We start from the raw sequence: 113011 nt of genomic DNA, 5'->3' as shown, positions 1-113011 counted from the left end.
CGGTGTACGCGCTGCCCGCTGACAGCATCCGGGCTGAACTGAGTGATGTCAGCGCCACGCGGAATCACCCGTAGGCGGTCGGATCCGACATGATACTCCTGCGCCAGCCGCTGGCCGATATGTTGGCTGATGGCAATCACCCGGTCGCCAGAGGCCAGAACGGCGTTATAGCGCTTTTTGCCGGGGAAATTGTTGGCATGCACCCCATGCCATGTGGTGACAAAAGGGGTGCCGGTGCGGTTGCAGGCCAGACGTGCCACCCATGCCGGGGCGCGCGAGCGGGCATGGACGAGGGCCACATTATTCTGCCGGATAAAGCGCGCCAGCGTGCCGGCGTTGCGCAGAATGGAGAGCGGGTTTTTGCTCCCACAGCGGGGCAGGGTGTGGTGTTGCGCCCCCAGCCGTTCCAGCGAAGGGACCAGCCTGCCACCAGCGCTCATCACCAGAGCAGTGCCGCCTGCCTGCGTGATGGCATCCGCCATTTCCAGCGTGCCCCGTTCGACGCCGCCCTGTTCCAGAGCGGGAAGAATTTGCAGGATGACGGGGGAATGTGGCGGTATCGTCATATTAGGGCTGTTAGCATGGTTTTCTGGCAACAGACACTCTTCCGCGAACATCCGCACTTCTGGCCCGACTTGACCACCCGGCCCGTATCCGCGCTATGGAAAGAGAGATGACGCACTTGTCCTTCTCTGTCCGGTCCGTTCCGGCGCGCTGCGCACCATTTGCTGCGACACTCGGAGTAGGCCTGTTGCTGGCCGGTGTTCCGGCCAGCGCGGCCACCATCCGGCCCCATCCCGCAGTTGGGCAGGTGGGGACGGGAATGACCGCCGGCCATGGGGGCAAAGAGGCTCCGCAAACATGGGCTCTGGCCGAGTGCATGAGCATGGTGGAAGAAGACCCCTTCGGTGCGCGGGACTACGCACAGGACTGGATGAAGCACGGCGGAGACAGGGAAGCCCGGCATTGCCATGCTCTGGCCCTGCTGGAACTGGGCGATGAACTGGACGCGGCGCAGGAGCTGGATGATCTGGTGCGCAAAGCGCCGCCCTCCGGCCCGGAAAGTTCTGCCAGCCTGCGGGCTGTGATGGCGGAAGAAGCCGCAGAAGCCTGGCTTTCTGCCGGTAATCCGCCCGGCGCGCTGAATATCGTCGCGTATGGCCTGTCCATTCGCCCCGGGGATACGAATTTGCGGCTTGCCAAAGCGCGCGCCCTGCTTGAGCAGGGCAATACCGGGGCTGTGGTGACGGATCTGACCGCGCTGGTTGCGCGGGGCGCAGAAGCTCCCACTGAGGCGTTTGTGCTGCTGGCCTCAGCTGAGCGGCGGCTCGGGCAACTGGATAAAGCCACCCAGCATATTACGCTGGCCTTGCAGCGGATGCCGGACGATGCTGCGGCTTTGCTGGAGCGCGGGATTATTCGGGAGCAGGTAGGAGATGCCACCGGCGCACAGGCGGACTGGCAGCATGTGCTGGACCTCTCCCCTGACAGCCATGAGGCCGATCTGGCCCGGCAGGATCTGGCCGTTCTGGCTGCTGACCCGGATTCGCCGTGACGCAACCCCAGAGTTTGCGCCGTATTCTGGTCATCCGGCTCGGTGCGCTGGGGGATTTTGTGCAGAGCTTCGGGCCGTTTCAGGCTATCCGGGCAGCACACCCCACAGCACAGATAACCTTACTGACGACCTCACCCTTTGTGGAACTCGCCCGTCTTTCCCCGTGGTTTGATGCGGTTGAGGTCGATCAGCGTCCATCATGGGGCAATCTTCCGGCCTTGCTGGCGTTGCGGCAACAGCTGCGCGGTTACGACCGGATCTATGACCTTCAGACCTCCAGCCGCACGGCCCGCTATTATGTGCTGGCCGGACGCCCGAAGATGTGGTGCGGGCATGTAGGGCGCTCTCCCCTGGTGCACGCCAATCCCCGGCGGAATGACATGCATACCCGCGCCCGCCAGCGCGATCAGTTGCTGGGAGCCGGGATACCAGACGTGCCTTTGCCGGATGTCTCGTGGCTGGCAGAGCTGGGGGCGCATTTGGATGTGCCCTATGGGCTGATTGTGCCCGGAGCTTCCCCCCATCGCCCGGCCAAGCGCTGGCCTGTGCGCCGGTATGCAGAACTGGCAACCCGGTTTGAAAGCCGGGGACTGCGCCCTGTTGTTGTGGGAAGTGGGGCCGATAAACCCCTGGCGGAGGCGATCAGGCAGGTCTGCCCGCAGGCGCTGGATCTGACAGGCCAGACCACTCTGCCGGAACTGGCCGGTCTGGCGGCCCGGGCGCAGGTTGCTGTGGGGAATGATACCGGGCCGATGCATCTGGCCGCTATCATGGGCTGCCCCAGCGTGGTCTTGTTTTCTGGGGACAGTAATCCCGCCCTCACAGCCCCCCTCGAGCGCGTGCCGGGGCAGGTTTGTGTGCTTTCTGTGCGGGATCTGGCGACACTTTCCGTCAACAGGGTTGCAGCCGCGCTCTCCTGACGCCATTAAAAGCCTTTACAACCATTTGATCTCCGGAGTTCTTCCATGCCTGCCATCACCTTGCCTGACGGATCCGTTCGCAGTTTTGACGGGCCGGTCACGGGCACGGCCATTGCCGAAGCCATCGGGCCGGGGCTGGCCAAAGCGGCACTGGCCATGGAGGTCAATGGCGCGCTGCAGGATATTGGTCGCTCCGTGGCCGAGGATGCTGCCGTCCGCTTCATTACCCGGAAGGACCCGGAGTCTCTGGAGATGATCCGGCACGACGCCGCCCATGTGCTGGCCGAAGCTGTGCAGTCTCTCTTCCCCGGCACGCAGGTCACCATCGGGCCGTCCATTGAAAACGGCTTCTATTACGATTTTTACCGGAACGAGCCGTTCTCGCCGGAAGACTTCTCCGCCATTGAAGCGCGGATGAAGGAAATTGTGGCCAATGCCGAGCCGTTCGTGCGTGAAGTCTGGCCGCGGGATAAAGCCATCGCTTTCTTTGAAGAAAAAGGTGAGCGCTTCAAAGCCGAGCTGATCCGTGATCTGCCGGAAGATGAGGATATTTCCATCTACCGTCAGGGCGAATGGCTGGATCTGTGCCGTGGCCCGCATCTGCGGAACACTAAGGATGTTGGCACGGCCTTCAAACTGATGAAGGTGGCTGGCGCTTACTGGCGCGGTGACCATCGCAACCCCATGCTGACCCGTATTTACGGCACGGCCTGGCGCGACCAGAAAGAGCTGGACGCCCACCTGCATCAGCTGGAAGAAGCCGAACGCCGCGATCATCGCCGTATTGGCCGGGAAATGGACCTGTTCCATTTTCAGGAAGAAGCGGTGGGGCAGATCTTCTGGCATCATAAAGGCTGGCGTCTGTATTGCGCGCTGCAGGACTATATGCGCCGGGCGCAGACCCGTGGCGGGTATCAGGAGGTGCGCACTCCGCAGCTTCTGGACCGTGGGCTGTGGGAAGCGTCTGGCCACTGGGACAAATATCGCCACCACATGTTTGTGGCGACTGTTGAGGATGAGGATAAGACCCTCGCCCTCAAGCCCATGAACTGTCCGTGTCATGTGCAGATTTTCCGCCACGGTCTGCGGTCCTACCGTGAACTGCCGATCCGTATGGCCGAGTTCGGTGCATGCCACCGGTATGAGCCCTCTGGTGCGCTGCATGGTCTGATGCGTGTGCGCGGCTTTACGCAGGATGATGCGCATATCTTCTGTACGGAAGACCAGATTGCCGATGAGACCGTGCAGTTCGTGCGGATGCTGCATGAAGTCTACAAGGATCTGGGCTTTGAGCATGTCCGTGTGAAATTTGCAGACCGGCCGGAACAGCGGGCGGGCAGCGATGAAACATGGGACAAAGCCGAAAGCGCGCTGAAGGAAGCGTGTGAAGTGGCCGGTGTGACATATGAGTATAATCCGGGTGAGGGCGCGTTCTATGGTCCGAAGCTGGAGTTCGTGCTGCGTGATGCCATTGGGCGTGACTGGCAGTGCGGCACCCTGCAGGTTGACCTTGTGCTGCCGGAACGACTCGATGCCAGCTATATTGGCGAAGATTCTGCCCGTCATCGCCCCGTCATGCTGCACCGCGCTATTCTAGGCTCCTTTGAGCGCTTCCTTGGTATTCTGATCGAGCAGCATGCAGGCCGCTTCCCGCTCTGGCTCGCTCCGGTGCAGGTCGTGGTGGCGTCTATCGTCAGTGATGCCGGACCTTATGCGGAAGAAGTGGCTGCTGCCCTGCGTGCGGCCGGTCTGGCTGCGGAAGCCGACGTGCGGAATGACAAGATCAATTCCAAGATTCGTGAGCATAGCGTGGCCCGTGTGCCGATTATTCTGGTGGTCGGCCGCCGGGAAGCGGAAGAGCGGACCGTCGCCATGCGCCGGCTCGGTGGCAAAGATCAGGAAACCTTTGGGTTTAATGAGGTTGTGACCCGCATTGCCGAGGAAGCAACGCCGCCAGATCTGCGCAAAAAAGCGTGAGACTCGGCTCCTTGTTTTTGGCAGGGCTGGAATGAGTCTGTTTTCTGGCCGGATATGCTTGATAAACGGCTAAGAATTGCGCACATAATAACACTGTAAGCGGAGGCACCGGGAGGTGCTTCTGTTTAGTTTTTTTATCCATGACAGGAGCTGACCATAGCCAGACCCCCTATTCCCGCGCCGCCCACCCGCGAGGGACCACGTGTTAACGAAGAGATCCGCGTACCGCAGGTTCGTCTGATTGACGAAGAAGGCGAGATGGCGGGTGTCATGTCGACCCGCGATGCACTGGCTCGCGCGTATGGCGTCGGACTTGATCTTCTTGAGATTAGCCCGAACGCAGAACCGCCCGTTGCCAAGATTCTTGACTACGGCAAGTTCAAGTACGAGCAGCAGAAAAAGCGCAACGAAGCCCGGAAAAAGCAGAAGGTCATTGAGATCAAGGAAGTCAAGGTTCGTCCGAATATCGACGAAAATGACTACCAGGTTAAAATGCGTTCTGTGAAAAGCTTCCTGGGTGATGGCGACAAGGTGAAAGTCACCCTGCGTTTCCGTGGCCGTGAAATGGCGCATCAGGAACTGGGCATCAAAGTTCTGGAGCGTATCCGGACCGAGATGGATGAGCAGGCTAAAGTTGAGCAGATGCCGCGCCTTGAAAACCGGCAGATGATCATGGTGCTCGCACCCCGTTAAGCTCTGATTGGGGTTGCAGGGCATCGTCCTGCATCCTTACCAGACACAAAAAAGCGCCTGTGCGGGTTATCCTCGCACAGGCGCTTTTTTTATTGGTACGACATGCCCGCGCAGGTTCGATACCCACGCCTCAGCGTTACGGTGCCAGCAGCACCGTGGCGTTGGCAGTGGCCCGTACAGTCTGAACTTCTGCCGTGCTGGACGGTGGCGGGGCGCTGTCTGCAGGTCCACGGGCCGCCATGGCCATCATCATGACAGGGCGCGGGAATCCGCCGCTAGACATGGAGACTGATGCAAAGCGCACCACATGCAGGCCAAGAGAGGCCGCCAGCGTGTCGGCTTGTTTTTTTAGATCCTCGACAGCATTTTTCTCAGCGTCCAGCATCAGTTTCTTCTGGTTCTCCGGCGAAAGAGACCAGGAAAGATCTTCCAGCATCAGTCCTTCACCCTGAAGATCACCCGTGAGCGGCAGCAGACCGGAGCCATCGGGCGCAGTAAAGGTGAGTGCCTGCGAGGCGGTCCAGGATGCCGGGGCTTTGTCTGGCCGATTTTCTGAGACGGAATATTGCAGCACAGCGGCTTTGACCCCGGCTGTTTTGGCAGATTGCTCAACAGCATGATGCACCAGAGTATTTACGGCTTTCTGGGCAGCGGCGGCTGTTTTATCGCGGCTTTCCGCGCGGAAGCGGGCAATGAGCTGGTCAGGAGCCGCCTTGACAGAGCCGGAACCGCTGATTTCCAGACGGGTATAGCTGTCTTCCGGCTTGTTCTGAGCCAGAGCAAGCGCCGGGGTAATAGCGGTCAGAGCGAGGGCCAGAGCGCTAAGGCTGGTGAGGCGAGAGGAGAGGCGCATTTAAGGCGTTGTCCCTTTCAGGGTGATAATGGCGCGTCGCAGACGGATCAGCCCGGAACGCACCAATCCCTGCCGGCAAAGATCAGTCCCTTCTTCCTGTAGCTGTCTGACTGTATACGGCAGCGTGCCTTTATTATAAGTCTCAATGACACGAGACAGCCGGAAACAAAAGGCAACACTGTCTGATGTAATTACCACCGGTTCGGGAGATGGCATTAGAGGCATGATACGCCGTCCCTCGAGCAGAGGAGGAGGTGGTGGTGGGAGAATCGCTTGGGCTGAAAGCCGGGGGGAGATGGCTGTTGCCGCGATGCTCCCTAAGGTCAGCGTCAAAGCGAAAGGCAGGGATCGTCTCATTCTTAATAATTTTTAAGAATGCCAATGTCTTTTTCAAGGCAAAGTAAAATTTGTAATGGTTTATTTATGCTAAACGTGCAGAAATTAATGAATGCCAGCGATGGGCTGTGTGAGCGGAACAATTTCTGTATCAGGCAGCGGAACTTCAATACGAGCTATTAGCCCTGGAGAGTTAGAAGCCAGCTGCAACTGCCCATCATGAAGCTGCACAATAGCTTGTACCAAAGCCAGACCCAGGCCGGAGCCGGGAGTGTTTCTGGCCTGCTCGGCCCGAAAAAACCGTTCGGAAGCACGCGCCATATCAGCGTCGCTCATTCCAATTCCTTCATCCGCTACGCTGAGGCTGAGTTGTTTGCCAAAGCTGCCGTCCGCGCGCCGCGCTGTAGAGAGGACTTTTGCTGAGAGGGTGATTGTGCCGTTAGGAGGGGAGAATTTGATGGCGTTATCCATCAGGTTGGCGACGGCCTGCTGGAACATGGCGCGGTCCCCAAAAAAACGCAGGTGGTCTGGCAAATGCTGTACAAAAGTGAGCCCCAGCTCGTCGGCCACCGCTTCATACAGTTCGCACACATCCCGAAGAGCCGGGATCAGGTCAAACAGGACAAAGGCGGAGCGGCGGGCGCCGGATTCAATCTGGGCAATACGCAGCAGGGCCTCGCAGATGGAAGTGACATTGTCCAGATTGCCCACAGCCTGCTCAATGACGGCCCGGAGTTCATCCTCATTTTTTGCATGCAGCGCCGCATCTTCCAGTTGCGTCCGGGCGCGGGTAATGGGCGTACGCAGATCATGCGCAATAGCGTTGGACACCTGACGGACACCGTCCATCAGGCGGCTGATACGTTCCAGCATTTCGTTAATGGTGAGGGCGATTTCATCCAGCTCATCATCCGAGCCCTGTACGGGCATACGGCGTGACATGTCGCCACGAGTAATGGCCTGCGTGGTGCGGCTGATGGAGTGGATAACGTGGCGGAAGAGACGGCGGACCAGCCACCCACCACCGATTGCCAGTAAGGTAACCATGAGACATGCCCAGAGGAGCGTGTCGGTCACGATCTTGCGCAGCAGTGTGCGGCCACTGATATCCCGGCCTATCAGCAGGCGGTAGCCATCAGGAAGGGCATACGCCCGGACTTTAGCCATATCCTGCGTATAGGAGCGCTGGACAGGCATGGTGAACCAGTGATTGTTACAGGCAATCTGTTGTGGCCATTCTGCGAGATTGCCTGCAACCCATTTGTTGTCCTTGTTGACAAGCAGATACAGGGCATTGTCATCAATGTCCTGTTCCAGCCTGTCATCAATAATCATGCTCAAGCCAGTGGGGCCGCCTTCTGCCCAGATATTCATCAGAGCGCGGGAATCGGTCGTGATGGCCTGCTCAACCCGGTGTTCAAGCAGGCCGACTGTTCCCCACCAGATAAAGGAGAGAAACAGCACGGCGGAGGAGATAAAAAGCGTACCGTAAACCAGTGCAAACCGTAAGCTGACCGAACGCAGGCGTAAAAAGCCTGAGTGCGGGCGGCTGGACGCAATGGTAGCGGGCTTGCTCATTCCTGCAGCATATACCCCGCGTTCCGGATGGTGTGGACCAGCGGACGGCCAAAGGGCTTATCAATTTTCTGACGCAGGCGTGAGACGTGCACGTCAATCACGTTGGTCTGCGGGTCAAAATGATAATCCCACACGCCTTCCAGCAGCATGGTGCGGGTCACGACCTGCCCGGCATGGCGCATCAGGAATTCCAGCAGCCTGAATTCCCGTGGCTGGAGGTCAATCTTCTGGCCAGCGCGTTTGACGCCACGGGCAAGCAGATCAATTTCCAGATCCCCGACCATCAGGCGGGTCTGCGGCTGGGCCTCGTTCCGGTTGCGCCGGACGAGGGCTTCAAGACGTGCCTGAAGCTCACTGAAGGAGAAAGGCTTGGTGACGTAGTCATCCCCACCGGCTTTCAGGCCGGCAACCTTCTCGTCTACTTCCGCCAGAGCAGACAGCAGCAGGACAGGGGTTACGTTGCCCTGCCGCCGGAGCGTTTCGAGAATATGAATGCCGTCCACCCCGCCAGGAAGCATCCTGTCGAGAATGATGATGTCGAAATTCTCGTTGGTGGCGAGTGACAAACCATCCTTGCCGTTTTCAGCCTGCTCAACAAGATGCCCGGATTCGGACAGGCCTTTAGCAATGAAAGTTCTGACTGTTTGGTCGTCTTCAACAAGAAGAATGCGCATTTCGGGACCCAGACTCCGGAAGTGATTACCAAATTCTTACGGTGTTCCTACCGGTTTGTCACGACGGAGTTTTTATACGCGTTCGTCATCTGAGAGAGGTGGCGTCAATCCGTCGAAAATGGAGAGGAGGGCGGCGGTCAGAGGAGAGGCAAAAATCAGGCCAGGGAAGCCCAGAATGGCACCAAACAGGGTCTGAGAGAGCACGGTGATGGCGGGCGGCATCTGCACGGCATGGCGCTGAATGACGGGAGCCAGCACGTTCCCTTCAAAAAACTGGATGACGCTGTAAAGCACGGCCACCATGATGGTTTCCCGCGTGCCCAGAGACAAAGCCAGAAGCAGCGCAGGCACAGCACCCATGATCGCACCGATATAGGGGATGAAGTTACACAGCCCCGCCAGTACACCCAGCGCCAGAGCCAGCGGCACACCGATAAACCAGAGGCCAACGCCGGAGAGAACACCCACCACCAGCATGTCCAGAGACTGTCCGGCCACCCAGGCCCACAGGGTCTGGCTGGCGTGGAGCATCAGCGTCCGGGCTCTGGGCCGCTGAGCCACAGGCACCAGCCGGAGCGCGCCGTTGGCGTACAGGCCGGGATCCATGGCGAAATACAGCCCGGCAATCAGGATCACCACAATCGTGCCTGCCGCGCCAAAGGCGGAGCCGAGAATGCCCGTCATGGAGCCTGCAATGCGCGACCCGAGCGAAGCGAGGCTGCTGCCGTTACCACCCTGATTGCCGCCGAGGGAGGCTGGCAGATAGTTCAGGATCATCTGGCCGGTGGGGCTGGTCTGCAAGGTTGCGCGCAGAGAGGCTTCCTGCTGGCGCAGGGCGTCCTGCAGTTTGGCGGCCTCGCTGACAATTGCGGGACCACTGCCCCAGATCAGCAACGCAACCGCTGCGATCAGAGCGGCAACAACCGCTGTGAGGGACCAGCCATAGGGCAGGCGTAGGTGCTTGACCAGAATTTTGGACAGACCATGCAGCACAACCGCAAACAGGGTTGCCGCAAACAGAATGGTCAGCACGTCACCCAGCAGCCACACCATCAGCCCGATAACGGCCAGTCCCAGCGTAAGGCGCAGAATATGGGTAATGCTGCCCAGCCATCCGGCGCTGTTATCCGTATTGTCGTCGGTCAGGGGGCAGGCGGGAGGCTGGGCTGAACCCTGATCGCCCTCAGTCTGCGCGGGGGGAGTGTTACAATCAGGGGGAGAGGCAGAAGCGGACGTCATGGAAGGCAGGTCTTTCAGGATTAGGAAGGACTATGTAACGGCTGATCTGGATTTTGGTGACAGAGAACAGGGGACAGTACATATTTTTGTCTGTTCTGTAATAAAATGTTCCTATTGAGACTATTCAAAAACATTTGGACGTTAGGGAGTTAGGGTAAAGATGTCAGGCGGGAACGACGGAGGCCTTCAGGCGGCCTCAAAAGCCATTCTCGCTTTTGCGGTGGGGACATTTGCAATCGGAACGGGCGAGTTCGCAGCGATGGGGCTTTTGCCCCAGATGGCGGACAGTCTTCATGTTACCGTGCCACAGGCGGGTGGGGCGATTTCCGCTTACGCCTTGGGTGTTGTGGTTGGGGCACCTCTGGTGTCTGTGGTGGGGGCCAGCTTTTCACGCCGCTCCCTGATGGTTGTGCTGATGGCGTGGTTTGCTGTGACAAACTGCCTGAGCACCTGTGCGACGTCTCTGCACATGCTGGAGATTGCCCGTTTTATTACTGGCCTGCCGCATGGCTCCTTTATGGGGGTGTCGGCTCTGGTTGCAGCGGGACTTGTGGAGCGTGGCTATCGTGGCCGCGCTGTCGGGCGTGTTTTTGCGGGCATGACCATTGCCAATATCCTCGGCGCGCCTTTTGCCAGTTACGCGGGTACCTATTTTGGCTGGCGACTGTCTTATCTGCTTATCGGGCTGATCAGCGCCATTTGCTGCGTCATGATTCAGCTTTTTGTGCCCTATGACTCACCCAACCGCGCCCATTCAGCTCTGGGTGAGCTGGCAGCCTTTACCCGCAAGCAGGTATGGTTTGTTATTGGCACGGTGGCTGTGGGGTGTGGCGGGATGTTCTGCGTCTACACCTATTTTTCTCTGACCTTGCAGCAGGTGACGCATGTGCCGATCTGGGCCGTGCCGCTGTTCCAGTCCCTGTGGGGGATGGGCATGTTTGTTGGTGCATGGGTTGGCGGCATTGTCATGGATAAGAACCTGAAATGGGCCACCATTGGCGCGTTTATCTGGAATGCGGCGGCTCTGGGCCTGTTTGCTCTGGTGGCGTCCAATATTCCGCTGACAGCCCTTGCCGTCTTTATGCTCGGCGGTGGGATTGCGCTGTCTCCTGCCATGCAGATGCGCCTTATGGATGTGGCGGCAGACGCCCAGACACTGGCGGCCTCCATGAATCACGCGGCTTTTAATATGGCCAATGCCCTGGGGGCCTGGCTTGGCGGCCTTGTGCTGGTGGCGGGCTACGGGGACGCAGCAACCGGCTGGGCCGGAATGATCCTGTCCTGCGTCGGCCTTGTCCTGTTCCTGCTCTCTCTTTGGAGTGAGAAGCGGGACTCAGGGAAAGAAGCTGCCAGAGCGGGCTAAAGGGGCTTAGTCTTCCGCAGCGGCACTTTCGATTTCCGCTTCGGCTTCCAGCCAGCGTTCTTCCAGGTCCGCCTGTTCCTTACCAATGGCGGCGAGGCGCGTGTTCAGGCGCGTGACCTCATCGGCCTTGCCGTCTGCATAAAGAGCAGGGTCAGCCAGAGTGGTTTCAATTTTCGTGCGTTCTGTCGCCAGCTTGGCCAGTTTCGCTTCCGCATCCCGAATAATCTTGCGGAGGGGAGCCTGAGCCTTGCGGGCTTCAGCGCGTTCCCGCCGGTCATCCTTGCGGCTGGCGTGTGCGGAGGTGTCCTGCTTGGAACTGCGGTTGGACGCACGGTTTTGCTCAATCAGCCAGCGGCGATAATCCGCCATATCACCGTCAAACGGCGTCACCTTGCCGTCTGCGACAAGCCAGAGCCGATCGGCCACCATCTCCACCAGATGCGGATCATGACTGATGAGGAGCACGGCGCCTTCAAACTCTGAGAGGGCGCGAACCAGCGCATCACGCGCATCCAGATCCAGATGGTTGGTCGGTTCATCCAGAATCAGCAGTTGCGGGGCATCACGCGTGGCAAGGGCCAGCAGCAGGCGAGCCTTTTCACCCCCGGAGAGATCTTTGACCGGGGTTTCCGCCCGATCCGCATCCAGACCAAACCGCGCCAGTTGCGCCCGGACCACAGGCGGGAGGGCTTTGGGAAGCGCGCGTTCCATGTGGTCAATCGGGGTTTGGTGCAGCACCAGTTCTTCCGCCTGATGCTGGGCGAAATAGCCGATTTTCAACCGTGAGTTGCGCTCAACCGAGCCGGACATGGGTTCCAGACGTCCGGCAATCAGTTTGGCGAGGGTGGATTTCCCGTTCCCGTTTGCACCCAGCAGGGCAATCCGGTCTTCCATATCCAGCCGGAAGGACAGGTTGGAGAGAATGGGCGTGGTGCCATACCCAATGGTGACGCGATTAGCCGTGAACATGGGCGGGGCCAGCTGTTCCGGCTCCGGGAAGGCGAAGCGGGTGGGGGTGTCTTCCACCACGCTTTCAATCACCGGCAGCTTTTCCAGAGCCTTCACGCGGGCCTGCGCTTGTCGTGCCTTGGTAGCTTTGGCCCGGAAGCGGTCCACAAAGGACTGCATATGGGCGCGCTGGGCAGCGATTCGCTCGGCAGCGCGGGCCTGCTGCAACGCCTGCTCCGTGCGGATTCGGACAAAATTCTCATAGCCGCCGGGGGTCAGGCTGAGCTTGCCCTTGTCCAGATGGGCAATGGCATCGACACACGAATCCAGCAGCCCGCGATCATGGCTGACAATCAGGGCCGCACCGGAAAAACGGGTCAGCCAGCCTTCCAGCCAGAGAGTCGCTTCCAGATCCAGATGGTTGGTCGGCTCATCCAGCAGCAGCAGGTCAGGCTCTAGAAACAAGGCGGTGGCGAGAGAGACACGCATTCGCCAGCCGCCGGAAAAGTCAGACACCGGGCGGCGCTGGGCCTCCGCACTAAAGCCAAGTCCAGCCAGCACCGAGCCTGCACGGGCCGGGGCGCTATCAGCCTGAATGGCGCGCAGACGCTCATGAATTTCCGCAATGCGCACGGGATCTGTGGCGGTGTCGGCCTCGGTCAAAAGGGCGGTGCGTTCGGTATCGCCCGCCAGAACCGTGTCCAGCAGCGAGGCCCCGTCGGCCGGGGCTTCCTGCTTCACACGCGCCATGCGGGCGCGGGAGGAGAGGCGGATCTCCCCGCCATCGGGCGCAAGATCCCCCGCAATGGCGCCCAGCAGGGTGGACTTTCCGGCCCCGTTCCGCCCCACAAGCCCCACCTTGCGGCCCGGTTCTATGGAGAGGTCTGCATGGTCCAGAAGGGTACGGCCAGCAATGCGGAGTGTAAGGTCGGAAATGACAAGAAGGCTCAACGGGGGTCTCGTTCTGGCTGGAATCTTATTTTGATCTGGTGAAGTACCTACCAGCCTGCGCGAATATGCTCTAGAGGAGCAGGCTGAAAGGCCGCGTTATTGTGCGGCCCGATTATGAATGAGGAGACCGCACATGGCGACAGAACGTACTCTTTCCATCATCAAACCCGACGCCACCCGTCGTAACCTGACCGGCAAGATCAATGCCGTGTTTGAAGACGCTGGCCTGAAGATTGTGGCGCAGAAGCGCGCCCAGCTGACCCCGGCTCAGGCCGGTGCGTTTTACGCTGTGCATAAAGAACGCCCGTTCTACAACGATCTGGTGTCCTTCATGATCTCCGGCCCGGTCGTTCTGCAGGTTCTGGAAGGCGAAAACGCCGTTGCCAAGAACCGCGACGTCATGGGTGCCACGGACCCGAAGAAAGCTGAAGCACACACCATTCGTGCTCAGTTTGCTGAAAGCATTGAAGCCAACTCCGTGCACGGTTCCGACAGTGCCGAGAACGCTGCCAATGAAATCCGCTTCTTCTTCGCGGAAACCGAAATCCTTCCCTGAGAAGGTCTTTCATGTAAGGAGCGCGCTTTTTGCCTGAGGGCATGAGCGCGCTGGCATGAGACACTCTGGCCCGGACCGGAACCCACTACGCGTTACAGCGTTCTGGGAACTGGACGGGCCAGATGTGTACGGGGCGTATGAGTCCGCCCGAAAGATGACACCTGCGTAAAGCACATAAAAGTTATGAGTAGACCGGATAGCCCGAAAAGAGGGGTTAAACGGAAACTGAAATGATGAAAAAATAATTCTATAACAAAGAGTTATGGGTTATTTCCTGCCTAGAAACGTGCCTGAAGACATCTGTTCCACGCATGGGTGGTGGGTTGTCAGCACCAAGGTTGTGGACGGCTGATCCTTTATGATCCGACACTCAAAAATTCTGACAAACCGGTAGAGGCCATGCCTTTCTGTGGCCGCCCGTATAGGAAAGGAATGTCATGAAAGTCCTGGCGGTTCATCCCAGCGCCCTCATGTATACCAAGGTTTTTCTCCGGCTGGAGCCGCTCGGGCTGGAGCTGGTGGCAGGCGCTGCGCGAGATGCCGGGCATGACGTGCAGATTATTGATCTGCAGGTTGAAACCCATAAGGATTACTGGGAGCTTCTGGAAAGCTTTAAGCCTGATGTTGTCTGCTTCTCCGGCAACTATCTGGCCAATGTGCCGGAAATTATCGATCTGTGCCGCGCCACACGGGTACGCTACCCCGATATTTTCCAGTTTATTGGCGGGCATTCCGTCTCCTTTATTGCGCGGGATGTGCTGGCTCTGTCCGAAGGGGCTGTGAACTGCATTCTAAAAGGGGAGGGCGACGCTTCCATCGGCCTGCTGCTGCGCGCGCTGGAAGACGGGAAAGATCTGCTGACTGTCCCCGGTGTTGTCACCATGACGGGGGAAGGCCCGTCTCCGGTCTTTGTAGAATCGCTCAACGATATCCGCCCGGCGCGTGACCTGCTGCGGCATCGCAACAAGTATTTTATCGGCACGCTGGACCCGGCAGCTTCTATTGAGTTTGCGCGTGGTTGCCCGTGGGATTGTACCTTCTGCTCCGCATGGACGTTCTATGGTCGCTCTTACCGTACCGCCAGCCCGACCGTGATTGCGGATGAGCTGGAGGAGATCAAGGAACCCGGCATCTTCATTGTGGATGATGTGGCCTTTGTGCACGAAGAGCACGGCATGGCCATTGCCAATGAAATCAAGAAGCGCGGCATTAAGAAAGAATACTATCTGGAGACGCGGGCAGACGTGCTGCTGCGCAACAAGGAAGTGTTCAAGGTCTGGAGTGAAATTGGCCTCTCCTACATCTTCATCGGTATGGAAGCGGTGGATGAAGAAGGGCTGAAGCAGTTCCGTAAGCGTGTCTCGCTGGATAAGAACTTTGAGGCGCTGGATTACGCGCGTTCGCTGGGCCTGATTGTCGCCATTAACATTATTGCCGACCCGGACTGGGATCGCGGCCGGTTTGAGGCTGTGCGGCAGTGGTGTCTGGAAATTCCGGAAATCGTCAATATTTCCGTCACCACGCCCTATCCGGGCACGGAAATCTGGCACAAGGAAGCACGTCGCCTGACGACGCGTGATTATCGCCTGTTTGATATTCAGCATGCGGTGCTGCCCACCAAGCTGCCGTTGCCGGAATTTTATGAAGAACTGGTGAAAACCCAGCAGGTGCTCAACACCAAACATATGGGTTGGGAAGCGCTGAAAGATACGGCCGGGATTGCAGGCCGCCTGCTGCTGAAGGGGCAGACAAACTTCCTGAAAATGCTGTGGAAGTTTAATTCCGTCTTCAACCCCAAACTTCAGCTGGCCGACCATATGCGCAAGGCCCGTTATCTGATGCCCATTCAACCGGATGTGGTGGATTCCGTGGACCGGAAAGACCTGTATGTGCATGGTCCGGGCGGCCGTAAGACACGTGCGCTGGATGATGCAACAGAGCAGTTTGTTGATAAGACCCGCATGACTGAGGATGCCTGCGCCGCTGATAGCTGATAGCTGATAGCTAAAGCCTGAACCTGCTTTGTGGGTTCAGGCTTTTTTTATGGGGCGGAGGTTTGGGGCACGTCTGGCATGGCCGGCGGCGGGAAGCAGAAGGCTCCGGCTGTGTAGCTTTCAATCACCGCGCTGATGGGCGTGCCATCCTGCCGGGACAGCACGGCATGATGCCGGAACAGGACAGGCGGAAAAGTCAAAGGCTGATCTGAGCCTGTCGACAGGGGGGTCAGTTCCCACCCCAACGGCAGCGGAGACCACACGCGCTCGGCCTGCACAAGGCGGCGCGTAAAGGCCAGAGGGGCTGTGACGCGCCCAAACGGGGTCTCAGTGGTATCCAGCTCTCTATTCATCTCATCCGTCAGGCGGCTGGGCAGATACCAGTTTTCTGCATCCGAGAGCGTGAGATTTCCACACATTAGCCGGACATGTCTGTAACGCAGGGTGTCTGGCGCGGCCTCTGCAGGCAGGCGTAGGGCATCTCGCAGTGCTGCCGGGCAAGGGCGAGGAGGGGTTTTCTGGCAGATGGCACGTACTATCGGGGTGGGAGCCAGATGATGCCGCATGCTCCAGTCTTCCAACGTCCGGGTGGCGCTGGATGTGCTGAGGAGTGTGGCGTCCAGTTCGTTCAGCAGGGCTGTCAACATCAGGCGATGCACCGGCGTATCCCGCCAGCAGGGTTCAGGCTGAGGCTGCAACGCGGCAGAAAGAGAGGGCATATCCGGCATGGGATGCATCTTACTCTGCACAACGTGCTCTGCCGAGGGGGCACCCGCAAAAGACCGCTTTTGTAACTCTGTCCCCATCTGAAGAGGAATCAACACGTTTTGCCGGAGCAGGGCTTTTGGCAAGGGCAGCGGATGGTCTAGAATGCGGTTTATTCTGGCGGCAAGTAGCCAGAAATCAGATTTCAACAAGGGATAACGCGACAATGGCAACCACAGAAACAAGCTTTATGGTGGAAGGCATGACCTGTGATGGTTGCGTCTCCGCCATAAAACGGGCTCTGGCTGCTGTGGATGGGGTGCAAAGCACAGACGTCAACCTTGCCACGGGCGAGGTGAAAATTGTGTATGATCCTGCAAGAGCAGGGATTTCCTCCTTGCAGAACGCCATTCTTGGAGCGGGTTTCGACGTCGGATAAAGCAAAACCGGCTCTGTCATGCGGTCCGCACGGGGGCGATTTGCCAAGCCTTATACTAGGCGCACAACGCAAGGCATGGCAGGGTAGGCAGCCCTATCCGGCGTTTGGATGTCGGCGCAGAGTGGCGAGGAAAAGGTCAGCGTGGTTGTGAGACGGAACAAGAAGACAATCGGCTTTGGAATTATGCTCACCGGCCTTACGCTGCTGGGCGGATGTTCTTCTGAAATAGGCCGTAAGCCTTTGCTGGATACGGATGTGTCCTGCCTGAGAAATCAGATGAAAGGCCCGATGTTCCTCAGTTTCCCGCTGGCGGCCAACACATGCCAGCGTATGAGCAACCACAACTTCATTCTGGGTGAAAAAGGCGCGCACCCGCTGCCGCTGAATCTGAAAGATGCCCCGGACCTGCAAAAGCAGGCGGATGAATATGGTTATAGCTACACCAAATAAAGGCGCTCAGCTGTCCAGCTCTGTGTCCCAATACAAATAGTCACGCCAGCTTTCATGCAGGTAATTGGGCGGGAAGGCCCGGCCATTATCCTGCAACTGCCATGAGGTAGGGCGCACAGGGCGCTGCCGGGGCAGCATATTGATGCTGTGGGGCAGGTGCGGGCCTTTGCGCAGGTTACAGATCCCGCAGGCCGTTACGACATTTTCCCACGTGGTGCGACCGCCTTTGCAGCGGGGGATGACGTGGTCAAACGTCAGGTCCTGCGTGGGGTGCTTGTCCCCACAATACTGGCAGGAAAAATTGTCACGCAGGAAAACATTAAAACGGGTAAAGGCCGGTTTGCGGGCAGACGGCACATAGTCCTTCAGCGCAATCACGCTGGGGAGGCGAAAGGTCTGGTGGGGGGAATGCACTTCTGCATCATACTCACTCAGCACGGAAACCCGGTCGAGGCACACAGCTTTAATGGTATCCTGCCAGGACCATAGGGATAGTGGGAAGTAGGAGAGCGGACGAAAATCCGCATTCAACACCAGAGCAGGGAAATTTATCGTACTGCCGTCAGCCAAGACGCGCCTCCTTGGTGCAGGTGAGGGCGCAACTTCCAAAAGCTGGCGTAAAAACTCGTAACAGAACGCCGTCAGAAGTGCGTCGTCGAGATCAGTGTTGGGCTGAGTATTGCAGATAGATTGGTTTCCCGCAAGAAATGGCCTAAGTATTTAACAAAACAGTATTATTATCATTTTGTGAGAGTTTTATGCGTGCTGTTCTCCTCAGGTGTGCCTCATGACGGAATCCTCATGGGTGACCCGTTTTGCTCCCAGCCCCACCGGCTTTTTGCATCTGGGGCATGTGGCATCTGCTCTGGCAGGCTGGACCCATAAAGGGCCGAACGGCATCTGGATTGTGCGGATGGAAGATATTGACCCGCAACGCTGCCGGGAGAGTTACGCCACGGCTCTGCTGGAAGATCTGGAGTGGCTCGGCTTACGCTCTGCCCGTCCTATTTTGCGACAATCTGCCAATATGGCCGCCTATCATGCAACGCTGGAGCAGCTTGACCAGATGGGGGTGCTGTATCCGTGTTTCTGCACCCGGTCTGATATTGCACGAGAGTCTGCGGGCATGATGTCCGCCCCGCATGCCGCGCCCGATGGCAGTCTGCGCTACCCCGGCACCTGCCGCCATTTGTCGCTAGACGCACGGGCCGCCGCTCTGGCGGAGGGAAAGCCGCATGTGTTGCGGCTGGATATGGCGCGGGCGCGGGCGCTGGAGCGGGTCAGGGCGCAGGCTTCATCCAACTGGCCGCTGACTTATACAGACCTTGAGCGCGGCACTGTCTATTGCCAGCCGGAGTTGTTTGGGGATGTTGTGCTGGCCAGACGGGATGTGCCTGCCTCTTACCATCTGTGTGTCACGCATGATGATGTCGCACAGGGCGTCACGCTCGTCACACGCGGGGAGGATCTGCGCCCCGCGACGGACCTGCACCGGTTGATACAGGCCCTTATGGGCTGGCCCGCACCGGCTTATCTGTTTCATCCGTTGTTGTGTGATGCGGAGGGGCGGCGTCTTTCCAAACGGGATGGAGCCAAAGCTGTTCGTGCGATGCGGGACGCAGGGATGACACCGGAAGAGGTGCGGCAGGCTGCCGGGTATCCCGGCGTTTTTGGGTGAGCATTCTGAGATTTCCTCCAGTCATTTTTAAATGATTTTTCATAAAATTTGACGACAGACGCGGTTTCGCCGGTTCCGCCGGAGGCAGAAGCGCATTAATGTGTTGGCCCTTGCCGGTTTTTTATCTCCATCAGGCTCTGTTCCGGCAGCACAAGGCGGGGCCGATGGCATAATGTGTCAGGAAGTGTTGGGATTATGAGCATTGTTGCTGACCGTCTGAACAGGATCAGCCCGAGCCAGACGATTGTTATTTCGACCAAAGCGCGTGAGCTTAAGGCGCAGGGGCGAAATATCATTAGCCTTTCGGCTGGTGAGCCGGATTTCCGCACGCCTGACAATATTGCCCGCGCCGCCATGAAGGCGATTGAAGACGGCCAGACCCGCTACACCGATGTGGCCGGTACGCCCGCGCTGCGCAAAGCCGTGGCGGACCGCTTCCGGCTGGATAGCGGTCTGGATTACACGCCGGAAGAAATCATCGTCTCCACCGGCGGTAAGCAGGTCATTTACAATGCCATGATGGCATCGCTCAATCCGGGCGATGAAGCCATTATCCCGGCTCCGTGCTGGGTGTCTTACCCGGATATCGTGACGCTGGCCGAAGGGGTGCCGGTCATTGTGCCGTGCCGTCGGGAAAATGGATTCAAGCTGACAGCCGAAGAGCTGGAAGCCGCCATTACGCCGCGTACCAAATGGGTTTTTCTGAACTCTCCCTGTAACCCCACCGGGGTCGCGTACTCTGCGGAAGATCTACGCCCGCTGTGCGACGTGCTGCTGCGCCATCCGCATGTCTGGGTGTTTACGGACGATATTTACGCCAAACTGACCTATGACGGCTTCCGTCCGGCCACGTTTGTGGAAGTGGAGCCGCTGCTGCGTTCCCGCACCGTGACCATGAATGGTGTGTCCAAAGCCTATGCCATGACAGGCTGGCGCATTGGCTTCTCCGGTGCCCCGGTGGAACTGACCAAAGCGATGAACAAGCTTCAGGGCCAGTCTACCTCCAATACCTGCTCCATCGCACAGGCCGCGGCTGTTGAAGCGCTGACCGGCCCGCAGGACTTTATTGGCGAGATGGTCAAAACCTATCAGGCGCGGCGCGATCTGGTTGTGGACATGCTGAACGAGGCCGAAGGCCTGGAGTGTGACAAGCCGGAAGGGGCGTTTTACGTGTTCCCGTCCGTCAAAGGCTGCCTTGGGAAAACCTCCCCCGGTGGCCGCAAGCTGGAAACGGATGAGGATTTTGTCACGGCCCTGCTGGAAGAAGAAGGCGTTGCAGCCGTGCATGGCTCGGCCTTCATGTATCCGGATTACATGCGCATTTCCTACGCCACGGATACGGAAAGCCTGCGTGAAGCCTGCACCCGTATCCAGCGCTTCTGCAAAGGGTTGATTTAAGAGTATGGCCCGGTCTTTCGCCCGTCGGCTGGAGGGGCTGCCTGCTCCTGCCACTATTGAAATGGCGCGTCGTGCCCGTGCGCTGCGGGCGGAAGGCAAGCCGGTTATTTCTCTGGCGCTGGGGGAACCCGACTTCCCCACGCCCCCGGCTGTGGTGGAAGCTGCCCATGCGGCGGCTCTGGCCGGGCAGACCAAATATCCGCCGGTTGACGGCACACCAGCCCTGAAAGCCGCTATTGCCCGTAAATTCACGCGGGAAAACGGTCTGGATTACGCGCCGGATGAGATCATGGTCTCCAATGGCGGCAAGCAGGTGATTTTCAACGCCTTCATGGCGACGCTGAACCCCGGTGATGAAGTGGTTGTGCCTGCACCCTATTGGGTCAGCTATCCGCTAATTGCCCGCATGTTTGGCGGTGTGCCGGTCACGGTGCCGTGCCGTGAGGAAGATGGCTTCAAGCTGAAAGCCGAGGCTCTTGCTACGGCCCTCACGCCGAAGTCGCGCTGGCTTGTGCTGAACTTCCCCAATAATCCCACCGGGGCGGTGATGACGGCGCAGGAGCTTGAGGCGATTGCCGAAATCGTCCGTCAGCATCCTGATCTTTGGGTTTTGTCGGACGAGATTTACGAACATCTGGTGTTTGACGGTGTGCGTTCAGCCTCACTGGCTGCTGTGGCACCCGATCTGAAAGACCGCATCATCACGCTGAATGGTGTGTCCAAAGCCTATGCCATGACAGGCTGGCGCGTTGGTTTTGCCGGTGGGCCGAAAGACCTGATTGCCGCCATGCGGGGAGTGCAGGGGAATGCCACGTCCGGCATTTGCACTATTGCTCAGGCTGCTGCTGCGGCGGCGCTGGATGGTCCGGCGGATCTGGTGCAGGAAATGGCCGCAACCTATGCCCGCCGCCGGCAGATGGTGGTGGATGCGCTGCGTCGCATTCCCGGTCTGACCTGCGCTATGCCGGAAGGCGCATTTTATGCGTATCCGGGTGTGGCCGGGTGTCTGGGGCAGACCAGTGCGGGCGGTGCCCGGCTGGAAACAGATCATGATTTTGCGCTGGCGTTGCTGGAAGAGGAATATGTTGCCGCCGTGCCGGGCAGTGCGTTCGGGCAGTCGCCCTATTTGCGTCTGTCCTGTGCCACGAGTGATGCCGACCTGATGGAAGCCTGCCAGCGTCTGGAGCGTTTTGTCAGCAATCTGCGCTGAACAGGTCGCCCTTTTTCTTCAGGATGAAACCGTGCGCAGGAAGCGCACGGCTTTCTTGCCTGCGTTCAGGTAGGCGTAATTCTGGGCGCTGTTATAAATTGTAAAATCGTTCGCATTCACTAGTTGAGTCTCTGTATCGAACTCAATGGTGAGTGTGCCGTCCAGCACAAAAATCATTTCATGCCAGCCTTCCGGGTCGGGTTCCGCCACATAGCGTTCCCCCGGTGCAAGAGACCATAGCCACAGCTGCGTATCCTGCCGGGCGGGGGCCGCCCCAAGCAAGGTTGCTTTGCTGGAGGGTGTTTTGCCCCGCCACATCACTTCCTCAATGCGGCGTAATTCGCGGTCCGGATTGCTCACCAGCTTGAGAAAGGTTGTGTCCAGTGCTTCTGCCAGACGGTCCAGACTGCCCAGACTGATATTGGCGGTCCCGGCTTCCAGACTCACAATCATGCGGCGGCTGATGCCGGACGCATTGGCCAAAGCTTCCTGACTGAGGCCGGCGTCTTTGCGCAGGCGACGCAGATTTGTCCCCACATATTTCAAAACATCAGATCGTGGGGGTTGATTGTGCATTATAGTGCCCATATACGCTGCTAACTATGATCAAGACTCCACCCGCCTCTGGCTCTCACGTCAAGTTTCTGTCGAAACAGGAGATCATACTTGTCCTGATCACCATGCTGTGGGGGGCAACGTTCCTGATCATCCACCATACCATGGAACATACTGGCCCGCTGTTTTTTGTGGGCGTACGGTTTCTTACGGCTGGCCTGATGTCCCTGTTGCTGTTCCGCAAATCTCTGGCGGGGATGACGCGGTATGAGCTGAAGGCCGGGTGCATGATCGGGGTTGGCGTCTTTCTGGGCTACACGTTCCAGACGCTGGGCCTGAAAACCATTTCCAGCAGTCAGTCCGCTTTTATCACGGCTCTGTACGTGCCGATGGTGCCGTTTTTGCAGTGGGCCGTGCTCAAACGCAGGCCGCATATGATGAGCTGGGTGGGCGTTCTGATTGCTTTCGTCGGTTTGATCTGCCTGACCGGGTCGGATGCCGCCAGCGGCCTGAGCTTCAGCCCCGGTGAGATTGCGACCTTGCTCGGCGCAGTCTCCATAGCGGGTGAAATCATTCTGATCAGCCGCTACGCGCTGCGCGTGGATAGTCGCCGCGTGACCATTGTGCAGTTGCTGGTGGCTGGCATTCTGGCGCTGGCCTTCATGCCGGTAGCGGGTGAACATATCCCGGCTTTCTCATGGGTATGGGTGGCGTCCGGTGTGGGGCTGGGGGTGATGAGTGCGGTCATCCAGTTCGCCATGAACTGGGCGCAGAAAACCATTTCCGCCACGCGGGCGACGGTTATTTACGCAGGGGAGCCGGTCTGGGCCGGACTTGTGGGGCGTCTTGCCGGGGAGCGTCTGCCGCCACTGGCCATAGCGGGCGCTGGGCTGATTGTGCTCGGTGTTCTGGCGAGTGAAATCCGGCTACCGCGCCGCAAGAAAGACCCTGAACTGTCCTGACAAATCAGCCGTTCAGCACATTGCGGGTCGAACGCCGGGCAATCGCAGAGGCGGCTTCTGTATCAGGGAGCAGGCCGATCAGTTGCAATTCATCACAATACTGGGCCATCTGCTCGCGTAGTGCATGACCCGTCACCGGGCTGATGGCGGGTTGATGATGCAGCATGGCGCGCATGGCATCGGTGCTGACATCTGCGGAGTCATCTGCGACGAGTGTCGCGGCTTCATCCCGGTGCTGATTGGCCCATTTTGCGGCATCTCGCAGAGCAAGAGTCAGGGCGGTTGCAGCATCCGGGTCCGCGTCCAGCGCGGCCTTTGAGGCCCCGAGGATTAGGCTGGTGCGGTCTGCATAATGGCCTGTGTTGCTGCCAACCAGTTCAGAAAACAAGTCCGCATGGCCGTTCAGCAGTTGCCAGGCCAGCGGGTCATGCGCCACGACGGCATCAATGGTGTGGGCGCGGGCGGAGTCAACCATCTGGTCTGCTGGCATATCAGTCCAGGTAATGCCGCCCATGGCATTAATGCCCTTGCGGCGCATCATGATGGCGAAGAAAAATTTATCCGCAGCATTCTTATCCGGCATGGCCACTGTGCGACCCACAAGCTGGTCCAGCCGGGTGATGTTTGCCCCCCGTCGCACCAGCAGACGGAAGGTGCCGGGCTGAATGCCCAGTATGAGGCTGGCAGGCAGACCGCCATACAGACGAGGGAGCCAGGTTAACGCAGGCGCGACGGCATAGTCCGCTTTACCTGCTGCCAACGCATCCAGGGCTTCATTCCCGTTTTGCGGGGTGGAAACGCTTTCCACATCCAGACTGTAGCGGGCAAAAAACCCTTTCTGATACGCAACGGCCAGCACCGGGGCTGTGTCCGAGTGCGGCCAGATCAGCTTGAGTTTGCGATACTGGCCATCCGGCTGCTTGCGTGGTGGCCGATTATGCGCGTGGTGTTCAAACGCACCCACGGCTCCCGCTATGGCCAGCCCGGCAAGGCTGGTCAGAACAATTCGGCGGCGGAAGGCCGGGTCGGAGGAAGGTCCTTGTGCGCTCATGCTTCTTTCTTACCACGCGGGGTTTTCAGCGTCGTCTGCTCATAAAAACATGCAACACAAAAAAAATGAAAAAAGGGGGTTTACGGCACCCCCGGATCACGGTTATACGATGCCTCGCTGATCCCGAATAGCTCAGTTGGTAGAGCAAGCGACTGTTAATCGCTGGGTCGTAGGTTCGAGTCCTACTTCGGGAGCCAGCCTTTTTCCTAAAATTCAAAATAGATTTTCACGCTGTAAGCTGTGGCATTTTGCCATGAAGTTTGCGTTGATGGGTCTGTTGCTCTGATTCTTGCGTAACGTGTTCTGGCTGACCGTCTCAGTCACAGAGTGCTGCGCTATATGTGCTCCCCAAACAATCTGCTCAAAGCATCCGTCATGGCAAATCCGCTATGGGCGGCGCTATGTGTTTATGAGACCAGAAAGGCTGCTCTTTTCCGTTCTACCTGGAAGAAAGCAGCCTTTTTGTCAGCCTCAGCGCAGAGCGGCGATGCCGGTCAGTTCTACGCGCCAGTCCGGGTTGGCGAGTTTGGCTTCCACGGTGGCGCGGGCAGGTTTGTTGTCACGGTCCAGCCAGGCATCCCATGCCCGGTTCATGCCTGCCATATCGTTCATATCCGCCAGAAAAATCTGCACGGAGAGCAGGCGGCTTTTATCTGTGCCGGCTTTGGCCAGAAGGGCATCAACCTGCCGCAGAATGTCCGCCATCTGGCCTTCTGCATCCGCAGAGGCATCATCTGCGACCTGACCGGCCAGATGCACCAGTCCGTTGTAAATTACTGCGCCTGTCAGGCGTTCTTCGGGGTCAAGGCGTGTAATCGTCATGGGGTTTTCCCTGTGTGTGCAAAATAGTTTCAGACCACCGGCATGTTATCAATCAGCCGGACATCGCCCAGACTGGCAGCAACAAAAAGCCGTGCGCCAGCCTCGGCCTTTTCAACAGTGCCGAGTGATTTTTCAGAGCGCAGATCCAGATAGTGCACGGTAAAACCCGCGTCTTTCAGGGTCTGTGTGCAGTGTTCCAGAGCGGCGGTAACAGGCTGGCCAGCTTTCAGAGCCGCAAGGCAGTCCATCAGAGCCTTTGGCAGATGGCTGGCTTGTTCCCGCTGGGCCGGGGTGAGGCGTTTATTCCGTGAGGATAAAGCCAGATGATCCGCTTCCCGCACGGTGGGAACCGGCAGGATAGTGAGAGGCAGGTCGAGATCCGTCACCACCCGACGGATAATGCAGAGCTGCTGGAAATCTTTTTCCCCAAAAGCCGCGATATTGGCGCGGGTTTGCATAAACAGTTTGGTGACAACGGTTGCAACGCCATCAAAATGGCCGGGCCGGTCTCCGCCGCACAGCATCCGGTCTGGCCCGGACACGCTGATGCGGGTGCAAAAGCCGGGTGGATAAATCTGCGTTTCATCCGGGGCATATAGAACATCCACCACACCGGTTTCTGCCAGAAGGGCTTCGTCTGCCTCCAGACCGCGTGGGTAAAGCTGGAAATCATCCGGGTTGTTGAACTGGATCGGGTTGACGAAAATCGTCACAATCCGCCGGGTGGCTTTGCCATCCAGCGCGCGCACCAGGGTCAGATGGCCTTCGTGCAAAGACCCCATGGTGGGCACCAGCCCGATTGTTTCACCCTCATGGTGCCACTGCGTGACAATTTCGGCCAGTTCGTGTCTGGTTCTCACAAGCTTCATGACGCATCCCGGTTTGCGATAAAAGGGAAGGACAGCCGCCCGCACAGTTTGTGCACGAGAAAACCGAGCGGGCGGCTGTCCGGCCTGCGCCCGTCTTACTGTGTTTTCAGGAACGGTTCCAGCAGCACCCGGTCCGCCGCGCTCAGCCGGCTGGCGGCCGTGCTGGCCTGATGCCAGTACGGATAGAGCAGGGGCGGCAGGCTGGCCTGATTCAGGCGGTTCAACTGGTCTTCCGACAGCACCAGTTCGGCCGCTTTCAGGTTGTCTTTCAGCTGCTCTTCCGTGCGGGCGCCGATAATGACAGACGTAATGGCCGGGCGGTGCATGGTCCATGTCAGCGCGATCTGGGCGGCGGAAACGCCATGTTCTTCCCCAACAGCAATCAGCACTTCGACAATGTCGAACAGCTTTTCCTTGTCATGCACCGGGGGTTCGCCAAAATCTTCAAGCTGGCGGCCCTGTGGTGTTGGTTTGTTGCGGCGATATTTTCCAGACAGCAGGCCACCCGCCAGCGGACTCCAGACCTGTACGCCAATGCCCTGATCAACGGCGGCGGGTAACAGTTCATATTCCGCATCCCGCGCTTGCAGAGAGTAGTAAATCTGCTGGGAGACCGGGGCAATCAGCCTGTTCCGCTCGGCGACCGAAAGCGCCTTCATCAGCTGCCAGCCGGAGAAATTGGAAACGCCCGCATAGCGGATTTTGCCTGCACGGGTGAGGGTATCCAACGCTTCCAGCGTTTCATCCAGCGGGGTCAGGCCGTCCCACTCATGCAGATAATACAGGTCGATATGGTCACGGCCCAGACGCTTCAGGCTGGCTTCACACGCGGCAATCAGGTGCAGGCGGGAGGAGCCTTCCCCATTCGGGCCGTCCTGCATGCGGAAGCGGGCCTTGGTGGTCACCAGAGTTTCCTGTGCTCGGCCTTTGAGTGCTTCTCCCAGAATGGTTTCGGACTCTCCAGAGGAATACACGTCTGCTGTGTCAAACATGTTGATGCCGGCATCCAGACACAGATCAATCAGGCGGCGAGCCCCGGCTGTATCGGTATTGCCGGTCTTGGCAAAAGCGCCTTTGCCGCCGAATGTCATGGTGCCAAGGGTAAAGGCGGAAATACGCAGGCCGGACCGACCGAGCTGGCGATACTGCATCATTCTGTTCTCCGTGCGTGTGGCAGGTGGGGCGTAAGCCCTTTGAGAGCTGGCGGCACAGGGCCTTTCTTTCAAGAGTGCAGGGCTGCGTACACAGTGTTTTGACATCTCCCGGAGAGCCTGCTTAACAGGACGCGATGGTTCCCGCTTTGGGATGAAAAAGGGAAGTACGGTGAGAACTCCGCTGTTTCTTGGCCGTCGCTGCCCCCGCAACTGTATGTGACATCAGGCGTGTTCCAGCACTCTGCCGCAGAGTGCTTTGCCACTGGAGATTTTTCCGGGAAGGTATGGAACAAGCGAAAGCCGCCGGAATACCGGTGGTTTTGTGTCATCAGCCAGGAGACCTGCCATCTGATTTTCTGGAGTGTCATGTCCGGCGGGGTGTCCGGTGCGTGATGGCGCGTTGACGTGCGCGTTACCGTTTGGCTTGTCCGGTCGGCCTCAGAACTGCACCCCCATGCTGCTTTGTGCGGTGTGTTGCCTGAAGGGTGTTCATGTCGGCCGCATTTTCTGTACCTGTGGTCAAAGGATGGTGTCCCGGCCTGTTTGCGCCCATGCAGGCAGCGGACGGCTGGCTAGTGCGTGTGCGTCCGCCTCTGGGCCGGATGAGTGCAGCGCAGGCTCATCTTCTGGCAGATGTTGCGGAGCAGGACGGCAATGGGCAGATCAGCCTGACAAACCGAGGAAACGTGCAACTGCGCGGTTTTGGTCTGGAGGCTGCGCAGGCTTTTCCGCACCGTATGATCGCGGCGGGTCTGGGGCAGGCTGACCCGGAGGCCGAGCGCCGTCTGGCTCTTCAGGTTTCCCCTCTGGCGGGTATAGACTCTGTCTGTGCCGCAGAGGCGTTGCTGTGCGCTGAGACACTGCGGAGCGGTCTGATAGACCATCCGTCTCTTTCTGCTCTGCCTGATAAATTTGGTTTTTGCGTCGACGGTGGAGGGTTTTTCCCGGCAGGCTCTCTGCTCGCCGATATTATGGTACAGGCTGCCGATGGTCCGGTCTCAGCACAAGCTGGCTGGCGGGTCGTATGTGGGAACCGCTGCTCAGAGCCGCAGACCGTGCAGGATGCCGTGCAAACAGCACTTGCTCTGGCAGCAGCTTTTATAAAACGGGGTGAAACGCAGAGGCCGCTTCGAATGCCTTCTGTAGGGCAATCTCTGTTTGCTGCAATAGGACTGACGTGCGGGCCTGCCCCTGTGGTGGCAATGCAAGGCGAAAATCGGCCCGGCACGCTGGCGGGCTATCTCACAGGCTCCATTTATGCAGCGGTAGCGCCGTTAGGACGTCTGACGGCAGCAACGCTCCGTGCCTGCGCACAGGTTGCGCAGGAAGGGGATGGTATATTGCGGATGACGCCGTGGTCAGGATTGATTTTTCACGGACTGAAAAAAAATCCTGAAATTTCCGGAATGATTACGGACCCTGACGACGCACGCTTGCATGTTTACGCCTGCATTGGCGCGCCGGGATGCGCACAGGCTGCGGGTGATGTGGGGCGGGATGCATTAGCCCTCGCGCAGTTTCTCCCCGATAAAGCAGACATGCATGTATCGGGCTGTCGCAAGGGCTGTGCGCATCCGGGTGCCGCAACGGTCACACTTGTTGCCGGAGCCGGGGGCTATGGCGTGGTGCTGCATGGCGGGGCCAGTGATGAGCCGAGCCGTATTCTGCCAAAAACTGAGGATGTCAGAGCCTTTTTGCAGGCTCTGCCGAAAGGAGACGTTTAAGTATGCAGGCTTATGACTATATTCGGGATGGAGCCGCTATTTATAAACGCTCCTTTGCCACCATTCGGGCAGAAGCGGATCTGAGCGGATTTTCACCGGAGCAGGCGCAGGTTGTCGTGCGGATTATTCATGCGTGCGGCATGGTGGAAGTTGCGCAGTCTGTGGCGATGACGGCGGATTTCGTCTCTTCAGCCAGAGCATCCCTTAAAAAATCCTGTGCCATTCTCTGTGATTCCGAGATGGTTGCGCATGGCGTTACACGCGCCCGTCTGCCTGCGGACAATGCGGTAGTCTGCACTTTGCGTGATCCCCGCACACCGGAACTGTCTAAAGAGATTGGCAATACCCGCTCTGCGGCGGCGCTGGATTTGTGGGGAGAGAAACTGGCCGGGGCCGTGGTCGCGATTGGCAACGCTCCCACGGCGCTGTTCCATTTGCTGGAACTGCTTGATGCTGGCGCACCGAAGCCTGCGGTTATTATCGGGTTGCCGGTTGGCTTTGTGGGGGCAGCGGAATCCAAGGAGGCTCTTGCAAAAAGGCATGATGTGCCCTGGCTGGTTGTGCATGGGCGGCTGGGAGGTAGCGCCATGGCCGCAGCGGCTGTGAACGCGCTGGCAAGTGAGGCTGAGTGATGGCGCACGGCACATTGCATGTGGTGGGCGTTGGGCCGGGTGACCCGGACCTGATGACGTTGCGCGCAGTCAAAGTTCTGCAGGCCGCGCCGGTAGTAGCGTATTTCTGTCGGCATGACACACAGGGCCATGCCCGGCGTATTGCTCAGGCTCATATTGCCCCAACGACGCAGGAAATACGGCTGGCTTATCCGTTTACAACGGAACTTTCGGTTAAAGATCCAGCGTATCATAAGAATATGAACGCGTTTTATGATCGCTGCGCGCAGGATCTGACCGTGGTTCTGGAGCAGGGGAAGGATGTGGCTCTGCTCTGTGAAGGTGACCCCTTTCTGTATGGCTCGTCCATGTATTTGTTTGACCGCCTGCGCAGCCGCTTTGCAACGCAGGTCGTGCCGGGTATTTCCGCCATGAGCGGGTGCTGGTCACAGGCGGCGCGCCCTATGACGCATGGGGACGATGTGTTGTGCGTGCTGCCCGCGACCATGCCGGAGGAGGATCTGGCGCACTGGCTGGAAAAAGCTGATGCCGCTGTGGTGATGAAGATTGGCCGCAATATGCCAAAATTGCGTAAGGCGCTTACACAGGCCGGGCGTTTGCCAGACGCCGTTTATGTGGAGCGTGGCACACAGCCGGAGGCGCGGTGTTTGCCTCTGGCGGAGCAGGAGGGGCCTGCGCCCTATTTTTCTCTGGCGCTGGTGCCCGGCAGAAAGGGTGTGCGATGACAGGGTCTGTCACCATTATCGGGTTAGGGCCCGGTAACGTGCTCCAGCGTACGCCGCAGGCCGATCAGGCGCTCAGTCGGGCGACGGATCTGGTTGGTTATGGGCCGTATGTGCAGCGGGTTGAGGCACCGGCATCCGTTGTGCGGCACAGCTCCGATAACCGGGTCGAACTGGAGCGCGCCCGTCATGCGCTGGAAATGGCCATGCAGGGGCGGCATGTTGCTGTTGTGTCCGGTGGCGATGCAGGCGTGTTCGGTATGGCTAGCGCCGTGTTTGAGGCCGTGGACCACGGGCCGCAGGAATGGCGCGCGCTTGAGATCACGGTTATTCCCGGCGTCAGCGCAGTTCTGGCCGCAGCCGCACGGCTGGGGGCACCGTTGGGGGGTGATTTCTGCGTGATGTCTCTTTCCGATAATCTTAAGCCCTGGTCAGTTGTTTTGCGCAGGCTGGCTCTGGCCGCAGAGGCCGGGTTTGTGATTGCCCTGTATAATCCGCGCTCCAAAGCGCGCCCGACCCAGTTGGGCGAGGCTCTGGACCATTTGCGCGGATGCCTGCCCGGATCAATCCCCGTAGCGTTCGCACGGGCTATTGGGCGGGAAGATGAAGCTGTACGTCTCTCCACTTTGGCGCAAGCGGATGCCACATGGGCGGATATGAGCACGCTGGTGCTGATTGGCTGTGTGGCTAGTCATCTGATCCCCCGACCGGACGGAAGTGTGTGGTTTTATACGTCGCGCAAGGTGGAAGCAGTCTGATGCGTTTGCAGCCACACCATAGCCTCTTCAGGCGTGTCTACGCGCGGGCAGGCGGGGTGTGGCGGGCGCTCGACCATAATCACCGGGCAATGCAGGGAGCGGGCCGCTTCCAGTTTTGGAAAGGTCGCGTTTCCACCAGAATTTTTAGTGACCAGAATATCAATATGATGCGCCTGCATCACGGCCAGTTCTGCCGCGTAATCAAACGGTCCACGCGCGGACAGGCATGTGGTGTGCGGGGGCAGGCTTGCCGGGTCTGGGGCATCAATGGAGCGCAGCAGATAGGTGTGTTGCGGGGCAGCGCAAAATGGCGCGACCTCCTTACGTCCGGTTGTCAGAAAAACCCGCAAGGGGCGCTGTCCAAAACCCGCAGGGTCAGCCAGAAGGCTGGCAGCGGCGGTCAGGTTGGGCACGCTGTACCAATGGTCTTGCGGCGTAGGCAACCACGCCGGGCGTTCCAGCCGCAGCACCGGGAGCGCCAGTTCCGCGCACGCTGCGGCCACATGTTGGCTCATAGTGGCTGCAAAGGGGTGCGTGGCGTCAATCACCGCCTGAATGGCATGCTGATTCAGCCAGTCTTTCAGCCCCTCTACGCCTCCAAACCCGTCAATCCTGACAGCGATATTGGGAAGATGCGGATTTTTAGTCACGCCAGCCAGCGAGAGGGTGGGGGTAAAAGCAGGGTGATGTTCCAGCAGACGGCATACGCGGGAGGCTTCCGTCGTGCCGCCCAGAATCAACACAGGCACGGGGGCAGAGGCGGCAGAAAAGGGCATGGCGTGCTGTATCCTGAAGAACTGTATGCGTCTTTCCATAACGATCGGGACGGAGGTTCCGCAAGTCGGGTGTTCGGAAAGGTGCGGAACGTAATGCGCACCAGCGCGGAACCGGGGAGAGAGATGTGATGTCTGATGTCTGGCTGACGCTGATCGGTATTGGGGAGGATGGTCTGGACGGCCTGAGTCCTGCTGCCCGCACACTGCTCTCTCATGCGTCGTATGTTGTGGGAGGCGCGCGGCACCTGGAACTGGCGGCAAAGGGTATTCACGGAGAAACGGCGGTCTGGCCGTCACCTTTTCAAAAAGGAGTTGACGCTATTCTGGCGCGGCGGGGTACGCCCGTTGTGGTTCTGGCGTCGGGTGATCCGTTTTTCTACGGCGTTGGGGCAACGCTTGCCAAGCATGTGCAGTCCGAGGAGATGTTGTGCCTGCCAGCGCCTTCTTCCATATCTCTGGCCTGCGCGCGTCTTGGTTGGGCCTTGCAGGACTGTCGGGTGGTGTCTTTGTGTGGGCGCAATATGCACCGCATGAAGCCCTTTTTGCAGCCCGGTGCGCGTTTGATGGTGCTGTGTGCGGATGAGCAGTCTCCGGCTCAGCTTGCGGAATGGCTGACGGAGTCAGGCTTTGGCCGCACGCGTTGCCATGCGCTTGAAGCGCTCGGTGGACCAAAGGAACGCCGTTATGATTTTGCGGCGCGGGAGGGTGTGCCCGTCTCTCCCGGCAGGCTGACTATTCTGGCGCTGGAGATTGTACCGGACAGCCGGACGTTTAGCCTTTCTCTGACTTCGGGCCTGCCGGATTCCTGCTTCGAGCATGACGGGCAGATGACGAAACGCGAAATTCGTGCGGTGACGCTTTCGTCTCTTGCCCCGCGTGCCGGGGAATTGCTGTGGGATGTGGGGGGCGGCTCTGGCTCTGTAGGGATTGAGTGGATGCTGGCAGACCCGTCCTGCCGCACCATCACGCTTGAACCCGTGCCGGAACGGGCTGCACGGATTGCCCGGAATGCCCTGCATCTGGGTGTGCCTGATTTGCAGGTTGTGGAAGCGCGTGCGCCACAGGGGTTTGAAAATCTGGAACGCCCGGATGCTATTTTCATTGGTGGGGGCGGGAGTCGGACTGGTGTTCTGGAAGGCGCATGGGAGACGCTCAAACCCGGCGGTCGACTTGTGGTCAATGCCGTGGTGATGGAAACAGAAGCACGGCTGATGCAGGCGGTGCAGGAATGGGGCGGTACCCTTACTCGTCTGGCGGTCTCTCGCATGGAAGGGGTCGGGCAGATGCACGGTTTTCGTCCGGCTATGAGTGTGACGCAGTGGGTTGCGTGGAAATCGGAAGATCATTCATGAGCGTGGCCGGGATGGGATGGAGCAACTCGGCCAGCGCGACCGAGGCAGCGACTTTTGTGCGGCAGGTGGTGCAAGAGAATAAGGCCACTGCTTTGACATATCTGGCAGTTCCGGGCTTTCGGCACGGTGAAGCGTTACCGGAGGAAGTGGCCTCGCTGCTTGGCGTCCCTCTGTTCTGGGTTTCGGATGACGCATTGCGGGGCGTGCAGAATATTTGCCAAACAGTTTCAGAAAGAGCTTTGCAGGAAACAGGTTTTGCCTCTGTGGCAGAAGGCTGCGCACTGGCTGGAGCTGGGCCGGGTGCGTGGTTGCGCGTGCTGCGGCAAGCGCATGCGGGCATAACCTGTGCGGTGGCGGAAGGAGAGGAAACGAAATGACGGTTTATTTTATTGGGGCCGGCCCCGGGGCTGCGGATTTGCTAACGCTCCGGGGGCGCGATCTGCTGGAGCGTTGCCCGGTGTGCCTGTATGCAGGCTCCATTGTGCCACCGGATATGCTGAAATTTTGCGCCGAGGTCACGCGGCTGGTGGATACGGCCCCACTCTCTCTGGATGAGATTGAAGCGGAATATGCCAAAGCTCATGCGGAAGGGCACGATGTAGCCCGCATGCATTCAGGCGATTTGTCCATTTACAGTGCCGTTGCGGAACAGACGCGTCGGCTGGACCGGCTGGGGATTCCGTGGAGCATGGTGCCGGGTGTACCCGCCTTTGCGGCTGCGGCCTCTGTTCTGGGGCGGGAATTGACCATGCCGGGTGTGGCTCAGAGTGTTGTGCTGACGCGTATGACGGGCCGGGCATCCGCCATGCCGGAGCGTGAAACACTGGCGGCGTTTGCGGCCACAGGTGCGACGCTGGCTATTCATCTGGCCATTCATGCGCTGGGAAAGATCGTGCAGGAACTGACGCCTTTTTACGGGGCAGATTGCCCTGTCGCCATTGTGGCGCGGGCGACATGGCCAGACCAACTCGTGTTGCGCGGCACACTGAGCACGATTGAAGCAGAACTGGCGCAAAACCCGGTGGAACGCACAGCTCTCGTGCTGGTGGGACCTGCTCTGGCGGAAAAAGACTTTCGGGAAAGCGCTTTGTATAACCCGGATTATCGGCGGCGCTTCCGGAGCTAAATCAGGTTTGGGGCAGGGAAGGGCCGGCCTGTCCAACACATTGGCCTGAACGGTCAAACACCATCACGTCCACCGCGCAGGGGGCTGGGGCAAGGGTCTCCAGAACCGTGTGCTGGGCTGACTGTGCGATGAGCGTGCCAAGCGGGATGTGTGCAGAGGAGGCTAAGAGAAAAGCCTCGGCCACAGTGGGGCTGGCCGCAATGGCGTCTGTTATGGGTGCAGGGGCGCCCCCTGTTGCGGCAAGCTGTGCCAGTGCGCCCATGTCGGCCTGTCCGCGTTTGGAGTGCAGGTCCAGCTTGCTCTGACCAAGTTTGGTCATTTTGGCAATGCCACCCGCAATGGTCAGGCGTGGTACGGGGTGGCGGCGCAGGTATTTCAACATACCGCCGACAAAATCACCCATTTCAATCAGCGCTGTATCAGGCAAGCCATAGAATTTCTGAACGGCTTTTTCTGAAACATTGCCGGTAGAGCCTGCAATATGCGTCAGGCCTTCTGCGCGGGCGACATCAATGCCGCGATGAATACTGTCGATCCACGCAGCGCAGGAAAACGGCACGACAATGCCGGTTGTGCCCAGAACAGAAAGGCCGCCGGTAATGCCGAGGCGGCGGTTGAGGGTGCGCTCTGCCAGTCTGGCCCCATCCTCAATGGAAAGCGTGACCTCTGCGTCAGGAAGGGTGCCGCCGTTGGCTTCGGTCAGGGCTGTGCGGATCATGGCGCGCGGGGTGGGATTAATGGCTGGCTCACCGGGGGGAATGGGCAGGCCGGGGCGTGTGACCATGCCAACACCCGGGCCAGCCCGAAACTGCACGCCGGAACCCGCAGGCAGGCGGCGAACCGTGGCGCGGATAACGGCCCCGTGGGTGATGTCCGGGTCATCACCCGCATCTTTCACCACCTCGGCAAAGGGATGCCCGTTGTCCAGACCAGTTCGGCAAATGGCAAAGGTGGGGCGTTGGCCGCCGGGGAGCGTAATGGTCACACTGGCCGGAGGCTCGTGCCCCAGGAGCGTCAGCCATGCGGCTTTTGCGGCGGCTGTTGCGCAGCTTCCGGTGGTCCAGCCCCGGCGTAGCTCTGTTCCCGTATGTTCCATAGGGCGGTTGTAAAGCATCCGGGCGTGGGGCGGTATCCAGATAAGCATTTGTAAGGTGACGCAGGCCCCGGAGGGTGTGATAGAACGGGGTATGTCTTACGCCGATTTCGTTCATCTCCGTGTCCATTCCGCTTACTCCCTGAGCCAGGGGGCCATTCGTGTGCCGGAGATGGTTTCTCTGACCAAAGAGATGCGGATGCCCGCCGTCGCTATCACGGATTCGGGCAATCTCTTCGGGGCACTGGAGTTCTCGCAGTACACCAGCAAGAGCGGCATTCAGCCAATTATTGGCTGTCAGCTGGGCCTGCCGTCACGCAACGACAAGCCAGGTTCTCCGTCTGAGCCGATTGTCATGCTCGCGCAGAACGAGGTGGGGCTGGCCAACCTGCAATATCTGTCCTCCACAGGCTTTAGAGAGTCCGACCCGGCTGATCCGGTTATCAGCATGGAAGTGATGTGTGAGCGCTCGGAGGGGCTGCTGCTGCTAACAGGTGGCACACGTGGCCCGGTTTTCCAGATGCTGGCCGATGGACAGAAGGACGAAGCCGAACGCTGGCTGGCGCAGGCGAAGGAAGCCTTTGGTGACCGCCTGATTGTCGAGCTGCATCGCCACAATCTGGCGGTGGAAAAAGCGGTGGAGCCGGGTGTGCTGGCGCTGGCGGATGAGTTCGGACTGCCGCTGGTGGCGACCAATGAATGTTTTTTCCCGCGCCCGGAAATGTACGAGGCGCATGACGCGCTGATCTGTATCGCGCAGGGTCGGACCATGGCGGAGCGGGACCGCTGGCGTGTGACGCCGGAGCATTGGTTCAAACCGCCGGAAATGATGCGCGCTCTGTTTGCCGATCTGCCTGACGCCTGTGACAATACGCTGGAAATCGCCCGGCGCTGCGCGATTAAAGTTGAAACCCGCAAGCCGCTGCTGCCAGTTTGCCCAAAAGTGCGAGAAGGGGCAACGGAAGACGAAACGCTGCGCGCTATGGCATGGGAAGGGCTGGAAAAGCGCCTTTCCGGCATGACCATGGATGAGGAAACCCGGCAGAAATATAAAGACCGGCTGACGTTTGAGCTGGATATTATCTCCCGCATGGGGTTCCCCGGTTACTTCATGATCGTTGCGGACTTCATCCAGTGGGGGAAGGCGCATGATATTCCGGTGGGGCCGGGGCGTGGGTCGGGCGCAGGCTCTCTGGCGGCATGGGCGCTGACCATTACTGATATCGACCCGATCCCTTTCAACCTGCTGTTCGAACGGTTTCTAAACCCCGAACGTGTTTCCATGCCTGACTTTGATATCGATTTCTGTCAGGACCGGCGAGATGAGGTGATTGCCTATGTGCGCCGGGAATACGGGCCAGATCGTGTGGCGCAGATTATCACTTTCGGTAAGTTGCAGGCGCGTGCTGCGGTGCGTGACGTGGGGCGTGTGCTGGGTCTGCCGTACGGCATGGTTAACCGGGTCGCGGAGCTCATTCCAAACAACCCGGCTAAACCGACCACACTGAAGGAAGCTATTGCCGGAGAGCCGAAACTTCAGGAAATGCGCGACAATGATGAAGCGTTGCGCCGCCTGCTGGAAATTGGCCAGCAGATTGAAGGGCTGTTCCGCCATGCCAGTACCCACGCCGCCGGTGTGGTGATTGGCGACAGGCCTCTGGTAGAGCTGGTGCCGCTCTACCGAGACCCGAAAAGCGACATGCTCGTCACGCAGTACAACATGAAGTTTGTTGAGCAGGCGGGGCTGGTCAAGTTCGACTTTCTGGGGCTGACAACGCTGACCATTTTGCAAAGGGGCGTTGGCTTCCTCAAGAAAATGGGGATTGAGGTTGATCTCAGCCGTATTCCGCTGAACGACCCGGCCACCTACGACATGCTCAGTAACGGCGATACGGCGGGTGTCTTCCAGTTTGAAGGCGCCGGGATGCGTGATGTTCTCAAACAGATGCGTCCCACCCGTCTGGAAGATCTGATTGCGGCTGTGGCGCTGTATCGTCCCGGCCCGATGGCAAACATTCCTGATTATTGCCGCAGAAAGCACGGGGAAGCGTGGGAGCCGCCGCACGAGGAAATCCGCGATATTCTTGAAGAGACCTATGGCATCATGGTCTATCAGGAACAGGTGATGCAGATTGCCCAGAAAATGGCGGGCTACAGCCTCGGCGGTGCTGACTTGCTGCGGCGTGCCATGGGTAAGAAAATCCGTGCGGAAATGGATACCCAGCGCGAGATTTTCACGGAAGGGGCCGTCAAGCGCGGGATTGACCGGGATAAAGCCGTTGAGGTGTTTGACCTCATGGCGAAATTTGCCGACTACGGCTTCAATAAATCCCATGCCGCAGCTTACGCATTAGTTTCGTATCAGACAGCGTGGATGAAGGCTAATCATCCGGTGGCGTTCCTTGCTGGTTGTATGTCTCTGGCGCGGGAGCGGACGGAAAAGCTGGCGGCTCTGCGGCAGGAAGCCGAGCGGATGGGTATTAAGGTTCTGCCGCCGGATGTGAATAAATCCGAAGCGGACTTCTCGGTCGAGACGTTGCCGGATGGCACCCACGGGATTCGTTATGCGTTGGCAGCCGTCAAAAAGGTTGGGTTCAGCGCGATGGAAGCCCTTGTGGCAACGCGTGGGAACAAACCGTTCAAGGATCTGGCAGATTTTGCCATGCGGATTGACCCCAAGCAGATCAATCGCATGCAAATGGAAAATCTGGCAAAAGCCGGGGCGTTTGAATGTCTGGATAAAAACCGGGCGCTGGCGTTTAACTCGGCTGATACTATTCTGCGACGGGCGCAAAGTCAGGCGCAGGAGGCGGCTTCTGGCCAGATTGGCCTGTTTGGCGGCGGTGGCCATGTTGAGCCGCTACGTCTTGCAAAATGTCAGGACTGGCCGGAGTTCGAGCGTCTGGCCATGGAAGCCGAAGCGATTGGCTTCCATATGACGGCCCATCCGCTGGATTCCTACGGCACTGTGCTGCGTCGGCTGGATGTGACGCGCTGTTCTGGTCTGCTCTCAGCGGCGGAAGCCGGGGTAGGCCGTGTGCGCATTGCGGGCTGTGTGGTGGACCGTAAGGAACGCCCGACCCGCACCGGCAACAAGATGGCATGGGTCCGGCTTTCAGACTCCTCCGGTGGCTGTGAAGTGACCGTATTTTCTGAAGTTCTGACCCGTGTGCGCGAAAGCCTTACGGCTGGCACTGCTGTTTTGGTAACGGCGGACCTGAAGCTGGAAGGCGAGGCAATGCGCATTACAGCGACGGATATTGTGGAGCTTGAGCAGGCCGCAGCGCAGGCAAAAAGTGAGTTGCGGATATGGGTGGAGCAGGAAGGTGCCTTGCCGCGCCTGAATGAAATCCTGACCGAGCAGAAAGGTGGTTCCAGCCGGATTGTCCTGCTGCCGGGCGTTGCAGAAACCTGTGATGTGGAAATCCGTTTGCGCGGTGGGTATCGGGTTACACCGCTTCTGGGGCAAAGGCTCAAAATGCTGGAAGGTATTTCCCGCGTAGAACAGGTCTGAGGTTGCAAAACATATGGTCACGGCACGGGTCTGGGTAAAGGAACTGGCCTGGCGTGAGCCAGAGGCTGTGTTTGCAGCATGGGGAGATGCGCCGTGGTGTGCGTTTCTGGATAGTGGCGGACCGGTAGAAGGCCGCAGTCGCTGGCAGATTTTTTGCCGAACGCCGCGTCAGAGTCTTGTGGTGCAGGATAGGCAAATTTTTCAGAATGCCGAACCGCCTGTTCCCTTTACGCCAGATGCGTTGTTTGCCCGGCTACGGCAGGCCATGCCGTCTGCTGTGGTTCGTGCAGATGAGCCGGAGGAGATGCCGGAACTGCCATTTTACGGTGGATGGATCGGGTTTGCAGGATACGGTCTTGGGCAGCAGCTGGAACATATTTCGCCCCGTCACTCTGCGCAGGATGAGCCGGACTGGGCTTCCGGTTTTTACGATCATGCCTTTGTGTGGGATCGTCTTTCAAAACGTGCGTTTATTACGGGCGTTGTGTCGGAGGGGGATCAGGATACCGCTGGGGACCAGCAGGTTACGGCGCATGTCGCGGCATGGGAGGCTGTGCCTGAAGGCTCGGTTGATTTGCCAGATGTGCCTCGGGTGCAGTTTCGTCTCGATCAGTCCCGCGCATCGTATTGCGAGGCCATAGAGCGCGCTAAAGCATATATCGCCGCCGGGGATATTTTTCAGGTGAATATCACGGGGCGCTATTTTTCTGCGTTCCCAAAAGAATTTTCAAATACGGCGTTGTATCTGGCTCTGCGTCAGAAGGCTCCGGCCCCCTTTGGCGCGTATTTGTCCTGCGGGGCGGGATACGCGTTACATTCCACGTCACCGGAGCGGTTTTTGCAGTGTGACGCGCAGGGCGTTGTGACATCCCGGCCCATCAAGGGTACAGCCCCGCGCGGGCAGACGCCGGAAGAGGATGACGTTTTTGCGGCTAGTTTGAGCGCAGATGACAAGGAACGGGCTGAAAACCTGATGATTGTGGACCTCATGCGGCATGATATCGGCCGTGTGGCGCGGGTTGGGAGCATGAGCGTGCCGGAATTTCTCAGGGTGGAACGCTTTGCCCATGTGCATCATCTGGTGTCTGAAGTGCGGGGAGAACTGGAGGCCGGGCGGGATGTGTTTGACCTGCTGCGTGCTACCCTGCCACCCGGCTCTGTGACGGGCGCCCCCAAGCATCGGGCTATGGAAATTATTGAAGAACTGGAAGCCTCTCCGCGTGGGGCTTATTGCGGGAGCGTGCTCTGTGTCGGGGTAGATGGTCGTTTGGAAAGTTCCGTGATTATTCGAACCCTTGTCCGGAGAACGGACTCTCTGACACTGGCCGCAGGTGGGGGGATTACCATTCTCTCTGACGCTCAAAAGGAATATGAAGAAATGCGCCTGAAAGTGGCTCCTTTCCGGGCACTTTTTGGAGATGAGGCATGAGTCTGGTCTGGCTGAATGGGCATCTGTGTGAGGCTGCACAGGCGCATGTTAGTCTGACGGATCGGGGGCTGACGCTGGGGGATGGCCTGTTTGAAACGCTCCGTGTGCAAAATGGACGTGTGCGCCATCTGGATTTGCATATGCAGCGTTTGCAGCATGGGGGAGCGGTGCTTGGGTTGGCAGTTCCTGATGCGGCGACAGTGGCGCAGGCCGCGCAGGCGCTTTTGCAGGCAACGGATGTGCAAAACGGCTCTGCCCGTCTGACAGTCACACGGGGTGTGGCTCCGAGAGGGCTTTTGCCGCTACAGCAGGGAGAGCCTACCGTTTTTATGACGGCTACGGCAGGGCAGGCAACGGTGTCATCGGTCTCCCTCATGACAAGCCAAACCATTCGGCGTGATGAGTTATCCCCCTTAAATCGTCTGAAAAGCCTGAATTACCTGCCTAATATTCTGGCCCGGCAGGAGGCCATGCGGGCTGGGTGTGATGAAGCCTTGTTGCTGAACGTGAGGGGGAGGGTGGCAGAAACCCCCATCAGCACGGTGGTGATTCAGGAGGGGGGCGAGTTTTTTACGCCTTCGGTGGGGGAGGGGGCATTGCCCGGAGTTGCGCGGGCCGTGCTGTTGCAAGCGGGGCTGTTGCGGGAAGAGTCTCTCTCTCTGGCGCGACTGAAGGCCGCAGAGGGACTTTACCTGATTAACAGTCTGAGTGTGCGACAGGTGAAGGCGTTTGATGGTGCATCGGTCAGACAGTCCGCGGCCGGTCTGAGCAGGCTATGTGCTGCGCTGGACATACCGCTGCCCGCATGTGGGGGAGCGTGAGGCCGCCTTTCCGTTCTGGCAGGTGTGCTCTGTAAATAAGGAAAGGCAACCTTTCCGGAAAGGCCTCGTTAGAGGCATGAGTGCGTATCTACATCTTGAACGGGAGGATATCCCATGTCTTCAAAACTGTATTCCATGACTCTGGCTGTTTCCATGCTGATGGCCCCGACGCTTGCGTTGGCGCAGACAACGCAGAGTGATTCGGTTCCCGGCGCGCCGACCGCAAATTCTGCGGCGTCTCAGGTTGGTAAGGTGCCGCCTGCGGCCAAGGACGAGAACGGCAATCGGGTCGAGCCGTCTCATAAACTCTGGAACAACCCGCGCACCGAGGCCGAACAGCCCGGGACGCAGCCGCCGTCCAATGGTGGCAATGGTCAGGACTCGACGACGAACCGCGGCACCACAACTCCGGGCCCAAAAACCGAAAAGCCTGATCAGCCGACCAAGCCCCGTAAGCACTACCCCCTGCCGCATTCGCCTAAATAAAAAATGTTCTGGAGCCCTTTGTTTCTCAGTGGAGCAGAGGGCTCTTCCTTTATAATACGCTAATCCCTTGCTAATCTGGCATGCAGAGGTGGGGCTTGTCTGATCCTGGGGGAAAGACCAATCCTAGACGGCATGACCCGGTGAGGTGGTGCCGTTTTTTTGCGCATTCGCCTCTGGTAATGTGAGAGGTGACCCATGCAGGAAGAAGCAGTCAAAGAAAAACCGGCTGAACAGGTCTCTGCCCCGGAGTATGATCTGCGGCAGATCGATTGTGATCCGAATTTCTGGTATCCCATTGCGTGGTCGCACAAGGTGCGCCCGGGGAAGACTTTTCCTGCCCGGTATGCAGGGCACCCCATTGCCTTGATTCGTCCGGAAAATGGTCCGGTTTATGCGTTGGAAGACCGCTGTGCCCATCGGCAGGTGCCCCTGAGCAAGGGGAAGGTCGAAGGTGACTGCATCAAATGCTGCTATCATGGCTGGGCGTTTGACCGTGCGGGCCAGTGCGTCACGGTGCCTTACCTGAATAAGGAAGGGGTGGGACGGCCTGTTAAGTCTTATCCCTGTCGGGAAAAAAGCGGTCTGATTTTTGTGTTCCCCGGAGATCCTGCTCTGGCGGACAGCGTGCCGATGCCCGACATCGCGCAGGTTGAAAACCCGGAATTCAAGACCCGCCGCTTTCACCCGCGTCTGAAATGCCATTATACCTTCATGCACGAGAACCTGATGGACATGAACCATCAGTTCCTGCACCGGCGGCAGATGGGCTCCATCACGGCCCGCTTCATGGGGCAGGACAAGGGCGAGAACTTTCAGGAAGCCCGGTACAGCTTTGCCCGTAAGGGTGGCAACCAGCCGCTGGCTGAAGCGCTGATTTTCGGCAAGCATCGTGAGATTGAAGGGCAGGAACAGCCGGTGGAGGAAATTGTCTCCATCCGCACCACCTACCCGTACCAGACTCTGCAAATTCATGACAAAGATGGTGATCTGGTGATGGACCTGTGGGTGGCCTATGTGCCGCTGGGGTCTGACCAGCTGGGCACCCAGACGTTTGGTCTGCTCTCCGTCAAGAAGCCCAAATGGGGCTTTCTGCTGGATATGGCCTGGCCGGTTCTGGGGATCTTCACGCACCGTATCTTTGAAGAAGACCGGGAAATTGTGGAACTGGAACAGAAGGCCTGGCGTGAGCTTGGGGGTGACCACAATATTGAAGTCTTCCCTATTGTGAAGGCTCTGCGGGCCCTCCTGGCCCGCAAAGGTGTGCCCAACGCAAACGCCAAACCCATTAAAGAGGGCTGATAACCCGCATTTTTGCCTTGCAAGGGCCAGCGAAAACCGCCATATCGGCATCGCTTGGCCCAGGCCGGGACTACGCACGCGAAGCCATACACCTTCTGGTGCCCTGAACAGTAAAGGGGCCGTGCTTCGCGGAGGATTAACCAGATAAGGTAGGAATACGCCCCATGGCGATGCCAGATTTCACACTCCGCCAGCTGCTTGAAGCTGGTGTTCACTTCGGTCACCACACCCGCCGCTGGAACCCGCGGATGGAGCCATACCTCTTCGGTGTGCGTAACCAGGTCCACATTATCGACCTTCAGCAGACTGTTGGCCTGCTTGACCGCGCCCTGCAGGCAATCCGCAACACTGTTGCCGGTGGTGGCCGCGTTCTGTTTGTTGGCACCAAGCGCGCCGCAGCAGAACCGATTGCTGAAGCTGCAAAGCGCTGCGGTCAGTATTACGTCAACCACCGCTGGCTGGGTGGCATGCTGACGAACTGGAAGACCATTACGGGTTCCATCAAGCGTCTGCGCCAGATTGAAGAAACGCTGGACGGCGGCACGTCCGGTCTGACCAAGAAAGAAATTCTTGAACTGACCCGCGCCCGTGACAAGCTCGAACGCTCCCTCGGCGGGATCAAGGAAATGGGCGGTCTGCCCGACATCCTGTTCATCATCGACACCAACAAGGAAAAGCTGGCTGTTGAAGAAGCCAACAAGCTGGGCATTCCGGTTGTGGCGATTCTGGACAGCAACTCTGACCCCAAGGGCGTGACCTTCCCGGTTCCGGGTAACGATGACGCCATCCGCGCCATCTCCCTGTATTGCGATCTGGTCTCCTCTTCCGTTCTGGACGGGATCTCCGCTGAACTGGGCGCTTCTGGCCAGGATTTCGGTGCGGCTGAAGAACTGCCGGTTGACCCGGCTCTGGAAGCAGAAGTTCCGGCTGCAGCGCCTGAAGCTGCTGCTGTTCCGGCACCTGCTGCAAACTAAAGTTTTGCTGGCCGGCCCGAGCATGATCTGCCGGGCCGGTTTTTCAGATACGATAGATGCCTGCACATAGGCATGACAGCCCTGTGCGCGCCCTCAGGGGCGCGTTCCGGTTTTTAAGGAGATGAACTATGGCGGCCATTACCGCTGCACTGGTCAAAGAACTGCGCGAAAAAACGGGCGCAGGCATGATGGACTGCAAAAAGGCTCTGAACGAGTCCAACGGTGAAATTGAAGGTGCCGTTGACTGGCTGCGCACCAAGGGCCTTGCGGCTGCTGCCAAGAAGTCCGGCCGTACCGCTGCTGAAGGTCTGGTTGCTGTTGCATCCGAAGACAAAAAAGCAGCCATGGTTGAAGTGAACGCCGAGACGGACTTTGTGGCCCGTAACGAAGCGTTCCAGAGCTTTGTTGAATCTGTTGCTCAGGTTGCTCTTAAGGTCGGTGACGATCTGGAAGCTATCAAGGCAGCAACGCTGGCCAGCGGCCGCACCGTTGCTGACGAACTGACGCACCTGATCGCCACCATTGGTGAGAACATGTCCCTGCGTCGTGCTCGCGTGTTCACGGTGCCGTCTGGCGTTGTGGCAACGTATGTGCACGGTGCCCTGCGCCCGGGCGTTGGCAAGATTGGTGTTCTGGCTGCTCTGGAAGCTCCGTCTGCTTCTGACGCCATTACCCAGCTCGGCCGTCAGATTGGCATGCATGTTGCTGCAACGCGTCCGTCCGCTCTGGACGTGACCAGCCTTGATCAGGCTGAAGTTGAGCGTGAACGCGCTGTGCTGATCGACCAGGCGAAAGACTCCGGCAAGCCGGAAGCCATCATCGAAAAGATGGTCGAAGGTCGTATCCGCAAGTTCTATGAAGAAGTTGTTCTTCTGGAGCAGGTGTGGGTGCATGACGGTGAAAGCCGCGTGAAGAAAGTTCTGGAGAAAGCTGGCGTGAAGCTGGTTGGCTTTGACCGCTTCCAGCTGGGCGAAGGCATTGAAAAAGAAGCCGACGACTTTGCTGCTGAAGTGGCCAAGGTTTCCGGCGTCTAAGTCAGGCGTTTCTGCACGATGATGCAACAGGGCGGGACTTCCTTCGACAGGGAGGCTCCCGCCCTTGTGCTTTCTGCGGCCTTGCTGGGCGAAAATAACGCCCGTGTGCATGTGCTGACAGAAGAAAACGGGCTGGTGCGCGGTGTGGTTTATGGGGCCAGATCCCGTGCAGGCAGCGCGTTATGGCAGCCGGGAAATCTGGTTAAAACCCGTTTTCAGGCTCGCTCTGCCGGCGGCATCGTCCGGCTTTCGGGTGAATTACTGTATGGCTGCGGCTTCCGGTTGCTGGATGCGCCGCTCACGCTGGCCATGGTCCAGTCCGTCTGTGTGCTGGCCGATGCGGCTTTACCGGAAGGTGAGCCGTGCCCGATACTGTTTGCCAAAACGGTAAAACTTCTCAGTTTTCTGGGGTTTGACCCCGCCGTGTCCGAGCGGGAAGGGCTGCCGGATGTGGTGCGCTGGGAATGCGCTTTGCTGACGGAACTTGGCTTTGGTCTCGATTTTTCCGCTTGCGCAGTGACAGGCGCCACAACGGGCCTCGCCTATGTATCCCCCAAAACAGGAAAAGCGGTGTCTGAAGACGGTGCCGGGGAATGGAAAGACAGGCTTTTGCCGCTTCCGTCCTTCCTGCTGTCTGAGGAGGAAACCGGCACACCGGAGGACTGGCTGTCCGGGTTGCGGCTGACAGGTCATTTTCTGGCGCGGGACGCCTTCGGACAGCGGCATCGCCCCCTGCCCGCAGCGCGGGAGCGGCTGGTGGATCGTGTGGCGCGCCTTGCCGGACAGCCGAATGAGACGCCTGAAGAAGAAGGAGACTAGAACAAAACGCGCCACAGCGTTATGTCTCAGGCTGTATGAGAGCCGGCATTGGGTCTGGGGAGCAGGAAATGAGCGAGACATTTGAAGGCCATATTGAGGATACCAAACTGGCGGATGCGCTTAGTGAACGGTATCTGGCCTATGCGCTGTCCACCATCATGTCGCGCTCGCTGCCTGATGTGCGGGATGGCCTCAAGCCAGTGCATCGCAGGCTTGTTTACGCCATGCACCAGCTCAAGCTGGACCCGTCCTCCGGCTTCAAGAAATGCGCCCGTGTGGTTGGTGACGTTATTGGTAAATTCCATCCGCATGGGGATGCCTCGGTCTATGAGGCCCTTGTGCGTCTGGCGCAGGAATTTGCCGCTCGCTACCCGCTGGTGGAAGGGCAGGGGAACTTCGGTTCTATTGACGGCGATAACGCCGCCGCCATGCGATACACGGAAGCGCGGCTGACCGAAGTCGCCAAGGCTCTGCTGGACGGTATTGAAGATGATGCCGTCGATTTCCGCCCGACCTATGATGGTGAAGAGCAGGAACCGGTTGTGTTGCCAGCAGCTTTCCCGAACCTGCTGGCCAATGGTGCGGCCGGGATTGCTGTGGGGATGGCCACCAGCATTCCGCCGCATAATGCTGCCGAAGTCTGTGCGGCTGCTGCACTGCTGGCCCGTAAGCCAGACAGTACCACGGCTGAACTGCTGGCGTTGATGCCGGGGCCGGACTTCCCGACTGGTGGCCTGATTGTTGAAGATTCGGACGCCATTCTGAAAGCCTATGAGACAGGGCGTGGTGGCTTCCGCATGCGGGCGCGGTGGGAAGTCGAACAGGGGCGTTTTGGCACCTGGCAGATTATTGTCACCGAAATTCCGTATCAGGTGCAGAAATCTCGTCTGATTGAGCAGATTGCCGATCTTCTGGAGCAGAAGAAGCTGCCGCTTCTGGGCGACATTCGGGATGAAAGCACGGATGAAATCCGGCTGGTTCTGGAGCCAAAAACACGCGGCATTGAGCCAGAAGTGCTGATGGAAACCCTCTTCCGGGCGACCACGCTGGAAAGCCGCTTCCCGCTGAACATGAACGTGCTGAGCGCGGACCGCGCACCGGGTGTTATGGGCCTGAAGGACGTTCTGCGTGCCTGGCTGGACCATCGCCATGTGGTGCTGGAGCGTCGGAGCCGCCACCGTCTGGACGCTGTCCTGCGTCGGCTGGAAATTCTGGCAGGTTTCCTGGCAGTTTATCTGAATCTGGATGAGGTCATTCGCATTATTCGTGAAGAAGATGATGCGAAGGCCAGCCTGATTGCCACGTTCTCACTGACCGATCTGCAGGCCGAGTCTGTGCTCAATATGCGGCTGCGGAGCCTGCGCCGGCTGGAAGAGCTGGAAATCCGCAAGGAGCATGACGCGCTTTCAGCCGAGAAGGCCGAACTGGAAACGCTGCTGGGTGACGAGAAGAAGCGCTGGTCCCGTATCGGGCGCGAACTTGAGGGCATGGTCAAGAAATTCGGGCAAGGTCAGCTGGGCAAACGGCGCAGCACGCTCCAGTCCGCTCCGGCTCCCATTGATATCTCCGTAGTGGAAACGGTGGAGCGTGAGCCTCTGACCCTCATCCTGTCTCAGAAAGGCTGGGTGCGGGCTGTGAAAGGCCATGCTGTTGATCTGGAGAACCAGAAGTTCAAGGAAGGCGACGGGTTGCGCCTTGCGGTGCCTTGCCAGAGCACAGATAAATTGTGCTTCTTCGGCACAGATGGGCGCGCCTTTACCGTGAAAGGTGCGGACCTGCCGCGAGGGCGTGGCGATGGCCAGCCAGTGCGTTTGCTGTTTGATCTCTCGAACGATGAAGACGTGATTACCGTGTTCCCGGTGCAGGCCGGTGCGCGTCGCCTTGTCGCCTCCAGCGCCGGGCGCGGCATGCTGGTGGACGAAGAGAGCATGGTGGCGGAAAAGCGTTCAGGCCGTCAGGTACTTAACCTGAAGGGCGAGGAAAGCGCACAACTCTGCGTGCCTGCAGAAGGTGATCAGGTTGCTGTGCTGGGCAGTAACCGTCGCTTCCTGATTTTCCCGCTGGAGCAACTGCCGGTCATGGGGCGTGGTCTGGGTGTTGGCTTGCAGAAATATGCCAAAGCCAGTGAGTCCCTGAAGAATGCAGTTGTCTTTAAAGCTGAGGATGGCCTGCTATGGCCCGGCAACGTGCGCCTGCGTCCGTTTGCTGACCTTCAGACCTGGGTGGGGAAACGCGCCGCTGTGGGTAAGGAAGCCCCCTCCTGGGCGCTCAAGAAAGCCTGAACAGGAGTATTACGCCTCAGCATCCAGCGTGTGCCAGACGCCGTGGGTCAGGATTTCGGCAGGCTGGAAGCGGGATTTGTAGGACATCTTCCGGCTTTTCTGAATCCAGTAACCCAGATACAGGTAAGGCAGGCCAAGGCGTGCGGTTTCCTCAATAAGGAACAGCACGGCCAGACTACCGAGTGAACGACGGGGCAGGTCCGGGTTATAGAAGCTGTAGACAGCCGACAGCCCATCTTCCAGCCGGTCAATCAGGCTGACAATCATCAGTTCACCCGCTTCTGTTCGAAATTCAAACAGCATGGTTTCCACGGGTGTGTCTTCCACCATGCTGCGATAGTCTTCTCCCGTCATGGTGGCCATGTCACCGTCCGTATGGCGTGCTATCTGATAGCGGCGGAAGAGGGCGTATTGTTCCGGCGTGGTGATGGGCGGGATGCGCATGGCGTGCAGATCGGCATTGTGGCGCAGGGTGCGCCGCTGCGTGCGGTCTGGTTCAAAGCGATGCACGGGAATGCGGATAGGCGTGCAGGCCGAACAGGTGGCGCACACAGGCGCATAAGCCAGCGTATGGCTGCGCCGGAAGCCAGCGCGGGAGAGGCGGTTATGCAGGGCGTCCGCATTGGGGACGGCGAGATCCGCAATCACCTTCCGCTCCATCTGTCCCGGTAGATAAGGGCAGGGCTGGGGCGCTGTGGTGTAGAAAAACTGCGATTGCCGCAGTGTAGAAACCATACGTCATGTCCGGAAAAGGAGTGGCAGGCTGGTAAAACAAACAGCCTGCCAGACTGTAACAGGAACGCCGCCCGTAACGCACTGGCTTTCCGGCCAAAACAGGTTTCACAGAAAGGCGATGCGGGCGGAAGCCGAAGCGCGGGGCTTCGGCTGCTGTTCAGACGCCGTATGTCTGTTTGATGCGCTCTGCGGCTTCAATCGCAAAGTACGTCAGCACGCCATGAGCACCAGCGCGGCGGAAGGCCAGCAGGCTTTCCATTACGGCGCGCTCATGGTCCAGCCAGCCATTCTGGATGGCGGCCATCAGCATCGCATATTCACCGGAGACCTGATAAGCGAAGGTCGGCACGGCAAACGTGTCCCGCACGCGGCGGATGATGTCCAGATACGGCAGGCCCGGCTTGACCATGACCATGTCCGCGCCCTCGGCAATATCCATCTCCACTTCACGCAGAGCTTCATCGCTGTTGGCGGGGTCCATCTGGTAGGTCTTCTTGTCGCCTTTCAGGAGCCCCCCGGAGCCCAGAGCATCACGGAACGGACCGTAGAAGGCGCTGGCATATTTGGCGGCATAGGACATGATGCGGGTATCAACAAACCCGTTCTTGTCCAGTTCCGTGCGGAAGCTGCCAATGCGTCCGTCCATCATGTCGGACGGAGCAAGGATATCCACCCCGGCAGCAGCCTGATTAACAGCCTGCTGAGCGAGAATGGTGACGGACTCATCATTCACCACATAGCCATTCCGGATAATGCCGTCATGACCATGGCTGGTGTAGGGGTCCAGCGCCACGTCGCCAATCAGACCCACATTGGGGAATTCTTTTTTCAGAAGGCGCGCGGCCCGGCACATCAGGTTGTCCGGGTTCAGGGCTTCGGAGCCTGTTTCATTCCGGGCTTCAGGCGGTGTGATGGGGAACAGGGCCAGTGCAGGAATACCCAGTTTGGCGGCAGGTTCAACATGGGTGGCCAGCCGGTCCAGCGTGACGCGTTGCACGCCGGGCATGGAGGCCACATCTGTCACGGAGTTGGTACCCTCCATGAAGAAAATCGGCCAGATCAGATTATTGATGCCCAGAGAGGATTCAGCGACCAGTCTGCGCGTGAAATCATCAAACCGGTTACGGCGAGGGCGGGCCTGAGGGAAGCGACCAGCCAGCATGGGCGGGATCTCCATTGCGTGTCGGGCGGGCCTGATGGGCCGGGCAATGCGAGGCCAGATCAGGCAGAAACCCGACGGGGGTGAACAGCGGGAAGCGAGTATGCGCCGCTTCCCGCGTTATGCAACCCCATGCGCGCGGGAGTCAGGACCGCGCAAGAACGCTGCGATAGCGCCCGTAACCCAGATAGATGGCCATGCCGATGGCCAGCCACACGACCAGCCGGATCCATGTCAGCTTGTCCAGTGAGATCATGACGGCGGAGCAGCTGAGAATGCCCAGCACAGGGATGAGATCCCCGCCCGGTACGCGGAAGGCGCGGGGAGCATCCGGAGATTTGCGGCGCAGCACCATCACGCCCGCACAGACCAGCACAAAGGCCAGCAGAGTGCCGATGGACGTCATATGCCCAAGGTCGGAAATGGGCAGAAAGGCGCTGAGCAGGCAGGTGATGATCATGAAGAAGATGTTGGACAGCCAAGGCGTCTGGAACTTCGGATGCGTGCGGCTGAACATGGGCGGCAGCAGGCCGTCTCGTGACATCGCAAAAAACACCCGGCTCTGGCCCAGCAGCATGCCCATGAGCACAGAGGTAAAGCCGCAGATAATGCCGATTTTTACTGCCAGTTGCAGCCAGTGGTAGGGCGTGCGGTTAATGGCGGTGGCAACCGGGGCGGCATCACCCAGCATGTCCTTGTAATTGACCAGACCGGTCATGACGAAGGAGAACGCGATATAGGCCAGCGAGCAGACCAGCAGGCTGCCCAGAATGCCGATGGGCATATCCCGCGCCGGATTCTTGGTTTCCTGCGCTGTGGTGGAAACCGCATCAAACCCGACATAGGCGAAGAAGATTGTGCCCGCGGCCCGCATGATGCCGGACCAGCCATAATGGCCGAACGTGCCGTCATTCGGCGGGATGAAGGGGTGGTAGTTGGCCGGATGGATGTAGGAAATGCCAAACCCGATAAAGGCAGCAATCACCAGCAGCTTGATGACGACGATGACGGCATTGACCTTGGCAGACTGGGAGATGCCGCGGATGAGGATCATGGAGACCAGCCCGATGATGAAGACGGCGGGCAAGTTCATCAGCCCGACTGTCAGGCTGCCGTCTGGCATCTGCACGGTCTCAAAAGGGGAGGCTGTCAGGCGTGGAGGGAGCACAAGGCCCCACGAATCCAGCAACGAGACCACATAGCGTGACCAGCTGACCGCTACCGTAGCGGCACCCACTGCGTATTCCAGAACCAGATCCCAGCCGATAATCCACGCCATCAGCTCACCCAGCGTGACGTAGGCGTAGGTGTAGGCGCTGCCGGCAATGGGGATCATGCTGGCGAGTTCACTGTAGCACAGCCCTGCGAATCCGCAGGCTATGGCCGCAATCAGGAATGAGAGGATAACGGCCGGTCCGGCATTTTCAGACGCGGCAATGCCTGTCAGAGAGAAAAGGCCAGCGCCAATGGTAGCCCCCACGCCAAGGGCAACAAGGCTGCCCGGACCAAGAACACGCTTGAGGCCTTGCGAGGATTCCAGCTTATCCAAAGGCATGCAGCGCGTAATGAATGACGCTGCGGAAGATGCAGGCCTTTGCGTCATAGACTTTTCTCTCCTGTCTCGACCGTGAAGAAAACGACGTATAGAGCAATTGGTGGTCTTCGTCCCATAGAGAGGCTAGAGTATCTCTCTTAGCAAGATGTGTTTTAAACGTAACGAACGGCCTGGCACTTACAGGACAGTGCACAGACCGGTTGAACGAGATGAAATGAGGAGCTCCTGATGAGCCAGACGGATCTGGATCGTTTTTTTCATGCGCCGGTTACAAAGACGGATCCGGATGTTGCAGCAGCGCTCGCCAGTGAGCTGAAGCGGCAGCAGGACGGCATTGAACTGATTGCCAGCGAAAACATGGTGTCTGAAGCCGTGTTGCAGGCTCAGGGCAGCGTAATGACCAACAAATATGCGGAGGGCTATCCCGGCCGCCGTTATTATGGCGGGTGCTCTGAGGTCGATAAGATCGAAGTTCTGGCCATTGAGCGCGTTAAAACCCTGTTTGGCGCAGGCTTTGCCAACGTGCAGCCGCACTCCGGTGCCAATGCCAATCAGGCCGCCTTCATGGCGCTGTCCAAACCGGGCGACACCATTCTGGGCATGAGCCTGGCAGCTGGTGGCCATCTGACGCACGGTGCTGCCCCGAACTATTCCGGCAAGTGGTTCAACGCTGTCCAGTATGGCGTGCGCAAAGATGACGGCCTGCTGGACTACGAGGAAATGGAGCGTCTGGCGCGCGAGACCAAACCGACCCTGATCGTGGCTGGTGGGTCTGCGTATCCGCGCATCATCGACTTTGCCCGCTTCCGTCGTATTGCGGATGAAGTTGGCGCGTTCCTGATGGTCGATATGGCGCATTTTGCTGGTCTGGTGGCCGCTGGCCTGTATCCGAACCCGCTTGAGCATGCGCATGTGGTGACCTCCACCACGCATAAAACTCTGCGTGGCCCGCGTGGTGGTCTGATCCTGACCAACGATGAAGCGCTGGCCAAGAAGATCAATTCCGCTGTCTTCCCGGGTCTGCAGGGTGGCCCGCTGATGCATGTGATCGCCGGTAAGGCCGTGGCCTTTGGTGAAGCGCTTGAGCCGGAATTCAAGGAATACCAGAAAGCCGTCCAGAAGAACGCCAATGTTCTGGCCGAAGTTCTGGTGGAACGCGGGTTTGATATTGTGACGGGTGGAACGGATTCGCACCTGTTGCTGGTTGATCTGCGGCCCAAGAAAGTGACCGGTAAAGCTGCAGAGCACGCTCTGGAACGCGCAGGCATTACCGCCAACAAGAACGCCATCCCGTTTGACCCGGAAAAACCTGCCATCACCTCCGGTGTGCGTCTGGGCAGCCCGGCAGCAACGGCCCGTGGCTTCCGTGAAGCGGAATTCCGCCAGATTGGCGAGATGATTGACGAAGTGCTGACCGCTCTCGCCGCTTCCGGCGGGGAAGGTGATGCCGCAGTTGAAAACGCCGTGCATGAGCGCGTGCGTGAACTCTGCGCCCGCTTCCCGATCTATAACCGCTAAACTCTGGAATTCTGAGGCGGGGGTTTCGGCCCCGGCCTCAGGGTTCTTCAGGTATAGCGGGCCAGCCGCACTGCGGTATGCCCGCGCATCGGCCTGAGGTTGGGCATGACCAGCAGGCAGTTATCATAAGGGGTTCTGATTTCTTCAGACCCGTCAAATGCCAGTAAAGTTCCTGCTTTTTTAATAATGTCGCCACTGCGAAACGTTTTGACAAACACAAAACGGGGCGTGAGAGCCTGTACGTTATCTGTCACCGTGACATGCCGCACCTTCTGGCGGCTAGCCGTGCTGTTGGTGCTGCCACTTGGCGAGACGGTGCCCATCTGTTCCAGAAAAGTTTGACAGACGCTCAAGGCTAGCGTGGCGGCTGCGGGTTGCCAGTGCTGGCCAGCTTCCAGCAGGCAGGCTTTGGCGGTTGTGCGGTTGGAGGCAAAGCGCACGTAATCAATCAGCCGGGGACCATCCTCATGCCCGCTATCCTGCACCACCAGCGGCGGAGGGGTTTGAAAAGCCGAAAGTGCTGAGGCCAGCACGCGGCTTTTTTCTGTCATGTTGCTCAAAAAAAGTGGGTCAGCTGGCCACAGCATGGAATGCAGATCCAGCAGCGCATCAACCGTGTTGAGGATTGGCACTACGGCGCGCACACGGTCCATTTCATGCGATGTATGTGCCGAGGCAATGAGGTCTGGCTGCCAAAGCCGGTTCATGTCCTCATCAATAAAGCGGGACAGGGTAGGACGACACGGGTCAAACCGCGCATAGGCGTCCAGATTCAGAAAAATCAGAGTGAGTCGGCCCCGTTCCGGACGAACAGCGTGAGTAAGTAAATGGTCTAGAGCATATGCCCCGGCATATTCATTGCCGTGCATGAGCGCTGTTATCGCGACGTGCGGGCCGGGATGTGTGGCTTCAAAATGATAGGCGCCGGGAATACCGCAATTCCCGTCCTGCCACGGGCTGAGGTCCGGCGGCGGGAGGGTGATATCAAAGTGCGGCAGGGGAAGCTGCGGCGGGGGGAGTGTTTCTGAGAGGGTACGAAGACGGATGCGTCCCTGTTGCGTGCTCTGGCGGCGGGACGCACAACTCATGACGAAACCCAGCCTGTTATGCAGCCGAAAATCAGGAGGGCGTTTTCGCCAGATGAGGGGGTAAGACACAGCATGGCGGAGGAAGTATTATCCCCCTTGGCTCATGCTGCAATCCCATCTGTCTCAGGACTCGTCGGCAAGGGTCACAATGTTGGTATGTGCGCGGCTGGTATCATTGCGCAAACCGTCCCGCAGGCCAGCGAGCATCAGGGAGCGGATACGTGGAGTTGTCCGGTTTTTCCAGTAAAGCTTCAGCGTGCTGAGCAGCAGCAGCGGGGTAAACGGCAGGAAGAGCCATCCGGCAATTTTCTTGTAAAAAAGAATTCGGTTTCTGACGATGTAGTAGATTTTCCACCGGTTGCGCGCAAAGCTGACCGTGGTCTTGCAGTCATGAGAAAACCGGATGGCCGGTATAAACAAAATTTTCAGGCCGAGACTGCGTAACTTCCATGCGTAGAGAATATCATCCGCATAGATGAACAGGTCTTTCTGCGGCAATCCCAGCGGGCCACGCACCAGAGCGGCACGCACAAAAAAGCCCACAAAGGATGCATAATCGACTGGCAAAGGTTTGGTCTGCTGGTAGGCGGCTGGATCTATGGCAAAGGTACGTCTGCGGCTTTTCAGAAGGCTGCAAAATTTCCCAATACTGGCAAACGGGTTCAGACCGGGGCGATTCATGTCGCACACAGTCCCGTTGGGGAAATAGACCGCAGCCGCTACTCCCCCCACACTGGGGGGCAAGGGCAGGGACTGAAAGATTCTGAGTGCGTCAGGCTGCGGCCAGGCGTCATCATCAAAACAGACAAGCCAGTCACAGTCTGTCTGGCGGGCGGCATAGTCCATGCCGCGTGCAAATCCGCCTGCACCACCGCTGTTTACGGTTTCATGCACGCAATGCAGGCGCGGGTCCGTCTGGGTTTCCAGCCAGTCCCGCGTGCCATCCTGACTGGCGTTATTGACCACCACCACGGCTGAAAAATTCTGTGCGAGCGTGTGCTCCAGAACTGTTTTCAGTATGGGCAGCCGGTTGCAGGTGACAATGACGGCTGTCACCTTGCATAAATTTTGTCCGGCTGATGGCGCAGGTTGATGAGGCATATCGGGCCTTACAACGCTTGCTTGATGCGTGACGCAACCCCGGACAAAGGTCTGCGCAGGGGGCGCGGCAGGAGATGCCAGCCGCGCGTTAGCACCCGGCGCAACAGGCTGTGCCGGAAGGGAGCCGGTTCATCCCCGGGGGCCGTGCCGCCATGGAAAATGGCTTCATACCAGAAGGTTTTCCGCAGGAAGAACCAGTAGAAGAAGCTCAGCGGCGCGTTGCGGTTGTTCCAGGGTTTGGCTTCATACCCGGCATAATGCACAATTTTCGGGTCTTTGAGGTCTTCCAGAACCTTGGCGCGCCAGTCGGCATTCAGATGCGGGAAGATCTCGCGGATGCTGTTTACACAGTTCCATGACGTATCCAGCATTTTAACTTTGCCGATCAGATATTTGTTCAGAATATCCTGATCAAGGAACCAGTAGCGCCGGTTGCTCAGATCCCTGATGGCGGCATTGGAAATATTGGCGGCCCGGAAGGCATCAAGATCAAACAGGATGACACCGGCCTGAAAATAGGCATCGCCCCGGCCCTGCAGCCCCAGATATTCGCTCAGATAGCGGCTGGCGGGGAGTGCGCCGGTTTCTTCCATGGAGCGGATACCTGCATTCACGAAATTCTTCATGATCAGGTCCGGTGTTGCCGCAATCACTGCCCCATTCAGCGGTGTGTCCCACAGGCGGCACAGGTCGGCCAGAACAATGGTGTCGCAATCAATATAGAGGGCGCGCGGATGGTGCTGGAGAAGCTGCCCCAGCGAGAGCCGGTAAAACGTGGCCGGCGAGAAATGCATATGCGTGCTGATGCCGCGATACATATGCTGGCAATCCAGAAAGGTCAGGCTGCCTTTGCTGGCGGGCAGGTCGATATGGAACTGCCGTTTGAGAAGATTGCGCTTAAGGGGCGGAATACCCCCATCCAGCACAACCAGTTCCAGAAAATGGTCCCGGTTGAAGGAGGCCTTGATGGATTCCAGCAACGCGGCCAGATGCGGAACAAAATTTTCATCCGCAGCGGTGACAATGGTAACGGCGTTTGCCGCCGGGGCCGGCGGGCTTTTGGGGAGGATGACCTCCTTGCCGGTTTTTGTGTTTTCAAAGAAGCAGCGTGCGCGTTCAATCACGCCCTCTTTGGGCACATGCGGGGAGGCCATGAACACATTGAACAGCCGCTCGCCCAGATAGCCATAAATCCGGCGCGCCTGTGCGGAGTAATTGGTCAGGTCGGCCCTATTTTCCACTTCTGAGAGAATGGCGAACAGCCACGTACAATAGGTGTCAAACAGGTCCCGCCGGAAGACAAAGACATTGGTGAAGTAGCCCTCATCCGCCGCCATGACCGTATCAAACGCGGGGAGATCATCCGGGTACAGGTCGGCAATCACGGCGCGGGTCAGGGCCAGATCATGCGCGAAGTGGTAATCGGCTTCCACATAATGCTGGTAGAACGACGTAAAGCCGACATTCCGCACGGACCACTTCTCCGGGAGAATGGCGCAGGCGTTGGGCGTGTTTTCAATCGTCTTGCGGACGGTGGCGGCGTTCAGGCCCATCTGCTTCAGCGTCTGAGGCGTCATGTCCTGCAGGGTAATGCAGCCAAACTGGTCGGTCTTGAGGCCTGTGCACGCAAAATCCAGAAACCGCCGATAATGCATAAAGCCGATCCATGCGGCATCCGGGTCATTCTTCCACGCCCAGTACAGGGCTGTCAGTTCACAATATTCCCGGTTTTTGCTGGAAATCGTGTCACCCGTATCGTCCCCGCGGATGGGCAGGTGCGTGTTGGCCAGCGCCCGGCCCACCTGAATAGGGCGAAACACCTCATCTTCAAAAGTAATGCCCGCAGCATGATGGCAGACATAAATATGAACCGGGCCTAGGCCAGTCTGACGTGTGCTCATCGGGCGCTCTTCGTGCAAATCATGAGATTATGGTCCACTGTTTTGGGCCTGCGTTCAAGTGCCGGATGTGCGACGAGGAGCGGGTTTTCCGCCGCGTGGCGTTCCGGATGCCTGTTTAGGTTCCGCAGCGTCCGGCAGAGCCTGTTCCTGCGAGAGAATACGCAGGCGGACGGATGCGCCCAGTTCAATCTGACGCAGCTTTTTACGCTCGGCTGCCGCGCACAGCGTCAGAGCCGAACCGGTCTGGCCGCCACGGCCTGTGCGGCCGATACGGTGCAGGTAGGCCTCCGGCTGATCTGGTGGATCATAATTCACCACGTTTTTCACGGAGGGCAGGTCCAGCCCGCGGGCGGCAATGTCGGTCGCTACCAGCACCAGAATTTTGCCGGCTGCAAAGCTGGCCACTGTTGCGTTGCGCTGAGCCTGAGAGAGATCGGCATGCAGCGGGGCAGCCTGAACGCGCGCTTTTTTGAGCGTTGCGGCCAACTGATCCGCTTCGGCTTTGGTTTTGACGAAAACAATTGCCCGGTTGGTGCGGTCCCGCATGAAGAACTGCCGCAGGAAACCGGTTTTTTGTGCAGGCTCTATAAAGAGTGCGCCCTGACGAATGGGACCGCGCTTTTCTGCCGCACGGGTAATGTGGATTTCTTCTGGCCGCCGCAGCAGTTGCTGCACAGTCTGTTTGAGGGCTGCTGGCAACGTTGCGGAGAAAAACAGCGTCTGCCGGACAGGCGGCAGCTGGCTGACAATCGCCGCACTTTCTTCAAAAAACTCGGGGGAGAACAGGCGGTCGCCTTCATCCATCACCACGCGGGTACAGGAGGCGAGCATAATTTCCCCGCCATCGGCAAAATCCAGCAGGCGGCCGGGGGTGGCAATTAGTACACGCGGGCCGTCATGCAGCAGGCGCTCGGCCTGATGCGCTCTGTCTGCGCCACCATAAAGCGGCACGACGGCAACGGTGCCTGCTTTCTGGCGGGAATTGTCGGCTTTTTGACCCAGACAGGTGCGGAACACACGGGCTGTCTGCAAGGCCAGCTCTCGCGTGGGCACCAGTACCAGCACATCTTGCGCGCGTTTGCTTTCCAGAAGCTGTTGCAGCATCGGCAGGGCATAGGCGGCGGTCTTGCCCGTGCCCGTTGGGGCAATGGCCAGAATATCTTTCTGCGCAAGGGCTGCGGGAATGGCGGCTTGCTGGATAGGCGTGGGCTCTTCCATGCCTGCTTGTGCGGCCCATGTGCACAAAGACGGCAGAAGGCCCATTGCCTCAAAGCTGTTGGACATGCTGTGTGGTATCCGTCCTGACCGGGTTTGAAACGAAAAAAAGCAGGGGAGCCTGATGGCTGAAGACGTATATGCCGGAAAGGTGCCGGGTTCAAACCCTGTCTCCGCTCTGGTGGTGGGGGAAGATTTTGCCGGGATGCGCTCTCAGGCTCTGGGGCTGGCAAGCCGGGCCGGGTGGGAAAGCTGCTTTCAGGCTGTCAGCCCCGGTCGTCTGGCACGTCTGATGCTCGCCGGTCCGCCAGTCCTGGCGCGTCCTTTTCTTCGCACAGCCTCCGGCGCGTCGTTTGGAGCTATACCGGGACTGGCGCAGGCGAATGTGGTGATCAGCATTGGCGGCAAAGGCGGCGCGATTGGTGCAGCTTTGCGTGCGCCGGGCTGCCCTGTGGTGCAGGTGCAAAATCCGCGCCAGTCTCTGGAGCGGTTTGATCTGATTGTGGCGTGTGAGCATGACGAAATTTCCGGCCCCAATGTGCTGCTGGGCCGCACGGCTCTGCATGGCCTGACACCGGAGGTACTGGCACAGGCGCGGCAAGAGTGGATGCCGCGTTTTGCTGGTCTCCCGCGCCCACTGATTGCCGGGCTGGTGGGTGGCTCCAACGGGCGGTTTAAGTTTGGCGTGCCGGAAGCTCATAAGCTGGGGGCACTGCTGGCGCAGGCTGTAAGGCAGCAGGGCGGAAGCCTGATTGTCACGCCCTCCCGCCGGACGGACCCGGACGCCTTGCGGGTGTTGACGGACCTGGTGGAAGGCGCAGGGGGCACGGTCTGGAATGGCGAGGGAGACAATCCTTATAGGGGGCTGGTGGCCTGTGCGGACAGCCTTGTGGTGACCATGGATAGTGTCTCCATGGTGTCCGAAGCTGTGGCCGGGCCGGCCAGCGTGTTTGTGTTCCCTCTGCCGGGCCGCTCCCGGCGGATTACCCGCTTCCTGCAAGGACTGGAAGCAGCGGGGCGCATCCGGATGCTGGATGATGATGTATCCGCGCAAGGTCTGGTACCATGGGTTGTCACCCCGCTGGATGATACGCCGGAACTGGTGGCGGAAATGCATCGGCGACTGGGTTTCTAGGGGCAGCGTTTCCCAGATCGGTCAGTGACTTCCCGACGGCAGGCGCTTAAGAGAAACACACAAAGCAGAACCAAAAGGAAAAGCCATGAACAAGCAGCAACCGGGTGGCGTGGTGTTCAGAACCCTTGTGCAGATTAATGCCGGGCGGTCTTTTCTGGCCAATCTGGGCGGGTTTGCCTGCGTCGTCCTGATGCTGGGGCTGGCCAATATTTTCTGCCGCAGCATTTTGCATACGGATTTGCTGTTTGAACTGCGGCTGCTGATTGTAGCGGTTGCTCTGTATTTCTTTGTGCCGCCGCTCGCACTCTGGCTGTGGACAGGCCGCACGTCAGACAAACAGTAACACGCTAAGCCACGCGTCCGGGCCCGTCAGGGGTAGGAGAGGCGCAGGATCCGTGCTTTAGGACACTCCATAACAACGAGGTTGATGATGGATAGTGACGTTAAGTGCCCCAAATGCGGTTCCGCCTATGCGTATCAGGATGGCGCATTGTGGATCTGCCCGGAATGCGGGCATGAATGGAGCCAGCAGGATCAGGCCGCCGAGGCTGATGGCGCAGAAGGCACAGCGGAAATCCGCGATGCCAACGGCAATGTGCTGGCGGATGGGGATACTGTGACCGTGATCAAGGATCTGAAGGTCAAAGGATCTTCTCTGGTGGTCAAAGGCGGCACGAAGGTTAAAGGCATCCGTCTGGCAGATGGCGGAGACGGGCATGACATTGCCTGCAAGATCCCCGGCATCGGGGCCATGAACCTGAAATCTGAGTTCGTGAAGAAATCCTGACACTGAGGCAGGGAAACCTGCCTGTTGCGTCGAGATGAAAGAAGCGGCCCGAATGCCAGCACAGAATTTTCTGGCTGAGTGTTCAGGGCCGTTTTTTTAGACCCAGATTGTGCCGAGCAGAATAAGTGTCCCGACAATCAGGGCGGCCACATGGCGCATGACATGCTCGGGAGAGTCTGGCGGCAGGATTAGATAATACTGAAAGCAGTAGATTAGCAGGCCACAGCCGACGATCACCAAAATGGTGCGGGCAATGGGGAAGGAAGAAAAATCACGCGGGTCAAGCTGCATGGTGTGGTTTCCTCCCTCCGGGCCTAAGTCTTCGTCTTATGTGCCTGAAAAAGCCGAGACAGGGTAGCCTTGTACGAACAGGGCTGTCCTGAGTGATGTCTGGTTGATCTGTGCAGCCACAGCTTTGCGCACAACCGGCTTGGCATGGAAGGCCAGCCCCCGACCGGCCTTTTTCAGCATAGGCAGATCATTCGCCCCATCCCCAATCGCCAGTGTTTCCACGAGCGGGATGGCATGCTCAGCGGCCAGACGTTCCAGTAGAGCCAGCTTGGTATCCGGCCCGAGAACCGGGTGTCCGGTTTCACCCGTCAGAAGACCCTGAGCCTCATCCACAATCAGCGTATTGGCGTGGTCTTCATCAAAGCCGCACAGACCTGCCACGCGGGACGTGAAGAAGGTGAAGCCGCCGGACACAAGGGCTGTATGCGCCCCGTGCGCGTGCATGGTCTGCACCATTTCTTTAGCACCCTCGTTCAGCGTGACATCTTTCCACGCCTTTTCCAGCAGGGCCGATGGAAAGCCTTTCAGCAAGGCCACGCGTTCGCGCAGGGCTGTGGCAAAATCCAGCTCACCATTCATGGAGCGGGTGGTAATGGCGGCAATTTTCTCACCAATGCCCGCGTGGGCAGCCAGATCATCCAGCGTTTCATTCGCCACGATCGTGCTGTCCATGTCCGACACCAGCAGGCGTTTGCGTCGGCTGGCCTGATGTGTCAGGACCGCATCAATCGCCCGGCCTTCCAGTGCAGCATGCAGGGCAGGCAGGCGCTCTGCTGCTGTGGTGGGGCAGGGGATATCAACCGCTTCTTCGGGTGAGAGAACGGTTATGTCCCGTGCGCCATCCAGCGCATCCCGCGCGAGGGCGATGGTGGCGTTATCAAGGGTGGTGGCGTCGCGTTGTGCGACAAGTGTCAGAACAAAGCTCATCATTTCAGATCGGTGTGTGACAGGAATGCCCGCATGAAGCAAGCGGAAGACCAGACAACCCAACCCCCGGCCCTGATCATTGCCGGACCGACCTGTTCGGGTAAATCTGCTCTCGCACTTGCGGTGGCGAAGGAACTCGGCGGCACCATTATCAATGCGGATTCCATGCAGGTGTACAAAGACCTGCATGTGCTCACGGCCCGCCCGAGCGCGGCGGATGAGCAGGCAGTGCCGCATCGCCTCTATGGTGTTCTCCCCGCAGCGGAAAAAGGCAGCGTGGCCTGGTGGCGCACGCAGGCGCTTGCCGCCATGGAAGAGGCATGGGCTGCGGGTCGCCTGCCTATTCTGTGCGGTGGCACGGGGATGTATATGCGCGCTTTGACTGATGGGCTGGCGGAAATCCCCGATTGTGGGGAAGCCGCCCGGACGGAAGCCCGCGCATTAGTCGCGGAAGAAGGTGCGCCTGCTCTGCATGCCCGGCTGGCGGAGGTGGACCCGCAGATGGCAGCCCGCTTGCAGCCGGTTGATTCGCAGCGTGTCTCCCGTGCGTGGGAGGTCTGGCGGGGGACGGGTCGGAGTCTGGCATGGTGGCAGGCTCAGCCGGGGCTGCCACCTGCGCCGTGTCGGTTTATTGCCCTGCGTCTGTTGCCGCCCCGGCCAGACCTGCGTGCGAGAATCGCTCTGCGGTTTGAAGCCATGATGCAGCATGGCGCGGTGGAAGAAGTGCGTTCTTTGTTATTACAAAAACTGGACCCAGCCCTGCCAGTCATGCGGGCGCATGGCGTGCCGGAACTTGCGGCCATGTTGCGCGGAGAGATGTCGGAAGAGGAGGCGATCCGCCTCGCGACCCTTGCAACTGGCCGTTATACGCGGCGTCAGGCGACGTGGTTTGCGCATCATGCCCTGACGCAATCTGGTTTCACATACGATCTTGATATGTGTATGCCGGATTTTGAGAAATTTTCGGAAAGAAAACGGCACGAAATTATTTCTTTTATTCTTTCCGGGATTGACGGTTGCCAACAGGTTCCCTAAAGATGCGGCCCAGCCCCTCCATGGGAGAACAGGATAAGATGACACCGCAAACCGCCTCTTCAGCACCCGATGCACAGAAACCGCAGACCCTTCCGGGCGCGGAAGTGCTTATGCGCGCGCTAGATGAGCAGGGTGTGGAAGTTATTTTCGGCTATCCCGGCGGCGCAGTGCTGCCGATTTATGACGCCCTGTTCAAACAGAACCGTATTCGCCACGTGCTGGTGCGGCATGAGCAGGCCGCCGTGCATGCAGCGGAAGCCTATGCCCGCTCTACCGGCAAGGTGGGCGTTGTGCTGGTGACCAGTGGCCCCGGTGCCACCAATGCGGTGACCGGCCTGCTGGACGCCCTGATGGACTCCATTCCGCTGGTTTGCCTCTCCGGGCAGGTGCCCTCTTCCCTGATCGGCAATGATGCGTTTCAGGAAGCCGACACTACGGGCATTACCCGCCCGGTGACGAAATACAATTATCTGGTGCGCCGACCGGAAGATCTGGCTCCTGCGGTGCATGAAGCGTTTACGATTGCCCGCTCTGGCCGCCCCGGCCCCGTGCTGATTGATTTGCCCAAGAACATTACGGTGGGTGATGCCCCGTATGTTGAAGCCAGCCAGACGCCAATGCGCGTTGCCAAAGGCACGGCTGAGCCGGACCGTGACGCCGTGAAACGTGCCGTAGCTGCTATGAAAAAGGCGCGTCGTCCGCTGTTTTATACAGGTGGTGGCGTGATCAACGCTGGCCCGAAGGCCTGTGAAAACCTGCGTAAGCTGGTGAAGCTGACGGGTTTCCCCATCACCTCCACGCTGATGGGTTTTGGGGCCTATCCGGGGAGCGATAAGCAGTATCTGGGCATGCTGGGCATGCACGGCATGTATGAGGCCAATCTGGCTACTCATGGTTGTGACGTGCTGATTGCTCTGGGCAGCCGGTTTGATGACCGCGTGACGGGCCGGGTGGATGCGTTCTCCCCGGATTCCTTCAAGATCCATGCTGATATTGATGCGTCCCAGATCAACAAGATCATTCCTGTCGATCAGCCGATTGTGGGCGATGCCGGGCGGATTATCGAAATGATGATCGAAGAGTGGGAAAAAGAACCCGTTTACGCCCATCAGGCCGATCTCGCCGCATGGTGGGAGCAGATTGAAGCATGGCGTGCGCTGGACTGCCTGCGGTTCTCGCAGGATCAGGCCCCGGATGCTGTCATCAAGCCGCAGCAGGCCATCCAGCGGATTTATGAACTGGCGCGTGAGACGGGCCGGGACACATATGTCTCCACCGAAGTTGGCCAGCATCAGATGTGGGCGGCCCAGTTCTTCCGGTTTGATGACCCGAACCGCTGGCTGACGTCCGGTGGTCTCGGCACCATGGGCTACGGCCTGCCCGCAGCTGTTGGCGCGCAGATTGCACACCCGGAGGCGCTGGTGCTGGATATTGCCGGTGAGGCGTCCACCCTGATGAATATTCAGGAACTGGGGACCATCGCGCAGTATCGCCTGCCGGTTAAGCTGTTCATTATCAACAACCACTATATGGGCATGGTGCGCCAGTGGCAGGAACTGCTGCACGGGTCTCGCTATTCCGAAAGCTATAGTGATGCCCTGCCAGATTTTGTGAAGCTGGCAGAAAGCTTCCATGCCAAAGGCCTGCGGGCCACGCGGATGGAAGAGCTGGATGACACCATTCGTGCTGCTCTGGAGCATGATGGTCCGGTGGTTGTGGATCTGTGCGTGACGGAAGGGGAAAACTGCTTCCCCATGATCCCGTCCGGTGCGGCGCATAATGAGATGATCCTTGGTCCGGACCAGGAAGAACGCGGGGCGAAGGTCACGCGTGAGGGCATGATGCTCGTCTGATTGCCTCTCTTTCCTTCTTCGCCGTGTGAAACGCACGGCTTGTTCTGGCGTGTTTTCAGGAAATTTTTCAATGCAGCAGGAAGCTCCCGGCTCTGCGGTCATCTCTCTTCTGGTCGATAATGAAAGCGGGGCACTCGCCCGTATTGTCGGCCTGTTCTCCGGCCGTGGTTACAATATCCGCAGCCTGACGGTGGCTCCGGTGGACGAGCATGGTAAGCAGTCCCGTGTGAACATTGTGACCACCGGCACCCCGGCCGATATCCGGCAGATCAAGGCGCAGGTGGAACGGCTGGTGCCGGTCTCCCGCGTGGCGGATCTGACGGCAGATGGCCCGCATGTTGCGCGTGAGATGGCGATGATCAAAGTCGTCTCCTCTGGCGAACCCCGTACCGAGGCGCTGCGCATTGCGCAGGCGTTCCGGGCGCGGGCGGTGGATACAACGGCCTCGTCCTTCGTGTTCGAGCTGACGGGGTCTACCGATAAACTTGACAGTTTCATCGAGCTGATGCGTCCGCTTGGGCTAGTTGAGGTCTCCCGTACCGGAGTCGCCGCAATCTGCCGCGGCCCCCAGACGATTCAGTCCCTCTGAAGGTGAAAGAGCAGAGCGTCCGCGCTCTGACAGAATAAGGAAGAAACGATATGACAATGCGTGTGTATTACGACCGCGATTCTGATGTGAATCTGATTAAATCCAAAAAAGTTGCTGTTATCGGTTACGGCAGTCAGGGCCACGCCCACGCCAACAACATGAAAGACAGCGGCGTTAAGGATATCGTGATCGGCCTGCGTGAAGGCTCTTCCGCGATTGAAAAGGCACAGCAGGCTGGCTTTACGGTCATGACGCCGGACAAAGCCGCCGCATGGGCTGACGTTGTGATGGTGCTGACGCCGGATGAAGGGCAGGGCGCTCTTTATAAGGAGTCTCTGGAAAAGAACCTGAAGCAGGGTGCCGCTCTGGCATTTGCTCATGGTCTGGCCATCCACTTCCGTATCATTGAAGCCCGCCCGGATCTGGACGTGTTCCTGATCGCTCCGAAAGGCCCCGGCCACACGGTGCGTTCTGAATACCAGCGTGGCGGTGGCGTGCCCTGCCTCGTGGCAATTGCTCAGGACAAGTCCGGTTCTGCTCTGGATATCGCTCTGTCCTACGCTTCTGCTATTGGCGGTGGCCGTGCAGGCGTGATCGAAACCAGCTTCAAGGAAGAAGTTGAAACCGATCTGTTTGGTGAGCAGGCTGTTCTGTGTGGTGGTCTGGTCGAGCTGATCCGTGCTGGCTTTGAAACGCTGGTTGAAGGCGGTTACGCCCCGGAAATGGCTTACTTCGAATGCCTGCACGAAACGAAGCTGATTGTGGACCTGATTTATGAAGGCGGTATCGCCAACATGAACTACTCCATCTCCAACACGGCTGAGTATGGTGAATATGTGTCCGGCCCGCGCGTGATTACGCCGGAAACCAAGAAGGCCATGAAAGGCATCCTGACGGACATCCAGAACGGCACGTTCGTCCGGAACTTCATTCTGGAAAACCAGTCCGGCAACATTGGCTTCAAGGCAACGCGTGCGCGTAACGATGCCCACCAGATTGAAGCTGTTGGTGCAAAACTGCGTGGCATGATGCCGTGGATTGCAAAATCCCGTCTGGTTGACAAAACCAAGAACTAAGAAGACAGCCAGCTTTTGGTTTGCTTCAAAAAAAGGGCCTGTCGGTTAATCCGGCAGGCCCTTTTTCTATGCCTTAAGGCAGGCTGGGGCTGGTTTCCCCCAGAAAGATACTGGCTTCATCCGGGCGCCATTCCCCGGTGTTTTCATCGCGCCCTTGTAGCACAAGGCGCGGGGTTGCAGTGCCGCGCTGTTTAACGGCTTCTTGCAGGAAGGGCTGCATGTCCGCCGTCTGTTTGCGATTGATCAGGCAACACAGCCGCGTTTCTGGAAAGGCTGAGAGCAGGTGGCCTGAACTGTCTTCCCCTGCAAAAATAATCAGCGGCGGCTGTTTGCGGTGGGCCAGATGGGTGCGAAGGATTGTGGTTTTGCCAACCCCGAATGGGAACGGGTAATTCGCTTCCTCAGTCGCGCCATACAGCTTTTTATGCTGGGTGAGGCGCGCGCCAAAAATATGCTCGCGGCGTAAATTGTAGCCATATTCAGCTGACGTTGCGAAAATGGCGACGCTTTCTTCCAATGAAGATGTGCAGATAATCGGGTCGATGCCCTGTTCCTGCAAAATCTGGAACAGGTCCGCCATTTCCGGTGTCAGGCGGAGGGCCTGCGTGATGGTCACGCTGAGCGGGCCGGTTCTGCCGGGGCGAGTGGCCGGGCTTTTCCACGTGACGCGCTCAATGGACTGGCCAAGCGCGCTCTCATTCGCGGCGCGGGTAAGGGCGACAACATCCTGCACGGTCTGGCCTGCCAGCAGGCGGATCAGCCCGCGCTGGGCCACTTCCTCTCCATGTGTGGCGCGCAGGGCCTGATGATACAGCGCCATTCTCGCCCGGAAGGCCTGCAGGGCTGGATCATCCGCCAGTTCTTCACGCGGCAGCGGGTGCGGCATATGGCCGTAATGCGCGGCAAGGGCACGGTAGTCTTCCAAAATGTCCTGTATCAGCTCGGAAAAAATAACGGGCTGACCAGCGAGATTTTTAAACGGAGCAGGGAGAGGATGGTCTGAGCCGCCTACATGCAGAAGGTGCCGGAACTGCTCGGCAGGCAGCAGAAAGCTGAAATGCTCCAGCATGAAGTGGAACAGGGTTTCCTGCACGTTGCCGACAATGGCGGTCTCGTCCCAGTCAAACGCCGCATAGGGGCGCGGGTTGGCATCATACCCTTCGGAATAGTGGCCGTGTGCGTCCATCACACTTTGCAGGGCAGCCCGTGTGGCGGGAGCCCACTTCAGGACCTCCAGCGTAGGGGGCGGCACATCAGAAGTCATGATGGGCGTGGACGCCTGAGCAAGGCGTGGGGCGGCCAGCAGGCTGGTCAGGCCAAGACCAAAAGAGCGGCGGGAGAGAGGCGGCAACATAGGGTTTCCGGACTGTCGAACACTGATTTGATCAAAACTGATGAAAGAGTGCCTGATGTTCCAGAGGCTGTCACGGCCCGAAAGCTGGAAAGTGTTTAATCTGGAAAGTGCGAGGGAGCTGGCGGCCAGGAGCTGGGCATACGCTTCGTGTCAGGCGGGAGCACGCCGTATTCCAGCTGTGCCGTGTGGGAGCCAGAAAGGCAGCCGTTAGAGGCGAGGCATGAGGGGGGCGGAAGAACACAGCATTACGCCAGCGTCTTGCAGCCTGACGAGAATTGGCGTGAGGTCTGAAGCAATGCCCCGGCAGGCGTCTGTAATGACCACAGTCTGAAAGCCTGCTGTGCGGGCATCAAGCGCGGAAGCCTGCACGCAGTAATCAAGCGCCAGTCCGCACACAAAAACCCGGGCAATGCCGTGATGCTGTAACAGGGTGGCTAGTGATGTTCCCTGCGCGTCTCTCCCGCCAAACGCGGAGTAACTGTCCTGATCGGCTTGCGTGCCTTTGAAAACAGCCAGTGTGTTGGCGGGGAAGGTCAGGTCGGCTGCCAGTGCGGCACCCTGCGTGTGTGCGATGCAATGGGGCGGCCATTTGCCAGCCGGGGTCGCTGTTTTAAAAGAGATGTGCTGCGCCGGGTGCCAGTCCTGCGAGGTGACAATCAGGCCAAAAGGGAGCCGGAGCAGCTTTCGGATAACGGGCAGAATGGCATCGCCTTCAGGCACGGCGAGCGCGCCGCCGGGCAGAAAATCATTCTGCACATCAATAATCAGCAGCGCATCCGACGGGCTGGGTATCAGGCTCGTCGAATCGGGTGCGGATGTATGCAGAAGAGGGTGGGAGCCTGATGTCATGGGACACATCCTCTTCTGCAGGAGCCTTGGTAGGCTTCAGGCGTTTCCGGGAACCAGACGGGAGAGCGCGCGGGCGCGGCCAATCAGAGGCAGCAGATCGCTGAGTTCCGGGCCATGTTCCTCACCCGTCAGAGCCAGACGAAGCGGGCGGAACAGAGCTTTGCCGGAACGGCCTGTCTGCTCACGCAGAGCGGTCGTCCAGGCTTTCCATGTTGTGGTGTCCCACGGTTCCGCAGGCAGCAGGTCAGCTGCCTGCTTCAGGAAGTCCTGTTCGTCTTCCTGCACGGGCGGGATCAGCGTGCCATCGGTCACGGTGTGCCACAGGCGCGCTTCGGACAGCAGATCGAGATTGCCCCGTATGGCCAGCCAGAAGGCTTCGGTCGCACCTTCCGGCAGACGGTCCTTCACGGCGTCAAACGGAAGCTGGCCCAGCAGCTTGTGGTTCAGCCCCAGCATCTGGTGCGTGTCAAAGCGCGCAGCAGAGCGGGAGATGTGAGAAATATCGTACACCGCAGCCTGCTCGGCAAACGGCAGCAGAACCGGATCATCCGAGCTGCCGAGGCGGGCCAGATAAGAAATCAGCGCTTCGGCTTCAATGCCATCCTGCCGGAGGGTGCGCAGAGAGAGCGCATCAAAGCGTTTGGAGAGCTTGCCGCCGTTTTCATCCAGCAGCAGCGGCAGATGGGCAAAGCGGAAATGGTCGGGGCGGGCACCGAGGGCTTCTGCAATATCAAGCTGCACGCCGGTGTTGGTCACATGGTCTTCACCACGGATAATGTGCGTGACGTCTGTTTCCAGATCATCCACCACAGAGGCCAGCGTGTAGAGCACGGTGCCATCGGTGCGGACCAGAACCGGGTCGGACACGGATGGCAGTTTGACCTGACAGTCACCCATCACCAGATCGCGCCAGCGGACAACCGTATCGGACAGTTTGAAGCGCCAGTAAGGCACCTTGCCGTTGGCTTCTGCGGAGGCACGCTGCTCTGGCGTCAGCTTGAGCATGGCGCGGTCATAGACGGGGGCGCGGCGTTGGCGGATCTGCGTTTCCCGCTTGGCGGCGAGTTCATATTCGCTTTCAAAGCAGGGATAGAGGCGGCCAGAGGCCTTCAGCTTCTTGATAGCCTGCGCGTAGCGGTCCAGCCGCTCGGTCTGGCGGAAGGTTTCATCCCACGTAATGCCCATCCACGTCAGATCCGTGCGGATGGCCTCAACGTGGCTCTCGCGGGACCGCTCGGTGTCCGTATCATCAATACGGAGCTGAAAGCTGCCGCCGTGGCGGCGGGCAAACAGAGCATTAGCAAGAGCAAGACGGGCATTGCCGACATGCAGCATGCCGGTGGGGCTGGGCGCAAAACGAAGCTTCATGGGGTCTCTATGCCGTGGGCAGAGGCGAAATACCAGCCTCCGCCAGAGTGTAGAATGGGTTTAGTGGAAAGAAGGCTCTTCCGGCTCGCCGGGCAGGTCCTCGTCGGCGTCTTCATCTTCCACCAGACGGCGGGGGTCCAGAGCGCGCCAGTCGCGTTCCATGGGTGTGGCGCGGGTGGCGGCAAAGTCATCCAGTTCGTTGGCGGAAGACCAGCCACTGTCTCCGGCATCAATCACAAGGGCGTCTTCCCCAAAGCTCATCCAGGCTGTCAGCACATCCTTGGCGGAGGAACCGGGCATACGGCACCGCTCCACGCTGTCCCGCACATAGGTGCGGGCAAAGGCGTTAGCGTGGGCCAGATCATGAAAGCCGCCGACTTCTTCAGAAATATTATCTTCCGCACCGCCGGACAGATCCAGAATGCGCACGCGCCACGTTTTGTCCTCGGGGGAGGGGGTGTCCGTCATGCCTCTTTGCCTTTCTGTGTCTTCTGTGCGGACGGGAGCAGAAACTCACGCCCGATTTTTACGCGTTCCACGCCGTTATAGGAGACAATATCGGCTGTGGCGTAGGTTTCGTTCCATCGGTCAGGGATGAAAGATCCGGTGCCGACAATATCAATGGGTGCCCGCGCATCCGCCATACAGGCGCATTTGGTCACGCCAAAGCCAGAAGACGCGATGATCTTCACCTGCGGGAAGCCCGCCTCATCCAGCGCATCCCGCATCCGCCAGACGGCAGCAGCGGAGACGCCGGTGCCAATCAGATAACGGAGTTCGGAATCTGAGCGGTAGCGGCGCAACGACTCCGGTGCGTGCCGGTCCAGCACGGCGTACGAGAGTTGCGGGTTTAGTCCTTCCAGAAAGCGGCCGCCGTGGGTGTCCAGCCGCATGGCCAGACGCCCTTCTGCCGCAAGGTGCGGGAAGCGACGGCAGACGGCCAGTGCATCCGTAATTTCCTGCCCGAAATAGTCCACCAGCACGACCAGCGTCGCGTCGGGATACATCTCGTGGAACATTTCCGCTGCACGAACAGTCGAGCCTGCATAGCCAATCAGGGCGTGAGGCATGGTGCCTGCGCCGTCTCTGGTGCCGAAAAAGGGGGCTACGGCGTCATTCGCGGTACCAACAAAGCCCGTCGCGCCGTCGCGCTGTGCGGCACGGCCACCAACGGAAGCGGCATAAGCCATGAGTTCCTGCATCTCGAACCCGGCACAGTGGCGGGCATCCATGGCCAGAAATCTGGTCTGGGGTAAGGAAATAGCAATCTGATAAGCCCGATGGGCTGCAACGCACGGGCTGCCGAGTTTTTGCAGCAGCAGCGTTTCGAGGTCTGCCAGATGGGTGAAGGAGCCGGTGATATAGACCAGCGGTTCCCCCGCGCCAACCCAGTCACCTTCCGGGTGGACCAGATCAACCGAATAGGGGCTGTTGCGTTCCGCCATGACGTTTTTCAGCCATTCCAGCATCAGCCCCGGTGCGGAAATGACCGGACGGCGGATGAAGAAAGCATACGTCACCTGACAATCGCCAAAATGGGAGACAATTTCCCGCGTGCGATTGAAGTAGGAATCCGTCCGCGCATGAATGGTCGCGTCGGGCAGCGGGGCCGATGTGTAAGCCGTTGTCAGGCCGGGCGCATCCGTGCCCTGGGGGGAATGCGTCATACTCTCAGCGCTCCGTTCCGGTTTTTGGTGCACGGATGATGGTCTGTCCGAGGGGCGCGGTAAAGACACCCCCCGGTTCTGTGATCACAGACCAGTCAGTCAGATTTTAGCGTTTGCCTGTCAACTCTTCCGCCAGCAGGAAAGCGATTTCCAGAGACTGTTCCGCATTCAGGCGCGGGTCACAGAAGGTCTCGTAGCGGCTGCCCAGGTCATCTTCCGTCAGGCAGTTTGCACCACCCACGCATTCCGTCACGTTCTGGCCCGTCATTTCCAGATGCACGCCACCGGCATGCACGCCTTCAGCCTTGCTGACATCAAAGAAGCCTTTGATTTCCTTCATGATGGCATCAAAAGAGCGCGTCTTCACCTTGTGGGAGGTGGAGATGGTGTTGCCGTGCATCGGGTCTGTCAGCCAGGTCACGGTGCGGCCCGTGCCTTTCACAGCGCGCATCATCTGCGGCAGGTGGTTGCCCAGCTTTTCAGCGCCCATGCGGGAGATCAGAGTAATGCGCCCGGCTTCATCCTGCGGGTTCAGGATTTCCAGAAGCTGTTCCAGATCGTCAATGGTGGTGGTGGGGCCAACCTTGATGCCGATGGGGTTGCGCACGCCACGCAGGAATTCCACATGCGCGCCGTCCGGCTGGCGGGTGCGGTCACCAATCCACACAAAATGTGCGGAGCAGTCATACCATTCGCCAGATGTGGAATCGATGCGGGTGAGCGCCTGCTCATATGGCAGCAGCAGGGCTTCATGCGAGGTGTAGAATTCCGTCTCATCCACCTGCGGGGCGGAGGCTGCGTCAATCCCGCAGGCCTGCATGAAGGAGAGGGTTTCGCCAATCCGTTCGGCCATCACGCGGTAGCGGTCTGCCAGCGGAGAGCGTTCCACAAAGCCCAGATTCCAACGATGCACTTCATGCAGGTTGGCATAGCCCCCACGAGAGAAGGCGCGCAGCAGGTTCTGGATGCCGGTGGACTGGAAGTACCCGGTTTCCATACGCAGCGGGTCCGGGATGCGGGCTTCAGCCGTGAATTCCGGCCCGTTGATGATGTCGCCACGGTAGGACGGGAGCGTCACATCACCCTGCTTTTCCGTGTCGGAGGAGCGCGGCTTGGCAAACTGGCCAGCCATACGGCCCAGCTTGATGACCGGCACTTTGGCACCAAAGGTCAGCACAACCGCCATCTGCAGCAGAACGCGGAAGGTGTCGCGCACCACATCGGCTTTGAACTCACCAAAGCTTTCCGCACAGGCACCGCCCTGCAAAACAAAGGCTTCACCCTTGGCGGCTTTTGCAAGCTGCGCACGCAGGCGACGTACTTCACCAGCAAATACCAGCGGCGGGTAGGAACTCAGGCGGCCTTCGACCGTCTTGACGGCGTCCTGATCCGGATAGGTGGGCATCTGCCGGACTGGAAACGACCGCCAGCTATCCGGCATCCAGGCTTTAGACGTCGGGTGGGGCTGGTTGAGCGAGGCACTCATGGGTCGATCCTGTCTGTTCATACTGGAGATAAAAAAGGGAAGGCCTGATGGAAAAAGGAAGGGCCTTACACGTTCAGTAAGCGTGAAGGGGTGCCTTTATGTCTAAAACCGCCGCAATACGCAAATTTTCTTAAGGGAAAATGGGATCGTTCTTTAATGACTGCAATACGTATTGCGTATGGGGAATGGCGCCCGTGTGGCTGGCGTATGGCTGTTTCGGGAGTGAACCGGAACGGCAGACTTCCAATGTTTCCAGCATGATAGCTCTGGTCTGGCAGGCGGTGGGCCGCAGAACAGGATGTGATGAAAGCTGATTGGATTTTTTCGCGGGTTGGTGCGATACTGAGAACTTGTCGCCCGCGCCAGTGTCTCTGAGTGCAGGTTATGGTTCATTTCTTTCGCGGGGTGACGCGCAATGGCGCAGCTGCGTAAACCATCTTTACTTCTGCTCACCGGGCTTTGCCTTGGTTTCAGTCTGGCGACGGGCCTGTCCGCTGCTCATGCTGACCCGGCACTGACGCCTGATGACAACATTTCCTTCGGGGATGATGCGTCTTCTCAGTCCGGCAAGAAATCTGCCGAAAAAAAGACTGTGCATGGTCACCGTAGCCTGCCGCCGGGCTATCAGGATGCGCCGTCCATGGAATTCAATCACGGCGCTGACCCTGACCATCTGGCAAAAGTGCATCGTGATGCCGTGACGGGTTCTGACCTGTCCCGCTATGGCTCTGCGTATGAAAGCAGTGGCCCTTATGGCTCTGGCCAGCTCGGGGATTCCACCGGGAACGGCTGGGTTACGCCCCGCTAATCCGGTTACGGCGTGAAGCCTGCCTGCATAGAAGTGCGGGCGAGGCTTCTAGTCCTCCTCCACGACGGCCACTGTGGTCTGGCCACTGGTTAAATCCTGAATGCGATGTGTGATCATCTCCTGCTGTTCCGCAGGCAGGGTGAGCACAATCTGTGCACCCGTGCTGTCAAATTCAGGGGGTGCGCTCTCTGTTCCCGTCCAGTCCTGCATGCGGGCCTGCATGAGGGACAGAAGCGAAAACGGGCAATGAAAACTGAGCCGGATACGCTCAATCAGCTCTTCTTTCGGGGCTTCCCGCAAACATTCGGCTGCTGTGCCGCCATAGGCGCGCACAAGGCCGCCCGCGCCAAGCTTGACCCCGCCAAACCAGCGCGTGACGACGATGGCGACAAGATCCAGCTTTTGCGCCGTAATCATCTGTAAAATAGGACGCCCCGCCGTGCCGGAGGGCTCACCGGCATCATGGCAGCGGCAATGCGGCCCAACCTGCCAGGCCCAGCAATGGTGAGTGGCGTCCGGTTCTGCTGCGATAATGGCTGAAATAAACGCGTTTGCATCTTCAATAGTGTGCACAGGTGCAGCATTGGCCACAAACCGGCTTTTTTTGATCTCCCGTTCCAAGGTGTACGGGCCGGTGAGTGTTTCCGTCATGGCGCGCATGATAAAGGGCCAGCCAGAGGGCCGACAAGGCCCGTGCAGGCGAAAAATCAGGCATTTAAAGGGCATATGTCGCGTCGTGCATGCTGTGCATGAACGATAGGTGCTGGCAGGCGTTGTTTGTTCTCCCTTAGCCTCCCATCTTGGTAGGGACTGCTTCAGGCCGGGTCTGCACCGGATGGGGAAGAATGGAATATGCCAGACCTGCCAGAGCAGGACTGAAACGGAGACATATCTGTATGAACGAGTCCGTGATGCGCGTGATCAACGCCATGAGCCGCTCTGAGTTTGTTGCGACATTCGGGTCTGTTTTCAAAGACGCCCCCTGGGCAGCGGAAGAAGCCTATGAATGCCGGCCGTTTTCAGACTATTCGGGCCTGAAAAGCACGATGATGGCTATGGTGCGTGGCGCACCGGAAGAAGCACGCCTGCGGGTTCTGCGGTCTTATCCGGGGCTGGACAGTGTGGTGGCGGTGGCCTCTCCGCGTGAGCAGATTATCTCCGGCACAACCGCGCCTGCGGGGCTGGATCAATTGTCGCCTGAAGAATTTGCGCAGTTCCGTTCCCTGAACAAGTCGTATCATGAACGGTTTGATATGCCCTTCATTCTCTATGCCGAGGGCAACACGGCGGAGGGTGTGATGAAGCTGCTGGAACAGCGCCTGCGGCATGAGCCGGAAGTGGAAGAGGCTATTGCGTTCCGGGAAGTCGGGCGCTTTGCAGATCCTGAGCTTGAAGCCATTTTCCAGAAGCTGGCAGCAAAAGAGAGCGACTGATCTGCGGAATCGCCTCCGGGCGGTTATGTGCTATGGCGCTCCTGCATTGCGCACTGGCTTAAAACCGGGCAAAGATCGGCAGGTTTGAGGCAGTTTGGACGCGGGAGGTCAACGCGCTATGGCACAGTGGTTCCGTAAAGGGTGTGTTCTGTTTGCTGGTCTGTGGACTGTTGCTTTGCCAGTGCTGACAGTCTCTCCCGCTCTGGCGGATGATGACGATGACGGCGGTGAAGAAGGCCATAAAGGCCCGGATATGCACCATCTGGCCGCCAAGCCGCCGCTACCACGTGCGCATAAGGATTTCAGCAAGTTCCGTTACCGCCCGGCAGGGGACAAGGTGCAGGAACAGGCTGACGCTAACCGCCTGCTGTTCTGGACTCAGGACGGCAAGCCTGATGGCTATGCCGAACGCCGGGGCAGCAGCATTATTTATTACAATGCACAGGGGCAGGCCATTCGCGTGCAGCGACTGGAAGCGTCCGAACTGGAAGACTGAACAGCTTATTGAGGCGTCGTCAGATCCAGAATGGAGGCTGACGTCTCCTCAATAGAGCGTCGGGTCACGTCAATAACCGGCCAGTTATGGTGCCGGCACAGGCGGCGGGCCCAGCGCAGTTCTTCCTGCACTTTTTCCAGATCGATATACGCGTAGTCCGCTGAGGGCTCGATGTGGCGGCTGTTCGGCATCATCTGGGAAAGACGGGTCCGGCGGATTTCGATCAGCGTTTCCGGGTCGATCGTCAGACCAATGACCGGACATTTCAGCTTGAACAGAGCTGGCGGTGGCTCAATGCCCATGACCAGGGGGATATTGGCGGCTTTGATGCCGCGGTTGGCCAGATAGAAACAGGTTGGCGTTTTGGAAACACGCGAGACCCCAACCAGCACCAGATCAGCGTCGTTCAGGTCATCTGTTTCCTGCCCGTCATCATGGGCCAGCACATAATGCATGGCCTCAATCCGCTGATAATAATTCTCGTCCATAATATACTGGCCGCCGGGATGCCGGGTGGCGGTCTCGCCCGTTTCTTCAGTCAGGAACGTCACGGCATTATCCAGTACGTCCAGCAGGCGCACCTGAAGACTGGCGCAACCGGCTTCCATATCGTCCTGCAAGGCCGGGTCCGTCAGGGAAGACATGACCGGTCCACGGTCCAGCGCGATATGGCGCAGAACGCGGCGGAGCTGGAGGCGCGAGCGGATCAGGTTCCAGTGGCGCAGCCGGACATCGGTGTTGGGAAACTGGGCAATACAGGCCCGTGCGACAGCATCCAGCGTCTGGCCAGTGGCTTCAGAAACAAGATGAAGGGTTATGGTATTTTGCTGCATGTCTGGTCACACAAGGCCGTGGCTGCCCCCTGTGAAGGAGGCAGCCACGCTTTTGTTGTTCAGGCTTTGACAGCTTTACGCGCAGCCAGAGCGGCCTGTGCGCTCGCCAGCCGCGCGACGGGTACTCGGAAGGGAGAGCAGGAGACGTAGTCCAGCCCAACGGATTCAAAGAACGAGATGGAGAGCGGGTCACCACCATGTTCCCCGCAGATGCCCAGCTTGATATCCGGCTTGGTGGCACGGCCTTTTTCAACGCCCATGCGCACCAGAGCGCCAACGCCTTCCTGATCAATGGAGATGAAGGGGTCCTGCGGGAGCAGCCCTTTTTCCACATATTCAGGCAGGAAGGACCCGGCATCATCACGGGAGAGGCCGAGTGTCGTCTGCGTCAGATCATTGGTGCCGAAGGAGAAGAAGTCGGCGCTTTCCGCAATCTTGTCTGCCGTGATGGCTGCACGCGGCAGCTCGATCATGGTGCCAATGTGATAGTCGAGCGTTGCGTTCTGTTCTTTCAGAACGGACGCAATCACGGCTTCGCTAGCTTTACGGACCAGATCCAGCTCGGCTTTGGTGCCAACAAGCGGGATCATGATTTCCGGGATCACTGCCTTGCCGGTTTCCTTGGAGACGGCCAGAGCGGCTTCCGTAATGGCCCGCACCTGCATGGCGTAGATTTCCGGGTAGCTGATGCCCAGACGGCAGCCACGATGCCCCAGCATCGGGTTGGATTCGGAAAGCGCTGAGCGACGCGCGCGCAGAGCTTCCACATCCTGACCCAGAGCCTTCGCAACGTCTTTCAGTTCCGCTTCTCCATGCGGCAGGAACTCATGCAGCGGCGGGTCCAGCAGACGGATGGTGACGGGCAGCCCGGCCATGATACGGAACAGAGCGGCAAAGTCGTCCCGCTGGAACGGCAGTAGCGCACCGATCGCTTTGGCGCGGGCGTCTTTTTCTTCCGTCATGATCATCTGGCGGACATGACCGATACGGTCCGGGCCGAAGAACATGTGCTCCGTGCGGCACAGGCCAATGCCTTCCGCACCAAAGCGGCGGGCCGTTTCGGCATCTTCCGGCGTTTCCGCATTGGCGCGCTCGCCCAGACGACGCACGGAGTCAGCCCAGCCCATCAGGGTGGAGAAGTCACCAGAGAGCGTGGGCGGAATGGTCGGCACGCGGCCCAGATAGACGGCACCCGTGCCGCCATCCAGCGTCAGCCAGTCACCCGCTTTAAGCGTGTGGCCGTTTACGGTCAGGGTCTGTGCTTTGTAATCTACCATGATGCTGCCAGCACCCGCGACGCAAACACGACCCATGCCACGCGCCACAACGGCAGCGTGAGAGGTCATGCCGCCACGGGTGGTCAGCACACCGCGGGCGGCGTGCATGCCGTGTACGTCTTCCGGCGACGTTTCGATACGGACCAGAATGACGTCCTCGCCCTTGCTGGCGCGGTCTTCCACATCTTCTGCGGAGAACGCGATCACGCCTGTGGCTGCACCGGGGGAGGCCGGCAGGCCACGAGCAAGCTGCTTGCGCTCAGCCTTGGGGTCCAGAACCGGATGCAGGAGCTGGTCCAGAGACGCAGGCGGCACGCGGGAGATTGCGTCTTCCTTGGTAATCAGGCCTTCCTGCGCCATGTCGATGGCAATGCGCAGCGCTGCGGCGGCCGTGCGCTTCCCGGAGCGGGTCTGCAACAGGTAGAGCGTATTGCTCTGCACGGTGAACTCGATGTCCTGCATGTCTTTGTAGTGGCGTTCCAGCAGGTCACGCACCTTCAGCATTTCCTGATAGGCTTCCGGCAGAGCCTTTTCCATCGGGTTCTGGTCAGGCGTTGCGCGTTCAGCCGCCATGGGCTGCGGGGTGCGGATACCGGCCACCACGTCTTCGCCCTGCGCGTTGATCAGATATTCGCCGTAGAACACGTTTTCACCCGTGGACGGATCACGCGTGAAGCAGACGCCGGTGGCGCAGTCTTCACCCATATTGCCGAACACCATGGACTGCACGTTAACAGCCGTGCCCCAGCTGGCCGGAATATCGTGCAGCTTGCGGTAGGTGTTGGCGCGCGGGTTCATCCAGGAGCCAAACACGGCGCCAATCGCGCCCCAGAGCTGGTCCTGCGGGTCTTCGGGGAAGGGTGTGCCGGTTTCATTCAGCACGATGTCCTTATAGCCCTTGAGGACCATCTGCCATTCTTCGGCTGTCAGCTGGGTGTCATCATGCTTGCCGAGTTCACGCTTGGTCTGTTCAAGCAGATCTTCAAAGCGATGATGAGAGACACCGAGCACGACTGAGCCGTACATCTGGATAAAGCGGCGGTAGCTGTCCCACGCGAAGCGGGAATCGCCGGAAGAGCGTGCGAGCCCTTCAACCGTCTGGTCGTTCAGGCCGAGGTTCAGCACCGTGTCCATCATGCCGGGCATGGAAACACGGGCGCCCGAGCGCACGGACACCAGCAGCGGTGCGTCCGCATCACCAAAGCGCAGGCCCATCGCCTTTTCCACGCGGGCCATGGCGTCATCCAGCTGCGCCTTCAGGTCATCCGGATACTTACGGCCATTTTCATAAAAGGCGGAGCAGACTTCAGTGGTGATGGTAAATCCGGGCGGCACCGGCAGGCCGATGTTGGACATTTCGGCAAGGTTCGCGCCTTTACCGCCGAGGAGATTGCGCATTCCGGCGTTGCCGTCGTTCTGGCCTGCGCCGAAACTGTAGATCCACTTGGTCATGTTGCCGTTCACTTTGTTGTTGCGAACGCAGAAGCCTTATTTACCCCGTACGAGAGGGGGAGGGGGAACTAACGGGAAAACAGGCAGGTCTGCGGTCGAAATTTTATTTTTATTTTGGACGACGAATTCCACCCCTTCGCTACCTGCTAGCATGGCGCAGATTTTTTGTCCGGGCAACGACTCTTTTTGGCATGTCAGGCAGAAAAATCAGTCTGCTCACCTGCACAAAAGGCGTTCCAGCCCGGCTCATCCAAAGTGGCAATTTTAAGCTCTTCTGCCTTCTTGGCTTTTGACCCGGCTTTTTCTCCCAAAATGACCAGATCTGTCTTTTTGGAAACGGAATCAGAGACTTTTGCCCCCATCCGTTCGGCCATGGCACGGGCTTCCTGCCGGGTGAGGGTGTGCAGGGTGCCGGTAAACACCACGGTTTTACCAGCCAGTGCCCCACCTGAGACGGCCTCTTCCTCCGTAATGGTCAGAGAGGCGCGCAGGTCGGCCAAAGTTGCGAGATTGTGATCTTCCTGCATGAAGGCGACCAGATCATCCGCAATCACGCTACCGATGCCGGTAATGGACCCCAGCTCCAGCCGCTCATCCGAGCCGATGATGGCGGCCTTGCGGAGTTGCTCCATCAAGTTCTCATAAGATCCGTAATGCCGGGCCAGCAGGCGGGCATTACTTTCCCCCACGCGGCGGATGCCCAGCGCATAGATAAAGCGGGACAGAGGAATGGTGCGCCGGGCCTCAATGGCCTGCATGAGGTTGCGGACAGACTGCTCTCCCCAGCCATCCCGCTTCATGATCTCATCGGCATGCTCATGCAGGCGGAAGATGTCGCCCGGCGTATGCAGGAACCCGGTATCGTAAAATTCCCGGATGCTGCGGTCGCCAAGGCCATCAATGTCAAACGCAGTGCGGGAGACGAAGTGGATCAGCCGTTCAACAATCTGGGCCGGGCAGGTCAGGCCACCGGTACAGCGTCGCACGGCTTCGCCTTCCGGTCTGACTGCCAGTGCGCCGCAGGCCGGGCAGTGGTCGGGGAAATGGAACGGTTCCTGCCGGGGCGGCGCATCCGGGGCAGGCGGCACGACACACAGGATTTGCGGGATGACATCCCCCGCCCGCTGAATCTGCACTCTGTCACCGGGCCGCACATCCTTGCGGGCAATTTCATCTTCATTATGCAAGGTGGCACGGGTGACGAGCACGCCGCCCACATTGACCGGTTCCAGATGGGCCACCGGCGTCAACGCGCCCGTGCGGCCAACCTGAATTTCAATGGCTTTCATGGTTGTGACAGCCTGTTCCGCCGGAAACTTCCATGCCACGGCCCAGCGTGGTGCGCGACCGGCAAAGCCCAGCCGTTCCTGTAAGGTGAGATTGTCAATTTTGTAGACAACGCCATCAATATCATAGGCCAGCGCTGCACGTTCCTGACTGACCGTGTCAAAAAATGCTTCCGCGCCGCTGGCAGCTTCCAGACGTCGGGAGAGCGGATTGACCGGGAACCCCCACGCTTTCAGCTGCTCCAGATAGTCCCAGTGGCTCAGGGTGACTTTTTCCGAGCAGAACCCCATGGCGTATGCAAACAGCGAAAGGGGTCGCCGTGCCGTGACGCGCGCATCCAGCTGGCGCAGAGACCCTGCGGCCGCGTTGCGCGGGTTGGCAAATGGTTTGCGGCCCAGTTCTTCCTGCGCGGCATTGAGTGCGAGAAAATGCTCTTTTGAGAGAAAGACTTCGCCTCGAATTTCGATCAGTTCCGGCGCAGGACCGTGCAGACGTTCCGGCAGATCTTTCAGGGTGCGGAGATTGGCGGTGACGTCCTCGCCCTCAGTTCCATCACCGCGCGTGGTGCCGCGTACAAACTTACCGTTTTCATAGGTCAGGCTGATAGAGAGCCCGTCAATTTTGGGCTCTGCCACAAAAGCCAGTTTTCCTGCGTCTTCTTCACTCAGCCCCAGAAAGCGGGTGGCGCGGCTGATAAAGGCTTCAAATTCGTCCTGATCAAACACGTTATCCAGCGAGAGCATGGGCACTAGATGGCGGTGCTTGCCAAACGCGCTGTCTGGCGTTGCCCCCACGGTGCGGGCTGCACTGTTTTCCGGTTCAGCCTCGGGGTGCAGGGACAGCAGGGCATCGTAACGCTTGCGGAGGGCATCATACTCCGCATCACTCACCTCGGGCGCGTCTTCCGCATAATAGGCGGTATTGTAACGGCCAATGAGATCCGCAAGCCGGGTCAGTTCGGCTTTGGCTTGTGTGGCGTCGAGGGAGGTGAGGTCCGGGAAGTCAGTCATTCTCATGTTTCAGCAGGCTGGCGGCAGCGGCGCGGGCGGCATCGGTAATCACATCCCCGGCCAGCATACGGGCAATTTCTTCCTGTCGTTCTGCGTGGCTGAGGGGGGCTGCGTGAGTGGCAGTCTGCCCGTCACGCACAATTTTGCCAATGCGTAAGTGCGCATCGGCACTGGCGGCAACCTGCGGGCTGTGGGTCACGGCCAGAACCTGCACGGTGCGCGCTAGCCGGTGTAGGCGTTCGCCAATGGCGGCGGCGGTCGCGCCCCCAACACCCGCATCAATTTCATCAAACACCAGAGTGCCGATGCCGGACTGGCCTGCCAGCACCAGTTTGAGCGCCAGCATCAGGCGGGACAATTCACCGCCTGATGCCACTTTGGCCAGCGGGCCGGGTGGCTGACCGGGGTTGGCGGCAATCAGGAACATCACCTGTTCCATACCCTGCCGGCTCCAGTTTTCCGGCGTGAGCGGCTGGATCTGGGCGAAGAACCGCGCTTTATCCAGCTTGATGGGTTTGAGTTCTTTGGTGACCGCCTGTTCCATCTTGCGGGCAGCTTTTTCACGCGCAGCAGAAAGGCGGGTTGCGGCCTCTTCATACTGAGCGCGGGCTTCTTTAACGGCCTGTTCCAGCGCGTCCAGCTGGGTGGCTCCGGTTTCCAGTGCGGTCAGGCGGGCTGAGAGGTCGGCCAGAAAGGTGGGGAGATCATCCACCGTCACGTCATGTTTGCGGGCAGCGGCGCGCAGGGCAAACAGACGCTCTTCAATTTCTTCCAGCAGGCGCGGATTGGCTTCAGAATCGTCTGCCAGACGGGAAAGAAGATTTTCTGCCTCAGCCAGTGCGTTTTCCGCACTTTCCAGCGCGTTCAGCGCCTCATTCGTGCGGGTTTCCAGAGGATCGATTGCGTTTTTTTCTGCCGTGGGGGCAGGGAGTAAGCGTTGCAGTGCGCGGCTTGCTCCACGGAGGGCCGCAGCCGGGCCGCTGTTGCGTCTGTCACGTGGCGTGAGTTCTGAAAGAGCGGCGGCAATAGCTTCGCCTCGCCGTTCTGACTGTTGCAGGCTGTGGCGCTGCACGGCCAGTTGCTCTTCTTCCCCCGTTTGCGGGTTGAGAGTGCTGAGTTCTTCTACCGTATGGCGCAGCCACTCTTCTTCCCGCGCGGCGTCATGCAGGCTTTTGCGCGCAGCCTCCAGATCCCGGCTCAGGGTCTGCCAGGTGTCAAACGCGCGGGCTACATCTTTCAGCAGGCTGCTGGACACACCATAGGCATCCAGCAGGCTGCGATGGGTGCTGGAATCGGCCAGCCCCATCTGCTCATGCTGGCCCTGAATTTCCACCAGAGAGACCGCCACTCGGCGCATGAGCGTAATGCCAACCGGCTGGTCATTAATCCAGGCGCGGGACCGGCCTTCTTTAGAGACAATCCGGCGCAGCATCAGCGGTTCGCCCGCTTCGGCCGGAATGCCCTGTTCTTTCAGCAGCTCGTAGGCTGTATGAGTTTGCGGGATGTCAAAACTGGCCGTTACACGGGCTTCCTGTGCCCCGGCACGGACGAGCCCGGCATTGGCGCGCTCACCCAGAGCCAGCCCGAGACTGTCCAGCAGGATGGATTTACCCGCCCCGGTTTCACCAGTCAGAGCCGTAAAACCGGCGTGCAGGGAAAGATCCAGTGCTTCAATCAGCACGACGTCCCTGATGGAAAGGTTTGTCAGCATGATGATGTCCGGTCTGAAAGACTGTTCACTATACGTTCTTGCGGCTTATAGCCTTCATCCGCCGCTTTGTCTGCCTATAAAAACAACAAACCCACGCGGAGGCTGTGGCTCCGGCGTGGGTCTGGTTTTTGTCTCATTCCGCTCTGCTTAACGCAGGACCGGCGCCTGATCGACTTGCGGTTCAATACGCTGTTTCTTAACAGGCTGAACCGGTGCGGCCTTGATATCCATGGCCGCAGGAGCCGGTGCAGTTCCGGCTGCCGTGGGCGGCTGCGTTGTTTCAGCAGGCGGCTTGGGCTGCGCGTTAATCACTTTACCCGGGATGGGGAAGTTGCTGCTGAGCAGCTTGTAACGCTTCAGGTTGCTATAGGCGTACCGATACCATTTGCTGCCCGGATAGTTGTAACCCAGCACGATGCCGGACTTACGGGCCTGATCTGTCAGGCCGAGGTCCAGATAGACTTCGACCATGCGTTCAAGCGCTTCCGGCACATGGTTGGTTGTCTGGAAATCCTGAATCACGCGCTGGTAGCGGTTGATCGCGGCTTCGTAATTGCGTTCCTGCTGGTAGTAACGGCCAACCAGCATTTCCTTACCGGCCAGATGGTCACGGCACAGGTCAATTTTCAGCTGAGCATCACGGGCATATTGAGACTGTGGGAAGCGGGTGATGACCTCTTCCAGCGCATCCATGGCTTCCACAGTGCCTTGCTGGTCACGCTTGACGTCTGCAATCTGTTCATAAAAGCACAGAGCGCGCAGGTAATAGGCATAGGCTGCGTCGGCACTGGTGGGGTGCAGGCCAATAAAGCGGTTCAGCTGCTGCACGGCTTCAGGGTATTTCCCTTTAAGGTAGTAGGAATACCCTTCCATCAGCTGGGCATTCGCAATGTAGCCGGAATAGGGGTAATTCTGCTGCAACACCTCAAACTCGGCAGAGGCCAGCGTGTAGCGCTGGGTCCGCAGAGCATCAATCCCGTTATTATACAGGGTTTCCGGTGATGCCAGTTTAGGAGCCGGAGCGGGTTTCCCTCCGCCAAACAGGCTGCACCCGGACAAGCCCAAAAGCAGACCAGCCGAAGCCAGGCGGCGTATGCGGCAGCGAACGGAAAGAGAATTAATGAGGCTCACAGACATTCCGGCTCTTCAAATTGAACGTGTCTTATAGCACGCATGGCGCTCAAGAAAAGAGAATGAAGACGCTCTTTGTATTTTGGGGAAATGCATCTTACGCCGCAGCGAGAGAAAAGCTCGCATGGGCAGGCACATAGCGCCAGGCAGCCGGGTCTGCAAACAGGGCGCGCAGCACCTTGTTGTTCAGACAATGGCCTGAGCGGTGGCCGGTAAAACGGGCGCGCAGAGGAGCACCAGCCAGATACAGATCCCCCACCGCATCCATCACTTTATGGCGGATAAACTCATCCGGGCAGCGCAGGCCGGAGGGGTTCAGAATTTCGGGGCCATCCACAACAATAGCGTTATCCAGCGAACCACCACGGGCCAGACCGGCTTTATGCAGGGCTTCAATTTCCTGCCGCAGCGTGAAGGTGCGGTTGCGCGCCAGATCCTGCCGGAAGGTGGCGGGAGTCAACTCGGTGGAGAAGGTCTGCTTGCCGATAGCTTCCGCCGGGAAATCGATGCTCAGGTCCAGATGCAGGTTCTGGACAGGGGCCGGGCTGAGCTCAACAAACGCATCACCCTGTTCAACCCGCACGGGGCGCAACACATCAATCCGGTGCCGCACCGCTTCCTGCGCCACGCGGCCAGCGCAGTCCATCAGAAAGACAAAATCCGCAGCAGAACCATCAAATACCGGAATTTCCGGCCCATCGACCAGCACCAGAACATTATCAATCCCGCAGCCATTCAGGGCGGCCATCAGATGTTCGATGGTGGCAATCCGGTTGGCCGGGTTGGTCACATCCCCCAGAACCGTGCTGAGGCGCGTGTCGACCACATAATCGAATCGTGCAGGCAGAAGAGCTGCGTTCAGATCCGAGCGTTTGAACACAACGCCATGTCCAGCAGGGGCAGGCTGAAGGGTGAGCGTAATACGCGCCCCTGTGTGCAAACCCGTGCCCACGCAGGAAATGGCGTGATGCAGGGTGTGCTGGACCGCAGGCAGATGTTTTGCAGAGGGCTGGGCAGGGCCAGAAACGGGCTCCAGCGTGGCGGAGCGGTTCGTGGGTTCCATAAGCAGACTGTCCATGGCTCTGGCTTCTTTCCGGCGCGGTTTAAAAGACGTGCAGGTTAACGCTAAAGCCCGCCTGCTGTTCTGGCGAGTCAATCATTATTGCCGTCTATTACATAAAAAAACCGCGCTGCCCGGGACGAGCAGCGCGGCAGAAAACTGCGCTTTTTTACTGGCGGCGCAGGAAGGTCGGGATTTCAAGCCCAGCATCATCTGTATCAGCCGGGCGCACGCTTGCACCCTGCTGACCAGCCGGGCTGACCATCGGACGCTGCGGTTCAATAGCCGGTTCGCTCCGCTGTTCTTCAGCACCGCCAGCGCGACGGAAAGCGCCGGTTACGCGGCCAAACAGGCTGCGTGAGGACGGCTGGCTGGATTCCGGCAGATACGGAGAGCGCGGGGCTTCCGTAAACAGGCCGGCCCGCGGGGAGGCTGCCGGACGCTGCGGCTGAGCCTGCGCCGGAGCCTGTGCTGCCGGAGCCGTGTTGATCTGGCCGGGCACGCTGTGTGCGGGCGGCGGCGAGACATGCTGCCCACCCTGCTGCGGCTGATAAGACTGCGGAGCAGGCGCTGCGGCAGGACGGGGCTGCTGCATGCCGGCATCCATACGCGGCGCGGCAGGCTGCTGCATGGTGGAGGTGGGCTGTGCCGGATTGGCCATGACGGACGGACCCGTGCCAGTTGCCAGTGTCTGCTGTTCAGCCTGTGCTTCACCATCCACCGCGACCAGATGCGGGCGGTCATTTGCCTGCGTGCCGATGTCAATCCCCGTTGCCACAACGGACACGCGGATCTTGCCGTTCATGTTCTCATCAATAATGGAGCCGAAGATCATGTTCGCGTCTTCCGCCACTTCACGGCGGATACGGTTACAGGCTTCGTCCACTTCAAAGAACGTCATGTCTTCACCGCCGGTCACGTTGACCAGCAGGCCCTGCGCGCCGGACATGCAGGTGTCTTCCAGCAGCGGGTTGGCAATGGCGGCCTCGGCGGCTTCAACAGCGCGGTTTTCACCTTCGCCTTCGCCCGTGCCCATCATGGCCTTGCCCATTTCCGCCATAACGCTGCGGATATCGGCAAAGTCGAGGTTGATGTAACCGGGGGCCATCATCAGATCGGTCACGCCACGCACGCCCATGTAGAGCACATGGTCAGCCATCTTGTAGGCTTCACGCAGAGTTGTACGCTCGCTGGCCACGCGGAACAGGTTCTGGTTAGGAATCACAATCAGCGTGTCAACGTACTGCTGCAGTTCCTTGATGCCTTCTTCCGCAATGCGGGCGCGGCGTTTGCCTTCGTAATCAAACGGCTTGCTGACAACGCCAACCGTCAGAATATTCCGCTCACGCGCCATGCGGGCAATAACGGGTGCTGCCCCGGTGCCGGTGCCGCCGCCCATGCCGGTGGTGATGAACACCATGTGGCAGCCATCCAGATACCGGGCCAGCTCGTCTGCTGCTTCTTCCGCTGCACCACGGCCAACTTCCGGTTTTGCGCCAGCACCCAGACCGTGGGTAAGGTGCGGGCCAAGCTGCACGCGGCGGTCTGCACGGCTCTTGGCAAGGCTCTGTGCATCCGTGTTGGCAACAACAAATTCCACACCCTGAAGGCTGGACGCAATCATGTTGTCAACTGCGTTCGTGCCGCCGCCCCCAACACCGAAAACCGTAATTCTCGGTGAAAAATCAGCATGTGTCTGAGGTGGAACGGTCAGGTTCAGTGTCATGTGGCTCTCCCGGGCAGCTGCGGCAAACTAACGAAGTCTTCAGATGGATGCTAGAGCGAAGTTATCAATATTTCTCTAAGTATATCAAACTCTGTCACGAATAAAAGCGACGAGTCTTTGTAACATGCCTGAGGGCGGTGCTTCGCGGAACTCGACATCGCCGAAGGGGCGCTCTGCACTGGCTGCCCAGGAGAGCAGGCCAGCCGCTGTAGCAAACCCCGCGGCGGCAGCCGTGTTTTCCGGAAGACCCAGAATATGCTTGGGTCGTCCAAGCCGCACGGACCGTGTAAAGGCCGGCCCGCCATTGCGTCCTTTGGATGCCGAGGCCCCCAGAATACGTTCTGCCAGCGGACGCATGCCGTCCAGCAAAGAGGCACCGCCTGTCAGCACAATGCGGCCACTGGCGGCATTGCCCAGCCCCGCACCATCCAGTTTTTCACGCACCAGCTCCAGCGTTTCTTCCATGCGGGGGCGGATGATACGGCCAAGTTGTGCGCGGGAAATCTGTTCAAAATGAGGAACGTCATTGCCCAGAAGCTCAACGGTCAGAATTTCATCTTCGACATCCGAAGACAGATCGGCACTGCCGTAAACTGTCTTGAGCCGTTCTGCATTTTCTAAAGATGTGCTCAGGCCCCGCGCAATATCACGCGTGACATGCAGGCCGCCGACGCTGATCTGAGCAGTATGGAGAATCTGTCCTTCTCCAAACACGGCGAGTGACGTTGTGCCGCCACCCATCTCCACAACTGTAGTACCCAACTCCCGCTCATCCGCATCCAGCACGGACAGGCCAGAGGCGAGGGGAGAAGACACCAGCGCTTCCATCTTGAGTTCGGCTCGGCTCAGGACGGTTTCAAGATTAAGCAACGCGGTAGAGGCGGCATCAATAATATGCAGCCGCGCTTTCAGGGTGTCACACAGATGGCCGCGCGGGTCGGCCACGCCTTCCGTATCATCCACAGTGAAATCAATCGGGAGGGTGTGCACCACATCCCGCCCTTCTACTGTGGCCTGAACACGGCCTTCCGTGACGACGCGGCGAATATCAGCTTCCGTCACCACACGCCCGCCAACCGGCCAGCGCACGTTGAACAACCGGCTGGCTGGATGCCCGCAGGAGAGGTTGACCACCACCCGGTCAATCGTCCGTTCGGCCATCAGTTCCGCCTGCCCGACGGTGGCGCGAATGGCGGCTTCTGCTGCCTGCAGGTCTGTAATGGCGCCGTTCCGCACGCCGGCGGAGCGCCGCCAGCCGCAGCCGATGACTTTCAGACTGCCGTTCGGCTCTCCCTTGCCAATCAGGCAGGTGATTTTGGTGGAGCCAATATCCAGCACGGCGGAATAACCATTCCGCCAGGTGCGTGGACGCTTGTTGGTTTCGGAAGGGGGCAGCGGCAGAATGGTGTCATCCCCGCTCATCCGCAGGCTGGAGGAGGCGGATGTCGTGCTGGCCTTCTTGCGCAGGCGGGACTGCGCAGCGGAATTGAGCGAGAAGGACGGGCGCGTGCGGTTCGTCATGCAGGACTTCCCTGCCGGCCAGCGGGGGACGTGCTGCCGGGCTGTGATGGAGGCGGTGCGGCATCTGTGCCGGAGGGGGCCGGAGCGGGCTGCGGGGGGCGCTCCCGAATGGTCAGACGGTCGGGCAGACGCATATCAATCAGCACCACAGGCCGGTCCAGCAGATGCGTGGAGGCATCCAGCTTGGCCAGCCGGTGAATGGCCGGAACTTCCTCGCCTTCTGGCAGAAAGACCGTCGCACCATCCCGCAAGGTCAGGTTCCAGCGGCGGTCGCTGACCCGTACGGCAGCCGTGACATGCTCGCGCACGGAGGGTTCCTGCGTCAGCGCATCAATCAGGGCAGAGGCGGCGTCATTCGCGCCATCACCGACTACCAGAGGTAGCTTGGTAAAGGCTTCGGCATCCTTGCCGGTCATGCCCTGATCCGGCACGCGTTTGCCCTGCCGGTCGATGAGTTCAAAGTGCCCCTGATGCTGCCAGACGGCAAAGGGCGGACGCTCTGTAATAGTGACGTCAATTTCGCCCGAAAGATGCCGCTCAACAGTGACATGATCCACAAAGGGCAGGGCGTTCAGGCGGTCCCGTGCGTCGGAGACGCTGAAATTCAGCACCGGCTCGCCGACGGATACGCCAAGTGCTTTGTGAATGGCGGAATCGCTGGTGAGCTGCGCGCCCTGCACCTGAATTTTGGTGATGCGCAGTGGGGCAGCGCTCAGAACCTTCTCCCGCAGCGGGGCCAGACGTTCCTGCGCGCCGGGTTGCTGGAGATACAGGTAGCCTCCTCCCCCCAGCGCCGCCAGAAACAGCACGCCAAGCAAGGGGCGGATCAGCCGCTTCTGCCGTCGGGCAAACAGCCCGAAGCGTGACGGACGATCAGAAGGGGAAGAGGGGATTCTCATTGTGGACAGGCTGCCTGCTCAACCAGCCAGCCGCACAGTTCCGGATAGCTGATGCCGCAATAGGCGGCCTGTTCCGGCAGCAAAGAGGTGGCCGTCATCCCCGGCTGGGTGTTGACTTCCAGCAGCACAAGCCGGGCCGGACCGGGGCCGGTATCATCCAGCCGGAAATCCGAGCGGGAGGCACCGGAGCAGCCAAGCGCCTGATGCGCTGCAACGGCAATTGCGCAGGCCTGTTTGCTCACGGCGTCATCAATGGCCGCAGGCAGAACATGGCTGGAGCCGCCGCTGGTGTATTTGGCGTCATAATCATAGAAATCATGGCCGCCGCCGGGCGCGGGGGTGATGTCTGTCACAGTCAGGGCGCGGTCCCCCAGCACACCAATCGTAATTTCCTTGCCGGGAATAAAGGCTTCCACCAGCGCATGCGGGCCATAGCGCCAGTTTTCGACAATTTCCTGCCGCGTATTGGAGCCGGACCGGACAATAGAAACCCCGACGGAAGAACCTTCGCTCACCGGTTTGACCACATACGGTGTGGGCAGGGGGTCAGCTTTAGCCAGATCCTCAATGGCAACCAGCTTGCCTTCGGCCACCGGCAGCCCGGCGGAAAGGAAGACAGCGCGGGCTGCGGCCTTGTCCATGGCTGTGGCGGAAGCGCGCACGCCGGAGTGGGTGTAAGGCACGCCAATCCAGTTCAGCACACCCTGAATACAGCCATCTTCGCCATACCGTCCGTGCAGGGCGTTGAAGACCACATCGGGCTTCTGTTCGGTCAGTGTGGTGACGAGTGCCGCCAGATCGGCCCCGGGGTCCAGCGTGCTGACGGTATGGCCAAGGCTGCGCAGCGCTTCGACGACACCTTTGCCGGAGGCGAGGCTAACCTCACGTTCAGAAGAAATCCCGCCCATCAGAACGGTAATCCGTTTGCTGTTGCTCATGCGGAGGATCCTTCTGCCTTGCCGATGCGTTTGATTTCCCAATGCAGCTGAACGCCAGACTGCTGCGCGACGCGATGCCGCACCTCATCGCCCAGACCTTCAAGGTCGGCGGCGGTGGCCTGACCGAGATTGATCAGGAAGTTGCAGTGCTTCTCGCTCACCTGCGCATCCCCGCGCTTCAGACCACGGCAGCCAGCGGCATCAATCAGTTTCCAGGCCTTATGGAGGGAAATATCCGGGTCCGGGTTGCGGAAGGTGGACCCGCCGGTTCTGGCCCGCACTGGCTGGGAGAGTTCACGCGCTGCGCGGATTTCCGCAATGCGGGCGGAAATATCCGCCTGTTTGTCCGGCGTGCCACGCAGGCGGGCGCGGATAACCAGAGCCCCTTCCGGCAGGCCGGAGCGCCGATAACCAAACTTCAGTGCGCCAGCATCCAGCCGTATCAGACTGCCATCGCGCGTGATGATTTCTGCCCAGTCCAGCACGGTGGCGATGTCGGACCCATAGGCCCCGGCGTTCATCCGCACGGCCCCGCCGATGGAGCCGGGAATTCCCGCCAGAAATTCCAGACCGGCCAGACCGGCCTGTGCGGCATACTCGGCCACGGTGGCATCCAGACAGGCGCTGCCGACCACCAGTCCGTCCTCTTCCACCGTGATGTCGGAGAACCCACGTGCCAGACGGATGACAATGCCATCCAGCCCGCCATCGCGGATAATCACGTTAGAGCAGGCGCCCAGTGCGGTGACGGGGAGTTCGGGAGAGAGGCGCTGCATGACTGACGCAAGATCTTCCGCATCCGCAGGCTGATACAGCCATTCCGCTGCCCCGCCCACGCGGAACCATGTGCGCGGGCCAAGCGGGGCCTGCGGGATCAGGCGGCCACGGGTTTGGGCAAATGCCTGCTGCACCAGATCCGTCATGGAGGCGGAAGACAGGCTCATGCTGCGCGCCCGCCATCGGCTGCGTGCAGCGCCTTAAGCTGTTCCGGCAGAGCCTGCGCCCAGTTGGTAATGGTGCCTGCACCCAGACAGACAACATAATCACCCGGTTTGGCGATGGCGTTGATCATTTCCGCCAGATGGTCGGGGCTGGAGAGCGGCACCACGGAGCGGTGGCCGCGTTCACGCAGGCCTTCAATCAGCTTGTCGCGGCTCATTTCCGGGTCCGGCTGTTCGCCTGCGGCATAGACGTCGGAAACAATGACGGTATCGGCATCGTTCATGCAGGTGCAGAAATCAGGGAACAGCATTTTCAGGCGCGAATAACGGTGCGGCTGCATGACCGCAATTACGTTATTGGCTCCGGCCTGTCGCGCAGCTTTCAGCACGGCAGCAATTTCTACGGGGTGATGGCCGTAATCATCAATCACCGTCACGCCGTTGCATTCACCGGTGCGGGTAAAGCGGCGCTTCACCCCCCGGAAGGCGGCCAGACCGGAGCGGATGACATCATCGCTGATATCCATCTCGGTCGCCACGGCAATGGCAGCCAGCGCGTTCTGCACGTTATGGGAACCCAGCATGGGCAGACGGAACGGTCCGGCCTTGCGGGTGCGGCGGGTGGAACGGTCGGTCAGGGTGACTTCAAACGTCGCCCCCATCTTGTCGGTAATCAGCTTTTCAGCGCGTACGTCAGCCTGCGGGGAGAACCCGTAGGTGACAATCCGGTGGTCGGACATGCGGGGGATCATCTGCTGCACGGCGGGGTGGTCAATGCACAGTACGGCAAAGCCATAGAACGGCACGTTGGAGACAAACTGGTCATACGCTGCTTCCATGGCCTCGGCGGAACCCCAGTGGTCCAGATGTTCCGGGTCCATGTTGGTCACAACGGAAATCACGGAGGGCAGACGCAGGAAGGAGCCATCGCTCTCATCTGCTTCTGCGACCATCCAGTCGCCTTTGCCCATGCGGGTGTTGGTGCCGTAGGCCTCAATAATGCCGCCGTTAATCACGGTGGGGTCCAGCCGCGCGGCTTCCAGCACAGCCGCAATCAGGCTGGTGGTGGTGGTTTTGCCGTGCGTGCCGCCAACCGCGACGGACCAGCGCAGGCGCATCAATTCGGCCAGCATTTCCGCACGCCGCACCACCGGGATCAGACGGCTACGGGCGGCGACCACTTCCGGGTTGTCCCGGCTGACAGCCGTGGAGATGACGACAACCTGAGCTTCCCCCAGATTTTCCGCAGCGTGACCAATGCTGATGGGAATACCCGCAGCGCGCAGCCGTTTGACATTGGCGTTTTCAGCAATGTCCGACCCCTGCACGGAATAGCCCAGCATGGACAGCACCTCGGCAATGCCGGACATGCCGATGCCACCAATCCCGACAAAATGAATGGTTCCGATGGAAAGGGGCAGGGCTCTCATGCGCTGAACTCCGTCTGGCTGGGAGGTGTCGGATAGGCGGGCGAGGGGGAAAGGTGCAAGCATTCTTCTACAACATCGGCCAGGCGGGTGGCGGCATCCGGGCGGGCGAGTGAGGCTGCGGCGGCCGCTGCGCGCGCCAGCTCTTCCGGGGCCGTAAGGAGGTCATTCAGGCGGTCAGCCAGTGTGGCGGCGGTAAAGTCCGGCTGGCGGATCATCCAGCCGGCGCCCGCTGTGGTGATGGCGCGGGCGTTTTCGGTCTGCTCATCGCTCGCGGCAATGGGCAGGGGAACCAGAATGGAGGGACGGCCAGCGGTGGTAATCTCCGCAACGGAGGAGCCACCAGCCCGGCCAATCACCAGATGCGCGCTCTGCAACAGGGCAGGCACATCATTCAGGAACGGTTCCACGCGGGCAGTAATGCCCATATCGGCATAGGCCTTGCGCGTGGCTTCCACATCATCTTTCCGAGCCTGCTGCGTAACGTGCAGGCGGGCACGCAGCTCTTCGGGCAGCTTGCCAAGGGCGGAGGGCACCACTTTTGCAAACACGCTGGCACCCAGCGAGCCACCCCAGACCAGCAGGTTGATGGTCTGATCGGGCATGGTCCAGCCTTTACCCGCCAGTGCGGCAATAGTCGGGCGGACCGGCATGCCGGTAAAGGCCGTGCGCGCACCAATTGGCAGTTTGGCGACGGAGGGAAAAGACGTGGCAATGACATCCGCAAAGCGGGACAACACAGCGTTGGCCTTGCCCAGAACGGCATTGCCTTCATGAATAATCAGGGCCGGATGTTTACGGCCCAGCAGGCGCGCGCCAAGCAGGGGCGGCACGGAGGGATAACCGCCAAACCCGACTACGGCGTCTGGCTGGACGCTGCGCAGAATGGAGCGGGCCTTCCATGCGCTGCTCAGCAGGGTGAGGCCTGCCTTGAAAGCACGCATCGGGCCACGGCCAGCGACACCCGCACCCGGCAGCACATATTGCGGCCCGCGTGAGAAGACGCCTGCCGTGCGCGCACCGGCGCGGGCATCGGTCATCAAAACCAGCCGGTGGCCACGTTCAGCCAGAGCATCGGCCAGAGCTTCAGCCGGAAAGAAATGTCCGCCGGTGCCGCCTGCGGCAATGACGATAGTGCGTTGGGTCATACGGGCCGCCATTGTCTGAAAGTGGTCATGAAGCCTCCGCTGCGTGGCAACCGTTCACCCGGCTGATGCCGTGTGAGAGCCAGCACCATGCCCACGGCCAATGCCACGGACATAGCGGAAGAGCCGCCATAGGAAATGAAAGGCAGCGTCATGCCCTTGGTGGGGATGAGATGCAAGGAGGACGCCATATTTACAAAGGCCTGCAAGCCAAAGCCCGTCACCAGTCCGGTGGTGGAAATGACGATGAACGGGTCATCTTCCCGAATCAGCCGAAGCAGGGTGCGCACCACAATCACGCCGAACACGCAGATGATGAGCATGCAGACAATCAGACCATATTCTTCCCCGGCCACAGCAAACACAAAGTCCGCATGGGCATCGGGCAGCAGATCCTTCACGCGGCCTTCACCGGGGCCACGGCCCGTCAGGCCGCCATTGCCGAAGGCGCGGAGTGCTGTATCAATCTGGTAATGGTCGCCCACGTTGGGATGCAGGAAGCGCTCCACGCGGGAGCGCACATGCGGGAACAGGAAGAAGGCGGCAATGCCTGCGCCAATCATGACGCCAACGCCCAACCCCACCAGAATCAGGTTCAGCCCGTCCACAAAAAGCTGGGTCATGAACACTGTGGTGATGACTGTGAGCATCCCGATATCGGGCTGGGATTTCAGCAGCATCAGAATGACGCCAAATAGCGCGAAGGCCAGCAGCATACCCGGAAAATAGCGGGAAACGCGGCGCTGCGTGAGCAGCCAGCCGGTCACCACGGCAAAGCAGGGCTTGAGGAATTCCGAGGGCTGGAGCGACATGAGCGGCAGGGCAATCCACCGCCGCGCGCCTTTGATTTCAATCCCATGCACCAGCGTGAGGGCCGTTGCCCCCAGCATCAGCGCGCCCCCCACAAGGGAAAGCCTGAGCACTGTCTTGCGGGAGAGCATGGAGACACTCACCACAATCAGACCCGCGATTGTAAGGAACATCACCTGTTTGAAAATGAACATGTTGCGGGATGCGCCAATACGCACCGCAACCGCCGGGCTTGCGGCCAGCATCAGGATATAGCCAAAGCCGATCAGGATGAACGCGCAGATAAGCGTCGTCCGGTCCACATTGCGCCACCAGCGCCCAAACCGGGAGTCATCAATGCGGGAGCCTGCCATCAGTCGGCCTTTCCTGTTTGCGGCTGTTCCGTCACCGCGCGGGCCAGTTCCAGAAAGCGCAGCCCACGGGCTTCAAACCCGGAAAACTGGTCAAAACTGGCGCAGGCGGGGGACAGCAGCACGACGGGCGTACCCGTGCTCCGTGCTGCGTCATAGGCTGCGGGTACAGCGTTTTCCAGCGTGCCGGAAAGTGTGAACGCCACGCCGTGCGCTGCCAGCGTTTCCGCCAGTTGTGCGGCATCCCGCCCGATGAGGAACGCATGGACAATGCGTGGGAAATAGGGCGTGAGCGAGGCAATGCCACCCTCTTTGGCCATTCCGCCAGCAATCCAGATCAGCCGATCATAACAGCCCAGGGCACGCGCGGAGGCATCGGCATTGGTGGCTTTACTGTCATCAATAAAGGCCACGCCGTCCTGCTCTGCCACGAGTTTCTGGCGGTGCGGCAGGCCGGGGAAGGAGAGAACAGCCGCAGCGAGTGCGGCGTCCGCCACGCCCAGAAAGCGCGCCATGGCACAGGCGGTGGCAGCGTTTTCCGCGTTATGGCTGCCAGGCAGAGAGGGGCCAAGGTGCGCAAGGCACGCGCCTGCCTGCCAGATGGCGTTGGCCTGCCCATAGACATCACAGTCCGGGTTAGCGCCGGAAATAGTCACGCACTGCGCGGGGCCAGCCTGAAGGGTTTTGGCAATGTCACGGCAGTAGTCATCATCCACGCCAATCACTGCCAGATCCTGCGCGGTCTGGTGGGTAAAGACGCGGGTTTTGGCGCTGGCATAGCCTTCCATGCCTGCGTGGCGGTCCAGATGGTCCGGGGTGAGGTTCAGCAGGCAGGCCACGTCAAAATGCAGCGTGTCCAGCCGTTCCAGCATGTAGGAGGACATTTCCAGCACATACACACCATTATCCGGCAGGAGAGGGAGTGCTAACGCGGCGGGGCCAAGGTTCCCGCCAGCGGCAACCGGCACACCGGCTTCAGCCAGAATATGGGCCAGAAGCGTGGTGGTAGTCGATTTGCCATTGGTGCCGGTAATGCCCGCAAACCGCGCCTTGCTGCCTGCCTTGCGGACCGCGCGGTAAAGCAGTTCCGCATCGGACAGGATCGGCACGCCAGCCTCCTGCGCCATGATGGCGACGGGATGCGGTTTGGGTAGCATATGCGGAATACCGGGGGAGAGGACGAGACCATCGGCGCCAGTCAGGCTCTTGATCGGCGCGCAGGTAATCCGGGCGGCAGCGTTTTGCGGGAGGGCTGTTACAGCTTTGGCGAGCGCTGCACGGGCAGCCTCGCCATCATCCCACGCCTGAACTGTAGCCCCGCTTTGTGCGAGGGCACACACGGCGGGCAGACCGTTCCGGCCCAGCCCCAGCACAGCAAAATGCTGGCCGGTAAAAAGAGTGGCGGGAAAATTGCTCATCTCAATTTCAGCGTGGCCAGACCACACATCCCCAGAATGACGGAAACAATCCAGAACCGGATGACAATTTTAGGCTCGGCCCAGCCCTTCTTTTCAAAATGATGATGGATCGGGGCCATCAGGAACACACGCCGCCCGGTGCGCTTGTACCAGAACACCTGAATAACGACGGAGAGCGTTTCCACCACAAACAGGCCGCCAACAATGCACAGGACCAGCTCGTGCTTGATGGCCACAGCCAGAGCACCCAGCGCACCACCCAGAGAAAGAGAGCCGGTATCGCCCATGAAGACGGAAGCCGGAGGGGCGTTAAACCACAGGAAGCCGAGGCCAGCCCCCACGAGTGCAGCGCAGAAAACCGCCAGTTCCCCGGTCCCCGGCACAGCATGGACCTGCAGATAATCCGCAAACACATGGTTGCCGACAATGTAGGACAGGATGGCAAACACCAGAGCGGCAATGACCACGGGCACAATGGCCAGACCATCCAGCCCGTCCGTAAAGTTTACGGCGTTGCCGAAGCCGGTAATGGTGATCATGGCGAAGATGGGGTAGGCAAACCCCAGCGGCAGCAGCAGGTCTTTCACAAAGGGGAAGGCGAGCTGGTTGGTCAGGTCATCCGGCATCAGGCTTTGCAGGAACCAGCCGCACAGCAGCGACGCCGAAAACTCACACCCCAGCCGCATCCGTTTGGAGACGCCATCTGTATTGCGGCGGGCCAGCTTGCGATAATCATCCGCAAAGCCCACAGCGCCAAACGCCAGTGTGGTGAGCATGACGGCCCACACAAAGCCGTTTTCAAGGTCACCCCACAGCAGGGTTGAGCCGAACAGGGCAATCAGGATCAGCACACCGCCCATGGTGGGGGTGCCGGTTTTTTCCAGCAGGTGCCGCTCCGGGCCGAGGGCGCGGATCGGCTGACCGCCGCGCTGAATACGCCGCAGCATGGCAATCAGCGGGCGGCCCAGCATCAGGCTGATGGCCAGTGCTGTAAAGCAGGCTGCTCCGGCCCGGAACGTGATGTAGCGGAGCAGATTGAGCAGCGGAATATGCGCGTCTGTCAGCGGGTGAGAGACCAGAAAATACAACATCAGGCAGGCTCCACGGCGCTCAGGCTGTTCAGAGCCGTAATCACATCCCGCATGCGGCTCCCCAGACTGCCTTTCACCAGAACGGCGTCCCCCTTGCGCAGAGCCGCGCAAACCAGAGGAGCCAGAGTGGCGGCGTCTTGCGCCCAGGCACCCTGCGCCGTTTTGGGCAGGGCATCAAAAAGGGATTTCATGTGGGGTCCGCAACAGAAAACAAGGTCGGCACAGTCGGCGGTGGGTTGAGCCAGCGCCTGATGCTCGGAGAGGGAAAAATCGCCCAGTTCACGCATATCGCCCAGAACGGCAATGCGGCGTGTGGCCGGGAGATGACGAAGCACATCCAGCGCCGCACGGATGGAGGCGGAGGAGGCATTATAGCTTTCATCCAGCAGGGTCACGTCCCCGCCGGCAATCTGCGCTAGCGCACCGCGCCCTTTGCCGGGGCGGAAACTGGTGAGAGCCTGAGCCGCTTTGCTCAGATCCCCACCCAGAGCCGCACACACGGCCAGCGCCGTCAGCGCGTTGCGGGCCAGATGCGTGCCCGGTGCGTGGAGCGTAACCGGCACAGAGCGGCTGCCGGCATGGGCGGTAAACTGGCTACCGCCTTCCAAGGCCTTCAGGCCGGACAGATGCACAAAGCTGTCGCGCTTCAGGCCGGTATGCCACAGGGTGGTATTGGCCTGCCGGGCCGCTGCGGCAAAAAAGGATTGGCCCAGAGCATCATCTGGCACAATGGCCACGCCGCCGGTTGGCAGGGCGGTAATCAGCTCCGCCTTTTCCTGCGCTATGGCGTCCACGCTGCCCATATAGCCCAGATGGGCAGAGCCAATGGTGGTGATGACGGCAATATCCGGGCGCACCATGCTGGCCAGCGGCAGGATTTCCCCCGGATGGTTCATGCCAATTTCACTGATGCAAAACGCTGCATTACGCGGCATCCGCGCCAGTGTGAGTGGAACACCCCAGTGGTTATTGTAGGAGGCTTCTGCCGCATGGGTAGGGCCGAGGGCTCCGAGGCACAGCCGCAGCATTTCCTTGGTGGTGGTTTTGCCAACACTGCCGGTAACTGCCACCATCTTGCCGGTAAAGCGCGCCCGTGCGGCACGGGCCAGAGCCTGAAGGCCAGCCATGGTGTCCGTCACCACGAGCAGGCGTGGGTCCGTGCATCCGGCGGTGTCATGCACCAGCACCGCGGCTGCCCCTTTATCCAGAGCGATGGCGATATGCGCATGCCCGTCGCTGTTGTCGCCTTTCAGAGCGACAAACAGATCACCGGGAGCCAGCGTCCGGGTGTCAATGGAAATGCCAGTCACAACCGGCGTGCAAGGGCCTGCAAACCTGCCACCGGTGGCAGCTTCCAGTTCGTCACGTGTCCAGAGAGCCGTCATGCCGGGTTTGCCTGTTTTGAGGTGTCGCTGGTCTGAACACCGGCCAGTTCGCGCAGCACGGCGGCATCATCAAACGGATGGACTTCCGTGCCAATAATCTGCCCTTGCTCATGCCCTTTGCCAGCCACAACCAGCACATCATCCGGGCCGAGCATGGTCAGAGCCTCAGCAATGGCCTGTCTGCGTCCGCCAATTTCCAGTGCGTCCGGCGCGCCGGTGCGGACTTCCGCGCGGATGGCGGCGGCGTTTTCCGTGCGGGGATTATCATCCGTAATAATGGCGATATCTGCCCCGCGTGCGGCTTCCTGCGCCATGAGCGGGCGTTTGCCCCGGTCACGGTCACCGCCCGCGCCAAACACCACAATCAATTTGCCCCGAGCGTGCGGCCGCAGAGAGACCAGCAGGCGTGCAAGGGCATCCGGCGTGTGGGCATAATCCACATAGGCACTGGCCCCATTTGGCAAAACCACTGCGCGCTCCATACGTCCACGCACACCCTGCAACTGCGGCAGCAGAGCGATAATGGCGGGCAGAGAGGCTTCATCCGGCGCAGCAAGAGCAGCGGCCAGCAAGGCATTGTCAGTCTGGAAACGTCCCGGCAGGCCAAGCGTAACAATTTGCCGCTGGCCGCAAACGTCCAGTTCCAGCTCCTGCCCGGAGGGTAAAGGTGTGTGGCGCAGCAGGCGCAGCGTGGTGCCGTTCTCGCCGGTTAGCCGCAGAGTAAGCTTGCGCCTCGTGGCAATTGCGCGAAGCTCTGCCAGCGTCTGGGTATCCATGTCCGCATTGGCAACAGCCAGACCACCTTCGGGCAGCACCGTCTCAAACAGTTTCAGCTTGGCTTCGCGGTAGGCGTCCACTGTGCCGTGATAGTCCAAATGGTCGCGCGTCAGATTAGTAAACCCGGCAGCGGACAGATGCAGGCCGTCCAGCCGCCCCTGTTCCAGCCCGTGGGAGGAGGCTTCCAGCGCCACATGCTTAACCCCGGCCTGCGCAAGGGCTGCCAGACCGTTGGCCAGCGCCACCGGGTCCGGCGTGGTGAGCGACGGCATGGTAATGCCCAGACCGTTCACACCGGTCAGACCGAGTGTGCCCACGCCAGCAGCTTTTAGCCCCTGCAAGGCCCAAATCTGGCGGAGGAAATCCGTGGTGCTGGTTTTACCGTTGGTGCCGGTAATGGCCACGAGGCACTCCGGCTGACGCCCAGCTAGTGCTGTGGCCAGAACAGCCAGAACATGGCGCGGGTTGTCTGCCAGCACCAGCGGACAGGGTGCCGTATCCGCTGGCCACACCGTACCGGTTGGTGCCAGTACAGCAGCAGCCCCATTCTGCACAGCAGCCGAGATAAAAGCCCGCCCATCGACCTTAACGCCGGGCAGGGCGGCAAACAGGGTGCCGGGTTTGACGGCACGGCTGTCCGGCGTGATGGCGGTAATGACCGGATCATGCTGCGTTCCGGTCGCCGTAAGGCTCATCGTCTTGAGAAGGGTGGAAAGGCGTGTGGTCATTCGTCCATCACCTCCTGAGCCTGTTTTTTCAGAGCAGCTTTCTGGGCTGCGCGTTCTTTTTGTTCCGCAGCCTTGGCAGCGCGGTGTTCAGCTTCGGCTTTGCGCGGGTCTCCGGGGTCATTACCCGGGCCAAGTGGGCGCACGCCACGCGGCACCGCCGGGTGCATAGGCAGCGCCATGCTGGCGTCAATCTGGGCTGCGTGTGCCGTATCGGGGAAGATTTGCAGCATTGGCCCAATGCGCGAGACAATTTTGGAAACGGTCGGGGCCGCGTTCCAGCCAGCCGTGGTCCAGCCATGGGTCTGCGGTGTAGGCTTGGGGCTGTCCAGCATGACATATACGGCGTAGCGCGGCGCGTTCATCGGGAAAATACCGGTAAAGGCCGAGATGTTGACGTGTTTCAGGTAGCCGCCATGCGGACCGATTTTTTCTGCCGTGCCGGTTTTCCCACCGACAAAATAGCCGGGTGATTCTGCCGTACGGCCCGTGCCGCCGGTGACGTCCAGACGCAGCAGGCGGCGCAGGAGAGCAGAATTCTTTTCAGAAATAACCCGCTGGCCCTGCGGCACAGCCAGACCGTCACTCCCGACGGTGGTTTGATCCATGCCGGTGTCAGCTTCCGCCTGTTCCAGTGCGGCGTTCTGTACCCCCTGAGAAAGCGCAGCTTCCTGCGTGGGGGCAGGACCTTCTTCCTTTTCCAAGAGGGTAGGGGTGACAAGAATGCCGCCATTCACCGTGGCCGCCGTGCCGCGCACAATGGCCAGCGGTGGTTCGGCCATACCGTGCCCGAACCCGACCGTCATGGTGGTGGAAATGCCCCACTGATGCGGCACCAGCGGACGGGCGGCTTCTGGTAGTTCAATCGGCACGGGGGCAAAAAAGCCCATATCGCGGAACCATTGCGCCTGCCGCGTGCCACCTACATCCAGCGCGATATGAGCGGCTGCCGGGTTGGAGGAAAACGCCATCACTTCCGGCAGGGTCATCCACGGTGCGAAATGGTCGTTCTTCATATCCGAAATGGTGAAGCGACCAATATGGATCGGCGTGGAGGAAAAACGATCCCAGATGTGAATGGTGCCGGTCTCCAGCCCCATGGCAGCCGTTTGCAGCTTGAAGGTTGAGCCAGGTTCATACAGGCCGGTGACGGCGCGGTTAAAACGGGCATCATTCGTGGCGTGCGAAAACTCGTTCACGTCATAATCAGGCAGGCTGACCATGGCGATGATTTCACCCGTGCGCACATCCATCACAATGGCGCAGGCCCCAATGGCCTGGAAGGTGCTCATGGCATTGGCGAGTTCATCCCGCACCACGGACTGAACGCGTACGTCCAGTGAAAGCCGCAGTGGGCGATGGTCGCTCATCAGGCGCTTGTCAAAATAACGCTCAACGCCGGCAACGCCGTGGTCATCAATATCCACGGTGCCCATAATCTGCGCGGCCATGTGGCCCAGCGGATAGTGGCGGCGTTCACCGGCCTCAAAATAGATCCCCGGAATGCCCATGCTGTTAATGGCCAGTTCCTGCTGGGGCGTAATATTACGGGCGATATACACAAACTGTTTGGGCAGGGAGAGCCTGCGGGTTGTCTCTTCCTCGTCCAGATCTTTCAGGACGGTTTTCAGTTTTTTGGTGACGTCCTGCGGATCAATCAGTTCCTGCGGGTTGGCGTACACCTGCGCAACCGGCAAAGACAGCGCGAGCGTCTGACCATTGCGGTCCACAATGGATGCCCGATGCACCTGCGGGAGAGAGAAGTCTCCGGCCAGACTGCCTTTCGGGTCGATTTTGGGAATTTCCGGAACCTGAGAGGCAATTTGCCGCTTTTCCGGTGCCATGGGGTGCAGAACTGTCGCGATGGACAGTTTGACGGCAACAACAGCAAAAAGCAGGCAAAATCCGCCTGCAACCCCCAGCAATCTGACATGCATCTGGTCCCGATGGGCACGCGCACGAAGATCCTCACCCGTAACACGCACAGTGCGCGTCACGGGGGGTGGGGTATCATAATCGTGCGGCGGAACGGCCATATCGGGTTGAAGTCACCTTATCGTCTGGAAAATTAGTTGGTCATCGGGACCGGGGCTGGCAACGCATCACTGCTGTGGCTCAGCAAAGAGCCACTGCTGTAAGAGGACGTTGCCCGTGCTTCAACATAGCCTGCGGAGGGCGTTGCAGCCCGATGCTGCCGGGTTGCATGCCAGCTTGCCACCGTGACAGGCAGCGGATGCCGGACCTGAGAATCGCTGTCGCTGTCCGTCACGCTGGGTTTGGGGGTGACAGCCGCAACGCGGGTTGGGACCGGAGCAGTCTGCGCGTGGCGTACAGGCTGCGGTGCATCTGCGGCACTGGCGACAGTGACAGGCGTGCGGGTTACAGGCGGGTTGACGCGAGCGGCATCCGCCAGCTGCGTTGCAGCGCGGCGCGGAGCCACAGGCCGGGCTGCCGGAGCGGGCGCGGTGAGCTGTGCCGTGCGGACCGCAGCATCGTCCGCATCATCCAGAGCCGGACGCGGTGCGCGGTCATGATGCGCAACAGGACGGATAACCGGAGCCGTGCGTGCCGGTGTTTCTTCTGCAACGGTCATAGCAGCGCGAGGTGTCTGAGCTTCGTCGCCTTCCACACTACGGTCATGATGCGGAGCAGGGCGTGCCAGCTTGGCATCGGCAACTGCGACAACAGCCGGATGCGCTGCCGCCACAGGCGCGGTCGGCTGAGCAGAGGCCAGTGTTGCGGCTGTCATGCCAGCGCGCGGATCTTCAGCCGGGATCTTGACTGTCGGTGCGGGCAGGCGGGCAGAAAGATCCGCCATACGAACAAACTGTGCGGGGTCCATGGTGTGGAGGCCCACCAGATGATGTTCCGCCAGACGGGTTAGCCGTTCCGGCTGGTTTTCCAGGGCCCATTCCGTACGCAGCATGGCTGTCTGGGAGCGCACACGCTCTGTATCAGACACGATTTTGGAAATCTGCTGATCCAGAAGCGTGGTCTGATGCTTCTTCGTATAAAGGAAAAATCCCGAGGCAATGGCCAGGACAGCGCAGCAGCAGGTAAAGGGCCGGGGGATCATGGGATCAATCCTTTGCCGAAGGAGGAAACATCGGTCGAGCGTTTTTCCACAGCGCGGAGGCGGGCACTGCGGGCACGCGGGTTGGCGGCGCATTCAGCGTCACCTGGACGGAGGGGCCTCCCGGTGAGCGCGATAAAGGCGGCTTCATCCCCCTTCGTCAATGCTGCACGCGGGTCATAGCGTGAAAAACTTGTGGTTTTGCCAGTTGCAGCACCCATCACCCGTTTGGCGATGCGGTCTTCCAGAGAATGGAAGGAGACCACAACCAGACGGCCACCGGGGGCCAGCAGATCAAGCGCCTGCGTCAGGCCGCGCTCAATCTCGCCAAGCTCGTCATTAACGGCAATGCGCAGGCCCTGAAAGGAACGGGTTGCGGCATCAATGCCTGAACGGTCAGACGGCACCACGCGGCGGATCAGCCCGGCCAGTTGCGCGGTTGTTTCAAACGGCGTTTCCACACGGTCGGCCACAATGGCGCGGGCCACGCGGCGGGCGTGGCGCTCTTCACCATAAAAGTGGAAAATGTCAGCCAGTTCGCTTTCCGGCGCCTTATTCACGATATCCGCAGCAGAGGGGCCACTTTTTGCCATGCGCATATCCAGCGGCCCATCCATGCGGAAGGAAAAACCACGCTCGGCTTCATCCAGCTGGAAGGAGGACACGCCCAGATCCAGCACAATGCCGTCAAAAGCCGGGGCATCGGCTGCTTCTGTCAGGTCCGTCATGCTGCCAAACCCACCATGCAGCATATGCAGGCGGGACTGGCCTTCTGCGTTGGTAAAGCTGGCGGCCATGGCCTGTCCGCGTGCAATGGCGTCCGGGTCCCGGTCGATAGCCCATACGGCACAGTCAGCACTTTTCAGAATGGCGGATGTATAACCGCCGCCGCCAAAGGTGCAGTCGAGAATGGCATCGCCATCAGCAGGTTTCAGGCTTTCCAGCACTTCGGCCAGCATCACGGGCACATGGCCCGGAGCAGGTGCGCCGGAGGTCGGATGCAGAGAGGAGGAGGTGGTCAGGGCATTCATGCAGACCCTCCTTCCTGTCCATCACGCGCAGCGGGGATGCTGATGCGGCGGGACCGCTGACGGGCTTCGGCGCGGCGCTGGCGGGCGGCCTCGGGTTCCCATATCTGAAAGGTGCGGCCTACGCCCATAAAGGCAACGGTCGTGCTTTCCGTAATGCCTGCATGCTCACGCAAAAAATCGGGAATAATGATGCGACCTTCACGGTCCGGATCAAGCGGGTAGGCATCCGCGTACAGGGCGGCGGCAAGGTCATCATGCTCATCAGAAAACATATCCAGACGGTCCAGCGGCTGGGTCAGGCGTGAGAAGGCTCCGGCAGGCCACGCTTCAATGCAGGGCATTGTATGGGATGGTCGCAGGATCACCAGTGAATCGCCTTCCGTATGCTGCGCCTTCAGAACAGTGCGGAAACCGGCAGGAATCGAAACGCGACCTTTCGCGTCAAACCGATTCTCATGCGTGCCGAGAAACACACTCACGTAAGACGATGTCCTTCTGATTCAGGCCTTTCCGTTCGCAGAACAGCGGGGAACGAAGCCGCCTCCACCACTTTCATGGTGTAATGTGGGATAGCATGGGATTTTATGGGACGCAAATTAAAAAGGCAGAAAAAACAGCAGAAAACCGCCATTTATGAAGTAGTTGCGCAGAACTGTTTGATGCCGTGAAAGCAATGGTAAAATAGAGACCAACAAAACTTTGCCACGTCATGTTCTTCAAATGTTCTGCATATATGCGCAGATATCGGCAGAACACCGTGCCCGGCGTAATGAAATGAGGCAGAAACAGAAAATGCCAGACGGTCTGTAAGCCGGGTTCTGTCCAGCTCCGAAGAGCCTGGACGGTCATTCGTCTGGGACATGCCTCGCGACATGCCTCACGCAACCAACCCGAGCAGCGGGGCGGGAGAACCCCTGAAACCCTTGCAGGTTTCCGCCGCTCCTATTCGGTCTTGCTCCCGGTGGGGTTTACCCTGCCTCCTCTGTTGCCAGAGGAGCGGTGCGCTCTTACCGCACCGTTTCACCCTTACCTCCAGCTCTGGCCCATGGTTTCCCACGGATCATCGCCCGGAAGGCGGTTTGTTTTCTGTGGCACTTTCCCTAAGGTCACCCTCGCCAGCTGTTAGCTGGCACCGTTCTCCCGTGGAGCCCGGACTTTCCTCCCTCCTGCACATCATGCAGAACAGCGACCGTCCGACCGTCTGGCGGCGCCACCCTGCGTCGGGCGGCACAGCAGGTCAAGGGGCAAGCATGACGGAATCGTCTCGGCATGGCGCAAGAATGCAGTATGCTGGTGTCATGAGAGTTTCTGCAGAGCCTGAGACCGCTCAGGGTATTCCCGCTCGTCCCAATTTCTACTCCCGCATTCTGTTGGGGTGGATCCGCTGGCAGGGGGCGCGTAGCAAAGCCGGACCGTCCCAAAAATTTCAGCCCGTGGCAAAGACTCTCCGGGATGAAGGCGCAGAGCGGGCAGAATTTCTGGCCGTGCTCCGCAAGGCGATGGATACGCCGTCTTTCCCAACCCGTCTTTCTGCGCTGGGGATCAGGAAAGTTCTGACCATTTCCGTGCCCGGTGCAACTGGCCCCATGCAGGCTCGGCTTTATCTGCCTTATGGGCGGGTGAGGGGCGCTGTGCTGTATCTGCACGGTGGCGGGTTTGTGCATTGCGGGCTGAATTCGCATCACGGCATGTGCTGTCGTCTCGCACGGGTGTCCGGTGCGGCGGTGCTGTTGCCGGATTATCGGCTGGCCCCGGAACATCCTTATCCCGCTGCGGCGGATGACAGTCAGGCGGCCCTGCGCTGGCTGGCTGGTGTGTCCGCCCGCTTCTGGGGCGGCAAGGTTGCTGTGGCGGGGGATAGTGCCGGGGGGAATCTGGCTGCCGTTCTGGCGCAGGATGGCGCGGCGGGGAAAGGGCCAGTCCCGGCGTTACAACTGCTGTATTATCCATCCTTGTATGGCGCGCAGGTTTTTCCGTCGCATGATCTGTATGCAGAGGGGTATTTCCTCTCTCGTGCGTCCATGCAGTGGTACGGGGATCAGTATATCGCGCGGGAGGAAGACTGGGTTGCCCCGCGCTTTGTGCCCGGCCTCAATCCCAATCTGTCCGGCCTGACACCTGCCGTGATTGTCACGGCGGAATGTGACCCGATGCGGGATGAAGGCGTGGCCTACGCGCAGGCGCTACGGCAGGCGGGCGTGCCAGTGCAGTATAAATGCTATCGCGGTGCGGTGCACGGCTTCCTGAATTTTTATGCCCTCATGCCCCAGGGCAAGGCCGCGCTCCGGTTTGGTGGGCGCGCCTTGCGGAAAGCCTTTGCCTCAGAAGGCCCTTAGGGCATCGGGTGGAACTGCGTGGGGGAGCCCTGATCTGACATGATGACGTGGTTCATCCGGTCAATGCGCATGGTGAACAGCTTTGGCAGTTCGCCTTTGGGGCCGGGGCAGGAGCCTGATGTTTTCTGCATCACGTCAATGCGGGAGCCCGTTGGCGGGTCATTCCCATTCACCACAAACAGCAGGCAATCCGGCTTGATGTTCGTCATGCCGTTATGTGTCACCACTACGCGCAGGTGGCGCACTAGAGCGGTATCATCAAACCAGCTTTCCGGCCGGAAGGTGTAGCGATCCGTCAGGGTGTCGATAACCCCCGTCTTAGCCAGCACAATCATCAGCACCGAAATAGGCACGACCAGTGCCAGACGGCGCAGAACATGCTGGCGCAACGTCCGTTTGCGGAAGGGGCCGCGCTGGGACAAGGGGGAGGGTTTGGAAGAGTTTGAGTTCATGTCAGCATATCTTCGTGCCAGAGGGCACCGTCACGCGCCAGCAGGGCGCGGGTTGAAGCAGGGCCCCAGCTGCCGGCAGGGTAGGGTTCCAGCGGCGAGAGAGCATGGCGCCAGGAGTCCAGAATCGGTTCAATCCAGCGCCAGGAGGCTTCCACTTCATCCCGGCGGATGAACAGAGCCGGATTGCCGCGTACGGCATCCAGAAGCAGGCGCTCGTAGGAATCGTGATATTCGATGGTGAACTGGTTTTCATACGACATATCAAGAACCCCATTCCGCACCCGGAAACCGCCTGCACTGGGGTCCTTGGTGGCCAGAACCAGTGAGAGCCCTTCGTCCGGTGCAATGCGAATCACCAGCCGCCCCGGTGAGGGCGTGTTGGTGAAAATGGGCCACATCTGCGGACGGAATTGCAGCACGATTTCCGTCGTCTTGGCGGCAAGCCGTTTGCCCGTGCGCAGATAGAACGGGGTGTTACCCCAGCGCGCGGAGCGGATTTTTGTGCGGATGGCCACAAAGGTTTCTGTATTACTGGCGCGGTCCTGCCCCAGATCCTCGGCGTAGCTCGGCACGTCCTGCCCATCGATACGGCCAGCAGTGTACTGCCCGCGGATGACGTTGTGGCGGACCATATCGGGCGTCATCGGGCGAAGGGCGTTCAGAACCTTGAGCTTTTCGTTCCGCAGGTCATCCGCCTGGAGCGAGGCCGGGGCATCCATTGCCACCATGCACAGCACCTGCAGCAGATGGTTCTGCACCATGTCACGCAGCGCCCCGGATTCGTCATAATAGGGGCCGCGCTTGCCGACGCCGACTGTCTCAGCCGCCGTAATCTGCACATGGGCAATCGCATCGGAAGACCAGAGCTTTTCCAGCGCCGGGTTGGCAAACCGCAGGGCCAGAATGTTCTGAACCCCTTCCTTCCCCAGATAATGGTCAATGCGGTAGATCGACTCTTCCGGGAAGAAGCGGCCAACACCGTCATTGATTTCCGCTGCTGTTTCCATGCTGACGCCAATGGGCTTTTCCAGCACCACGCGCGTAACGGGCGTAATCAGGGAATGATCCGCAAGGGCGGCGCAGAGTGGAGCATACAAGGCAGGGCTGGTGGCCAGATAGAAGACTCGCGTGCGTTGCGGGTCATTCAGATGTTCTTCCAGCCCGCTCCAGTCGCTGCCTTCTTTGGTGGCATCCAGAGCAACATACTGCACCAGGGCAAGAAATTTGTTCAGCGTGTCCGCATCCCGTGCAGCAGCCGGGGCAAATTCGCTGAGGGCCTTGCGCACCTGTTCGCGGTACTGATCCGGGGAATGGGCGGAGCGTGCCACACAGATGATGCGGGCATCTTCCTGAAAATCCTGCGCATGGAACCGCCGCAAAAATGCAGGCAGCAGCTTGCGCATTGTCAGATCGCCCGTGGCGCCGAAAATAATGAAATCGAAAGGGTCAATCCGATTAATATGCGCCATGGCCATAGTACTCCCGCAAGATCGTGGGTGCCCTTGAAAAGCCCCAAACAAAGACTTTCTTCCCCCTGAGTGTGCTTTGAGAACGGGGCAGTCGGGAAAGCGTTGTGGCAGAGGGTTTGTCCATAAGGCTTCTGGCTGTCAAGGTAATTGACCGCGCGGGCGGCTCGCGATAAGCCCGCGCCTTTGGTGTTCGGGCGTGGCGGGCGAAAGGCCTGCCGCAGTCAGGCCCTGAACACGGTCTGTAAACGGGGGAACTGGAGCATGGATACCGAAGGATTTTCCGGTGGTGACGATGCCGCTGTGGGTGGCATTGCCGCCGATCGGCTGAGAAGCATCATCGAGCGGGTCGAGCGTCTGGAAGAAGAACGCAAAGCACTTGCCGGCGATATCAAGGATATCTTTACCGAAGCCAAGTCCGCCGGGTTTGATGTCAAAGTCATTCGGCAGATCATCCGTCTGCGCAAGCAGGAGCCGAGTGAAGTGGAAGAGCAGGAAACCCTGCTTGATATCTATCGTCGCGCCCTTGGAATGTAATGAAGACCGTGCCGGGCAGCGGGTTACCGCAAGGGAGGCCGCTGGCACGGCATGGAATCCTGACATGTGGGGTCTGTAGGAAATGATGTCTGTGGTGTTTCCAGACTGGATGCCGCTCTGGGCGCAGCTGTTGGTGATAGCGGTTGTTATCGTCTTCGGGCTGGCGTTTCTGATGATGCCTTTTGCTGTCTTTGGCGTAAAAGGCCGTCTGGCGGAGCTGGAGCTGCAAATTCAGGAAATGCAGGCCGAGGTGCGGGCTCTGGCCATGCGTCTGGCGGCAGGGCAGGGGCAGGCTACGCGTCCGGTAGGGGATGAGGCGCTGAGTCGTCCGTCCGTGCCGGACGGTGTGCAGGTGGAAGAAATTCGTCCGCCGGAGCCAACCCGACCCTCTCCCATTCTGTCAGCCCCTGTGCTGACGCCTCTGCGCACCCCCAAGGTTTCCGATGCGTATGAACCGCGCCGGGAGGCTCCACCGGCCCCTAATCTGGAGCCGGAGCCGCGGGATGGTGCGACCCGCCGTGTCATGCCCTGGCATGAGCCGCAGAAAGATGCGTCCGGGCGCAAAGAGCCGCTGGCGGATGCCATGCGCCGTTACCGTGCGCCAGATGCCGACCAGCCGCCTTATCGTCCTGATTTTTTACGGAACGCCGAGCAGCCCGCAGAACCGCGAGTTAATCGGTCTTATGATGAAGACACAGGACGGGCTGAGCCTGTGCTGAACTGGCCGTCCCGCAAGCCTGCTGATTTCTAACAACCGGAGGGGATGTCCGCTCCCTCAGGCCATCACGAGGTCATCGCGATGGATGATCTCGTCTCGTCCCTGCCAGCCCAGAATATCGTGAAGTTCTGTGGAGCGATGTCCGGCAATCTGGCGGGCATCATCGGCATCATAAGCGGACAGGCCACGCGCCAGAACGCGGCCGCCATTATCCACCACCACAACCAGATCGCCCTGCGTAAATTCCCCTTTGACGCCCAGCACACCGGCGGGCAGTAGGGAGCCACCATGACGCAGGGCGTCGGCTGCCCCGTCATCAATCATGATTTCACCCGCAGGGGTCAGGCTTCCGGCAATCCACTGTTTGCGGGCTGTCTGCGCGCAGGCTTGCGGCAGGAACCATGAGCAGCGCGCGCCGTCTAGCAGGGCGCGCAGCGGGTGGTTCTGTTTGCCAAGTGCGATGGCCATAGCGCAGCCGGAGCGCGTGGCGATGCCCGCAGCCAGAAGTTTGGTGCGCATGCCGCCGGAAGAATAGCCGGGAGGCGGTTCGCCCCCCATGGCTTCAATTTCCGGGGTTAGAGTCTCAATCACCGGCAGGTGCTGAGCATCCGGATTTGTGCGTGGGTCTGCGGTGTAGAGCCCGTCAATATCGGAAAGCAGAACGAGCTGATCCGCATCCGTCATCTGGGCAACACGCGCGGCGAGGCGGTCATTATCCCCAAAGCGGATTTCGGCTGTGGCGATGGTGTCGTTCTCGTTAATGACCGGCACACAGCCCAGCCCCAACAGGGTATCCAGCGTGGCACGGGCGTTCAGGTAACGCTGGCGGTCTTCGGTATCTTCTGGTGTCAGCAACAGCTGAGCGGCCGTGAGGCCCTGTTCGGAAAGAGCATTGCTCCATGCCTGAGCCAGACGGATCTGGCCTACGGCAGCAGCAGCCTGTTTCTCCGGTAGGCGAAGTACGCCGTTTGTTAGCCCCAGCGTATGGCGGGCCAGTGCAATGGCCCCTGATGAGACCACGGTCACGTCCGTGCCCTGCCGCCGCAGCTGGGCGATGTCTTCCGCCACACTGGCCAGCCAGGCCTGTCGTGGGGCAGCTTTATCCGGGTCCACCACCAGCGCGCTGCCGATCTTGATAACAAGCCGACGGGCGGAAGAAAGGGAGGGGCTGGTGGGGCGTCCGGTCATGGAAAACAATCCATTCTATGTCGTGGCCCCCGGAGGGGCTTGCAGGCTTAAGCGGGGTTTTCTTCATCCTTACGGATGGCTGTGACCTGTGTCTGAATGGCCCGGAGCAGTTCCGGAACACCCTGCCGCGTGGCAGCGGAAATCAGCATGACCGGAGCGCCGCTGGCTTTTTCCAGCGCCCGTTTGCGGGCAGAGGCTTCCCGTGGGGTCATGGCGTCATTCTTGTTCAGGGCAATAATTTCCGGCTTATCGGCCAGTCCACCGCCGTAGGCATCCAGCTCGTGCCGAATGGTGCGCCAGGCATCCACAACATCACCTGCTGCGCCATCAATCAGATGCAGCAGAATGGCGCAGCGTTCCACGTGACCCAGAAAGCGGTCACCCAGACCAGTGCCTTCATGCGCACCTTCAATCAGCCCCGGAATATCCGCCACCACAAATTCTTCTGTCATGGACAGGCGCACAACGCCCAGCTGGGGGTGCAGGGTGGTGAAGGGATAATCGGCAATTTTAGGCCGTGCTGCGGATACAACTGAAAGGAACGTGGACTTCCCGGCATTGGGCAGGCCGACCAGGCCGACATCGGCAATCAGCTTCAGGCGCAGCCAGACCCAGCGTTCTTCACCCGGCCAGCCCTTATCAGACCGGCGCGGTGCGCGGTTGGTGCTGCTTTTGTAATTCGCGTTCCCATAGCCGCCATCGCCGCCCCGGCAGAGGGTGATGGTCTTTCCCGCTTCATCCAGATCAGCCAGCAGGGTTTCCCGGTCATCATCAAAAATCTGCGTGCCGATAGGCACTTTGATGACCACGTTCTGCGCAGCAGCGCCCGTACGGTCAGACCCGGCCCCGTTGCCACCCTTACGGGCGCGGAAATGCTGGGTGTACCGGAAGTCGATCAGGGTGTTGAGGTTGGGGACGGCTTCAAAAATAATATCGCCACCACGGCCGCCATTGCCCCCGTCCGGACCGCCGAATTCAATATATTTTTCCCGGCGGAAGGCGGTGACACCATCTCCGCCATCGCCGGAGCGGACGTAGATTTTTGCCTGATCAAGAAACTTCATGGGATACTTTCAACGCCTGAACATGAAAAAGGGCCGATCCTGTGAGGACCGGCCCCTTGCCATTCCGGCCACGGGAAAAACGCGTGGTGGAGCTTGCCGAATACTTATTCAGCAGCTGCCGGCAGCGCGTCCACGGAAACGTGCACGCGGCCTTCGGCGCGACGCTCAAAGCGCACGCTGCCGTCAACCAGAGCGAAGATGGTGTGGTCACGACCAACACCAACGTTAGCGCCCGGCTTCATCTTCGTGCCGCGCTGGCGGATGATGATGTTGCCAGCGATAACCTGTTCGCCACCAAATTTTTTGACGCCAAGACGGCGTCCAGCGCTGTCGCGCCCGTTACGGGATGAACCGCCTGCTTTTTTTTGTGCCATGACCTAAGTCCTCCTTGGTCTTACCAGCCGAACCCTATGGGGCTCAGGCGGCGTTAATCTCTTGGATGCGCAGAACGGTAACCGGCTGGCGGTGGCCATTCTTGCGGCGGCTGTTCTGCCGGCGGCGCTTCTTGAAGATGATGACCTTCTTGAGGCGGTCCTGAGCGATGACGGTTGCCGTCACCTTTGCGCCAGCAACGGTGGGGGCGCCAATGGTGGTGGTGCCTTCGCCACCTACAGCAAGAACTTCATCAAAGGTGATGGTAGCGCCAGCTTCGGTTTCCAGCTTTTCAACCTTGAGCACCATGTTGGGCTCAACCCGATACTGCTTGCCGCCGGTGCGGATAACTGCGAACATAAAACCTGTCTCTCTTTCCGATCTCTTGACCTTCCGCGGCACAGGCGCAGGCGAAGGGTCTGGTCGCTTTTTGTTCCTTGGCCGCATTGGCGGCATGGCTCCATCTGTGTGGAGTGGTGCGGCTTTTTACGGGGAGTCTCCCCCGCTCGTCAACAAGAACTTGCTAAAGCCGGGGATCTCTGCTTGCGCACCATAAAAACCCTGCTTATAAGCCGCCCAACGGAGAGGTGCCGGAGCGGTCGAACGGGGCGGTCTCGAAAACCGTTGTGCGAGCAATCGTACCGAGGGTTCGAATCCCTCTCT

General features: G+C 59.5%; 102 protein-coding genes, 1 tRNA gene, 1 other RNA gene and 1 riboswitch (1 of these 105 cut by a window edge). Of the genes, 44 read left to right on the top strand and 60 right to left on the bottom strand.

From position 1 onward, the window contains the following. Positions 1-566: the beginning of a glycosyltransferase family 4 protein gene (locus tag AD928_RS12710; RefSeq protein ID WP_062250978.1), read on the bottom strand. 646 nt of this gene lie to the left of the window's left edge; the window shows 566 of its 1212 coding nt (coding positions 1-566); the start codon lies at positions 564-566; the stop codon falls past the left edge of the window. A 107-nt stretch (positions 567-673) separates the two neighbouring features. Here AD928_RS12710 and AD928_RS12705 point away from each other — a divergent pair, with 107 nt between their 5' ends. From AD928_RS12705 to infC, 4 genes are all read left to right on the top strand, one after another. Then, positions 674-1555, top strand: coding sequence for a tetratricopeptide repeat protein (locus AD928_RS12705; RefSeq protein WP_231874747.1), 882 nt, complete (start codon positions 674-676; stop codon positions 1553-1555). Between the two features lie 14 nt (positions 1556-1569). Continuing rightward, positions 1570-2475: a glycosyltransferase family 9 protein gene (locus AD928_RS12700; protein ID WP_062250976.1), complete on the top strand. Its 906-nt coding sequence runs from the start codon at positions 1570-1572 to the stop codon at positions 2473-2475. 45 nt (positions 2476-2520) lie between these two features. Further along, positions 2521-4452 carry a threonine--tRNA ligase gene (thrS, locus tag AD928_RS12695; protein ID WP_062250940.1) on the top strand — a complete coding sequence of 644 codons (1932 nt, stop codon included), beginning with the start codon at positions 2521-2523 and terminating at the stop codon, positions 4450-4452. Between the two features lie 171 nt (positions 4453-4623). Then, entirely contained in the window at positions 4624-5145 is a 522-nt protein-coding gene (gene infC / locus AD928_RS12690; protein ID WP_043553587.1) for a translation initiation factor IF-3, read from the top strand. A gap of 136 nt (positions 5146-5281) precedes the next feature. Here infC and AD928_RS12685 read toward each other — a convergent pair whose 3' ends face one another. The 4 genes from AD928_RS12685 to AD928_RS12665 all read right to left on the bottom strand — a co-directional run bounded on the left by AD928_RS12685 (position 5282) and on the right by AD928_RS12665 (position 9825). Further along, positions 5282-5998, bottom strand: coding sequence for an SIMPL domain-containing protein (locus AD928_RS12685; protein ID WP_062250939.1), 717 nt, complete (start codon positions 5996-5998; stop codon positions 5282-5284). Between the two features lie 441 nt (positions 5999-6439). Beyond that, positions 6440-7912 (bottom strand): HAMP domain-containing sensor histidine kinase, encoded by a 1473-nt coding sequence (locus AD928_RS12675; protein ID WP_062250937.1) that lies wholly within the window; start codon positions 7910-7912, stop codon positions 6440-6442. Further along, entirely contained in the window at positions 7909-8586 is a 678-nt protein-coding gene (locus AD928_RS12670; protein ID WP_062250936.1) for a response regulator transcription factor, read from the bottom strand. The genes AD928_RS12675 and AD928_RS12670 overlap by 4 nt, the downstream gene beginning before the upstream one ends. A 72-nt stretch (positions 8587-8658) precedes the next feature. Further along, positions 8659-9825, bottom strand: coding sequence for an AI-2E family transporter (locus tag AD928_RS12665; RefSeq protein ID WP_082779340.1), 1167 nt, complete (start codon positions 9823-9825; stop codon positions 8659-8661). A 160-nt stretch (positions 9826-9985) separates the two neighbouring features. On the opposite strand from AD928_RS12665, the gene AD928_RS12660 reads away from it, so the two are divergent. Next, positions 9986-11188 (top strand): MFS transporter, encoded by a 1203-nt coding sequence (locus tag AD928_RS12660; protein ID WP_062250935.1) that lies wholly within the window; start codon positions 9986-9988, stop codon positions 11186-11188. A gap of 6 nt (positions 11189-11194) precedes the next feature. Here the strand turns inward: AD928_RS12660 and AD928_RS12655 are convergent, their stop codons facing one another. Then, positions 11195-13087, bottom strand: coding sequence for an ABC-F family ATP-binding cassette domain-containing protein (locus AD928_RS12655; RefSeq protein WP_062250934.1), 1893 nt, complete (start codon positions 13085-13087; stop codon positions 11195-11197). A 133-nt stretch (positions 13088-13220) separates the two neighbouring features. Between AD928_RS12655 and ndk the strand changes: the two genes are divergently transcribed. Together ndk and hpnR are read left to right on the top strand one after the other, a co-directional pair. After that, complete coding sequence (gene ndk, locus AD928_RS12650; RefSeq protein ID WP_048842124.1) at positions 13221-13643, top strand: nucleoside-diphosphate kinase; 423 nt, start codon at positions 13221-13223, stop codon at positions 13641-13643. Between the two features lie 437 nt (positions 13644-14080). Further along, positions 14081-15637 carry a hopanoid C-3 methylase HpnR gene (gene hpnR, locus AD928_RS12645; protein WP_062141462.1) on the top strand — a complete coding sequence of 519 codons (1557 nt, stop codon included), beginning with the start codon at positions 14081-14083 and terminating at the stop codon, positions 15635-15637. Between the two features lie 47 nt (positions 15638-15684). On the opposite strand, the gene AD928_RS12640 is transcribed toward hpnR, so the two are convergent. Then, positions 15685-16365, bottom strand: a complete 681-nt coding sequence (locus AD928_RS12640; protein WP_062250933.1) for a hypothetical protein — start codon at positions 16363-16365, stop codon at positions 15685-15687. A gap of 203 nt (positions 16366-16568) precedes the next feature. Between AD928_RS12640 and AD928_RS12635 the strand changes: the two genes are divergently transcribed. Together AD928_RS12635 and AD928_RS12630 are read left to right on the top strand one after the other, a co-directional pair. Next, a complete protein-coding gene (locus AD928_RS12635; protein ID WP_062141467.1) occupies positions 16569-16781 on the top strand; it encodes a heavy-metal-associated domain-containing protein in 213 nt (70 codons plus the stop codon). Positions 16782-16964: 183 nt separating this feature from the next. Then, positions 16965-17231, top strand: a complete 267-nt coding sequence (locus AD928_RS12630) for a hypothetical protein (protein ID WP_062141565.1) — start codon at positions 16965-16967, stop codon at positions 17229-17231. A gap of 6 nt (positions 17232-17237) precedes the next feature. On the opposite strand, the gene AD928_RS12625 is transcribed toward AD928_RS12630, so the two are convergent. Continuing rightward, positions 17238-17801, bottom strand: coding sequence for an HNH endonuclease (locus AD928_RS12625; RefSeq protein WP_043553596.1), 564 nt, complete (start codon positions 17799-17801; stop codon positions 17238-17240). 217 nt (positions 17802-18018) lie between these two features. On the opposite strand from AD928_RS12625, the gene gluQRS reads away from it, so the two are divergent. The 3 genes from gluQRS (at position 18019) to AD928_RS12610 (ending at position 21517) form a co-directional block, all read left to right on the top strand. Continuing rightward, a complete protein-coding gene (gluQRS, locus tag AD928_RS12620; RefSeq protein ID WP_062250932.1) occupies positions 18019-18909 on the top strand; it encodes a tRNA glutamyl-Q(34) synthetase GluQRS in 891 nt (296 codons plus the stop codon). A 195-nt stretch (positions 18910-19104) separates the two neighbouring features. Further along, complete coding sequence (locus AD928_RS12615; protein WP_062250931.1) at positions 19105-20307, top strand: pyridoxal phosphate-dependent aminotransferase; 1203 nt, start codon at positions 19105-19107, stop codon at positions 20305-20307. A 4-nt stretch (positions 20308-20311) separates the two neighbouring features. Next, positions 20312-21517: a pyridoxal phosphate-dependent aminotransferase gene (locus AD928_RS12610; RefSeq protein WP_062250930.1), complete on the top strand. Its 1206-nt coding sequence runs from the start codon at positions 20312-20314 to the stop codon at positions 21515-21517. A gap of 18 nt (positions 21518-21535) precedes the next feature. Here AD928_RS12610 and AD928_RS12605 read toward each other — a convergent pair whose 3' ends face one another. Then, positions 21536-22093: a helix-turn-helix domain-containing protein gene (locus AD928_RS12605; RefSeq protein ID WP_209436698.1), complete on the bottom strand. Its 558-nt coding sequence runs from the start codon at positions 22091-22093 to the stop codon at positions 21536-21538. A gap of 26 nt (positions 22094-22119) precedes the next feature. Between AD928_RS12605 and AD928_RS12600 the strand changes: the two genes are divergently transcribed. Next, positions 22120-23034: a DMT family transporter gene (locus AD928_RS12600; protein WP_062250928.1), complete on the top strand. Its 915-nt coding sequence runs from the start codon at positions 22120-22122 to the stop codon at positions 23032-23034. Between the two features lie 4 nt (positions 23035-23038). On the opposite strand, the gene AD928_RS12595 is transcribed toward AD928_RS12600, so the two are convergent. Then, positions 23039-24085 (bottom strand): ABC transporter substrate-binding protein, encoded by a 1047-nt coding sequence (locus AD928_RS12595; protein ID WP_062250927.1) that lies wholly within the window; start codon positions 24083-24085, stop codon positions 23039-23041. A 121-nt stretch (positions 24086-24206) separates the two neighbouring features. Between AD928_RS12595 and AD928_RS12590 the strand changes: the two genes are divergently transcribed. Beyond that, a tRNA-Asn gene (locus AD928_RS12590) sits at positions 24207-24282 on the top strand. A 274-nt stretch (positions 24283-24556) separates the two neighbouring features. On the opposite strand, the gene AD928_RS12585 is transcribed toward AD928_RS12590, so the two are convergent. The 3 genes from AD928_RS12585 to AD928_RS12575 form a co-directional block, all read right to left on the bottom strand. Further along, positions 24557-24907 (bottom strand): RidA family protein, encoded by a 351-nt coding sequence (locus AD928_RS12585; protein ID WP_061501652.1) that lies wholly within the window; start codon positions 24905-24907, stop codon positions 24557-24559. A 29-nt stretch (positions 24908-24936) separates the two neighbouring features. Then, complete coding sequence (panC, locus tag AD928_RS12580) at positions 24937-25776, bottom strand: pantoate--beta-alanine ligase (RefSeq protein ID WP_062250926.1); 840 nt, start codon at positions 25774-25776, stop codon at positions 24937-24939. 95 nt (positions 25777-25871) lie between these two features. Then, positions 25872-26927: an aldo/keto reductase gene (locus tag AD928_RS12575; protein ID WP_062250925.1), complete on the bottom strand. Its 1056-nt coding sequence runs from the start codon at positions 26925-26927 to the stop codon at positions 25872-25874. Positions 26928-27048: 121 nt separating this feature from the next. Next, positions 27049-27293: riboswitch (cobalamin riboswitch) on the top strand. 128 nt (positions 27294-27421) lie between these two features. Between AD928_RS12575 and cobG the strand changes: the two genes are divergently transcribed. Genes cobG through cobJ form a run of 4 tightly spaced genes read left to right on the top strand, consistent with a single transcriptional unit; the run spans position 27422 to position 30766 of the window. Beyond that, positions 27422-28654 (top strand): precorrin-3B synthase, encoded by a 1233-nt coding sequence (gene cobG / locus AD928_RS12570; protein ID WP_062250924.1) that lies wholly within the window; start codon positions 27422-27424, stop codon positions 28652-28654. A gap of 2 nt (positions 28655-28656) precedes the next feature. Continuing rightward, a complete protein-coding gene (locus AD928_RS12565; protein ID WP_062250923.1) occupies positions 28657-29286 on the top strand; it encodes a precorrin-8X methylmutase in 630 nt (209 codons plus the stop codon). Continuing rightward, positions 29286-30011 carry a precorrin-2 C(20)-methyltransferase gene (locus AD928_RS12560; RefSeq protein ID WP_062250922.1) on the top strand — a complete coding sequence of 242 codons (726 nt, stop codon included), beginning with the start codon at positions 29286-29288 and terminating at the stop codon, positions 30009-30011. The genes AD928_RS12565 and AD928_RS12560 overlap by 1 nt, the downstream gene beginning before the upstream one ends. Next, the gene (gene cobJ / locus AD928_RS12555; protein ID WP_062250921.1) at positions 30008-30766 is read left to right on the top strand and encodes a precorrin-3B C(17)-methyltransferase; all 759 of its coding nucleotides are present in this window, start codon (positions 30008-30010) and stop codon (positions 30764-30766) included. Before AD928_RS12560 ends, cobJ begins: the two co-directional genes overlap by 4 nt. On the opposite strand, the gene AD928_RS12550 is transcribed toward cobJ, so the two are convergent. After that, on the bottom strand, positions 30736-31542 hold the full coding sequence (locus AD928_RS12550; RefSeq protein WP_062250920.1) for a cobalt-precorrin-6A reductase: 807 nt from the start codon (positions 31540-31542) through the stop codon (positions 30736-30738). The genes cobJ and AD928_RS12550 overlap by 31 nt on opposite strands. Before the next feature lie 128 nt (positions 31543-31670). On the opposite strand from AD928_RS12550, the gene AD928_RS12545 reads away from it, so the two are divergent. From AD928_RS12545 to cobM, 3 genes are read left to right on the top strand one after another with little or no spacing between them, the layout of a single operon-like run. Further along, the gene (locus AD928_RS12545; RefSeq protein ID WP_062250919.1) at positions 31671-32894 is read left to right on the top strand and encodes a bifunctional cobalt-precorrin-7 (C(5))-methyltransferase/cobalt-precorrin-6B (C(15))-methyltransferase; all 1224 of its coding nucleotides are present in this window, start codon (positions 31671-31673) and stop codon (positions 32892-32894) included. Then, the gene (locus AD928_RS12540) at positions 32891-33271 is read left to right on the top strand and encodes a cobalamin biosynthesis protein (RefSeq protein WP_062250918.1); all 381 of its coding nucleotides are present in this window, start codon (positions 32891-32893) and stop codon (positions 33269-33271) included. The genes AD928_RS12545 and AD928_RS12540 overlap by 4 nt, the downstream gene beginning before the upstream one ends. Next, positions 33268-34020 (top strand): precorrin-4 C(11)-methyltransferase, encoded by a 753-nt coding sequence (cobM, locus tag AD928_RS12535; protein ID WP_062250917.1) that lies wholly within the window; start codon positions 33268-33270, stop codon positions 34018-34020. The genes AD928_RS12540 and cobM overlap by 4 nt, the downstream gene beginning before the upstream one ends. 1 nt (position 34021) lies before the next feature. On the opposite strand, the gene AD928_RS12530 is transcribed toward cobM, so the two are convergent. Continuing rightward, entirely contained in the window at positions 34022-35116 is a 1095-nt protein-coding gene (locus tag AD928_RS12530) for a cobalt-precorrin-5B (C(1))-methyltransferase (RefSeq protein ID WP_062250974.1), read from the bottom strand. Between the two features lie 91 nt (positions 35117-35207). Between AD928_RS12530 and dnaE the strand changes: the two genes are divergently transcribed. From dnaE to parC, 9 genes are all read left to right on the top strand, one after another. Continuing rightward, complete coding sequence (gene dnaE / locus AD928_RS12525; protein WP_062141498.1) at positions 35208-38627, top strand: DNA polymerase III subunit alpha; 3420 nt, start codon at positions 35208-35210, stop codon at positions 38625-38627. A gap of 13 nt (positions 38628-38640) precedes the next feature. After that, on the top strand, positions 38641-40056 hold the full coding sequence (gene pabB / locus AD928_RS12520; RefSeq protein WP_062250916.1) for an aminodeoxychorismate synthase component I: 1416 nt from the start codon (positions 38641-38643) through the stop codon (positions 40054-40056). Continuing rightward, positions 40053-40877 carry an aminotransferase class IV gene (locus AD928_RS12515; RefSeq protein WP_062250915.1) on the top strand — a complete coding sequence of 275 codons (825 nt, stop codon included), beginning with the start codon at positions 40053-40055 and terminating at the stop codon, positions 40875-40877. The genes pabB and AD928_RS12515 overlap by 4 nt, the downstream gene beginning before the upstream one ends. A gap of 114 nt (positions 40878-40991) precedes the next feature. After that, the gene (locus AD928_RS12510; protein WP_062141502.1) at positions 40992-41363 is read left to right on the top strand and encodes a hypothetical protein; all 372 of its coding nucleotides are present in this window, start codon (positions 40992-40994) and stop codon (positions 41361-41363) included. A gap of 195 nt (positions 41364-41558) precedes the next feature. Beyond that, positions 41559-42662: an aromatic ring-hydroxylating oxygenase subunit alpha gene (locus AD928_RS12505; RefSeq protein WP_062141504.1), complete on the top strand. Its 1104-nt coding sequence runs from the start codon at positions 41559-41561 to the stop codon at positions 42660-42662. A 164-nt stretch (positions 42663-42826) separates the two neighbouring features. Then, complete coding sequence (rpsB, locus tag AD928_RS12500; RefSeq protein ID WP_062250914.1) at positions 42827-43636, top strand: 30S ribosomal protein S2; 810 nt, start codon at positions 42827-42829, stop codon at positions 43634-43636. 128 nt (positions 43637-43764) lie between these two features. Continuing rightward, complete coding sequence (tsf, locus tag AD928_RS12495) at positions 43765-44670, top strand: translation elongation factor Ts (protein ID WP_062141506.1); 906 nt, start codon at positions 43765-43767, stop codon at positions 44668-44670. A gap of 18 nt (positions 44671-44688) precedes the next feature. Continuing rightward, positions 44689-45489, top strand: coding sequence for a DNA repair protein RecO (gene recO / locus AD928_RS12490; protein ID WP_062250913.1), 801 nt, complete (start codon positions 44689-44691; stop codon positions 45487-45489). 68 nt (positions 45490-45557) lie between these two features. Then, on the top strand, positions 45558-47771 hold the full coding sequence (gene parC / locus AD928_RS12485) for a DNA topoisomerase IV subunit A (protein WP_062250973.1): 2214 nt from the start codon (positions 45558-45560) through the stop codon (positions 47769-47771). Positions 47772-47780: 9 nt separating this feature from the next. Here the strand turns inward: parC and AD928_RS12480 are convergent, their stop codons facing one another. The 3 genes from AD928_RS12480 to AD928_RS12470 form a co-directional block, all read right to left on the bottom strand. Beyond that, positions 47781-48506: an arginyltransferase gene (locus AD928_RS12480; protein ID WP_062250912.1), complete on the bottom strand. Its 726-nt coding sequence runs from the start codon at positions 48504-48506 to the stop codon at positions 47781-47783. Positions 48507-48663: 157 nt separating this feature from the next. Next, a complete protein-coding gene (hemB, locus tag AD928_RS12475; RefSeq protein ID WP_062250972.1) occupies positions 48664-49668 on the bottom strand; it encodes a porphobilinogen synthase in 1005 nt (334 codons plus the stop codon). Positions 49669-49810: 142 nt separating this feature from the next. Beyond that, positions 49811-51268: an amino acid permease gene (locus AD928_RS12470; protein ID WP_062141512.1), complete on the bottom strand. Its 1458-nt coding sequence runs from the start codon at positions 51266-51268 to the stop codon at positions 49811-49813. A 180-nt stretch (positions 51269-51448) separates the two neighbouring features. Between AD928_RS12470 and glyA the strand changes: the two genes are divergently transcribed. Then, positions 51449-52738 (top strand): serine hydroxymethyltransferase, encoded by a 1290-nt coding sequence (gene glyA, locus AD928_RS12465; RefSeq protein ID WP_062250911.1) that lies wholly within the window; start codon positions 51449-51451, stop codon positions 52736-52738. Positions 52739-52785: 47 nt separating this feature from the next. Here glyA and AD928_RS12460 read toward each other — a convergent pair whose 3' ends face one another. The 4 genes from AD928_RS12460 to AD928_RS12445 all read right to left on the bottom strand — a co-directional run bounded on the left by AD928_RS12460 (position 52786) and on the right by AD928_RS12445 (position 58112). After that, a complete protein-coding gene (locus AD928_RS12460) occupies positions 52786-53826 on the bottom strand; it encodes a M14 family metallopeptidase (protein ID WP_062250910.1) in 1041 nt (346 codons plus the stop codon). 123 nt (positions 53827-53949) lie between these two features. Beyond that, on the bottom strand, positions 53950-54882 hold the full coding sequence (locus AD928_RS12455) for a glycosyltransferase (protein ID WP_062250909.1): 933 nt from the start codon (positions 54880-54882) through the stop codon (positions 53950-53952). Positions 54883-54935: 53 nt separating this feature from the next. After that, the gene (locus AD928_RS12450; protein WP_062250908.1) at positions 54936-56828 is read right to left on the bottom strand and encodes a DUF4422 domain-containing protein; all 1893 of its coding nucleotides are present in this window, start codon (positions 56826-56828) and stop codon (positions 54936-54938) included. A gap of 54 nt (positions 56829-56882) precedes the next feature. Continuing rightward, on the bottom strand, positions 56883-58112 hold the full coding sequence (locus tag AD928_RS12445) for a DEAD/DEAH box helicase (RefSeq protein WP_062250907.1): 1230 nt from the start codon (positions 58110-58112) through the stop codon (positions 56883-56885). A 55-nt stretch (positions 58113-58167) separates the two neighbouring features. Here AD928_RS12445 and AD928_RS12440 point away from each other — a divergent pair, with 55 nt between their 5' ends. The 3 genes from AD928_RS12440 (at position 58168) to AD928_RS12430 (ending at position 59965) form a co-directional block, all read left to right on the top strand. Next, a complete protein-coding gene (locus tag AD928_RS12440) occupies positions 58168-59178 on the top strand; it encodes a mitochondrial fission ELM1 family protein (RefSeq protein ID WP_062250906.1) in 1011 nt (336 codons plus the stop codon). Between the two features lie 85 nt (positions 59179-59263). After that, positions 59264-59521: a hypothetical protein gene (locus AD928_RS12435; protein ID WP_043553626.1), complete on the top strand. Its 258-nt coding sequence runs from the start codon at positions 59264-59266 to the stop codon at positions 59519-59521. 87 nt (positions 59522-59608) lie between these two features. Continuing rightward, the gene (locus AD928_RS12430) at positions 59609-59965 is read left to right on the top strand and encodes a zinc ribbon domain-containing protein YjdM (protein WP_062141576.1); all 357 of its coding nucleotides are present in this window, start codon (positions 59609-59611) and stop codon (positions 59963-59965) included. A 96-nt stretch (positions 59966-60061) separates the two neighbouring features. Here the strand turns inward: AD928_RS12430 and AD928_RS12425 are convergent, their stop codons facing one another. Further along, positions 60062-60256 carry a hypothetical protein gene (locus AD928_RS12425; RefSeq protein ID WP_062141525.1) on the bottom strand — a complete coding sequence of 65 codons (195 nt, stop codon included), beginning with the start codon at positions 60254-60256 and terminating at the stop codon, positions 60062-60064. A 36-nt stretch (positions 60257-60292) separates the two neighbouring features. Next, positions 60293-61186, bottom strand: coding sequence for a phosphoserine phosphatase SerB (gene serB, locus AD928_RS12420; protein ID WP_062250905.1), 894 nt, complete (start codon positions 61184-61186; stop codon positions 60293-60295). A 30-nt stretch (positions 61187-61216) separates the two neighbouring features. On the opposite strand from serB, the gene miaA reads away from it, so the two are divergent. From miaA to ilvC, 4 genes are all read left to right on the top strand, one after another. Continuing rightward, positions 61217-62218, top strand: a complete 1002-nt coding sequence (miaA, locus tag AD928_RS12415) for a tRNA (adenosine(37)-N6)-dimethylallyltransferase MiaA (RefSeq protein WP_062250904.1) — start codon at positions 61217-61219, stop codon at positions 62216-62218. A 38-nt stretch (positions 62219-62256) separates the two neighbouring features. Beyond that, positions 62257-64071, top strand: a complete 1815-nt coding sequence (gene ilvB / locus AD928_RS12410; protein ID WP_233420068.1) for a biosynthetic-type acetolactate synthase large subunit — start codon at positions 62257-62259, stop codon at positions 64069-64071. Positions 64072-64141: 70 nt separating this feature from the next. After that, a complete protein-coding gene (gene ilvN, locus AD928_RS12405; protein ID WP_062141530.1) occupies positions 64142-64660 on the top strand; it encodes an acetolactate synthase small subunit in 519 nt (172 codons plus the stop codon). Between the two features lie 56 nt (positions 64661-64716). Beyond that, positions 64717-65736, top strand: a complete 1020-nt coding sequence (ilvC, locus tag AD928_RS12400; protein WP_062141580.1) for a ketol-acid reductoisomerase — start codon at positions 64717-64719, stop codon at positions 65734-65736. A gap of 73 nt (positions 65737-65809) precedes the next feature. Here the strand turns inward: ilvC and AD928_RS12395 are convergent, their stop codons facing one another. The 6 genes from AD928_RS12395 to AD928_RS12370 all read right to left on the bottom strand — a co-directional run bounded on the left by AD928_RS12395 (position 65810) and on the right by AD928_RS12370 (position 72460). After that, positions 65810-67090 carry a hypothetical protein gene (locus tag AD928_RS12395; RefSeq protein WP_062250902.1) on the bottom strand — a complete coding sequence of 427 codons (1281 nt, stop codon included), beginning with the start codon at positions 67088-67090 and terminating at the stop codon, positions 65810-65812. A gap of 207 nt (positions 67091-67297) precedes the next feature. After that, positions 67298-67939: a nicotinamidase gene (locus tag AD928_RS12390; protein ID WP_062250901.1), complete on the bottom strand. Its 642-nt coding sequence runs from the start codon at positions 67937-67939 to the stop codon at positions 67298-67300. A gap of 36 nt (positions 67940-67975) precedes the next feature. Further along, on the bottom strand, positions 67976-69307 hold the full coding sequence (gltX, locus tag AD928_RS12385) for a glutamate--tRNA ligase (protein ID WP_043553638.1): 1332 nt from the start codon (positions 69305-69307) through the stop codon (positions 67976-67978). A gap of 60 nt (positions 69308-69367) precedes the next feature. Further along, positions 69368-69775 (bottom strand): hypothetical protein, encoded by a 408-nt coding sequence (locus AD928_RS12380; protein ID WP_061502067.1) that lies wholly within the window; start codon positions 69773-69775, stop codon positions 69368-69370. Continuing rightward, a complete protein-coding gene (locus tag AD928_RS12375; RefSeq protein ID WP_082779365.1) occupies positions 69772-70974 on the bottom strand; it encodes a nicotinate phosphoribosyltransferase in 1203 nt (400 codons plus the stop codon). The genes AD928_RS12380 and AD928_RS12375 overlap by 4 nt, the downstream gene beginning before the upstream one ends. Positions 70975-71080: 106 nt before the next feature. Beyond that, positions 71081-72460, bottom strand: a complete 1380-nt coding sequence (locus AD928_RS12370; protein WP_062250900.1) for a class II 3-deoxy-7-phosphoheptulonate synthase — start codon at positions 72458-72460, stop codon at positions 71081-71083. A gap of 415 nt (positions 72461-72875) precedes the next feature. Here AD928_RS12370 and AD928_RS12365 point away from each other — a divergent pair, with 415 nt between their 5' ends. Continuing rightward, a complete protein-coding gene (locus tag AD928_RS12365; RefSeq protein ID WP_043553642.1) occupies positions 72876-73268 on the top strand; it encodes a hypothetical protein in 393 nt (130 codons plus the stop codon). Between the two features lie 48 nt (positions 73269-73316). On the opposite strand, the gene AD928_RS12360 is transcribed toward AD928_RS12365, so the two are convergent. Next, positions 73317-73919: an IMPACT family protein gene (locus AD928_RS12360; RefSeq protein WP_082779368.1), complete on the bottom strand. Its 603-nt coding sequence runs from the start codon at positions 73917-73919 to the stop codon at positions 73317-73319. Between the two features lie 245 nt (positions 73920-74164). Here AD928_RS12360 and uraD point away from each other — a divergent pair, with 245 nt between their 5' ends. Both uraD and AD928_RS12350 read left to right on the top strand, forming a co-directional pair. Continuing rightward, positions 74165-74701, top strand: coding sequence for a 2-oxo-4-hydroxy-4-carboxy-5-ureidoimidazoline decarboxylase (uraD, locus tag AD928_RS12355; protein WP_062250899.1), 537 nt, complete (start codon positions 74165-74167; stop codon positions 74699-74701). Positions 74702-74819: 118 nt separating this feature from the next. Further along, positions 74820-75197, top strand: a complete 378-nt coding sequence (locus AD928_RS12350; RefSeq protein WP_156470197.1) for a hypothetical protein — start codon at positions 74820-74822, stop codon at positions 75195-75197. A gap of 5 nt (positions 75198-75202) precedes the next feature. Here AD928_RS12350 and AD928_RS12345 read toward each other — a convergent pair whose 3' ends face one another. The 23 genes from AD928_RS12345 to rnpB form a co-directional block, all read right to left on the bottom strand. After that, complete coding sequence (locus tag AD928_RS12345; RefSeq protein WP_062250898.1) at positions 75203-76030, bottom strand: pyruvate, water dikinase regulatory protein; 828 nt, start codon at positions 76028-76030, stop codon at positions 75203-75205. 59 nt (positions 76031-76089) lie between these two features. Then, complete coding sequence (gene ppdK, locus AD928_RS12340) at positions 76090-78759, bottom strand: pyruvate, phosphate dikinase (RefSeq protein WP_062250897.1); 2670 nt, start codon at positions 78757-78759, stop codon at positions 76090-76092. Between the two features lie 194 nt (positions 78760-78953). Then, complete coding sequence (gene ligA / locus AD928_RS12335; protein WP_156470196.1) at positions 78954-81056, bottom strand: NAD-dependent DNA ligase LigA; 2103 nt, start codon at positions 81054-81056, stop codon at positions 78954-78956. Then, a complete protein-coding gene (recN, locus tag AD928_RS12330) occupies positions 81049-82767 on the bottom strand; it encodes a DNA repair protein RecN (protein WP_062250895.1) in 1719 nt (572 codons plus the stop codon). The genes ligA and recN overlap by 8 nt, the downstream gene beginning before the upstream one ends. A 147-nt stretch (positions 82768-82914) precedes the next feature. Next, positions 82915-83904 carry an outer membrane protein assembly factor BamD gene (locus AD928_RS12325; protein ID WP_043553647.1) on the bottom strand — a complete coding sequence of 330 codons (990 nt, stop codon included), beginning with the start codon at positions 83902-83904 and terminating at the stop codon, positions 82915-82917. 91 nt (positions 83905-83995) lie between these two features. Next, complete coding sequence (gene lpxC, locus AD928_RS12320; RefSeq protein ID WP_062141666.1) at positions 83996-84976, bottom strand: UDP-3-O-acyl-N-acetylglucosamine deacetylase; 981 nt, start codon at positions 84974-84976, stop codon at positions 83996-83998. Between the two features lie 151 nt (positions 84977-85127). Then, positions 85128-86684 carry a cell division protein FtsZ gene (gene ftsZ / locus AD928_RS12315; protein WP_062141667.1) on the bottom strand — a complete coding sequence of 519 codons (1557 nt, stop codon included), beginning with the start codon at positions 86682-86684 and terminating at the stop codon, positions 85128-85130. 84 nt (positions 86685-86768) lie between these two features. Beyond that, positions 86769-88205, bottom strand: a complete 1437-nt coding sequence (gene ftsA / locus AD928_RS12310) for a cell division protein FtsA (RefSeq protein WP_062250894.1) — start codon at positions 88203-88205, stop codon at positions 86769-86771. After that, a complete protein-coding gene (locus tag AD928_RS12305; RefSeq protein WP_062250892.1) occupies positions 88202-89104 on the bottom strand; it encodes a cell division protein FtsQ/DivIB in 903 nt (300 codons plus the stop codon). Before AD928_RS12305 ends, ftsA begins: the two co-directional genes overlap by 4 nt. Next, positions 89101-90042 (bottom strand): D-alanine--D-alanine ligase, encoded by a 942-nt coding sequence (locus tag AD928_RS12300; protein ID WP_062141670.1) that lies wholly within the window; start codon positions 90040-90042, stop codon positions 89101-89103. Before AD928_RS12300 ends, AD928_RS12305 begins: the two co-directional genes overlap by 4 nt. Continuing rightward, positions 90039-90986 (bottom strand): UDP-N-acetylmuramate dehydrogenase, encoded by a 948-nt coding sequence (gene murB, locus AD928_RS12295; protein WP_062250891.1) that lies wholly within the window; start codon positions 90984-90986, stop codon positions 90039-90041. Before murB ends, AD928_RS12300 begins: the two co-directional genes overlap by 4 nt. Continuing rightward, positions 90983-92413 (bottom strand): UDP-N-acetylmuramate--L-alanine ligase, encoded by a 1431-nt coding sequence (murC, locus tag AD928_RS12290; protein ID WP_062250889.1) that lies wholly within the window; start codon positions 92411-92413, stop codon positions 90983-90985. The genes murB and murC overlap by 4 nt, the downstream gene beginning before the upstream one ends. Continuing rightward, entirely contained in the window at positions 92410-93558 is a 1149-nt protein-coding gene (gene murG / locus AD928_RS12285; protein ID WP_062250969.1) for an undecaprenyldiphospho-muramoylpentapeptide beta-N-acetylglucosaminyltransferase, read from the bottom strand. The genes murC and murG overlap by 4 nt, the downstream gene beginning before the upstream one ends. Continuing rightward, complete coding sequence (locus AD928_RS12280; protein WP_062250887.1) at positions 93555-94718, bottom strand: FtsW/RodA/SpoVE family cell cycle protein; 1164 nt, start codon at positions 94716-94718, stop codon at positions 93555-93557. The genes murG and AD928_RS12280 overlap by 4 nt, the downstream gene beginning before the upstream one ends. Then, positions 94718-96133, bottom strand: a complete 1416-nt coding sequence (gene murD, locus AD928_RS12275) for a UDP-N-acetylmuramoyl-L-alanine--D-glutamate ligase (protein WP_062250885.1) — start codon at positions 96131-96133, stop codon at positions 94718-94720. The genes AD928_RS12280 and murD overlap by 1 nt, the downstream gene beginning before the upstream one ends. Continuing rightward, on the bottom strand, positions 96130-97224 hold the full coding sequence (gene mraY / locus AD928_RS12270; RefSeq protein WP_062141675.1) for a phospho-N-acetylmuramoyl-pentapeptide-transferase: 1095 nt from the start codon (positions 97222-97224) through the stop codon (positions 96130-96132). Before mraY ends, murD begins: the two co-directional genes overlap by 4 nt. Continuing rightward, positions 97224-98609 (bottom strand): UDP-N-acetylmuramoyl-tripeptide--D-alanyl-D-alanine ligase, encoded by a 1386-nt coding sequence (locus tag AD928_RS12265; RefSeq protein ID WP_062250882.1) that lies wholly within the window; start codon positions 98607-98609, stop codon positions 97224-97226. The genes mraY and AD928_RS12265 overlap by 1 nt, the downstream gene beginning before the upstream one ends. After that, positions 98606-100114: a UDP-N-acetylmuramoyl-L-alanyl-D-glutamate--2,6-diaminopimelate ligase gene (locus AD928_RS12260; protein WP_062250880.1), complete on the bottom strand. Its 1509-nt coding sequence runs from the start codon at positions 100112-100114 to the stop codon at positions 98606-98608. The genes AD928_RS12265 and AD928_RS12260 overlap by 4 nt, the downstream gene beginning before the upstream one ends. Then, positions 100111-102147 carry a peptidoglycan D,D-transpeptidase FtsI family protein gene (locus AD928_RS12255; protein WP_062250879.1) on the bottom strand — a complete coding sequence of 679 codons (2037 nt, stop codon included), beginning with the start codon at positions 102145-102147 and terminating at the stop codon, positions 100111-100113. Before AD928_RS12255 ends, AD928_RS12260 begins: the two co-directional genes overlap by 4 nt. A gap of 32 nt (positions 102148-102179) precedes the next feature. Beyond that, positions 102180-103187, bottom strand: coding sequence for a cell division protein FtsL (ftsL, locus tag AD928_RS12250; protein WP_062250877.1), 1008 nt, complete (start codon positions 103185-103187; stop codon positions 102180-102182). Then, on the bottom strand, positions 103184-104215 hold the full coding sequence (gene rsmH, locus AD928_RS12245; protein ID WP_062141680.1) for a 16S rRNA (cytosine(1402)-N(4))-methyltransferase RsmH: 1032 nt from the start codon (positions 104213-104215) through the stop codon (positions 103184-103186). The genes ftsL and rsmH overlap by 4 nt, the downstream gene beginning before the upstream one ends. Beyond that, positions 104212-104694, bottom strand: coding sequence for a division/cell wall cluster transcriptional repressor MraZ (gene mraZ / locus AD928_RS12240; RefSeq protein ID WP_062141681.1), 483 nt, complete (start codon positions 104692-104694; stop codon positions 104212-104214). Before mraZ ends, rsmH begins: the two co-directional genes overlap by 4 nt. Before the next feature lie 312 nt (positions 104695-105006). Next, positions 105007-105420: RNase P RNA component class A (gene rnpB, locus AD928_RS12235), an RNA gene on the bottom strand. A gap of 93 nt (positions 105421-105513) precedes the next feature. Here rnpB and AD928_RS12230 point away from each other — a divergent pair. After that, positions 105514-106551, top strand: coding sequence for an alpha/beta hydrolase (locus AD928_RS12230; RefSeq protein WP_167347372.1), 1038 nt, complete (start codon positions 105514-105516; stop codon positions 106549-106551). Here the strand turns inward: AD928_RS12230 and AD928_RS12225 are convergent. Both AD928_RS12225 and zwf read right to left on the bottom strand, forming a co-directional pair. Continuing rightward, on the bottom strand, positions 106548-107003 hold the full coding sequence (locus tag AD928_RS12225; protein WP_062250874.1) for a hypothetical protein: 456 nt from the start codon (positions 107001-107003) through the stop codon (positions 106548-106550). The genes AD928_RS12230 and AD928_RS12225 overlap by 4 nt on opposite strands. Continuing rightward, positions 107000-108472, bottom strand: a complete 1473-nt coding sequence (zwf, locus tag AD928_RS12220; protein ID WP_062250968.1) for a glucose-6-phosphate dehydrogenase — start codon at positions 108470-108472, stop codon at positions 107000-107002. The genes AD928_RS12225 and zwf overlap by 4 nt, the downstream gene beginning before the upstream one ends. 261 nt (positions 108473-108733) lie before the next feature. Between zwf and AD928_RS12215 the strand changes: the two genes are divergently transcribed. Next, the gene (locus AD928_RS12215) at positions 108734-109006 is read left to right on the top strand and encodes a DUF2312 domain-containing protein (RefSeq protein WP_025825221.1); all 273 of its coding nucleotides are present in this window, start codon (positions 108734-108736) and stop codon (positions 109004-109006) included. Positions 109007-109091: 85 nt separating this feature from the next. Continuing rightward, positions 109092-109757: a hypothetical protein gene (locus AD928_RS12210; protein ID WP_233420072.1), complete on the top strand. Its 666-nt coding sequence runs from the start codon at positions 109092-109094 to the stop codon at positions 109755-109757. Positions 109758-109781: 24 nt separating this feature from the next. On the opposite strand, the gene proB is transcribed toward AD928_RS12210, so the two are convergent. From proB to rplU, 4 genes are all read right to left on the bottom strand, one after another. Next, positions 109782-110912 carry a glutamate 5-kinase gene (gene proB, locus AD928_RS12205; RefSeq protein WP_062250871.1) on the bottom strand — a complete coding sequence of 377 codons (1131 nt, stop codon included), beginning with the start codon at positions 110910-110912 and terminating at the stop codon, positions 109782-109784. A gap of 47 nt (positions 110913-110959) precedes the next feature. Further along, positions 110960-111976, bottom strand: coding sequence for a GTPase ObgE (gene obgE / locus AD928_RS12200; RefSeq protein WP_062250870.1), 1017 nt, complete (start codon positions 111974-111976; stop codon positions 110960-110962). A gap of 104 nt (positions 111977-112080) precedes the next feature. Continuing rightward, positions 112081-112350 (bottom strand): 50S ribosomal protein L27, encoded by a 270-nt coding sequence (gene rpmA, locus AD928_RS12195; RefSeq protein WP_043553668.1) that lies wholly within the window; start codon positions 112348-112350, stop codon positions 112081-112083. Positions 112351-112393: 43 nt separating this feature from the next. Then, positions 112394-112708, bottom strand: a complete 315-nt coding sequence (gene rplU, locus AD928_RS12190) for a 50S ribosomal protein L21 (RefSeq protein ID WP_006559166.1) — start codon at positions 112706-112708, stop codon at positions 112394-112396. Between the last annotated feature and the right edge of the window lie 303 nt (positions 112709-113011).

It is taken from the genome of Acetobacter cerevisiae, assembly GCF_001580535.1.
Classification (GTDB): domain Bacteria; phylum Pseudomonadota; class Alphaproteobacteria; order Acetobacterales; family Acetobacteraceae; genus Acetobacter; species Acetobacter cerevisiae.
Note: the sequence above shows the minus strand (reverse complement) of the source record. Positions and strands in the feature narration are given on the sequence as shown.

Excerpts from the sequence above, each read along its gene's own strand:
- AD928_RS12705 (WP_231874747.1), top strand. The coding sequence starts at position 674 with ATGACGCACTTGTCCTTCTCTGTCCGGTCCGTTCCGGCGCGCTGCGCA.
- thrS (WP_062250940.1), top strand. The coding sequence starts at position 2,521 with ATGCCTGCCATCACCTTGCCTGACGGATCCGTTCGCAGTTTTGACGGG.
- AD928_RS12685 (WP_062250939.1), bottom strand. The coding sequence starts at position 5,998 with ATGCGCCTCTCCTCTCGCCTCACCAGCCTTAGCGCTCTGGCCCTCGCT.
- AD928_RS12675 (WP_062250937.1), bottom strand. The coding sequence starts at position 7,912 with ATGAGCAAGCCCGCTACCATTGCGTCCAGCCGCCCGCACTCAGGCTTT.
- AD928_RS12670 (WP_062250936.1), bottom strand. The coding sequence starts at position 8,586 with ATGCGCATTCTTCTTGTTGAAGACGACCAAACAGTCAGAACTTTCATT.
- AD928_RS12665 (WP_082779340.1), bottom strand. The coding sequence starts at position 9,825 with ATGACGTCCGCTTCTGCCTCTCCCCCTGATTGTAACACTCCCCCCGCG.
- AD928_RS12660 (WP_062250935.1), top strand. The coding sequence starts at position 9,986 with ATGTCAGGCGGGAACGACGGAGGCCTTCAGGCGGCCTCAAAAGCCATT.
- ndk (WP_048842124.1), top strand. The coding sequence starts at position 13,221 with ATGGCGACAGAACGTACTCTTTCCATCATCAAACCCGACGCCACCCGT.
- hpnR (WP_062141462.1), top strand. The coding sequence starts at position 14,081 with ATGAAAGTCCTGGCGGTTCATCCCAGCGCCCTCATGTATACCAAGGTT.
- AD928_RS12640 (WP_062250933.1), bottom strand. The coding sequence starts at position 16,365 with ATGCCGGATATGCCCTCTCTTTCTGCCGCGTTGCAGCCTCAGCCTGAA.
- AD928_RS12635 (WP_062141467.1), top strand. The coding sequence starts at position 16,569 with ATGGCAACCACAGAAACAAGCTTTATGGTGGAAGGCATGACCTGTGAT.
- AD928_RS12630 (WP_062141565.1), top strand. The coding sequence starts at position 16,965 with ATGCTCACCGGCCTTACGCTGCTGGGCGGATGTTCTTCTGAAATAGGC.
- gluQRS (WP_062250932.1), top strand. The coding sequence starts at position 18,019 with ATGACGGAATCCTCATGGGTGACCCGTTTTGCTCCCAGCCCCACCGGC.
- AD928_RS12615 (WP_062250931.1), top strand. The coding sequence starts at position 19,105 with ATGAGCATTGTTGCTGACCGTCTGAACAGGATCAGCCCGAGCCAGACG.
- AD928_RS12610 (WP_062250930.1), top strand. The coding sequence starts at position 20,312 with ATGGCCCGGTCTTTCGCCCGTCGGCTGGAGGGGCTGCCTGCTCCTGCC.
- AD928_RS12605 (WP_209436698.1), bottom strand. The coding sequence starts at position 22,093 with ATGCACAATCAACCCCCACGATCTGATGTTTTGAAATATGTGGGGACA.
- AD928_RS12600 (WP_062250928.1), top strand. The coding sequence starts at position 22,120 with ATGATCAAGACTCCACCCGCCTCTGGCTCTCACGTCAAGTTTCTGTCG.
- AD928_RS12595 (WP_062250927.1), bottom strand. The coding sequence starts at position 24,085 with ATGAGCGCACAAGGACCTTCCTCCGACCCGGCCTTCCGCCGCCGAATT.
- AD928_RS12585 (WP_061501652.1), bottom strand. The coding sequence starts at position 24,907 with ATGACGATTACACGCCTTGACCCCGAAGAACGCCTGACAGGCGCAGTA.
- panC (WP_062250926.1), bottom strand. The coding sequence starts at position 25,776 with ATGAAGCTTGTGAGAACCAGACACGAACTGGCCGAAATTGTCACGCAG.
- AD928_RS12575 (WP_062250925.1), bottom strand. The coding sequence starts at position 26,927 with ATGCAGTATCGCCAGCTCGGTCGGTCCGGCCTGCGTATTTCCGCCTTT.
- cobG (WP_062250924.1), top strand. The coding sequence starts at position 27,422 with ATGTCGGCCGCATTTTCTGTACCTGTGGTCAAAGGATGGTGTCCCGGC.
- AD928_RS12565 (WP_062250923.1), top strand. The coding sequence starts at position 28,657 with ATGCAGGCTTATGACTATATTCGGGATGGAGCCGCTATTTATAAACGC.
- AD928_RS12560 (WP_062250922.1), top strand. The coding sequence starts at position 29,286 with ATGGCGCACGGCACATTGCATGTGGTGGGCGTTGGGCCGGGTGACCCG.
- cobJ (WP_062250921.1), top strand. The coding sequence starts at position 30,008 with ATGACAGGGTCTGTCACCATTATCGGGTTAGGGCCCGGTAACGTGCTC.
- AD928_RS12550 (WP_062250920.1), bottom strand. The coding sequence starts at position 31,542 with ATGCCCTTTTCTGCCGCCTCTGCCCCCGTGCCTGTGTTGATTCTGGGC.
- AD928_RS12545 (WP_062250919.1), top strand. The coding sequence starts at position 31,671 with ATGTCTGATGTCTGGCTGACGCTGATCGGTATTGGGGAGGATGGTCTG.
- AD928_RS12540 (WP_062250918.1), top strand. The coding sequence starts at position 32,891 with ATGAGCGTGGCCGGGATGGGATGGAGCAACTCGGCCAGCGCGACCGAG.
- cobM (WP_062250917.1), top strand. The coding sequence starts at position 33,268 with ATGACGGTTTATTTTATTGGGGCCGGCCCCGGGGCTGCGGATTTGCTA.
- AD928_RS12530 (WP_062250974.1), bottom strand. The coding sequence starts at position 35,116 with ATGGAACATACGGGAACAGAGCTACGCCGGGGCTGGACCACCGGAAGC.
- dnaE (WP_062141498.1), top strand. The coding sequence starts at position 35,208 with ATGTCTTACGCCGATTTCGTTCATCTCCGTGTCCATTCCGCTTACTCC.
- pabB (WP_062250916.1), top strand. The coding sequence starts at position 38,641 with ATGGTCACGGCACGGGTCTGGGTAAAGGAACTGGCCTGGCGTGAGCCA.
- AD928_RS12515 (WP_062250915.1), top strand. The coding sequence starts at position 40,053 with ATGAGTCTGGTCTGGCTGAATGGGCATCTGTGTGAGGCTGCACAGGCG.
- AD928_RS12510 (WP_062141502.1), top strand. The coding sequence starts at position 40,992 with ATGTCTTCAAAACTGTATTCCATGACTCTGGCTGTTTCCATGCTGATG.
- AD928_RS12505 (WP_062141504.1), top strand. The coding sequence starts at position 41,559 with ATGCAGGAAGAAGCAGTCAAAGAAAAACCGGCTGAACAGGTCTCTGCC.
- rpsB (WP_062250914.1), top strand. The coding sequence starts at position 42,827 with ATGGCGATGCCAGATTTCACACTCCGCCAGCTGCTTGAAGCTGGTGTT.
- tsf (WP_062141506.1), top strand. The coding sequence starts at position 43,765 with ATGGCGGCCATTACCGCTGCACTGGTCAAAGAACTGCGCGAAAAAACG.
- recO (WP_062250913.1), top strand. The coding sequence starts at position 44,689 with ATGATGCAACAGGGCGGGACTTCCTTCGACAGGGAGGCTCCCGCCCTT.
- parC (WP_062250973.1), top strand. The coding sequence starts at position 45,558 with ATGAGCGAGACATTTGAAGGCCATATTGAGGATACCAAACTGGCGGAT.
- AD928_RS12480 (WP_062250912.1), bottom strand. The coding sequence starts at position 48,506 with ATGGTTTCTACACTGCGGCAATCGCAGTTTTTCTACACCACAGCGCCC.
- hemB (WP_062250972.1), bottom strand. The coding sequence starts at position 49,668 with ATGCTGGCTGGTCGCTTCCCTCAGGCCCGCCCTCGCCGTAACCGGTTT.
- AD928_RS12470 (WP_062141512.1), bottom strand. The coding sequence starts at position 51,268 with ATGACGCAAAGGCCTGCATCTTCCGCAGCGTCATTCATTACGCGCTGC.
- glyA (WP_062250911.1), top strand. The coding sequence starts at position 51,449 with ATGAGCCAGACGGATCTGGATCGTTTTTTTCATGCGCCGGTTACAAAG.
- AD928_RS12460 (WP_062250910.1), bottom strand. The coding sequence starts at position 53,826 with ATGAGTTGTGCGTCCCGCCGCCAGAGCACGCAACAGGGACGCATCCGT.
- AD928_RS12450 (WP_062250908.1), bottom strand. The coding sequence starts at position 56,828 with ATGAGCACACGTCAGACTGGCCTAGGCCCGGTTCATATTTATGTCTGC.
- AD928_RS12445 (WP_062250907.1), bottom strand. The coding sequence starts at position 58,112 with ATGTCCAACAGCTTTGAGGCAATGGGCCTTCTGCCGTCTTTGTGCACA.
- AD928_RS12440 (WP_062250906.1), top strand. The coding sequence starts at position 58,168 with ATGGCTGAAGACGTATATGCCGGAAAGGTGCCGGGTTCAAACCCTGTC.
- AD928_RS12435 (WP_043553626.1), top strand. The coding sequence starts at position 59,264 with ATGAACAAGCAGCAACCGGGTGGCGTGGTGTTCAGAACCCTTGTGCAG.
- AD928_RS12430 (WP_062141576.1), top strand. The coding sequence starts at position 59,609 with ATGGATAGTGACGTTAAGTGCCCCAAATGCGGTTCCGCCTATGCGTAT.
- AD928_RS12425 (WP_062141525.1), bottom strand. The coding sequence starts at position 60,256 with ATGCAGCTTGACCCGCGTGATTTTTCTTCCTTCCCCATTGCCCGCACC.
- serB (WP_062250905.1), bottom strand. The coding sequence starts at position 61,186 with ATGATGAGCTTTGTTCTGACACTTGTCGCACAACGCGACGCCACCACC.
- miaA (WP_062250904.1), top strand. The coding sequence starts at position 61,217 with ATGAAGCAAGCGGAAGACCAGACAACCCAACCCCCGGCCCTGATCATT.
- ilvB (WP_233420068.1), top strand. The coding sequence starts at position 62,257 with ATGACACCGCAAACCGCCTCTTCAGCACCCGATGCACAGAAACCGCAG.
- ilvN (WP_062141530.1), top strand. The coding sequence starts at position 64,142 with ATGCAGCAGGAAGCTCCCGGCTCTGCGGTCATCTCTCTTCTGGTCGAT.
- ilvC (WP_062141580.1), top strand. The coding sequence starts at position 64,717 with ATGCGTGTGTATTACGACCGCGATTCTGATGTGAATCTGATTAAATCC.
- AD928_RS12395 (WP_062250902.1), bottom strand. The coding sequence starts at position 67,090 with ATGTTGCCGCCTCTCTCCCGCCGCTCTTTTGGTCTTGGCCTGACCAGC.
- AD928_RS12390 (WP_062250901.1), bottom strand. The coding sequence starts at position 67,939 with ATGACATCAGGCTCCCACCCTCTTCTGCATACATCCGCACCCGATTCG.
- gltX (WP_043553638.1), bottom strand. The coding sequence starts at position 69,307 with ATGAAGCTTCGTTTTGCGCCCAGCCCCACCGGCATGCTGCATGTCGGC.
- AD928_RS12380 (WP_061502067.1), bottom strand. The coding sequence starts at position 69,775 with ATGACGGACACCCCCTCCCCCGAGGACAAAACGTGGCGCGTGCGCATT.
- AD928_RS12375 (WP_082779365.1), bottom strand. The coding sequence starts at position 70,974 with ATGACGCATTCCCCCCAGGGCACGGATGCGCCCGGCCTGACAACGGCT.
- AD928_RS12370 (WP_062250900.1), bottom strand. The coding sequence starts at position 72,460 with ATGAGTGCCTCGCTCAACCAGCCCCACCCGACGTCTAAAGCCTGGATG.
- AD928_RS12365 (WP_043553642.1), top strand. The coding sequence starts at position 72,876 with ATGGCGCAGCTGCGTAAACCATCTTTACTTCTGCTCACCGGGCTTTGC.
- AD928_RS12360 (WP_082779368.1), bottom strand. The coding sequence starts at position 73,919 with ATGACGGAAACACTCACCGGCCCGTACACCTTGGAACGGGAGATCAAA.
- uraD (WP_062250899.1), top strand. The coding sequence starts at position 74,165 with ATGAACGAGTCCGTGATGCGCGTGATCAACGCCATGAGCCGCTCTGAG.
- AD928_RS12350 (WP_156470197.1), top strand. The coding sequence starts at position 74,820 with ATGGCACAGTGGTTCCGTAAAGGGTGTGTTCTGTTTGCTGGTCTGTGG.
- AD928_RS12345 (WP_062250898.1), bottom strand. The coding sequence starts at position 76,030 with ATGCAGCAAAATACCATAACCCTTCATCTTGTTTCTGAAGCCACTGGC.
- ppdK (WP_062250897.1), bottom strand. The coding sequence starts at position 78,759 with ATGACCAAGTGGATCTACAGTTTCGGCGCAGGCCAGAACGACGGCAAC.
- ligA (WP_156470196.1), bottom strand. The coding sequence starts at position 81,056 with ATGACTGACTTCCCGGACCTCACCTCCCTCGACGCCACACAAGCCAAA.
- recN (WP_062250895.1), bottom strand. The coding sequence starts at position 82,767 with ATGCTGACAAACCTTTCCATCAGGGACGTCGTGCTGATTGAAGCACTG.
- AD928_RS12325 (WP_043553647.1), bottom strand. The coding sequence starts at position 83,904 with ATGTCTGTGAGCCTCATTAATTCTCTTTCCGTTCGCTGCCGCATACGC.
- lpxC (WP_062141666.1), bottom strand. The coding sequence starts at position 84,976 with ATGGACAGTCTGCTTATGGAACCCACGAACCGCTCCGCCACGCTGGAG.
- ftsZ (WP_062141667.1), bottom strand. The coding sequence starts at position 86,684 with ATGACACTGAACCTGACCGTTCCACCTCAGACACATGCTGATTTTTCA.
- ftsA (WP_062250894.1), bottom strand. The coding sequence starts at position 88,205 with ATGACGAACCGCACGCGCCCGTCCTTCTCGCTCAATTCCGCTGCGCAG.
- AD928_RS12305 (WP_062250892.1), bottom strand. The coding sequence starts at position 89,104 with ATGAGAATCCCCTCTTCCCCTTCTGATCGTCCGTCACGCTTCGGGCTG.
- AD928_RS12300 (WP_062141670.1), bottom strand. The coding sequence starts at position 90,042 with ATGAGCAACAGCAAACGGATTACCGTTCTGATGGGCGGGATTTCTTCT.
- murB (WP_062250891.1), bottom strand. The coding sequence starts at position 90,986 with ATGAGCCTGTCTTCCGCCTCCATGACGGATCTGGTGCAGCAGGCATTT.
- murC (WP_062250889.1), bottom strand. The coding sequence starts at position 92,413 with ATGAGAGCCCTGCCCCTTTCCATCGGAACCATTCATTTTGTCGGGATT.
- murG (WP_062250969.1), bottom strand. The coding sequence starts at position 93,558 with ATGACCCAACGCACTATCGTCATTGCCGCAGGCGGCACCGGCGGACAT.
- AD928_RS12280 (WP_062250887.1), bottom strand. The coding sequence starts at position 94,718 with ATGGCAGGCTCCCGCATTGATGACTCCCGGTTTGGGCGCTGGTGGCGC.
- murD (WP_062250885.1), bottom strand. The coding sequence starts at position 96,133 with ATGAGCAATTTTCCCGCCACTCTTTTTACCGGCCAGCATTTTGCTGTG.
- mraY (WP_062141675.1), bottom strand. The coding sequence starts at position 97,224 with ATGTTGTATTTTCTGGTCTCTCACCCGCTGACAGACGCGCATATTCCG.
- AD928_RS12265 (WP_062250882.1), bottom strand. The coding sequence starts at position 98,609 with ATGACGGCTCTCTGGACACGTGACGAACTGGAAGCTGCCACCGGTGGC.
- AD928_RS12260 (WP_062250880.1), bottom strand. The coding sequence starts at position 100,114 with ATGACCACACGCCTTTCCACCCTTCTCAAGACGATGAGCCTTACGGCG.
- AD928_RS12255 (WP_062250879.1), bottom strand. The coding sequence starts at position 102,147 with ATGGCCGTTCCGCCGCACGATTATGATACCCCACCCCCCGTGACGCGC.
- ftsL (WP_062250877.1), bottom strand. The coding sequence starts at position 103,187 with ATGATCCCCCGGCCCTTTACCTGCTGCTGCGCTGTCCTGGCCATTGCC.
- rsmH (WP_062141680.1), bottom strand. The coding sequence starts at position 104,215 with ATGAATGCCCTGACCACCTCCTCCTCTCTGCATCCGACCTCCGGCGCA.
- AD928_RS12230 (WP_167347372.1), top strand. The coding sequence starts at position 105,514 with ATGAGAGTTTCTGCAGAGCCTGAGACCGCTCAGGGTATTCCCGCTCGT.
- AD928_RS12225 (WP_062250874.1), bottom strand. The coding sequence starts at position 107,003 with ATGAACTCAAACTCTTCCAAACCCTCCCCCTTGTCCCAGCGCGGCCCC.
- zwf (WP_062250968.1), bottom strand. The coding sequence starts at position 108,472 with ATGGCGCATATTAATCGGATTGACCCTTTCGATTTCATTATTTTCGGC.
- AD928_RS12215 (WP_025825221.1), top strand. The coding sequence starts at position 108,734 with ATGGATACCGAAGGATTTTCCGGTGGTGACGATGCCGCTGTGGGTGGC.
- AD928_RS12210 (WP_233420072.1), top strand. The coding sequence starts at position 109,092 with ATGTCTGTGGTGTTTCCAGACTGGATGCCGCTCTGGGCGCAGCTGTTG.
- proB (WP_062250871.1), bottom strand. The coding sequence starts at position 110,912 with ATGACCGGACGCCCCACCAGCCCCTCCCTTTCTTCCGCCCGTCGGCTT.
- obgE (WP_062250870.1), bottom strand. The coding sequence starts at position 111,976 with ATGAAGTTTCTTGATCAGGCAAAAATCTACGTCCGCTCCGGCGATGGC.
- rpmA (WP_043553668.1), bottom strand. The coding sequence starts at position 112,350 with ATGGCACAAAAAAAAGCAGGCGGTTCATCCCGTAACGGGCGCGACAGC.
- rplU (WP_006559166.1), bottom strand. The coding sequence starts at position 112,708 with ATGTTCGCAGTTATCCGCACCGGCGGCAAGCAGTATCGGGTTGAGCCC.